The sequence below is a fragment of the Staphylococcus sp. ACRSN genome (assembly GCF_022346615.1).
In the GTDB taxonomy this organism is placed as follows: domain Bacteria; phylum Bacillota; class Bacilli; order Staphylococcales; family Staphylococcaceae; genus Staphylococcus.
The window spans coordinates 57672-173014 of sequence record NZ_JAKRNS010000003.1; the positions used below are offsets into that span (position 1 = coordinate 57672).

94 protein-coding genes, 1 riboswitch and 3 other annotated features (2 of these 98 cut by a window edge) are annotated in these 115343 nt (G+C 32.5%); of the genes, 75 read left to right on the forward strand and 19 right to left on the reverse strand.

Annotation, left to right across the window (positions count from 1 at the left end; all coding sequences use genetic code 11):
- From MHZ36_RS03820 to MHZ36_RS03830, 3 genes are all read left to right on the forward strand, one after another.
- A protein-coding gene (locus tag MHZ36_RS03820; protein ID WP_239229723.1) for an MDR family MFS transporter crosses the window boundary here: on the forward strand, positions 1 to 1069 show its 3' portion. It extends 107 nt beyond the left edge of the window; only the last 1069 of its 1176 coding nucleotides appear in the window; its start codon lies beyond the left edge, outside the window; the stop codon is at positions 1067 to 1069.
- 93 nt (positions 1070 to 1162) lie between these two features.
- Positions 1163 to 1354: a binding site (T-box leader), on the forward strand.
- A 49-nt stretch (positions 1355 to 1403) separates the two neighbouring features.
- Positions 1404 to 3818: a leucine--tRNA ligase gene (leuS, locus tag MHZ36_RS03825; protein ID WP_239229724.1), complete on the forward strand. Its 2415-nt coding sequence runs from the start codon at positions 1404 to 1406 to the stop codon at positions 3816 to 3818.
- Positions 3819 to 3835: 17 nt separating this feature from the next.
- Complete coding sequence (locus MHZ36_RS03830) at positions 3836 to 4147, forward strand: rhodanese-like domain-containing protein (protein ID WP_239229725.1); 312 nt, start codon at positions 3836 to 3838, stop codon at positions 4145 to 4147.
- Positions 4148 to 4293: 146 nt separating this feature from the next.
- Here the strand turns inward: MHZ36_RS03830 and MHZ36_RS03835 are convergent, their stop codons facing one another.
- Positions 4294 to 5559: a BaiN/RdsA family NAD(P)/FAD-dependent oxidoreductase gene (locus MHZ36_RS03835; RefSeq protein WP_239229726.1), complete on the reverse strand. Its 1266-nt coding sequence runs from the start codon at positions 5557 to 5559 to the stop codon at positions 4294 to 4296.
- Between the two features lie 326 nt (positions 5560 to 5885).
- Between MHZ36_RS03835 and MHZ36_RS03840 the strand changes: the two genes are divergently transcribed.
- The 8 genes from MHZ36_RS03840 to MHZ36_RS03875 all read left to right on the forward strand — a co-directional run bounded on the left by MHZ36_RS03840 (position 5886) and on the right by MHZ36_RS03875 (position 13981).
- Complete coding sequence (locus MHZ36_RS03840) at positions 5886 to 7523, forward strand: putative polysaccharide biosynthesis protein (RefSeq protein ID WP_239229727.1); 1638 nt, start codon at positions 5886 to 5888, stop codon at positions 7521 to 7523.
- A complete protein-coding gene (locus MHZ36_RS03845) occupies positions 7520 to 8218 on the forward strand; it encodes a pseudouridine synthase (RefSeq protein ID WP_239229728.1) in 699 nt (232 codons plus the stop codon). The genes MHZ36_RS03840 and MHZ36_RS03845 overlap by 4 nt, the downstream gene beginning before the upstream one ends.
- Positions 8219 to 8231: 13 nt before the next feature.
- Positions 8232 to 8636 carry a YtxH domain-containing protein gene (locus MHZ36_RS03850; protein ID WP_239229729.1) on the forward strand — a complete coding sequence of 135 codons (405 nt, stop codon included), beginning with the start codon at positions 8232 to 8234 and terminating at the stop codon, positions 8634 to 8636.
- Between the two features lie 210 nt (positions 8637 to 8846).
- Positions 8847 to 10256 (forward strand): dipeptidase PepV, encoded by a 1410-nt coding sequence (pepV, locus tag MHZ36_RS03855; RefSeq protein ID WP_239229730.1) that lies wholly within the window; start codon positions 8847 to 8849, stop codon positions 10254 to 10256.
- Between the two features lie 2 nt (positions 10257 to 10258).
- Entirely contained in the window at positions 10259 to 11134 is an 876-nt protein-coding gene (dat, locus tag MHZ36_RS03860) for a D-amino-acid transaminase (RefSeq protein ID WP_239229732.1), read from the forward strand.
- 434 nt (positions 11135 to 11568) lie between these two features.
- Positions 11569 to 12360, forward strand: coding sequence for a phosphotransferase family protein (locus tag MHZ36_RS03865; protein WP_239229733.1), 792 nt, complete (start codon positions 11569 to 11571; stop codon positions 12358 to 12360).
- A gap of 12 nt (positions 12361 to 12372) precedes the next feature.
- Positions 12373 to 13008, forward strand: coding sequence for a tRNA (guanosine(46)-N7)-methyltransferase TrmB (gene trmB, locus MHZ36_RS03870; protein WP_239229735.1), 636 nt, complete (start codon positions 12373 to 12375; stop codon positions 13006 to 13008).
- A 145-nt stretch (positions 13009 to 13153) separates the two neighbouring features.
- Positions 13154 to 13981, forward strand: coding sequence for a YtnP family quorum-quenching lactonase (locus MHZ36_RS03875; protein ID WP_239229736.1), 828 nt, complete (start codon positions 13154 to 13156; stop codon positions 13979 to 13981).
- Positions 13982 to 14129: 148 nt separating this feature from the next.
- Here MHZ36_RS03875 and MHZ36_RS03880 read toward each other — a convergent pair whose 3' ends face one another.
- On the reverse strand, positions 14130 to 14450 hold the full coding sequence (locus tag MHZ36_RS03880) for a hypothetical protein (protein WP_239229738.1): 321 nt from the start codon (positions 14448 to 14450) through the stop codon (positions 14130 to 14132).
- A gap of 82 nt (positions 14451 to 14532) precedes the next feature.
- On the opposite strand from MHZ36_RS03880, the gene MHZ36_RS03885 reads away from it, so the two are divergent.
- The 10 genes from MHZ36_RS03885 to ccpA all read left to right on the forward strand — a co-directional run bounded on the left by MHZ36_RS03885 (position 14533) and on the right by ccpA (position 27840).
- Positions 14533 to 15609 (forward strand): M42 family metallopeptidase, encoded by a 1077-nt coding sequence (locus MHZ36_RS03885; RefSeq protein WP_239229739.1) that lies wholly within the window; start codon positions 14533 to 14535, stop codon positions 15607 to 15609.
- A gap of 14 nt (positions 15610 to 15623) precedes the next feature.
- Complete coding sequence (locus MHZ36_RS03890; RefSeq protein WP_239229741.1) at positions 15624 to 15935, forward strand: thioredoxin family protein; 312 nt, start codon at positions 15624 to 15626, stop codon at positions 15933 to 15935.
- Between the two features lie 125 nt (positions 15936 to 16060).
- Positions 16061 to 16924 carry a DUF1444 domain-containing protein gene (locus MHZ36_RS03895; protein ID WP_239229742.1) on the forward strand — a complete coding sequence of 288 codons (864 nt, stop codon included), beginning with the start codon at positions 16061 to 16063 and terminating at the stop codon, positions 16922 to 16924.
- Between the two features lie 18 nt (positions 16925 to 16942).
- Positions 16943 to 17542 (forward strand): YtpR family tRNA-binding protein, encoded by a 600-nt coding sequence (gene ytpR / locus MHZ36_RS03900; protein ID WP_239229743.1) that lies wholly within the window; start codon positions 16943 to 16945, stop codon positions 17540 to 17542.
- Between the two features lie 17 nt (positions 17543 to 17559).
- Positions 17560 to 21486, forward strand: a complete 3927-nt coding sequence (locus MHZ36_RS03905) for a DNA translocase FtsK (protein WP_239229744.1) — start codon at positions 17560 to 17562, stop codon at positions 21484 to 21486.
- A 40-nt stretch (positions 21487 to 21526) separates the two neighbouring features.
- Positions 21527 to 22840 carry a UDP-N-acetylmuramate--L-alanine ligase gene (murC, locus tag MHZ36_RS03910; RefSeq protein ID WP_239229745.1) on the forward strand — a complete coding sequence of 438 codons (1314 nt, stop codon included), beginning with the start codon at positions 21527 to 21529 and terminating at the stop codon, positions 22838 to 22840.
- A gap of 70 nt (positions 22841 to 22910) precedes the next feature.
- Positions 22911 to 23423 (forward strand): DUF948 domain-containing protein, encoded by a 513-nt coding sequence (locus tag MHZ36_RS03915; RefSeq protein ID WP_239229746.1) that lies wholly within the window; start codon positions 22911 to 22913, stop codon positions 23421 to 23423.
- An 81-nt stretch (positions 23424 to 23504) separates the two neighbouring features.
- Entirely contained in the window at positions 23505 to 24983 is a 1479-nt protein-coding gene (locus tag MHZ36_RS03920) for a hypothetical protein (protein ID WP_239229747.1), read from the forward strand.
- A 447-nt stretch (positions 24984 to 25430) separates the two neighbouring features.
- Complete coding sequence (locus MHZ36_RS03925; RefSeq protein ID WP_239229748.1) at positions 25431 to 26522, forward strand: bifunctional 3-deoxy-7-phosphoheptulonate synthase/chorismate mutase; 1092 nt, start codon at positions 25431 to 25433, stop codon at positions 26520 to 26522.
- A gap of 328 nt (positions 26523 to 26850) precedes the next feature.
- Positions 26851 to 27840 carry a catabolite control protein A gene (ccpA, locus tag MHZ36_RS03930; protein WP_239229749.1) on the forward strand — a complete coding sequence of 330 codons (990 nt, stop codon included), beginning with the start codon at positions 26851 to 26853 and terminating at the stop codon, positions 27838 to 27840.
- A 158-nt stretch (positions 27841 to 27998) separates the two neighbouring features.
- On the opposite strand, the gene MHZ36_RS03935 is transcribed toward ccpA, so the two are convergent.
- Together MHZ36_RS03935 and MHZ36_RS03940 are read right to left on the reverse strand one after the other, a co-directional pair.
- Entirely contained in the window at positions 27999 to 29156 is a 1158-nt protein-coding gene (locus MHZ36_RS03935; protein ID WP_239229751.1) for an acetoin utilization protein AcuC, read from the reverse strand.
- A gap of 13 nt (positions 29157 to 29169) precedes the next feature.
- On the reverse strand, positions 29170 to 29802 hold the full coding sequence (locus MHZ36_RS03940) for a GNAT family N-acetyltransferase (protein WP_239229753.1): 633 nt from the start codon (positions 29800 to 29802) through the stop codon (positions 29170 to 29172).
- 180 nt (positions 29803 to 29982) lie between these two features.
- Here MHZ36_RS03940 and acsA point away from each other — a divergent pair, with 180 nt between their 5' ends.
- Both acsA and MHZ36_RS03950 read left to right on the forward strand, forming a co-directional pair.
- Entirely contained in the window at positions 29983 to 31692 is a 1710-nt protein-coding gene (gene acsA, locus MHZ36_RS03945) for an acetate--CoA ligase (protein ID WP_239229755.1), read from the forward strand.
- 246 nt (positions 31693 to 31938) lie between these two features.
- The gene (locus MHZ36_RS03950) at positions 31939 to 33606 is read left to right on the forward strand and encodes a formate--tetrahydrofolate ligase (protein ID WP_239229757.1); all 1668 of its coding nucleotides are present in this window, start codon (positions 31939 to 31941) and stop codon (positions 33604 to 33606) included.
- A 210-nt stretch (positions 33607 to 33816) separates the two neighbouring features.
- On the opposite strand, the gene MHZ36_RS03955 is transcribed toward MHZ36_RS03950, so the two are convergent.
- The gene (locus MHZ36_RS03955; protein ID WP_239229758.1) at positions 33817 to 34728 is read right to left on the reverse strand and encodes a transglycosylase domain-containing protein; all 912 of its coding nucleotides are present in this window, start codon (positions 34726 to 34728) and stop codon (positions 33817 to 33819) included.
- Positions 34729 to 35099: 371 nt separating this feature from the next.
- On the opposite strand from MHZ36_RS03955, the gene tyrS reads away from it, so the two are divergent.
- Entirely contained in the window at positions 35100 to 36362 is a 1263-nt protein-coding gene (gene tyrS, locus MHZ36_RS03960) for a tyrosine--tRNA ligase (protein ID WP_239229759.1), read from the forward strand.
- Positions 36363 to 36499: 137 nt separating this feature from the next.
- On the opposite strand, the gene MHZ36_RS03965 is transcribed toward tyrS, so the two are convergent.
- Positions 36500 to 37822 carry a S1C family serine protease gene (locus MHZ36_RS03965; protein ID WP_239229760.1) on the reverse strand — a complete coding sequence of 441 codons (1323 nt, stop codon included), beginning with the start codon at positions 37820 to 37822 and terminating at the stop codon, positions 36500 to 36502.
- A 165-nt stretch (positions 37823 to 37987) separates the two neighbouring features.
- Here MHZ36_RS03965 and MHZ36_RS03970 point away from each other — a divergent pair, with 165 nt between their 5' ends.
- The 3 genes from MHZ36_RS03970 to MHZ36_RS03980 all read left to right on the forward strand — a co-directional run bounded on the left by MHZ36_RS03970 (position 37988) and on the right by MHZ36_RS03980 (position 41679).
- Positions 37988 to 38608 carry a lysophospholipid acyltransferase family protein gene (locus MHZ36_RS03970; protein WP_239229761.1) on the forward strand — a complete coding sequence of 207 codons (621 nt, stop codon included), beginning with the start codon at positions 37988 to 37990 and terminating at the stop codon, positions 38606 to 38608.
- Positions 38609 to 38779: 171 nt separating this feature from the next.
- Positions 38780 to 40279: an N-acetylglucosamine-specific PTS transporter subunit IIBC gene (gene nagE / locus MHZ36_RS03975; RefSeq protein WP_239229979.1), complete on the forward strand. Its 1500-nt coding sequence runs from the start codon at positions 38780 to 38782 to the stop codon at positions 40277 to 40279.
- A gap of 278 nt (positions 40280 to 40557) precedes the next feature.
- Positions 40558 to 41679: an HAD family hydrolase gene (locus MHZ36_RS03980; protein ID WP_239229762.1), complete on the forward strand. Its 1122-nt coding sequence runs from the start codon at positions 40558 to 40560 to the stop codon at positions 41677 to 41679.
- Between the two features lie 235 nt (positions 41680 to 41914).
- Here MHZ36_RS03980 and serA read toward each other — a convergent pair whose 3' ends face one another.
- The 3 genes from serA to MHZ36_RS03995 all read right to left on the reverse strand — a co-directional run bounded on the left by serA (position 41915) and on the right by MHZ36_RS03995 (position 45291).
- Positions 41915 to 43531: a phosphoglycerate dehydrogenase gene (gene serA / locus MHZ36_RS03985; RefSeq protein ID WP_239229763.1), complete on the reverse strand. Its 1617-nt coding sequence runs from the start codon at positions 43529 to 43531 to the stop codon at positions 41915 to 41917.
- Positions 43524 to 44684: a pyridoxal-phosphate-dependent aminotransferase family protein gene (locus tag MHZ36_RS03990; protein ID WP_239229764.1), complete on the reverse strand. Its 1161-nt coding sequence runs from the start codon at positions 44682 to 44684 to the stop codon at positions 43524 to 43526. The genes serA and MHZ36_RS03990 overlap by 8 nt, the downstream gene beginning before the upstream one ends.
- A 166-nt stretch (positions 44685 to 44850) precedes the next feature.
- Positions 44851 to 45291, reverse strand: coding sequence for an SACOL1771 family peroxiredoxin (locus MHZ36_RS03995; RefSeq protein ID WP_239229765.1), 441 nt, complete (start codon positions 45289 to 45291; stop codon positions 44851 to 44853).
- 80 nt (positions 45292 to 45371) lie between these two features.
- On the opposite strand from MHZ36_RS03995, the gene MHZ36_RS04000 reads away from it, so the two are divergent.
- The gene (locus MHZ36_RS04000) at positions 45372 to 46124 is read left to right on the forward strand and encodes a glycerophosphodiester phosphodiesterase (protein WP_239229767.1); all 753 of its coding nucleotides are present in this window, start codon (positions 45372 to 45374) and stop codon (positions 46122 to 46124) included.
- A 67-nt stretch (positions 46125 to 46191) separates the two neighbouring features.
- On the opposite strand, the gene MHZ36_RS04005 is transcribed toward MHZ36_RS04000, so the two are convergent.
- From MHZ36_RS04005 to MHZ36_RS04015, 3 genes are all read right to left on the reverse strand, one after another.
- Positions 46192 to 46719: a GNAT family N-acetyltransferase gene (locus MHZ36_RS04005; RefSeq protein WP_239229769.1), complete on the reverse strand. Its 528-nt coding sequence runs from the start codon at positions 46717 to 46719 to the stop codon at positions 46192 to 46194.
- 437 nt (positions 46720 to 47156) lie between these two features.
- Positions 47157 to 47759, reverse strand: a complete 603-nt coding sequence (gene rpsD, locus MHZ36_RS04010) for a 30S ribosomal protein S4 (RefSeq protein ID WP_239229771.1) — start codon at positions 47757 to 47759, stop codon at positions 47157 to 47159.
- 253 nt (positions 47760 to 48012) lie between these two features.
- Positions 48013 to 48477 (reverse strand): GAF domain-containing protein, encoded by a 465-nt coding sequence (locus MHZ36_RS04015; protein ID WP_239229773.1) that lies wholly within the window; start codon positions 48475 to 48477, stop codon positions 48013 to 48015.
- Between the two features lie 226 nt (positions 48478 to 48703).
- Between MHZ36_RS04015 and ezrA the strand changes: the two genes are divergently transcribed.
- The 7 genes from ezrA (at position 48704) to MHZ36_RS04050 (ending at position 57043) form a co-directional block, all read left to right on the forward strand.
- Entirely contained in the window at positions 48704 to 50395 is a 1692-nt protein-coding gene (gene ezrA, locus MHZ36_RS04020) for a septation ring formation regulator EzrA (protein WP_239229774.1), read from the forward strand.
- Positions 50396 to 50631: 236 nt separating this feature from the next.
- Positions 50632 to 51768, forward strand: a complete 1137-nt coding sequence (locus MHZ36_RS04025; protein WP_239229980.1) for a cysteine desulfurase family protein — start codon at positions 50632 to 50634, stop codon at positions 51766 to 51768.
- Positions 51765 to 52988, forward strand: coding sequence for a tRNA uracil 4-sulfurtransferase ThiI (thiI, locus tag MHZ36_RS04030; protein WP_239229776.1), 1224 nt, complete (start codon positions 51765 to 51767; stop codon positions 52986 to 52988). Before MHZ36_RS04025 ends, thiI begins: the two co-directional genes overlap by 4 nt.
- A gap of 72 nt (positions 52989 to 53060) precedes the next feature.
- Positions 53061 to 53834: a sulfite exporter TauE/SafE family protein gene (locus MHZ36_RS04035; protein WP_239229777.1), complete on the forward strand. Its 774-nt coding sequence runs from the start codon at positions 53061 to 53063 to the stop codon at positions 53832 to 53834.
- 303 nt (positions 53835 to 54137) lie between these two features.
- On the forward strand, positions 54138 to 54632 hold the full coding sequence (tpx, locus tag MHZ36_RS04040) for a thiol peroxidase (RefSeq protein WP_239229778.1): 495 nt from the start codon (positions 54138 to 54140) through the stop codon (positions 54630 to 54632).
- A gap of 170 nt (positions 54633 to 54802) precedes the next feature.
- A complete protein-coding gene (locus tag MHZ36_RS04045) occupies positions 54803 to 55756 on the forward strand; it encodes a class I SAM-dependent methyltransferase (RefSeq protein ID WP_239229779.1) in 954 nt (317 codons plus the stop codon).
- Positions 55757 to 55843: 87 nt separating this feature from the next.
- A complete protein-coding gene (locus MHZ36_RS04050; RefSeq protein WP_239229780.1) occupies positions 55844 to 57043 on the forward strand; it encodes an acetate kinase in 1200 nt (399 codons plus the stop codon).
- Between the two features lie 136 nt (positions 57044 to 57179).
- On the opposite strand, the gene MHZ36_RS04055 is transcribed toward MHZ36_RS04050, so the two are convergent.
- Both MHZ36_RS04055 and MHZ36_RS04060 read right to left on the reverse strand, forming a co-directional pair.
- Positions 57180 to 58361 (reverse strand): esterase-like activity of phytase family protein, encoded by a 1182-nt coding sequence (locus MHZ36_RS04055; protein WP_239229781.1) that lies wholly within the window; start codon positions 58359 to 58361, stop codon positions 57180 to 57182.
- A 279-nt stretch (positions 58362 to 58640) separates the two neighbouring features.
- Positions 58641 to 59144 carry a universal stress protein gene (locus MHZ36_RS04060; RefSeq protein ID WP_239229782.1) on the reverse strand — a complete coding sequence of 168 codons (504 nt, stop codon included), beginning with the start codon at positions 59142 to 59144 and terminating at the stop codon, positions 58641 to 58643.
- Positions 59145 to 59287: 143 nt separating this feature from the next.
- Between MHZ36_RS04060 and ald the strand changes: the two genes are divergently transcribed.
- Positions 59288 to 60403: an alanine dehydrogenase gene (gene ald / locus MHZ36_RS04065; protein ID WP_239229783.1), complete on the forward strand. Its 1116-nt coding sequence runs from the start codon at positions 59288 to 59290 to the stop codon at positions 60401 to 60403.
- 114 nt (positions 60404 to 60517) lie between these two features.
- On the opposite strand, the gene MHZ36_RS04070 is transcribed toward ald, so the two are convergent.
- Positions 60518 to 61147, reverse strand: a complete 630-nt coding sequence (locus MHZ36_RS04070) for a copper homeostasis protein CutC (RefSeq protein WP_239229784.1) — start codon at positions 61145 to 61147, stop codon at positions 60518 to 60520.
- The gene (locus tag MHZ36_RS04075) at positions 61144 to 62196 is read right to left on the reverse strand and encodes a M24 family metallopeptidase (protein ID WP_239229786.1); all 1053 of its coding nucleotides are present in this window, start codon (positions 62194 to 62196) and stop codon (positions 61144 to 61146) included. Before MHZ36_RS04075 ends, MHZ36_RS04070 begins: the two co-directional genes overlap by 4 nt.
- A 180-nt stretch (positions 62197 to 62376) precedes the next feature.
- Here MHZ36_RS04075 and MHZ36_RS04080 point away from each other — a divergent pair, with 180 nt between their 5' ends.
- Positions 62377 to 63066, forward strand: a complete 690-nt coding sequence (locus MHZ36_RS04080) for a metal-dependent hydrolase (protein ID WP_239229787.1) — start codon at positions 62377 to 62379, stop codon at positions 63064 to 63066.
- 54 nt (positions 63067 to 63120) lie between these two features.
- On the opposite strand, the gene MHZ36_RS04085 is transcribed toward MHZ36_RS04080, so the two are convergent.
- A complete protein-coding gene (locus MHZ36_RS04085; protein WP_239229789.1) occupies positions 63121 to 63534 on the reverse strand; it encodes a universal stress protein in 414 nt (137 codons plus the stop codon).
- A 229-nt stretch (positions 63535 to 63763) separates the two neighbouring features.
- Here MHZ36_RS04085 and MHZ36_RS04090 point away from each other — a divergent pair, with 229 nt between their 5' ends.
- The 8 genes from MHZ36_RS04090 to pyk all read left to right on the forward strand — a co-directional run bounded on the left by MHZ36_RS04090 (position 63764) and on the right by pyk (position 75639).
- Positions 63764 to 65056, forward strand: a complete 1293-nt coding sequence (locus MHZ36_RS04090; protein ID WP_239229790.1) for a DRTGG domain-containing protein — start codon at positions 63764 to 63766, stop codon at positions 65054 to 65056.
- A gap of 37 nt (positions 65057 to 65093) precedes the next feature.
- Positions 65094 to 66029, forward strand: a complete 936-nt coding sequence (locus MHZ36_RS04095; protein ID WP_239229792.1) for a DHH family phosphoesterase — start codon at positions 65094 to 65096, stop codon at positions 66027 to 66029.
- Between the two features lie 22 nt (positions 66030 to 66051).
- Entirely contained in the window at positions 66052 to 69252 is a 3201-nt protein-coding gene (locus MHZ36_RS04100; RefSeq protein ID WP_239229793.1) for a DNA polymerase III subunit alpha, read from the forward strand.
- A 249-nt stretch (positions 69253 to 69501) separates the two neighbouring features.
- The gene (gene ystJ, locus MHZ36_RS04105) at positions 69502 to 70734 is read left to right on the forward strand and encodes an NADP-dependent malic enzyme (RefSeq protein WP_239229795.1); all 1233 of its coding nucleotides are present in this window, start codon (positions 69502 to 69504) and stop codon (positions 70732 to 70734) included.
- Positions 70735 to 70810: 76 nt separating this feature from the next.
- The gene (gene accD, locus MHZ36_RS04110) at positions 70811 to 71677 is read left to right on the forward strand and encodes an acetyl-CoA carboxylase, carboxyltransferase subunit beta (RefSeq protein WP_239229796.1); all 867 of its coding nucleotides are present in this window, start codon (positions 70811 to 70813) and stop codon (positions 71675 to 71677) included.
- Entirely contained in the window at positions 71670 to 72614 is a 945-nt protein-coding gene (locus MHZ36_RS04115) for an acetyl-CoA carboxylase carboxyltransferase subunit alpha (protein WP_239229797.1), read from the forward strand. The genes accD and MHZ36_RS04115 overlap by 8 nt, the downstream gene beginning before the upstream one ends.
- A gap of 274 nt (positions 72615 to 72888) precedes the next feature.
- Positions 72889 to 73857: a 6-phosphofructokinase gene (gene pfkA, locus MHZ36_RS04120; protein WP_239229798.1), complete on the forward strand. Its 969-nt coding sequence runs from the start codon at positions 72889 to 72891 to the stop codon at positions 73855 to 73857.
- Positions 73858 to 73878: 21 nt separating this feature from the next.
- Positions 73879 to 75639, forward strand: a complete 1761-nt coding sequence (gene pyk, locus MHZ36_RS04125; RefSeq protein ID WP_239229799.1) for a pyruvate kinase — start codon at positions 73879 to 73881, stop codon at positions 75637 to 75639.
- A 396-nt stretch (positions 75640 to 76035) separates the two neighbouring features.
- Here the strand turns inward: pyk and MHZ36_RS04130 are convergent, their stop codons facing one another.
- Complete coding sequence (locus MHZ36_RS04130; protein ID WP_239229800.1) at positions 76036 to 77391, reverse strand: amino acid permease; 1356 nt, start codon at positions 77389 to 77391, stop codon at positions 76036 to 76038.
- Positions 77392 to 77750: 359 nt separating this feature from the next.
- On the opposite strand from MHZ36_RS04130, the gene MHZ36_RS04135 reads away from it, so the two are divergent.
- The 29 genes from MHZ36_RS04135 (at position 77751) to MHZ36_RS04280 (ending at position 112548) form a co-directional block, all read left to right on the forward strand.
- Positions 77751 to 78869 (forward strand): citrate synthase, encoded by a 1119-nt coding sequence (locus MHZ36_RS04135; RefSeq protein ID WP_239229801.1) that lies wholly within the window; start codon positions 77751 to 77753, stop codon positions 78867 to 78869.
- Positions 78870 to 78966: 97 nt separating this feature from the next.
- On the forward strand, positions 78967 to 80232 hold the full coding sequence (gene icd / locus MHZ36_RS04140; protein ID WP_239229802.1) for an NADP-dependent isocitrate dehydrogenase: 1266 nt from the start codon (positions 78967 to 78969) through the stop codon (positions 80230 to 80232).
- A gap of 339 nt (positions 80233 to 80571) precedes the next feature.
- Positions 80572 to 81282, forward strand: coding sequence for a response regulator transcription factor (locus MHZ36_RS04145; protein ID WP_239229803.1), 711 nt, complete (start codon positions 80572 to 80574; stop codon positions 81280 to 81282).
- Positions 81282 to 82982 carry a two-component system histidine kinase PnpS gene (pnpS, locus tag MHZ36_RS04150; RefSeq protein ID WP_239229804.1) on the forward strand — a complete coding sequence of 567 codons (1701 nt, stop codon included), beginning with the start codon at positions 81282 to 81284 and terminating at the stop codon, positions 82980 to 82982. The genes MHZ36_RS04145 and pnpS overlap by 1 nt, the downstream gene beginning before the upstream one ends.
- A 345-nt stretch (positions 82983 to 83327) precedes the next feature.
- A complete protein-coding gene (polA, locus tag MHZ36_RS04155; RefSeq protein WP_239229806.1) occupies positions 83328 to 85958 on the forward strand; it encodes a DNA polymerase I in 2631 nt (876 codons plus the stop codon).
- A 14-nt stretch (positions 85959 to 85972) separates the two neighbouring features.
- Positions 85973 to 86845 (forward strand): bifunctional DNA-formamidopyrimidine glycosylase/DNA-(apurinic or apyrimidinic site) lyase, encoded by an 873-nt coding sequence (mutM, locus tag MHZ36_RS04160; RefSeq protein ID WP_239229807.1) that lies wholly within the window; start codon positions 85973 to 85975, stop codon positions 86843 to 86845.
- Between the two features lie 16 nt (positions 86846 to 86861).
- Positions 86862 to 87479 (forward strand): dephospho-CoA kinase, encoded by a 618-nt coding sequence (gene coaE, locus MHZ36_RS04165; protein WP_239229808.1) that lies wholly within the window; start codon positions 86862 to 86864, stop codon positions 87477 to 87479.
- Between the two features lie 770 nt (positions 87480 to 88249).
- Complete coding sequence (gap, locus tag MHZ36_RS04175; RefSeq protein ID WP_239229810.1) at positions 88250 to 89278, forward strand: type I glyceraldehyde-3-phosphate dehydrogenase; 1029 nt, start codon at positions 88250 to 88252, stop codon at positions 89276 to 89278.
- Between the two features lie 245 nt (positions 89279 to 89523).
- Positions 89524 to 89994, forward strand: a complete 471-nt coding sequence (nrdR, locus tag MHZ36_RS04180; protein WP_239229811.1) for a transcriptional regulator NrdR — start codon at positions 89524 to 89526, stop codon at positions 89992 to 89994.
- The gene (locus MHZ36_RS04185; protein WP_239229812.1) at positions 89995 to 91368 is read left to right on the forward strand and encodes a replicative helicase loading/DNA remodeling protein DnaB; all 1374 of its coding nucleotides are present in this window, start codon (positions 89995 to 89997) and stop codon (positions 91366 to 91368) included.
- A gap of 3 nt (positions 91369 to 91371) precedes the next feature.
- A complete protein-coding gene (gene dnaI / locus MHZ36_RS04190) occupies positions 91372 to 92295 on the forward strand; it encodes a primosomal protein DnaI (protein ID WP_239229813.1) in 924 nt (307 codons plus the stop codon).
- A 343-nt stretch (positions 92296 to 92638) separates the two neighbouring features.
- A complete protein-coding gene (thrS, locus tag MHZ36_RS04195; protein ID WP_239229814.1) occupies positions 92639 to 94576 on the forward strand; it encodes a threonine--tRNA ligase in 1938 nt (645 codons plus the stop codon).
- Positions 94577 to 94640: 64 nt separating this feature from the next.
- Positions 94641 to 94813: riboswitch (Lysine riboswitch) on the forward strand.
- 211 nt (positions 94814 to 95024) lie between these two features.
- A complete protein-coding gene (locus MHZ36_RS04200) occupies positions 95025 to 96521 on the forward strand; it encodes an amino acid permease (RefSeq protein WP_239229815.1) in 1497 nt (498 codons plus the stop codon).
- Positions 96522 to 96575: 54 nt separating this feature from the next.
- Positions 96576 to 96703 (forward strand) — a sequence feature (ribosomal protein L20 leader region).
- Positions 96704 to 96726: 23 nt separating this feature from the next.
- Positions 96727 to 97254, forward strand: coding sequence for a translation initiation factor IF-3 (gene infC / locus MHZ36_RS04205; protein ID WP_239229982.1), 528 nt, complete (start codon positions 96727 to 96729; stop codon positions 97252 to 97254).
- A 27-nt stretch (positions 97255 to 97281) separates the two neighbouring features.
- Positions 97282 to 97482 carry a 50S ribosomal protein L35 gene (gene rpmI, locus MHZ36_RS04210; protein ID WP_042738458.1) on the forward strand — a complete coding sequence of 67 codons (201 nt, stop codon included), beginning with the start codon at positions 97282 to 97284 and terminating at the stop codon, positions 97480 to 97482.
- A 64-nt stretch (positions 97483 to 97546) separates the two neighbouring features.
- Complete coding sequence (rplT, locus tag MHZ36_RS04215) at positions 97547 to 97903, forward strand: 50S ribosomal protein L20 (RefSeq protein ID WP_042738459.1); 357 nt, start codon at positions 97547 to 97549, stop codon at positions 97901 to 97903.
- Between the two features lie 155 nt (positions 97904 to 98058).
- Entirely contained in the window at positions 98059 to 98670 is a 612-nt protein-coding gene (locus MHZ36_RS04220) for an NUDIX domain-containing protein (RefSeq protein WP_239229816.1), read from the forward strand.
- A gap of 12 nt (positions 98671 to 98682) precedes the next feature.
- Positions 98683 to 99606 carry a hypothetical protein gene (locus MHZ36_RS04225; RefSeq protein ID WP_239229817.1) on the forward strand — a complete coding sequence of 308 codons (924 nt, stop codon included), beginning with the start codon at positions 98683 to 98685 and terminating at the stop codon, positions 99604 to 99606.
- A gap of 186 nt (positions 99607 to 99792) precedes the next feature.
- Positions 99793 to 101103, forward strand: coding sequence for a trigger factor (tig, locus tag MHZ36_RS04230; protein WP_239229818.1), 1311 nt, complete (start codon positions 99793 to 99795; stop codon positions 101101 to 101103).
- Positions 101104 to 101288: 185 nt separating this feature from the next.
- Positions 101289 to 102551 (forward strand): ATP-dependent Clp protease ATP-binding subunit ClpX, encoded by a 1263-nt coding sequence (gene clpX, locus MHZ36_RS04235; RefSeq protein WP_239229819.1) that lies wholly within the window; start codon positions 101289 to 101291, stop codon positions 102549 to 102551.
- A 222-nt stretch (positions 102552 to 102773) separates the two neighbouring features.
- Entirely contained in the window at positions 102774 to 103361 is a 588-nt protein-coding gene (gene yihA, locus MHZ36_RS04240; protein WP_239229820.1) for a ribosome biogenesis GTP-binding protein YihA/YsxC, read from the forward strand.
- A gap of 171 nt (positions 103362 to 103532) precedes the next feature.
- Positions 103533 to 104864: a glutamyl-tRNA reductase gene (hemA, locus tag MHZ36_RS04245; RefSeq protein WP_239229821.1), complete on the forward strand. Its 1332-nt coding sequence runs from the start codon at positions 103533 to 103535 to the stop codon at positions 104862 to 104864.
- 21 nt (positions 104865 to 104885) lie between these two features.
- The gene (gene ccsA, locus MHZ36_RS04250) at positions 104886 to 105707 is read left to right on the forward strand and encodes a cytochrome c biogenesis protein CcsA (RefSeq protein ID WP_239229822.1); all 822 of its coding nucleotides are present in this window, start codon (positions 104886 to 104888) and stop codon (positions 105705 to 105707) included.
- A gap of 67 nt (positions 105708 to 105774) precedes the next feature.
- Positions 105775 to 106701 carry a hydroxymethylbilane synthase gene (gene hemC / locus MHZ36_RS04255; protein ID WP_239229823.1) on the forward strand — a complete coding sequence of 309 codons (927 nt, stop codon included), beginning with the start codon at positions 105775 to 105777 and terminating at the stop codon, positions 106699 to 106701.
- Positions 106702 to 106720: 19 nt separating this feature from the next.
- Positions 106721 to 107407 carry a uroporphyrinogen-III synthase gene (locus tag MHZ36_RS04260; RefSeq protein ID WP_239229824.1) on the forward strand — a complete coding sequence of 229 codons (687 nt, stop codon included), beginning with the start codon at positions 106721 to 106723 and terminating at the stop codon, positions 107405 to 107407.
- The gene (gene hemB / locus MHZ36_RS04265; protein WP_239229825.1) at positions 107397 to 108374 is read left to right on the forward strand and encodes a porphobilinogen synthase; all 978 of its coding nucleotides are present in this window, start codon (positions 107397 to 107399) and stop codon (positions 108372 to 108374) included. Before MHZ36_RS04260 ends, hemB begins: the two co-directional genes overlap by 11 nt.
- Before the next feature lie 13 nt (positions 108375 to 108387).
- Positions 108388 to 109671, forward strand: a complete 1284-nt coding sequence (hemL, locus tag MHZ36_RS04270; protein ID WP_239229826.1) for a glutamate-1-semialdehyde 2,1-aminomutase — start codon at positions 108388 to 108390, stop codon at positions 109669 to 109671.
- Between the two features lie 91 nt (positions 109672 to 109762).
- Entirely contained in the window at positions 109763 to 110839 is a 1077-nt protein-coding gene (locus MHZ36_RS04275) for an AbrB family transcriptional regulator (RefSeq protein WP_239229827.1), read from the forward strand.
- Positions 110840 to 111153: 314 nt separating this feature from the next.
- The gene (locus MHZ36_RS04280; protein WP_239229828.1) at positions 111154 to 112548 is read left to right on the forward strand and encodes an MFS transporter; all 1395 of its coding nucleotides are present in this window, start codon (positions 111154 to 111156) and stop codon (positions 112546 to 112548) included.
- A 171-nt stretch (positions 112549 to 112719) separates the two neighbouring features.
- Here the strand turns inward: MHZ36_RS04280 and MHZ36_RS04285 are convergent, their stop codons facing one another.
- The gene (locus MHZ36_RS04285; RefSeq protein ID WP_239229829.1) at positions 112720 to 113280 is read right to left on the reverse strand and encodes a DNA-3-methyladenine glycosylase I; all 561 of its coding nucleotides are present in this window, start codon (positions 113278 to 113280) and stop codon (positions 112720 to 112722) included.
- Between the two features lie 58 nt (positions 113281 to 113338).
- Positions 113339 to 113572 (forward strand) — a binding site (T-box leader).
- Positions 113573 to 113614: 42 nt separating this feature from the next.
- Here MHZ36_RS04285 and MHZ36_RS04290 point away from each other — a divergent pair.
- On the forward strand, positions 113615 to 115343 hold the 5' portion of the coding sequence (locus MHZ36_RS04290; protein WP_239229830.1) for a valine--tRNA ligase. Its footprint extends 902 nt past the window's final position; 1729 of the gene's 2631 nt are visible here — the first part of the coding sequence; it begins with the start codon at positions 113615 to 113617; its stop codon lies beyond the right edge, outside the window.

Here is a 115343-nt window from a genome sequence, read left to right on the forward strand (position 1 = left end):
ACACAAGAGTTTAACCATGGCTGGTTTAGTGTTAATGGTAAATTCAATAGGAATGGTTATAGGTAATTTATTAGGCGGAACAATGTTCGACAAACTTGGTGGATATCGTACAATCATGATAGGTACGACAATTTGTTTAATAAGTACAATATTATTAAATTTTTATCATGGTTGGCCTTGGTATGCAATATGGCTAGTTGCATTAGGATTTGGCGGTGGTATGATTGTTCCAGCGATTTATGCAATGGCTGGTGCAGTATGGCCGAATGGTGGTAGACAGACCTTCAATGCAATCTATTTAGCTCAAAATTTAGGCGTAGCGATTGGTGCAGCTTCTGGTGGTTTTGTCGCTGAATTGAGTTTTAATTATATATTTATTGCAAATTTACTAATGTATGTGCTTTTTGCAATTGTAGCTACAACTCAATTTAATTTAAAATTGGATGTTAAGGTAAAATCTAGTGAAGCATTAAGTTTGTTTTCAAAATCTTATAGGTTATATTTTAAAGCATTGATTGCTTTGTGTGTTTTATTTTCCATATGCTGGGTTGCATATATACAGTGGGAGAGTACGATTGCTTCATTTACGCAAAATCTGAATATTTCAATGGGGCAGTATAGTTTGTTATGGACTGTAAATGGTATTTTAATTCTTGTAGCACAACCATTGATATATCCACTTATTAGATTGATGAAGGAGAATATAAGGCGACAAATGTTTGTGGGCGTTTGTATTTTTATTGTGTCATTTTTCGTGACAAGTTTTGCAGAACAATTTTCAATCTTTATGATAGGCATGGTGATATTAACTATAGGTGAAATGTTTGTATGGCCTGCTGTCCCTGCAATCGCCAATAGCTTAGCACCAGATGGTAAAGCGGGTTCATTTCAAGGTTATGTGAATTCTGCAGCAACTATTGGAAAAGCAATTGGACCATTACTGGGTGGCATGATTGTGGATTTATATGGAATGCAAAAAATGTTTCTAAGTATGATACTACTCTTGTTATTTGCGATAATTTGTATATTTGTACTTAACTATTACTTAAATAAAATTAAGGCACAATAATCTATTTGTTATTTGAATGAGATTAGTATGACAAACAAATGAATATAAATATAATTCAATTTTACTACTTGAAATAAAGTAGTATTTAAAATATTATTAGTAATGTATAGGAGTAGTAACTTAAATGCTTTTCAACAGAGAGCTAGGGGATGGTGGGACCTAGTGTGAAGTATCAAGTGAACTTACCAGAACTTAAAGTGAATTGATAACATCTCAAACTATTAATTGAAATGAGTGCACAATTATTGTGAAACAGGGTGGTACCGCGGCACAGTCGTCCCTTATAATTTAATAATAGTTCGGGATGTTTTTTTATTGAACAGGAGGAAATGTAGTGAATTACAATCATAATAAAATCGAAAAAAAATGGCAGGATTTTTGGGAAGCGCACAAGACATTTAAAGCAAGTGATAATCTTGGCCAGAAAAAATTCTATGCTTTAGATATGTTCCCATATCCTTCAGGTGCTGGGTTGCATGTTGGACATCCAGAAGGTTACACTGCTACAGATATTATTTCACGTTATAAACGTATGCAAGGTTATAATGTATTACATCCAATGGGGTGGGATGCTTTTGGTTTACCAGCTGAACAATATGCTTTAGACACTGGTAATGACCCACGTGAATTTACAAAACAAAATATTGAAACATTTAAACGTCAAATTAAAGAACTTGGTTTTAGTTATGATTGGGATAGAGAAGTAAATACCACTGATCCACAATATTATAAATGGACACAATGGATTTTTATTCAATTATATAACAAAGGTTTAGCCTATGTAGATGAAGTAGCTGTAAACTGGTGCCCAGCTTTGGGAACAGTACTTTCGAACGAAGAAGTTGTTGATGGTGTTTCAGAGCGTGGAGGACACCCAGTATATAGAAGACCTATGAAACAATGGGTTTTGAAAATTACAGAATATGCTGATCGATTACTAGAGGATTTAGATGATTTAGATTGGCCAGAATCATTAAAAGATATGCAACGAAACTGGATTGGTAGATCAGAAGGTGCAAGTGTTTATTTTGATGTGGAAAATACTGACTCTAAAATTGAAGTGTTTACTACGCGTCCTGATACGGTATATGGTACAACGTTTTTAGTGTTGAGTCCTGAACATGAATTAGTAAATGAAATTACTACAGATGATAAAAAAGAAGCGATTAAACAATATCAAGATGAAGCGGCAAAAAAATCTGATTTGGAACGTACTGGTTTATCTAAGGAAAAATCTGGCGTTTTTACAGGAGCATATGCAATCAATCCATTATCTGGTGAAAAAACAGAAATCTGGATAGCTGATTATGTATTGTCTACATATGGAACAGGTGCAGTGATGGCAGTTCCAAGTGGTGATCAACGTGATTACGAGTTTGCCAAAGCATTTGACTTACCTATTGTAGAAGTTATCGAAGGCGGAGATTTAACAAAAGCAGCTTATACTGGTGATGGCCCTCATGTTAATTCTGGTGAGTTAAATGGACTTTATAATGAAGAAGCTATTACAAAAGCAATTGAATTACTAGAAGAAAATAATGTTGGTTCTAAAAAAGTGAACTATAAATTAAGAGATTGGCTATTTAGTCGACAAAGATATTGGGGAGAACCAATTCCAGTGATTCATTGGGAAGATGGCTCGATGACAACTGTTCCAGAAGACGAATTGCCATTGTTACTTCCTGAAACTGATGAAATCAAACCTTCGGGTACAGGAGAATCTCCATTAGCAAACATTGCAGATTTCGTTAATGTTGTAGATGAAGCAACAGGAATGAAAGGCAGACGTGAAACAAATACAATGCCACAATGGGCCGGTAGTTGTTGGTATTATTTAAGATATATTGATCCTGATAATGAGCAAATGTTAGCAGATCCAGAAAAACTAAAACATTGGTTACCAGTAGATTTATATATCGGTGGAGTTGAGCATGCAGTATTACATTTATTATATGCTAGATTTTGGCATAAAGTATTATTTGATTTAGGTGTAGTACCAACCAAAGAACCTTTCCAAAAGTTATTTAACCAAGGTATGATTTTAGGTGAAGGTAATGAAAAAATGAGTAAATCTAAAGGTAATGTAATCAATCCGGATGATATTGTTAGTTCTCACGGTGCGGATACATTGCGTTTGTATGAAATGTTTATGGGACCACTAGATGCTGCAATTGCATGGAGTGAAAATGGTTTAGATGGTTCTAGAAGATTCTTAGATCGTATCTGGAGATTATTAGTAACTGAAGAAGATACATTGTCACAAAAAGTGGTGTCTCAAAATGATAAAGCTCTAGATAAATCTTATCACCAGACGGTTAAAAAAGTTACCGAAGACTTTAATACTTTGAATTTTAATACAGCAATAAGTCAATTAATGGTATTTATCAATGATTGTTATAAAGCAGAAGAAATTTACAAACCATATATTGAAGGTTTTATTAAGATGTTAGCGCCAATCGCACCACATATTTCAGAAGAACTTTGGGCGAAATTAGGGCACGAAGAAACAATCACATACCAACCATGGCCATCATATGATGAGTCAATGTTAGTTGATGATGAAGTAGAAATTGTCATTCAAGTAAATGGTAAAGTGCGTGCAAAACTTAAAATTGCAAAAGAGGCAACTAAAGAAGAAATGGAGCAAATTGCTTTAGAAAATGATGTTGTTAAAGCTGATATTGAAGGTAAAGATATTAAAAAAGTAATTGCTGTTCCACAAAAATTAGTTAATATTGTAGCGAAATAATTTAAGGAGGAATATTAATGGATTCTATTTCAGTAGATGAATTAAAAGATAAGGTATTAAGTTCAGAGCCTGTTAAAATTATCGACGTACGTACAGACGAAGAAACGGCTATGGGAATTATTCCAGGTGCAGAAACTATTCCAATGAACGATATTCCCGATAACATTAAGCATTTTAATAATGATGAAACGTACTATATTATTTGTAAAGTTGGCGGCCGTAGTGCGCAAGTTGTTCATTATTTAGAACAACAAGGTGTTAATGCAATCAATGTTGAAGGCGGCATGGATGCTTGGGGCAACGAAGGTCTTGAAATCAATAGTATTTAAAATGATAATTTGTTAAACATACAATAAATAAGCCCATTAATATATCTGAAGTTGATCAGGAATATTAATGGGCTTTTCTATATATTTATATAGTTTGAAATTTGTAGTTATTAATAAATACAAATCACATCAGAAATAGAGTAGTATTATATTTCTGATGTAAATGATTGAGCGCTTAACCCGGCAACATGACCAGTGACAAGTGCGCTCGTAATATTGTATCCTCCTGTATAACCATGTATATCGAGAACTTCCCCGCATAGGAATAATCCAGGAATGATTTTTGACATCATTGATTTAGGATGAATTTCTTTCAAGCTGACGCCACCTCCTGTAACGAATGCTTTATCAATAGGTAAAGTGCCATTTACTTTAAATGTAAATGCTTTAAATAAAGTGACTAAACGATTAATTTGAGCATTTGAAATATGGTGAGATGTTAAATTTTCATCTATTTCAGCTTGATCTATTAAAAACTGTAAATATCTTTCTTCAATTAGACCATGTAAGCTATTTTTGACATATTTATCTGGTGCTGCTTTAAGCATATCTCTAATAGTTTTTTCCAAATCAGCAACAGAAAGATTTGGAAAGGCATCAATTTGCATTTCGATTTCTTGTTTTTTTTGATTTTTTTGTTCTTTATATACAAATTGACTGCATCTTAATGCTGCAGGACCACTAATGCCAAAATGAGTGAAAAGCATATCCATTTGATGCGTTATACGTTTTTTTTGATTTTTCTTTAATACAGATAAGCCTACATCCTTTAAACTTAAACCTTTTAAGCGTTTGTCTTTAATAAAAGGTTCAGCTGATTTAATTGGGACCTCTGTGGGGAATAATTCTGTAATTGAATGTCCTAATGTCTTTGCAAATTTATATCCATCTCCAGTCGAACCAGTTTGCGGTACACTTGTACCTCCTGTTGCAATAATAAGTGTTTTAGATTCAAAAATTGTTTGATTATTTAGTGTGACGGTAAATGTATTTTGATTAGTATAGTTAACACTTTCTACAATTGATTCTTCTTTAACTTCAACATGATTCTCTTTTAATGTAGTGATAAGTGTATTAACAACATCTTGTGCCTTATTTGAGACTGGGAACATTCTGCCGTGATCTTCTTCCTTTAATTTTACTCCGCGTGATTCAAAGAAGTTTATAATAGATTCATTATCAAATATTGAAAAGGGGCTATAGAGAAACTTCCCATTACCAGGTATGTTTTTTATAATCTCTTCATACGGTAGACGATTTGTTACATTACAACGGCCGCCTCCTGAAATTTTTAACTTTCTTCCTAATCCTTTTTTCTTTTCAAGCAATAGGACACTATCATCATGGGCGCTTGAAGCTGCGGCAGCCATAAGACCACTGGGGCCTCCACCAATTATAATTGTTTGATACATTTTATTGCCTCCCTTTACAATATAGTGTTATTTTATATGAAGAAATACTGTTTTGTGATTGACACTTTTAATTGTACTTTACTATACGATTTACAACACCATAATATTTTAAATGATAGTATACAAAAGGGCAAAGACAAATAGTTAGAATGATAAATTTTAATTAGACGAACTTTTTAGGTAATTACATATAAAATGAAATGATTTATTTGAATTTTCAAATGTTATTTATGAGGTTTGTATACATTTACTTTTGAAAAAAAGTTGTTAAAACGTTATGATAAAGTTTACGAGTGTAAAAATTAAATTGAGATAGGAAGATCTGAATGAGTGAAAGTAAAGAATTAGTACGGGGGACCTTCTTGATTACGTTAAGTATTTTGATAACAAAAATACTAGGCGTAGTTTATATAATCCCGTTTTACGCAATTATCGGTGGCGAAGAAAAATTAGCGCCTTTTAACTATGCGTATACCCCTTATAACATCGCGATCGCAGTTGCGACAGCGGGTGTTCCTTTAGCAGCTTCAAAATATGTCGCCAAATATAACGCTTTAGGTGCATATAAAGTCAGTCAGAAATTATATAAATCTAGTTTTATTGTTATGTCTATTACTGGTTTTATTGGCTTTTTATTACTATACTTTTTAGCACCAAGTATTGCTACAATCACTTTAGCAAATGATTCTGGTGGTAAAGGTAGTTGGTCAGTAGCTGATATAACTTGGATTATTAGAATTATTAGTATGGTTGTAATATTTATTCCATTGTTAGCTACATGGCGTGGTGTTTTCCAAGGATATAAATCCATGGGGCCTACAGCAGTATCAGAAGTACTTGAACAAGTAGCTCGTATTTTATTTATTTTAATTGGTAGTTATTTAGTATTAAATGTATTTCACGGATCAACTCTATCTGCGAATGCTGTAGCAACATTTGCTGCTGCAATCGGTGCGATAGCGGGTATATTTACACTATGGTATTACTGGAGGAAAAGAAAACCTCATATTTATAAAATGGTAGCTTCCGATACAACAGGTATACAGGTATCCTATGGCCGTATGTATAAGGAAATTATTTCTTACAGTATTCCATTTGTAATCGTAAGTTTGAACTTCCCATTATTTAATTTAGTAGATCAGTTTACACATAATGCTGCGTTGGGTATGGCAGGTGTACCAAATCGATTGCACGATTACTTCTTTACTATTTTAAATATGACAACAAATAAAATTGTAATGATTCCTACATCGCTTGCATCAGGTTTTGCAGTAAGTCTAATACCTTTTATAACAAAGACTTATGCAGCGGGCGAAATAAATGAAATGCACCGACAAATTAGAACTTCCTTAGGTGTTTTAATGTATATAACTGTACCAGCTGCACTAGGAATAATGGCACTTGCAGCACCATTATATACAGTGTTTTATAAATATAATGTCGATGGCAGTCATATGTTATTCTACTATGCTCCTGTTGCAATTTTGATTTCTTTATTGGGTGTAACGGCTTCAATGTTACAAGGAATTGATAAACAGAAATTAACAGTATTTATTATTTTAGCGGCAGTAGCTATTAAAGTGATATTAAATACACCGTTAATTACAGCATTACATTCAGCAGGTGCCATTTTAAGTACAGCAATTGCTTTAATATTTGCAGTATCATGTAATTTTATCGTATTAAAAAAATATGCGAAATTTAATTTCAGTGAAACTTGGCTGCATTTTGCTAAGATATTTTTATATGGTTTTATTATGATGGTAGTTGTTGAAATTAGTTCGTTTATTTTGCAAACTTTTATATCTCAAGAACATAAATTGGGTGCTTTGACAATTGTTATTATAAGTGTTGTAATCGGTATGCTTATCTATGCGATTTTAACTATGAAAACAAGATTGGCTGATGAATTTTTAGGTGATTTACCGAATAAAATAAGACGTAAATTAGGAATTACTTCATGAGATTAGATAAATTTTTAAGTAATATGGGTGTCGGCAGTAGGACGGAAGTTAAGCAATTATTGAAACAGGGCGCTGTTACCCTAAATAGTCAAAAGGAAAAGTCACCAAAGGTACAAATCAATCCAGATATTGATCAAATAAAAGTTAACGGTAAATCAATAGCATATATTGATAAAGTATATCTAATGTTAAATAAACCAAAGGGCTATATTTCTGCAACTAGGGATGATTTACATCAAACAGTTATTGATTTAATTGATGAATATGATTATTTAGATATATTTCCGGTAGGCAGATTAGATAAAGACACTGAAGGTTTAATACTCATTACGAATGATGGAGAATTTAATCATCAATTAATGAGCCCAACAAAGCATGTTCCGAAAACATATGAAGTATTTTCAGAAAAAACTATCACAAATGATGATATAAAGTTGTTTAAAACGGGTATTGAATTGAGTGAGGGATTGACTAAACCTGCTCACTTAGAGTTAGGTGTAAAAGATAAACAGTCTTTCGTAACTATCAGTGAAGGTAAGTATCATCAAATAAAGCGTATGTATCACGCGATTGATAATGAAGTGAAAGAATTAAAAAGAGTTCGAATTGGTGAATTGTCACTTGAAGATGATTTAATTCAAGGTACTTATCGTCACTTAACAGAGCAAGACTTTAAAAAATTAGGATTAAAATAAAAGAGGTGTTTTCATGTCAAAATTATTACGTGCATTAGTTGGAGTTGGTGGCGCTGCCGCAGCAGTAGTACTATCTAAAAAAGAAAACAGAGATAAATTAAAAAATGAATATAGTAAATATAAATCCAACCCAGAATCATACAAACAAAATGCAAAAGATATTGCTTCACAAATAAGTTCAAAAGCTGGCGAAACATTTAATGAAGTAAAACAAGATCCAAAAGGTTATGCATCAAAAGTAAAACAAGATCCAAAAGGATTCATTAATAGTCAAAAAGATCATTTTAAAGGTAATGCGGATAGCGATAAACAAATAGAAGAGGCTCGCTTTGCAGATGAAGGCGCAGCAGATCCTTCAAATAATTTACGCGTTGTTACTGAAGAAGAACTAAAAAATAATGGTAACAAAAAATCATAATTAAATATTTTTGTTATTACCCAACTCCTACAGTGGAGTTGGGTTTTTTTAATACAGTTTCTAAATCACGCTAGAATAAAGTAGTTTTACTGTATTATGTGAAATATAACAGATAAAATTTTGGAATAAAATTGTCATCTCACTGTAGTTTATCTATTACTTCATGTAAAATAAAGAATATATTAGTTAGAAGAAGGAAGTTGATCACAAATGTGGAGAGAAAAAGTACAAGCATACGAAAATCAAATCATCGAAGATTTAAATGGATTATTAGCTATTGAAAGTGTAAGAGATGACAGTAAAGCATCTACAGAAAACCCTGTAGGTCCAGGACCACGTCAGGCACTTGACTATATGTATAAAATTGCAGAACGAGATGGTTTTGGTACACATGACGTAGATCATATTGCAGGAAGAATTGAAGTAGGTACCGGTGAAGATGTATTCGGTATTTTATGTCATGTAGACGTAGTGCCAGCTGGAGAAGGTTGGGATACAAATCCATTCGATCCTGTTGTGACAGAGGATAAAGTGATTGCCAGAGGGACCTTAGATGACAAGGGGCCTACAATTGCTGCTTATTATGCTGTGAAAATATTAAATGACATGAAAGTGAACTGGAAAAAAAGAATACATATCATTATTGGAACAGATGAAGAATCTGATTGGAAATGTACAGATCGTTACTTCCAAACAGAAGAAATGCCAGCTCTAGGATTTGCTCCGGATGCTGAATTCCCAGCAATCCATGGTGAAAAAGGGATAAGCACATTTGACGTGATTCAAAATGAATTAGCAGAAGAAGTAGATGAACCAGAATATGAACTACGCTCATTTACATCGGGTCAACGATATAACATGGTTCCAGACGAAGCTGTAGCATATATCAATGTCAAAGAAAATATGACAGATGTGATTCAAAATTTTGAGCAGTACCTTGTAGACAACCATTTAGAAGGCGAGAGCTCAGTGGATAGCGGTGTTTTAGTACTTAACGTTCAGGGTAAAGCAGTACACGGTATGGATCCATCTATAGGGGTGAATGCAGGTTTATATTTACTTAATTTCTTGTCTCAACTTGATTTAGATAAATCCGCAACTAATTTTGTAGATTTCAGTGAAAAGTATTTATTCAACTCACATTTCGGTGAAAAAATGGGAATGAAATACCATACTGAAATTATGGGCGATGTAACTACTAATATTGGTGTAATTTCTTATGATAATACTAAAGGTGGGAAATTTGGTATAAATTTAAGATATCCAGAAGGCTTCGAATTCGAAGAAGCGATGGCTAGGTTTACAAAAGAAATAGAAACATTAGGCTTTTCTATTGAACTAGGTAAAAACCAAGTGCCTCATTATGTAGAAAAAGATGATCCATTCGTACAAACATTAGTACAAGCATACAGAAATCAAACAGGTGATGACTCTGAGCCATATACAATTGGTGGTGGCACATATGCACGTAATTTAGATAAAGGTGTAGCTTTTGGTGCCATGTTTGATGATTCAGAAGATTTAATGCATCAAAAAAATGAGTACATTACAAAAAAACAATTATTTAATGCGACAAGTATTTACTTAGAATCATTGTATGCATTATGTGTGGAGGAATAAATATGACAAAAGTATTAATCAATGAAAAAATCGTAGATGAGCAAGAAGCTAACGTTCCGTATAATGACAGAGGTTATGTTTTTGGTGATGGTATTTATGAATATGTAAGAATTTATGACAATCATATTTTTACAGCGCGACCACATTTTGAAAGATTGTTAAGAAGTGCGAAGGAAATCGGTTTAGACTTAAAATACTCTGTAGATGGTTTAATTGAACTTGTACAAGAATTAATTAATGCAAACCAAGTTGTAAATGGTGGCGTATATATTCAAGTAACACGTGGTGCTGCGCCTCGAGATCATGCATTCCCAACACCAGCGATTGAAGCAAATGTAATGGCATTTACAAAGAGTTATGGTCGTCCGTACAAAGAATTAGAAGAAGGAATTAATGCAGTAACAACTGAAGACATTCGTTGGTTGCGTTGTGATATCAAAAGTTTGAATTTATTAGGCAATGTGTTAGCAAAAGAATTTGCTGTTAAATATAATGCTAAAGAAGCGATTCAACATAGAGGTGAAATCGTAACAGAAGGTTCTTCAAGTAATGTTTATGCAATTAAAGATGGTGCAATTTATACACATCCAGTTAATAATTACATTTTGAATGGTATTACTCGAAAAGTAATTAAACATGTTGCTGAAGAACAAAATATTCCTTTTAATGAAGAAACATTCACTGTAGACTTCTTGAAAAATGCTGATGAAATCATTGTATCTAGTACATCAATTGAAGTGATGCCAGTAGTCAATTTAAATGGTGAACCAGTTGGTGAAGGAAAAGTTGGAGCGGTTACCAAAAAATTACAAGAAGGATTTAACCGCTATATAGATACAGTTAGTGAAGAATTTCAAGAAAATGGACAAAAAATATAACATAAATTGAACTGAAATTATGTTATAATGCTAACTGAGCCGAATTAAAATTTCGTTAAATAAACGAAAGTAAAAAGTCACTTTTTGTTTCTCATTTTTGGTTGAAATACATAACCAAACAATATAAAATCTTTTATAAGACTTGAATTTCAAAAGTAGAAAATTTCAAGAAAAAGATGGAGAAATCTAAAATTAAGTACTCTGTTTCATGTTGATTTATGGTATGCTATACAGGTTGCTATAAATTAACATGTACAGCGTGTACTATTTATATAATAAAAAAGGAACTTGAGCCATATGGGACAAGTGTGTCGATTCATACGGAAACACACTGAAATGGTTGAAGTTTATAATTTTGTGAATGAAATTATTATAAGTGGCTCTTGAAATTTGTTTTCTGGAGCCATTTTCTAATTGAAAGTGAGGTGAACGTGTTGGAGCAGTTTTATCAATTAGGATGGACGCTTGATTCAGCAGGTGGTGCATCTGGTGAAGCTTATATGGCTGAACAAGATGGACAAAAATTGTTTTTGAAAAGAAATTCAAATCCTTTTATAGCGGCATTATCTGCTGAAGGTATTGTACCTAAACTAGTTTGGACGAAGCGTATTGAAACTGGAGAAGTTGTAACCGCACAACATTGGAAAAACGGTAGAGAACTTACTTTCAATGAAATGCATGAGAAGCGTGTAGCGCAGTTATTGAAAAAGATACACAACTCTAAAACATTACTAAATATGTTGAAACGTATGGAAATGGAGCCAATTACACCTGACATTATGTTGAATAAAATTAATGCCTCCTTATCTCGAGAAGTTCTAACGCATCATGTTGTTAGAAAAGCGTTAACTTATTTAGAAGATCATTTACCGAATTTAGATCCACGTTTCTTTACTGTCGTACATGGTGATGTAAACCATAATAATTGGTTATTATCAGATCATGATGAACTTTATCTAGTTGATTGGGAAGATGCTATGATAGCGGATCCTGCAATTGATTTAGGTATGCTGCTGTACAATTACGTTCCGGAAAGTAAATGGCCTCAATGGTTAGATGTTTATGGAGTAAAAGATTCTTTAGATTTACAAAAGCGTATGAAGTGGTATACAGCGATTCAAGCTATTGGTATGATTCAATGGTATGAGGAACAAAAACGTTATAAAGATATGAATATGTGGTTGAAATTCTTGAACGAAATGATGAATAACAATGCATTTATTTAAGGAGCTATCAAAATGAGGATGCGTTATAAACCGTGGGCAGAAGATTATCTTAAATCTCACTCAAACATTGTTGATATTGATGGTAGTCGAGCTGGCCATATTCGTGAATGGTTTAATAATGACAAACCAATATACATCGAAGTAGGTTCTGGTATGGGGCAATTTATAACAACACTTGCTGCTCAAAACCCTGATATTAACTTTATTTCGATGGAAAGAGAAAAAAATGTCATGGTGAAAGTGTTGGATAAGGTTTTAGAACTAAACCTTACGAATATTAAATTAATTTGTAATGATGCAATTGAGTTGAATGATTACTTTGTAGCTGGTGAAGTTGACCGATTATATTTAAACTTTTCAGATCCTTGGCCTAAAAACAAACATGCGAAACGTAGATTAACATATCATACGTATTTAGCACTTTATAAACAAATCTTAAAGCAAGATGGAGAAGTGCACTTTAAGACTGATAATCGAGGTCTTTTTGCATACAGTTTAGAAAGTATGTCACAATTTGGTATGTATTTTACGAAAATTAATTTAAATCTTCATGATGAAGATTTAGAAGGTAATATTGAAACAGAATATGAAAGAAAGTTTTCAGATAAAGGGTCACGAATTTATCGAATGGAAGCAAAATTTCATTAAGTATAAATTAATTGATAGAACTTTGGTTCTATCAATTTTTTTTGTTTTTAAAATCAAAAGTGTCATGATTGTATTGCCGTAAGGTTATGTATTAATATGAATATTAACAATACTGTTGTATTTCAGTGTTTAGGAGGGATATATAATGAGAATTGGTAATTTTCATGTTCGTTATTTAAATGGTGGAATGACAAATATAGATGGAGGCGCAATGTTTGGTGTGGTACCAAGAGCTCTTTGGACAAAAAAATATGAAGTGAATGATAAAAATCAAATTCCATTACCTACACATCCTATTTTAATTCAAACTGGAGATAAAAATATTTTGATAGATACAGGTATTGGTGTCGGAAAATTAACTGACAAAGAGCGTAGAAATTTTGGTGCTAATTATGAAAGTGAAATAGATACTGATTTAAAAGCACTGAATTTAACTAAACTTGATATAGATATATTAATTTTAACGCATTTACATTTTGATCATGCATCGGGATTAACAGATAGTGAGGGAAATGCAAGCTTTCCAAATGCAATACATGTTTTTCAACAAGACGAATGGCATGAATTTCAAAGCCCTAATATTAGAAGTCAATCGACATATTGGTCAAAAAATAATGGCAATTTCAAGCAAAAATTAGTGCTTTTTGAACAAGAATATGAAGTGTATCCGGGAATAAAAGTGTGTCATACAGGAGGGCATAGTTATGGTCACTCAATTATAACTATTGAAAGTGGTGAAGATAAGGCAGTGCATATGGGTGATATATTCCCAACAACGGCACATAAAAACCCACTTTGGGTAACTGCCTATGACGATTATCCTATGGTTTCAATTAGAGAGAAGGAACGTTTGATACCACGATTTATACAAGAAGGGTACTGGTTCTTGTTTTATCATGATAATAATTATTTTGCAGTGAAATACGATAGAGAGCAACCGGATGAAATGCAAAGTTATTTATCTAGAAATTAAAATAGCTAAAGTAATAGAGTGAAATTCAAATCATAAATTAACTTTGTGACATGTTGTTTAACAACAAGTTCCCACACGTATTAGTAATTTTGAAATAGATTTGATATGCCAGGATAATTAATATGGCAATTCACTCTTACTTTAGCTTTTATTTTGTACATTCAATTATATCAATGATTTCACCAGTTGAAGCATTTGCAAAGAAATCATAATAAGTGATATTTCCATTATGTTGAGTAGTAATACCACCTTGGTAAACAATTAATTCGTTGTTTTCATATTTATAATGAATAGGTTCATTTAATATGTAAGATCCCACCACATGCATAAAATATGTTTTTACTTCAGTAATTACCTTTTCTGGATTAAGATATGTCCGAGTCTTGCGATTGTTAAACACAAGTCCTACTCCGACAATGGATGTAAGCAAAATAATTAAAATGATGAATAAGTTTTTTTTATTCAACATGATAGTATCTACCCCCATTAAAGTCATATTAATAGTGTACCACATTGAAGATGATATAATAAATATTAAGGAGTGAACGAGATTGAATATAGATTATGACAAAACAGTAAATAGAATTAAAACGTTAACTGAATTACATGGTGCACCAGGGTTTGAGGATGATATAAAAAATTATCTTATAGAGGAAATGAAGCCTTATGTTGATGACTTTGTCTATAACCGAATGGGCGGGTTTTACGGAGTGAAACGCTCTAAAACTAAAAAAGCTAAAAAAGTTATGGTAGCTGCGCATATGGATGAAATTGGTTTTATGATTACTAATATCACAGAACAAGGTATGTTGCAATTTACTAATTTAGGTGGTGTTGCTACTGATATTTGGCAAGGGCAAAGATTGAAGGTGAAATCTCGAAATAATGAGTTGATTATTGGCGTTGTTGCAAATATACCTAAACATTTTAGGACAGGAGCAGAAGGCGCACCAAAAATTGAAGATCTTTTGTTAGATATAGGCTGTGAAAATAAGAACGAAGTGCTTGAGCGAGGTATCCAAATTGGAGATACAATTGTTCCAGATACATCATTTATCCAGTTGTCTGAGCATCGTTTTGCGAGTAAAGCTTGGGATAATAGGTATGGTTGTTTAATTGGTATAGAATTATTAGAATTATTGAAAGATGTTGAACTAGAGTTTGACTTATATGTTGGTGCCAATGTTCAAGAAGAAGTGGGCTTGCGAGGTGCAAGAGCTTCTGCTGAATTAATTGATCCAGATATTGCTTTTGTAGTTGATTGTTCACCAGCAAATGATATGAAAGGTAAACAAAACCTTTCCGGTGAATTAGGCGCTGGGACATTGATAAGAATTAAGGATGGTACGATGTTATTGAAACCTACTTTTAGAGACTATCTTTTAAATATTGCTAATGAAAAGGACATTAATTATCAATATTATATATCTCCAGGTGGTACGGATGGTGGAGAAATTCATAAAGCTAACATCGGTATACCAACAGCTGTAATTGGCGTGTGTGCACGTTATATTCATAGTACAGATTCTGTTTTTGATATAAGAGATTACTATGCCGCGAGACATCTACTATTTGAGTCAACGAAACAGTTGAATGAACAACAAATTGAAATACTACAATATAAATAAGAGGAGAATTGATTATGAATAAATTAGAAAATGAAGCTCAATTTGAAGAATTAAAAGGTTCACAAACCGTATTTTTATTCACGGCTGATTGGTGTCCAGATTGTAAAATCATAGAACCTGATTTACCTCAATTAGAAGAAAAATATCAATCATACACTTTTGTGTCTGTTGATAGAGATAAATATTTAGATATTTGTATTGAACATGGTATTATGGGCATTCCAAGTTTTTTAGTTTATAAAGACGGAGCACAAATTGGTAGTTATATTGGTAAAGAGCGAAAATCAATAGAACAAATAGATAGCTTTTTGGCATCATTAAACTAATAAATATCAAAAATAAAGGCAATCAAAATTTGAAAAATATATACCCTTAGAGCGTACTTTTTTACTGTTCCTAAGGGTATATTTATTGTAAACTGTAATAAGGCACGTAAATAGGAGTGTTGTAAATGAATGTCTTTCAAATGAGAGATAAACTCAAAGAACGATTAAAGCATTTAGATGTTAAGTTTAGTTTTAATCGCGAAGAAGAAACGCTAAGGATCTCAAGAGTAGATAATAATCAAGGCGTTACTGTAAAGCTTTCTACAATAGTTGCAAAATATAAGCAACAAAAAGAAAGTGTAGTGAACGAGATTGTTTACTATGTTGAAGAAGCAATAGAACAAATGAAAGAAAAACAAATAGCAGATATTGATAATATTCAAATTATGCCAGTACTTAGATCTCCGAGTTTTGATAAGAAAGATAAAAATGGTAATGCATTTGTGATTGAAAAGCATACTGCAGAAACTAATATTTATTATGCCTTAGATTTAGGGAAATCATATCGTTTAATTGATGAACATATGTTAAATGAATTAAACCTTACAAAACAACAATTAAAAGAAATGGCTTTATTTAATATACGGAAATTAGAAAATAAATATAAGACAGATGAAGTCAAAGGTAATATATTCTATTTTGTAAATTCAAATGATGGCTATGATGCAAGTAGAATTTTAAATACAAGTTTCTTAAATGATTTGCAAAATCAATGTGAAGGCGAAATGTTAGTAGCTGCGCCACATCAAGATGTATTAATAATTGCGGATATAAGAAACAAGACTGGCTATGATGTAATGGCGCACTTAACAATGGAATTTTTCACTAAAGGATTAGTTCCGATTACATCATTATCATTTGGTTATGATCAAGGCCATTTCGAGCCAATTTTTATATTAGGAAAAAATAATAAACAAAAGCGAGATCCTAATGTAATTCAAAGATTAGAAGCAACAAGAAAGCAATACGAAAATAAAGATAAGAAATAATTAAGGAGTTTAAAAATCATGAATTTATTTTACAATAAAGAATCAGTCGGCGATGTCGCATTTTTACAAATTGAAGGTACAACAGGCACATTCGATTATGAAAAAAAAGGTGATGTTGTAGAAATTAAAGATAACGGTAAAGTTGTCGGTTACAACATTTTTAATATTTCTAAGAAATCACAAATTAATGGAAGTGGTCATATAAAATTGACAGAATCATTAGTTGAAGTATTACAAGAAGCGATTACAGAAGCTGGCTTTGGATATAAATTAAATGCAGATTTTTCTCCTAAGTTTGTAGTAGGGTATGTAGAAACGAAAGAAAAGCATCCAGATGCAGATAAATTAAGTGTACTAAAAGTTGATGTAGCAACAGAAAAACTTCAAATTGTTTGCGGTGCGCCTAATATAGAAGCTGGACAAAAAGTTGTCGTTGCAAAAGTTGGAGCAGTTATGCCGAGTGGCATGGTTATTAAAGATGCAGAATTACGTGGCGTACCATCAAGTGGCATGGTCTGTTCAATGAAAGAATTAAATTTACCTAATGCCCCTCAAGAAAAAGGAATTATGGTGTTGTCAGATGAGTACGCTGTAGGCGAATCATTTTTTGAAGAATAAAAGGAGGTAATGTATGAATGAGCTGGTTCGACAAGTTATTTGGAGAAGATAATGGTTCAAATGATGATTATCTCAATAAAAGAAGTCAACGACGTCAAAAAGCTAAACAACAAGAAAATAGAGAATCATTACTTCCTCAAAACAATGACGTTTATGAACGACCAAAAGGTAAATTTCGTTTTCCTGTAGATGGATTAGAAAACGAAAATCAACAATATACAGAAAAAGATTCAGATGCAACCCATTATGAAGCACCGGAAAAAGATAAGGGACAAAGCGGTGAATCTTTAAGTGTTAATCAACAACATCGAAGACGCAGAAGTATTCATGAAAAGCGCACTAACAATCGTACAAATGATTTCGATAAAGCAGAAAATAAAAATGTTGATAACAGTACAAATCAAAGTGAACATTTTAATGCTAAGAAACAACACAATGGTAAACGAATGCGTATACAAACAGATGTGCTAAGAGCCAATGCGCATAATAACCATTCTAAATCGAATTATCAAGCACCGACATATCATCAGAGTGAATTTAAAGCGAGTGAAGTACCATCAGCTATTTTTGGAACAAAAAAACCTCGACCTTTAGAAAATGGTGTTATACCTCCTTCTTCTGATGATGATTCGGAAAGTAAAGAATCAAATTCGAATCTTTCTAATCTTGCTCAGTCGAATCAAAAGTATAATTTCGATGAGAAATCATCAACTCAAGATGAAAAAGATACAGTATTTTATAATGATCAATATATAGAGTCTGAAGTTGGAAATTCAAAAAAAGAAAGTGATGAAATTAATCAACATGAGGCAACAGACTTTAGCAATGAACAATCATCACATCAAAAAACACCTAAAAATAATACAATAAACATTGAAAACATATATGCATCACAAATCGTTGAAGAAATTCGTAAAGAGCGTGAACGAAAACTATTACAAAAACGTCAATTTAAAAAAGCTTTACAACAAAAGCGACAAGAGCAAAATGAAAATCATGAAGATAGTATCCAACATGCAATTGATGAAATGTACGCGGAACAAGCAAAAAACCATTTTGGTGAGAGCTCACTAGATGATATTTCAAGTGATGAATATAATCAAACTGAATTAAACACAAATTCAGAGCAATTAGGATTTGAAGATAATACAGAATGGCATTCAAACGATTTAGACAATGAAGAGTTGGACAGTCAGTCTTCAAGTATGTTTAATTATGAAGAAATTGACTTAGATCATATTAGTGATGTACATACAGTCAATGAAGAATATCAGCATGTAGATGATGAAACTTACTCAGATTCAAATCAAAATCTTGGCATAGAAGATGTAGAGAAGGATGATTTGAGCGATGCACAAAAAGATACTACGCATAATGTTGACTATGAAACGCAACTAATGCATTCTGATTCGGATGAAAAAGATACAAATGACGATTCCCAACATAAAAATGTTGAATCGATTCGAACTGATGATGATACAGATGTAGTTGATGCACAATATCGTGAAATATCTAATGAAAATAATATTCAAGATGGTATGATGTCATCTCCACAAAATAGTAACGAGATATCGAAACAAGATAAAGATGATTTATCGTTAGGGTATCAAAATGATACAAGTGAAGAAGCATTAAATAACAGTGATAATCGATCTAACAATGAACCTGAAGAACATGTTAGTAGTATATCTGACGCTAATATAAGTAGCGTGGAAACAACCAAAGCATCAACATCGGAGTCATTAGAATCCGAACATCAACAAAGTGAAAATGAAGAACAATTGGGAAGTAATACAATTAATGATGACTTAAATTCAACTGATAAAATAGCTATGGAAAACCAAGTAGTAGAACCTACTTCAGAAAGTAGTTCTGAATCTATAGCAGACACAGAAGTAAGTGATAAACAATATGATAATAATATGAATAAAGCTCAAAATGTAGATGCTAATGTGAATCATAGTGATACAGATAATCATGCAGAAGCAATACATTCGGATAATAGTGTTAAGTCAAAACATAGTCACAATGTGAAAAAGGGAAGTAAGCCATTTAACGTTGTCATGACACCATCTGATAAAAAACGTATAATGGATGCACGTAAAGCAAAACAACAAACGATGCAATCAGATGTAATAAAAAAACAAAATATAAATAAAGATAGAACTGAAATGTCACAACACCAAACTTATAGTGAATCTGAGGTTAATATAGAAGGAACTCAATCTGTAAAAAACAGTTCTGATTCTAATTATATTGAAACTAAGAATTCAGTTAATACATCTGAAGTGCCACACAGACAAGATGAACTTTCAGAAGCAAATAGTAATTTCGAAGTGAAAGAACGCGATGCTTTAAATAAAAGACAAGAGAACATGCAACAGCAAAATCAGCAAAACGAAAATATAGAAAATGGCAACCTAGATTTAGAAAATAATACGGTTGAGACGCCATCATTAAAGCCTGAATTTAACGAAGCAAGTTTAGGTGGAGCTTCTAGTGCTGTGGCCAAAGATAGTCAACAAGAAGAAAAACCTACTATTAGAAAGGGACCAAATATTAAATTACCAAGTCCTGATATATTAGAAGAACCAGAAGAACATGAAATTGATAATTCATGGATTGAAGAGAAAAAGCAAGAATTAAATGAAGCTTTTTATTATTTTAATGTACCGGCTGAAGTGCAAAATGTTACAGAAGGACCAAGTGTAACACGCTTTGAGTTGTCTGTAGAAAAGGGTGTCAAAGTATCTCGTATTACTGCACTACAAGATGATATTAAAATGGCCTTAGCAGCTAAGGATATTAGAATAGAAGCTCCAATACCAGGAACTAGTTTGGTTGGTATTGAGGTACCTAATCAGGCATCAACAAAAGTTAATATCCGTTCAATAATCGACTCTCCAAAATTCAAAAATGCTGAATCGAAATTAACTGTTGCAATGGGGTATAGAATTAATAATGAACCATTATTAATGGACATTGCTAAGACACCTCATGCGCTAATAGCAGGTGCTACAGGGTCAGGGAAATCAGTTTGTATTAATAGTATCTTGATGTCATTATTATATAAAAATCATCCTGAAGAACTTAGACTGTTACTAATTGATCCGAAAATGGTAGAATTAGCACCATACAATGGTTTACCACATTTAGTAGCTCCAGTTATTACCGATGTTAAAGCAGCTACTCAAAGTTTAAAATGGGCTGTTGAAGAAATGGAACGTAGATATAAGGTATTTGCTAAGTATCATGTAAGAAATATTACTGCATTTAATAAAAAGGCAGCATATGAAGATAGAATGCCAAAAATAGTAATTGTAATTGATGAATTAGCAGATTTAATGATGATGGCACCTCAAGAAGTAGAACAATCTATTGCAAGAATTGCTCAAAAAGCACGTGCATGTGGTATTCATATGTTAGTTGCTACACAGCGACCTTCTGTAAATGTTATTACTGGTTTAATTAAAGCTAATATTCCAACTAGAATTGCATTTATGGTTTCATCAAGCGTAGATTCTAGAACAATCTTAGATAGTGGTGGAGCAGAGAGATTGCTAGGTTATGGAGATATGCTATATTTAGGTAGCGGTATGAATAAACCGATACGTGTTCAAGGTACTTTTGTTTCAGATGAGGAAATCGATGATGTAGTTGATTTTATTAAACAACAACGTGAACCAGAATACTTATTTGAAGAGAAGGAATTATTGAAGAAAACTGAAGCACAGCCTCAGGATGATTTATTTAATGATGTTTGTAACTTTATGTTGCAAGAAGGACATATTTCAACATCACTTATTCAACGTCATTTCCAAATAGGTTATAATCGAGCAGCAAGAATTATAGATCAGTTAGAGCAATTAGGTTATGTTTCGGGCGCTAATGGTTCTAAACCAAGAGATGTATATATAACAGAAGCTGATTTAAACAACGATTAATTGAGAGAAAAATAAAAATTAATAAAAGAGGAGTGTTACAATGACACATTATCATTTTGTCGGCATCAAAGGTGCCGGTATGAGTTCATTAGCACAAATAATGCATGATCTTGGAAATGAAGTACAAGGCTCAGATATAAAAAACTATGTATTTACAGAAGTTGCATTAAAAAATAATGGCATAGAAATATTACCATTTGACGAAAAAAATATTAAAGAAGATATGGTAATCGTACAAGGCAACGCTTTTCCAGATACACATGAAGAAGTTGTAAAAGCACATGCGTTGAAGTTAGATGTCATACGCTATCATGATTTCTTAGGGCATGTCATAAATCAATATACATCTGTCGCAGTAACTGGCGCGCACGGCAAGACATCCACGACTGGATTATTATCTCACGTGATGAATGGTGATAAAAAGACTTCATTCTTAATCGGAGATGGAACAGGATTAGGTATTCCTGAAAGTGATTATTTTGCATTCGAGGCTTGTGAATATAGAAGACACTTCCTAAGTTACCATCCGGATTATGCAATTATGACAAATATAGATTTTGACCATCCGGATTACTTCAAAGATATTCATGACGTTATAGATGCATTCCAAGAAATGGCTCATAATGTAAAGAAAGGTATTATTGCATGGGGCGGTGACGAACACTTACGTGAAATCAAAGCTGACGTACCAGTGTATTATTATGGATTTTCAAAAAATGATAATGTTTATGCTGATAATGTACAAATCAGTCCAAAAGGTACACAATTTGATGTTTATGTTGAAAACGAATATTATGATACTTTCTTATCACCACAATTTGGAGATCATAATATATTAAATGCGCTTGCAGTTATTACAATAAGCTACTTAGAAAATTTAAATGTTGATAATATAAAAGAAGCACTGGAAACATTTGGTGGTGTAAAACGCCGATTTAACGAAACTAAAGTAGGTAGTCAAATACTAGTAGATGATTATGCACACCATCCTCGTGAAATTAGTGCAACAATTGAAACTGCTAGAAAAAAATATCCTGATAAAGAAGTTATTGCTGTATTTCAACCACATACATTTAGTAGAACAAAAGCATTTTTAGATGAGTTTGCTGAATGTCTAAATACTGCTGACCATACATTTTTATGTGAAATTTTTGGTTCAATCAGAGAAAATAGTGGTAATTTAACTATACAAGATCTTATCGATAAAATTGATGATGCAAAACTTATTGATGAAGAATCTGTTAATGCATTAGAGCAATATAATAATGCAGTTATTTTATTCATGGGTGCTGGAGATATACAAAAAATCCAACGTGCTTACATGGAAAATGTTGGTGTAACTACCTCATTTTAATATGTTTATGTTAAAATGATATGGGTAGTTATAATAAGTAACAACATATGTTTATTAGGAGGCGTTTTTAATGGAATGGATTTTACCTATAGCTGGAATTATCGCTGCGATCGCATTTCTTATACTAGTAATTGGTATCGTAGTAGTATTACTTTCAGTCAAGAAAAACTTAGATCACGTTGCTAAAACACTTGATGGTGTTGAAGGACAAATTCAAGGTATTACACGTGAATCAACGGATTTACTTCATAAAGCTAATCGCTTAACAGAAGATATCCAAGGCAAATCAGATCGTTTGAACTCAGTAGTTGATGCCGTTAAAGGTATTGGTGATTCAGTACAAACTTTAAACGGTTCAGTAGACCGAGTTACAAACTCAATTACGCACAACATTTCTCAAAATGAAGATAAAATTTCTCAAGTTGTTCAATGGTCAAATGTTGCAATGGAAGTTGCTGACAAATGGCAAAACAGAAGAAATCGTAGAAATAGTGCAAATTATAAAACAAGTGGAGTAGCTGATGATTCAAACTTCTCAAACGAAGGTAACCATAGCTATACTACACGCGTTGATAATAAATAATTCATATACTTAAACAAACAAATGCACTTAAATGAGGATTTAAACTTATTTAAGTGCATTTGTTATAGGGGGCTATCAATTATGAAGTATTACAATCGAGATGATTATGAAAGAAATTTAGAAAGTTATGAAGTACCAGAATATTTTACAAAAGACAGTAGAAATATTTTTGTCTATGGTTTCATTGTTGGTGCAGTCATAGGTTCAGCTATAGGTTTAGTAACTTTAAATAAACCGCGTAGTGATAAACATTCTGATAAACAAACAAAAGAGAACCAATTTAAATCTAGTATAATAAATCAAACTGAAGCGGATCAACTTGCTGCAGAAGAACAAGTTGATAGTATCAAATCTTCAATTGATAAGCAAAATGATGTATCAGCTGAAACATTGGCAGCACAAAAGGTTGCAATTAAAGAAGAAGCTGAAGAACATAATTTAGCTGACACATCACCAAATGCACAATCACCAAATCAACAACAAGAACAAACAGAAGATGATAGTAATATCGCAGGACTAGAAACTCAGCATATAGATGCTACAAAACAACCAACCCAAAACGAAGTAGCAGCACAACAAGAGGCTATTAAAGAAGAAACACCGAATAGTAACTTAAATGATGGTGGAGTAGCTGAAACACAAGCTGAAAGTGAACTAGAAACTCAGCATATAGATGCTACAAAACAACCAACTCAAAGTGAAGTAGCAGCGCAACAAGAAGCGATTAAAGAAGAAACACCGAATAATTCTATTGATAATAACACATCAAAGGCTAAAGGTACTAAACTTACTGCAGCGGCAGCAGGTGGTACGGTTGCAGCTGCAGGAGTAGCTAAAGCTGCAAGTGATAAAGAAGAAAAAATTGCTAATGATTCTGAAACAGCAAAAAGCACAGATGAAATAGTTAATTCTGATGAGCAACAAGGCACATCGAACACTACAAAATCTACACCTAATTTAGTTTCTAAAAATGATTCAAATTCTAGTAATAAAGCAATACCTACAGGGATAGTAACTGCTTCTGGATTAGCAGTAGCTGCAAAATCAAAACAATCAGCACTTAAAAATGATTCAAATGTTTCTGATAAGACAGCTGAATTATTAAAACCAGAAGGTATTCAATCCAATAGCAATAAAGAAGTACCACAACTTGTTTCAAAAAATAAAGTTGATACTTCAGTAGAATCTACTGATAAAGTAGATAATTCTTCAGACAAAGGCAATAAAGCTGTGGCATCTTCTGTGCCATCTAAACCACATGATGCAGAAAGACGTGTAGAACAAGTACATGAAACAGTGAGCTTTAAAGATGGTATAATTTCTCATGATAAAGCTGGACAAGTAAATAATAATCAAAAAGGTAACGCCACTAACTCAGTTAAAGAAGAAAATGTAGATTACAATGAGGGTATCATTACTCATGGAAGCGAAAATAATTCATCTGAAACAAATCATGATCCATCAAATGATAATAATGTTGCCTATTCAAAAAATCGTCCACAAACAAAAAAAGCTGAAAAGGCTAAAAGTAAAATAGCAAAACGAACATTTAATGATTAATTAAAGATACGTTATTCTTTAAATTTGAGAATGTTTGAGAGTAAAGACAAACCTAAGAATTATGTCTTAGGTTTGTCTTTTTTATGTTATTGCAAGTATTATGATTATTGATTATGTGCTTTTAACATTATTAAAAATAAAAGTAGAATCGTAAGTTATATATTTCAATTATTAGGTAACGCTTTAAAACTGTATAGTGATAAAGGTTGCATTAAAAATATAAATTTTTTGTTATTTTATTAATAAATTTGATCAAAAGTGTAAAATATAACTAGTATATGACTGAAAATTCAGTTATCATTAGTGTTATTCATTAAAAAAGTAAAATATTTTAAATAGTGACTTGAACTTATTGTAACTTATTGTTAGAATTACGTTTAACAAATATTTTATCGCTTTAAAGCAGAATAAAATATGCAGTTTAAATTTTTCATAGAGGTGACTTAAATGACAGATAAATTACAAGAATACAGAGATGAAATAGTTGAAATTAATGATGAAATTTTAAAACTTTTATCTAAAAGAGGAAAATTAGCACAAAGTATAGGTGAGGAAAAACGTAAACAAGGTACTATGGTTTATGATCCTCAACGCGAAAAAGAAATGATTAATGTACTTTTAGATAAAAATGAAGGTCCATTTAACGACAATGTGATTAAACAATTATTTAAAGAAATCTTTAAAGCCTCTACAGATCTACAAAAATCTGAAAATGAAAAACACTTATATGTTTCAAGAAAATTGAAACCAGAAGATACAATCGTTCAATTTGATAACGGTGGTATCATTGGAGATGGAAATAAGTCATTTGTATTTGGTCCATGTTCTGTAGAATCTCAAGAACAAGTTGACGCAGTAGCAGCTAATTTACAAGCGAGAGGTGAAAAGTTCATTAGAGGTGGCGCATTTAAACCTCGTACTTCACCATATGATTTCCAAGGACTAGGTGTTGAAGGGCTTAAAATACTTAAAAATACTAAAGATAAATACGGCTTAAATGTCGTTAGTGAAATTGTGAATCCTGCAGACTTTGAAGTGGCGGATGAATATTTAGATGTATTCCAAATAGGTGCACGTAACATGCAAAACTTTGAATTGTTGAAAGAAGCAGGTCGTTCTAATAAGCCAGTATTATTAAAACGTGGCTTATCAGCTACAATCGAAGAATTCATTTATGCTGCTGAATACATTGCTGCACAAGGGAATAATAATATTATCCTTTGTGAACGAGGCATTCGTACTTATGAAAAAGCAACAAGAAATACTTTAGATATTTCAGCGGTACCAATTTTAAAACAAGGCACTCATTTACCAGTAATGGTAGATGTAACGCATAGTACAGGTAGAAAAGATATTATGTTACCAACTGCAAAAGCAGGCCTAGCTGTAGGTGCAGATGGTATTATGGCTGAGGTTCACCCAGATCCTTCTGTAGCTTTAAGTGATAGTGGTCAACAAATGGACTTTAACGAATTTGAGAAATTTTACAATGAAATTAAGCCATTAGCAGATATGTACAATAGTAAAAAATTAAAATAAATTGTAAGTTATGTTGTGAGAAATTTTACACAGCATAAATATCCCTATACTACTTCAAATTGTTGTGGTATAGGGATATTTTAATTTGTATTAAAGACGTACTTAAATGAATTAACTAATCAATATTTTTGTAATAGTAGTAATATATAGTATAAATCCTGTTATATTCTATTCTTACACTATGTAAAAATAAAATATAATTATATATAATGACATAATCATGACATTTAAAACAAAATGATTTTATATTTATAGAAAATGTGGTAAACTTTGAAAAGTTGTGAAAACAGAGTATAATAACAAATAAATCGCTTACAAGGAGGAAATTATGACAGTTACAATATATGATGTTGCAAGAGAAGCACGTGTTTCTATGGCAACTGTATCACGTGTCGTTAATGGTAACCAAAACGTTAAACCTGAAACTAGAGACAAAGTGAACGAAGTGATAAAAAAATTAAATTACCGTCCAAATGCAGTAGCACGTGGATTGGCTAGTAAACGTACTACAACCGTAGGCGTAATTATTCCAGATATTTCAAATGTATATTATTCTCAGTTAGCTAGAGGATTAGAAGACATCGCTACGATGTATAAATATCATTCAATTATTTCTAACTCAGATAACGATCCAGTTAAAGAGAAAGAAATTTTTAATAATCTATTAAGTAAACAAGTAGATGGTATCATTTTCTTAGGTGGTACAATTTCAGAAGAGATTAAAGACCTTATTAACAAATCATCCGTGCCAGTTGTTGTGTCTGGTACAAATGGTAAAGATGATGGAATTGCTTCAGTTAATATTGATTTTAAAACGGCAGCTAAAGAAATTACGAGTCAATTAATCAATAATGGCGCGAAGACATTTGCTTTCGTAGGTGGAGATTACTCTAAGAAAGCTCAAGAAGATGTATTAGTTGGGTTGAAAGAAGTATTATCACAGCATCAATTACAATTAGATGATACGCTAATCTTTAATGGAAATGAAACTTATAAAGATGGCGTACGTGCTTTTGAATCTTTAAAGTCTGCTAAGCCAGATGCTATTCTATCGATAAGTGATGAGCAAGCAATTGGATTAGTACATTCAGCGCAAGATGTTGGTGTAAAAGTCCCTGAATCATTACAAATTGTAAGTTTTAACAATACAAGATTAGTGGAAATGGTTAGACCACAATTATCAAGTGTTATTCAACCACTATATGACATTGGTGCTGTTGGAATGAGATTACTTACAAAATATATGAATGAAGAAGAAATTGAAGAACCGAATGTTATATTACCTCATAGAATTGAATATAGAGGTACAACAAAATAATTAGGTGAGCAGTTGTTAAAATTCCTATAATATAAATATCCCCTTATTTTCACTATGGTCTTTGTTTATCAAGTCATTTATTACATTTTCTTGATATGATTTTTTAACCATAGAATAATGAAGATAAGGGGATATTTTTTTAAATATACGCTGTACCATTAAATAAACCAACTGCGAACTTGCATTGCGCGCTTCATATTTATTTCACTAATTTCAGACCTTCTTGGAATAGCTTGGTATGCTTTACGATCATCTGTCCATGTTTGTGGTAATGGATTAGGAGCATATTGTTGCCATTTGTTAATCCACTTTTCAGGCAATTGTCCCTTAGGTTTAGTTTCTCCTATAAGTGCTAAAAAGACATGTGACCAAGCTCTAGGTACGACTTCCCAAATATTATATCCACCACCGCCAAACATAATTATTTTTCCATCCGTATATGTATCTGCTAAAGACTTAATCATATATGGTATTTGATATAATACATCTAATGTGCAATTCATATGTGTTAACGGATCTAAATAATGGATATCTACACCATGCACGCTTACTATAATGTCAGGTTTAAATGAAGCGATGACAGGTTCTATAGTAGCTTTGAAAACTTCTAAAAATGAATCGTCTTCCGTATAAGGTTCTAGTGGTACATTTACTGTATAACCAAAACCTTCTTCGTTACCTCGTTCTGTATAATGTCCTGATCCTGGGAATAAAAATTTACCCGTTTCATGTATTGAATAAATCAAAACTTGATTGTTTGTATAAAAACTCCATTGTGTACCATCACCATGATGTGCATCTGTATCGATGCACAGGACACGTTGGTTGTAATGATGCATCAAGTATTTAATAGCAATTGCAACATCATTATAAATACAAAAACCATTTGCGCGTCCTGGTAAGCTATGATGCAATCCGCCACCTAAATGACAGCCATTTGTAATTTTATTTGTCATTATTTGATCAACTAAATTTAATGCACCCCCAACAATTCTAGCGCTATGTTTATGCATCATGCGAAATTGTTGTGTATCATCGCCATCTAGACCGTACTTTTTGGCTTCATTATCACTAAGTATGCCATGTGATGCATGTCGAATAGTTTGAATATAATCATAACTATGAATTAGACCGATTTCATCGTCAGTTGCTATACGTGGCGAAATGAATTGCGTATTTTGTAAGTAACCTAAATCTATTAATAATTCAGTGGTTAATTTAAGACGCATTTGATTGAAAGGATGGCTGTTACTGAATCTATATTGTAATAAATCATTGGAATAGACGTAACCCGTTGACTGTTGCTTTTTTTTCATAAATTTCTCCCCTTTAAAAGAAAAAGCGATTCATGTATCTGATATCATCGAATTCTTGCAATTGATCTATAGTTATTCTAGAGCCAATTCTAGCCATCAAACAATTCGCAGGATGACTGGTTATTTCTGGATCATCTGTTGCAAAAATTTCTAGGCCCCCATAACCCATAAGTTTCTGCATAAGTTTTTTATACTCATAAACATCCAACTTTGCATTTTTTAAATCCCAGTGCCAATAATATTCAGTGGTTAATACAATGTAATCTTCATACTCATCTCCTGACAGACTGAGTTTAATCAATTTACTTCCTAGTCTTAAGTGACGATATGGTAAGCTAATTTCAATTGCACCTAATTCAATCAGGTATTCTAAATTACCATTTGACCAACGCTCTAACGGATCGGGATAATGATAGGTGACATAACCCACAATATGTTTTTCCTGTCTTATGACAAAAATTCTACCTTCAGGCAAAGTACTAATTTCTTTTACTGCTTCAAATTGTTCTTCAGGTGAGCGAAATGATTTTAACCCTTTATCAAATGTCATTGTATCTAGATTATCAGATGAAACAGGACCTTCAATTACAAAAGTCCCTTCGTCTAAATAAAATTCTTGAAACTGATATGTTTTTATATGATCCATTTTCTCACTCCAAACTATTGCATATGTATGATTTAATCCTATTTGTTTACTATTATTATAAGTTAAAAGAAAACAAATTAATACAATAATGTATTCGCTTACAATATATTATTTTGAAAATTCGGAAATATTTCGTTATAATACTTTTTAAGTAAACGATTTCATTAAGGGGGATTCAAAATGAAAGTAGAAGTATATAAAGGGGATAGCGGTAATTTTAATCTTCAAGACTATGAACAAACATATGATACATTTGATTGGAAAGAAGTTGAAAAAGCATTTTCATGGTCAAAAACAGGAAAAGTGAATATGGCATACGAATGTATCGACCGACATGTTGATGAAGATAAAGGTGGAAAAATTGCTCTAAATTATAAAGATGATAAACGAAAAGAAAGTTATACATTTAGTGAAATGAAAGCAAATAGTAATAAAGCAGCAAATGTATTTAAAGATAAGGCAAATGTAGAGAAAGGAGATCGTGTCTTTATATTTATGCCAAGAACACCAGAACTATATTTTGCTTTATTTGGAATATTGAAGTTAGGCGCTATTGTAGGACCACTCTTTGAAGCATTTATGGAAAAAGCGGTTGCTGATCGATTAGAAAATAGTGAGGCAAAAGTAATTGTCACGACTAACGCTTTATTACCAAGAATTCCTAAAGATAAGTTGCCACATTTAGAAAAGATTGTTGTAGTAGATGATAATGTGGATGCTGAGTATGTAGATTTTAATAGTGAATTTGAAAAGGCAAGTGATCGTTTTGATATAGAATGGCTTACTTTAGATGACGGTTTAATTTTACATTATACATCTGGTTCTACTGGCCAACCAAAAGGTGTGTTACATGCTCAACGTGCAATGCTACAACATTATATTTCAGGTAAATATGTGTTAGATTTCCAAGAAGATGACATATATTGGTGTACTGCTGATCCTGGATGGGTAACAGGTACATCTTATGGTATATTTAGTCCTTGGTTAAATGGTGTTACAAATTGTATCGCTGGTGGTAGATTCTCACCTGAAGCTTGGTATGGTATGATAGAAGAATTTAAAGTTACGATTTGGTATACGGCACCGACAGCACTTCGTATGCTAATGAGTGCAGGTGATGATATCGTTGAGAAATATGATTTATCTTCTTTGAAAAGTATTTTATCTGTAGGTGAACCACTAAATCCTGAAGTGATTAAATGGGCGAAAGATATATATGGCAAACGCGTATTAGATACATGGTGGATGACAGAAACAGGTGGGCATATGATAGTCAATTATCCATCAATGGACTTGAAATTAGGTTCAATGGGTAAACCATTGCCAGGTGTTGAAGCAGCAATTGTGGATGATCAAGGTAATGAATTGCCACCGAATCGTATGGGTAACTTGGCAATGAAAAAAGGGTGGCCATCCATGATGGTATCTATTTGGAATAATCCTGAAAAATATAAATCATACTTTATAGGTGATTGGTATGTTTCTGGTGACTCCGCTTATCAAGATGAAGATGGTTATTTCTGGTTCCAAGGTCGTGTTGATGATGTCATTATGACAGCTGGTGAACGTGTAGGACCATTCGAAGTTGAATCTAAATTGGTAGAACATGAAGCGGTTGCAGAAGCCGGTGTCATTGGAAAGCCAGATCCAATTAGAGGAGAAATCATTAAAGCTTTTGTTGCTTTGCGACCTGGATTCGAAGCAACGGATGAATTAAAAGAAGAGATACGAAAATTTGTAAAAGAAGGTTTAGCAGCACATGCTGCACCGAGAGAAATTGATTTTAAAGATAAGTTGCCAAAAACACGTTCAGGTAAAATTATGCGTCGCGTCTTGAAAGCTTGGGAATTAGATTTGCCAGAAGGTGATTTAAGCACAATGGAAGACTAAATTTTAAAAATTTTCATACGATGCTTAACCTACTATTATTGTAGGTTAAGCATTTTTTACTTATAAAAATTATATACATAAATCATGTAATAGCATCATATATGATTAAAATTTGGAAGCGCTATCTTTTATTGTCGACAATATTTCTCAAGTTGGTTAATATAAATATGTAAGGACTGAAATAGATTCCATGTTACTATATACAAATAATTGTAGCGAATTTAATAATTAAAGGAGCGAGTGGATTTGGCACATTTATCTGATTTAGAAATTGCAAACAAAGCAACACTACAACCTATAGGAGATATAGCGAAAAAGGCTGGTATACCTGAAGATGCATTAGAACCATATGGTCATTACAAAGCGAAAATAGACATAAATAAGATTCAAAAAAATGGTCAAAAGGGAAAAGTGGTTCTCGTTACAGCAATGAGTCCAACTCCTGCTGGAGAAGGGAAATCTACTGTAACTGTTGGTCTTGCTGATGCATTTAATCACCTTAATAAAAATGTAATGGTAGCATTGAGAGAACCAGCACTAGGACCAACATTTGGCATTAAAGGTGGAGCGACTGGTGGTGGTTATGCCCAAGTATTACCGATGGAAGATATCAACTTACATTTCAATGGTGATTTTCATGCGATAACTACAGCAAATAATGCATTATCTGCATTTATTGATAATCATATTCATCAAGGAAATGAATTGGGAATAGATCAAAGACGAATCGAATGGAAACGTGTATTAGATATGAATGATAGAGCTTTACGTAATGTGATTGTGGGTTTAGGGGGACCAACTCAAGGTGTGCCTCGTGAAGATGGATTTAATATCACAGTAGCATCTGAAATCATGGCAATATTATGTTTAGCTAATGATATATCAGATTTAAAGCATAAAATCAGCAAAATAACAGTCGGTTATACAAGAGAGCGTCAACCAATAACAGTTGCAGATTTAAAAGTTGAAGGTGCAATAGCAATGATTTTAAAAGATGCGATTAAGCCTAATTTAGTTCAAACGATTGAAGGTACACCTGCATTAGTTCATGGTGGCCCATTCGCTAATATTGCACATGGATGTAATTCTATCTTAGCTACTGAAACAGCTCGGGATCTTGCTGACATTGTTATTACAGAAGCAGGATTTGGTTCAGACTTAGGTGCAGAAAAATTTATAGATATTAAAGCACGTGAAGCTGGCTTTGAGCCATCTGCAGTTGTTGTAGTTGCAACTATTCGAGCAATTAAAATGCATGGCGGAATAGCAAAAGATAAGTTGAAGGAAGAAAATATCGATGCATTAAAAACTGGAATTGTTAATCTTGAAAGACATGTAAAAAATGTGCGTAAATATGGTTTAGAACCTGTAATTGCTTTAAATGCTTTTGTTCATGATACTAAGCTAGAAACTGACTTTGTTAAAGCATGGGCAAAAGAAAATGGTGTACGCTTAGCATTAACTGAAGTTTGGGAAAAAGGTGGCGAAGGTGGTATTGGATTAGCAAATGAAGTATTAGAAATAATAGAGCAACCACAAGCTTTTAAATATTTATACGAATTAGAACAACCACTAGAAGAGAAAATTAAAACTATTATTACTGAGATATACGGTGGTAAGACTGTAACATTTTCATCAAAAGCGCAAAAACAACTTCAACAGTTTAAAGCAAATGGCTGGGATCATTATCCAATTTGTATGGCAAAGACGCAGTATTCTTTTTCGGATGATGCTACGCAATTAGGTGCACCTGAAGGATTTGAAATAACGATACGTGAATTAGAAGCAAAAACTGGAGCAGGATTTATTGTTGCATTAACAGGAGCAATTATGACGATGCCAGGATTACCTAAAAAACCAGCAGCGCTTAATATGGATGTGACTGATGATGGACATGCAGTAGGGCTGTTCTAATTCACCTATTTATATAAGGGTACATAATTTTCCTATCAGAAGAATAAGTTTTTTTGCTGAAATATTGTAAAAACAAATTAAGATAATAAATTTGGAATTCCATTTGAGAATGACAACATATAATAAGTATCAATGAAATTTAAGATGCCCTTAAATGAAATTTTAAAATCATTTAAGGGCATCTTTGATTAATAAATCAAAACCGTTATATTATTTTGTCATTAAATTTGCTTTAATATCGTATTGTTCTGCTTGTTCAAATGTCTTTTTACTAATTTTACCTTCGACGAGCATACGTTTTAATACATAGTGTTGTCGATTTAATCCGATTTGAATATCATTGCTTCGCTTTAATGACCCATCAATTTTATAAGGTGTGTATAAATAAGGACTTTGTAACATACCGACTAAATAGGCAGCTTCAGCAACATTTAAATTTTGAGAAGACTTTCCGAAAACACTGTAAGATGCAGAAGCAATGCCGGTAATATTTGCACCATTTTTATCTCTACCAAAAGGAACAATATTTAAATACGTATACAGAATTTCATCTTTAGTTAATACTTTTTCTGCCCGCAATGCTAAAATAAGTTCATTTGCTTTTCGACTATATGTTTTTTCATTTGTGAGCATCTGATTTTTAACTAACTGTTGTGTAATTGTACTGCCACCTGTTGAATCATCAGTATTAAAGATGTCTTGACCTATAGCACGAATAATTGCCTTTGGTAATATGCCATTATGTTTAAAATATAAGCTATCTTCAGAAGAAGTCAAAGCTTTAATAATATTATTGCTAACTTCATTAGGTCCTACTATAAGTGGATTTTGTGAATGTTCATATTCTAATAATATGGACTTGCTATGAAAATTAATATCTTCTGCGCTACTAATAGTTAAAAGTTCGGTTCGTAATTTTGTATCAGATATATGTATAGCTTCTTGGGTTAAATGGTTAAAATAAAATACAAATACCGCAAGTGTAATGATAAAGGTACATGCAAAAATGCTAAATATTCCCATGAAAAAGCGTTTGATTTTTTTATAAATATATTCAAACCGTTTGAATGACGGTTGTGAAGTAAAATAATTATTCGAAGAATCATAGGTTTGATTTTTCATTTTGTACCTCCTTATTATGCAATATTATAACATAATTTAACTTATTGACTTTTAAATTAGAGTTAATTATAATTAATATCAATTCGATATGGTTTTGGATTTAGGAAAAGTAACATAGCGTTTCATCATTCAGAGAGTTAGTGGTTGCTGCGAACTAACGTTGTGCATTATGTGAATACACCTAATTAAGTTAATAATCCAAACGTTTAAGTTAATGAACGTATCATTAATAAAGTTGTTTGACTTAAGTATGGTGGTACCGTGCAATTGCGCCCTTACATTTATTTGTAAGGGCGTTTTTTATTTTAATATAGAATGTTGTATGAACCTAAATATTAAACCAATATCAAAAATACTAGGAGGTTGATTAAATGACAAATGCATTAATTGATGAATTAACATGGAGAGGTTTAATCTATCAACAAACTGATGAAAATGGCATTGAGGAATTATTAAATAAAGAGCAAGTAACGTTATACTGTGGTGCTGATCCAACTGCTGATAGCCTACATATTGGTCATTTATTACCTTTCTTAACATTACGCCGTTTCCAAGAGTATGGCCATCGTCCACTTGTATTAATAGGTGGTGGTACAGGTATGATAGGTGATCCATCTGGCAAATCAGAAGAACGAAAATTACAGACAGAAGAACAGGTTGAAATGAATGTTGCTGGGATTAGTGAACAAATGCATAAAATATTTGAATTTGATTCTGATAAAGGCGCAAAATTGGTTAATAATAAGGATTGGTTAGGCCAAATTTCATTAATTGACTTTTTAAGAGATTACGGAAAACATGTTGGTGTAAATTACATGTTAGGTAAAGATTCGATTCAGACACGTTTAGAACACGGAATATCATATACTGAATTTACTTATACAATATTACAAGCAATTGATTTTGGACATTTAAATCGTACTTATAATTGTAAAGTACAAGTTGGTGGTTCAGATCAATGGGGTAATATAACTAGTGGTATAGAACTAATGCGTCGTATGTATGGACAAACTGTAGCATATGGTTTAACAATTCCACTTGTAGTAAAATCTGATGGTAAAAAATTTGGTAAAACAGAAGGTGGCGCAGTTTGGTTAGATTCAGAAAAAACAAGCCCATATGAATTTTACCAATTCTGGATAAATACTACAGATGACGATGTCATTAAATTCTTAAAATATTTCACTTTCTTAGAACAAGAAGAAATTGAAAAATTAGAGCAGTCACTTGCTGAGTCACCACATTTAAGAGAAGCACAAAAAGCACTTGCAGAAAATGTAACACGTTTTATCCATGGACAAGATGCATTAGATGATGCGATACGTATTTCACAAGCATTATTCTCTGGTGATTTACAATCACTTTCTGCACAAGAATTAAAAGAGGGCTTTAAAGATGTACCTCAAGTCACTTTAAATAATGCAACAACTAATATTGTAGATGCGATTGTCGAAACAGGAATCTCAAGTTCTAAACGACAAGCACGAGAAGATGTAAATAATGGTGCTATTTATATCAATGGTGTTAGGCAACAAGATACAGCATATGAGCTAACGAATGACGATAAAATTGAAAATGAATTTACTATTATTCGTCGAGGCAAGAAAAAATATTTTATGGTGAATTATCAATAAAAGTCATTATCATATGAGATATGTTCAATAAATAATCAAAGCGACCAACTCGTTGACAAATGTCTCCGGTTGGTCGCTTTTCTGAATGGATATATTATAATATTTATTTAATTATTTATAAGTGAAATAGTGTCTTTCTATTCAAATAGATTTGAACCACTATCTCTACTTGATTCTGATTCTTTTGTTGACTGTGATGAAGTTGATTTTTGAGATTTTAGTTTAACATCAACTTGTTTCTCCTTACCATCTCGTTCAACGGTTACAGTGACAGATTCACCAGGTTTTTTATTTTGATATAAGTAAGATCGAACATCCGTATCTTCTTTTACCGATTTATTATCAATGGCAGTAATAATATCACCTTTTTTAAGCCCGTTATCACTATCAACTTTCGCAATATAAACGCCATCAGAACGCTTTGTATTAAGCTGTTCTTTATATTGATCAGGTATTTCACTTAAATTAACCAAACCTATACCAATAGAAGGGCGTTCAATTTTTCCATTTTTCACTAATTCTTTAATTGTAACTTTCACTTCATTGCTTGGTATTGCAAAACCGATACCTTCTACCTGTTCGTTTGCAATTTTCATTGAATTAATACCTACTAAATTGCCGTTAATATCTACCAGTGCACCACCAGAGTTCCCTGGATTAATTGCAGCATCTGTTTGTAATACATTAACTTTATTAGTTCCAGCAGAAGTTTGAGTATCGATTGTTCGTTCGCTAGCAGAAATAATACCAGAAGTAACAGAATTCGCAAATTCAAGACCGAGTGGGTTACCCATGGCAAACACACTATCACCAGTTTTTACTTTTGAAGAATTTGCAAATTGTATTGATTTCGTACCTTTAACATCGTCAATCTTGAGTACTGCTATATCAGTCAAGGCATCTTTACCAATTAACTTAGCATTTACTTGCTTTGAGTTATGTAATTGCACTTTGATATTACTCGCACCGTCAATAACATGATTATTAGTTACAATGTAGGCAGAGCCATTACTTTTTTGATAAATCACACCAGAACCAACACCAGCTTCTTCAGATTTGGAAGATTTACCCTTGAGCAAATCATCAAGATTTTGAGCTTTTTGCATGTTGATTACACCTACAATTGCTGGTGAAACATCTGTTATCATTTGATTTACAGAGTTATATTTATCACTTTTACCATCTAAAGTATTGCCACCATTATTACTCGAGGACTCTTGAACATTTGAACCGTCATCATTTAATACTGTTTTATCCATAAATTTACCTATTCCTAGTACAATAAGTGCACCAATAATACCAGCTATTAATGCAACTAGAATTGTTTTAAACCAGGGGAACCTAGGTTTATTATATGAACGCTTATTCAATGTTTGTTGATAAGAGCCATTTGAGTCATGGTGTGATGGTTCCAACTTCTGTTCGCTTCTTTGGTTATTATCATTTTTAAAATCCGACATATGTTACCTCCAATCCATTCACATACTCTATTATGAAAGGTTTTGCAATGATTTGCTAGTATATTCACTTAATACTTTAGACTGAAAAACAAATTAGCTTGTACGTCTTGAAAGTAAGTGATAAAATCAGTAGGTGATTATAAGCAAATAAAAGTAGGTGGCAAAATGTATAAATTTATTAGCGGTATCTTGAAATTAATAACTGTTAAATTAAGTAACGCTTTAGAAGTCCAAGGCGGAGAAAATATACCACAATTAAATAGGTATGTAGTGACATGTACACATGAGAGTTATAATGAAGTTATTATGTTAGGTATGGCGATACATCCTAATCAAATTCATTATATGGCGAAAAAAGAACTTTTTAAAAATAAATGGTTTGGTAAATTTTTAACTTCTTTAAATGCTTTTCCAGTAGATAGAGAAAACCCTGGCCCAAGTACATTAAAAAAACCAATTAACTTATTGAAACAAAATAAAACAGTCGGTATTTTTCCTACTGGTCAACGTAAAAAATATGGTGAAGGCGAACCATTAAAACGTGGGGCAGTTACAATCGCTATGATGGCCCAAGCGCCAATTTTACCAGCTGCATATTCGGGACCAAGCGAAATCAAAGGATTAGTTACAGGTAAAGCGGTAATTAAATTTGGTAAACCAATAGAAACTAAAAATTTACCTAAAGATATGAAACGTAATGAAAAATTAGACTATTTGACAACTGAACTTGAAAAAGCAACAAGACAATTGCAAAATGAATTAGATGAATATGTTGCTAATAAATAAAAAACAAATTTATTAGACGGAAAAATTCATATTAAAATACGATAACTTAATGTTTTATGTTATTATATTACTGTACAATAACTATAAGTTGATTGTATACAAACACCATGTGGGCTAATTGTGCGCGTGGTGTTTATTTTTGTGAAATTTAAACTGAAATGGGGAATGATTATGTTTAGTTTCTTTCAACGGCTAGGAAGATCATTGATGTTACCGGTAGCTGTATTACCAGCTGCAGCGATTATTGTTGGGATTGGTAATGCATTAACTGCAATGGGCGTTTTACCAACAGTTGCGAAATTTTTCTCTAGTGCTGGTTCAACAATATTAGAACAACTTGGTATCTTATTTGCGATTGGGGTCGCATTAGGTATGGCGAAAAAGAATGATGGTGCAGTTGCATTAGCAGCAGCAGTTGGTTTCTTTTTAACCACAGTTGTACTTAGTCCAGTTAAATTAGCGCCACTGTTGGGAGTAAAGCAATCTCAAGTTGATACTGCATTTGAGCAGATGAACAATCAAAATGTTTTTATAGGACTTATCGTTGGTTTGATAGCTGCATACACGTATAACAAATTTAGTAAGACAGAGTTACCAGCTGCTTTATCATTCTTTAGTGGTAAGCGACTTGTACCAATATTAACTGCGTTTTTTAGTATTATATTAGCTGTTATTATGCTATTTGTATGGCCTTTTATATTTTCGCTTATCGTAGCATTTGGAACATGGATTATTAATTTAGGGCCATTTGGCGCATTTTTATACGGTTTCTTTAATAGATTACTTATACCTACTGGATTACATCATGCTTTAAATGCTGTTTTCTGGTTTGATTTAGCAGGTATTAATGATATAGCGAAGTTTCAAACTGGAGATGGTGCAGTTAATGGTGTAACTGGACGCTATATGGCGGGATTCTTCCCGGTTATGATGTTTGGTATACCTGGTGCAGCTTTAGCTATGTACCATACAGCTGAAACGAAGCAAAAGAAACGCGTATATGGTTTGATGCTCGCAGGTTCAATTTCAGCATTTTTTGTAGGTGTAACTGAGCCTATTGAATTTGCATTTATGTTTGTAGCACCAATATTATTTGTTATTCATGCATTTTTGACAGGATTATCAATGTTTATTGCAGCGTTGTTCCATTGGACTGCTGGTTTTGCATTTAGCGCAGGTTTGATTGATTATGTATTGTCATTGATTAATCCAGTAGCTAATCATCCATATATGCTCATTGTTCAAGGTATTGTGTTCTTTGGATTATATTATGTAATATTTAGATTTGCGATTAAAGTCTTGAAATTAAATACACCTGGTAGAGGTGATAATTTATTGCCTGACCCAACATCGGATGAAGCGAGCACTGGTGAAATTGATCAAGATACAGAATATAGTCACACGAATGAAAAGACTATAAATAAATATACTAAGACAGCAAGTGAGATACTAAGTGGTCTTGGTGGAAAAGAAAATATAATGACTTTGACAAATTGCGCAACACGATTGCGTATGGAATTGCATGACAATAGTTTAATTGACGAAGCGAAAATTAAACAAGCAGGTGCAGTTGGCGTAACGCAAAGTGGTAAACATAATACGCAAGTTATTATCGGTACGCAAGTACAACAAGTTGCGGATGAAATGGAAACACAAATTGAAAAAAATTAACTTATTATTATTATCGTCGACAATGTACTTACATTTGTCGGCGATTTTTCTATGTATTATAATGATTTATAAATTTTAATTGTAGTTACAATACGGAACTAATAACTTATTTTAATAGTTGTGTTTTTTTAAAATAATCTAATAATCAGATTGTGAATATAAAATATGAAATAATTGGATTTTCTTATATAAATTCGTAAAATACATTTGCTCTTTTTATATGTAAATAGTACGATATACTAGTATCAGAATTTTCTGATTAAAGGAGAGTATGTAGGATGAAGTCAGTATTATTTGATGTAGATGGTGTTTTTTTAAGTGAGGAAAGATGTTTTGATGTTTCTGCATTAACAGTTTACGAGCTATTAATGAGTAAGGAATACATAGGACTAGATCCGTCAGTTCAATTTGAAGGATTAACGGACAGTCAGATTACTGAAATTAGAGATATCGTATTTCATAATGATGAAATTTTAACAAAATTAAAGTCATTGGGGTTAAACTCTAATTGGGATATGTTGTTTATTGTAGCGGCCATTCATTTTATACAATTGTGTCAAGAGTTAACAACAGAACAACTATCTGAAGTGTTAAAGGAAAATCAGTTTAATCAAAATACATTCCAATTTATAGGTGAAAATGTATCTAAAGTAACATTAGACTTTTCAGCGCCATTAACGTTTTTAGATGGTGTTGGTTCAGGTAAAGATAATATTTACAAGTCACTTGTTACATACGCGAGTGAACGATTAAAAACTTCTGAAACAGCTTTGTTTGAGTTGAAAAGTGCATTTTGGACATTTGCGCAAGAAATTTATCAAGAATGGTATTTGGGTTATAAATTATTTGAAGAAGTTGAAAAAAAACCAAACCGCTCGAACTTTAAAAATGGCTATATATATAATGAAGTAGTGTTAAGACCTATAACGGAAATTAAAACTTTGTTAGAAGACTTAAAAAAAGCAGGTTATCATATAGCTATTGCTACTGGTAGACCAAGAACTGAAACAATTGTTCCTTTTGAAACTCTAGGTATTAAATCGCTTTTCGATGAAAACCATATCGTTACAGCAAGCGAGGTATTAATTGCTGAAGACCAATATCCGGATTTAAAGCCACTTGGTAAACCAAATCCATTTAGTTACTTAGCAACATTAGAAGGTAATGATTTAGACCAATATAAACACTATGCTACAAATCAAGAGAATCGAGTTAATAAAGATGATGTATTTGTAGTAGGGGATTCTTTAGCTGATCTTTTAAGTTCAAAAAAAATTGGTGCAACTTTTATTGGGCCACTAACTGGATTAAAAGGTCAAAATGCACGTGAAGAATTAGAATCATACGGTGCAGAATATATTGTGGATCATGTTGGTGAAATTAGAGACATTTTACTATAAAACCACTTTATTAGTAGTTTACTTTTTAACAATAAACCATTTAAATACAGCAATGTATAACCAAACATCCTTAATGGAAAGTGCTTTTCTGCACTATGCTATAAAGGGTGTTTTTTGTAGTTAATAAATAAGTAATAAATGATGTAATTTACATGAGTGCAATATACGGACAAAAAAAGACGTAACAATAACTTAAAATTACTGTTACGTCTGAGCTATTAGAATTAAAATTTAATTAGATATTGTAATTAGTATCTTTAGGAATATCTAATTCTACACTACGTACATTATTAAAGCCTTCAATTTGGAATAGGGCATCAATAACATCTTGATTCACAGGGTGATCAATAGATAATACCATTAAAGCATTTCCACCTAAATTTGTACGGCCAAGGTGCATAGATGCGATATTGATATCAAATTCTCCTAATATTTGACCAGTTCGTCCAACGATACCTGGTTTATCGGTATGATTAATTACAAGTTGATGTTGTTCTGGTTTGAAATCTACAGGATAATCATTAATTCTTACAATACGTGGACCATATCCATTAAGGACAGTAGCACCAATTTTAATTTCTGTATCTTTATTGATTAAGGTTAATTCAATGTAATTACTAAAACCACGGTGTTTTGCATTTTTTTCTATATTATAAGAAACACCTTGTTCATTTAATAATACAAGTGCATTGATTAAGTTTACGCGCTCACCTAAATCTTGGCGTAAAACACCAGAAACTAATGTGCGTGTAATTAAGCTCGTATCATCTAAAGCTAAATCACCTTCGTATTTAATGTGTAATTCACGTGGTGCTTTTTCTAATAGTTGAATACCAACTTCACCCGTTAATTTACTAAGTTCAATATATGGTTTTAATTCTTCATTTATTTCATTGTAAGTCATTCTTGGTGCGTTAATGGCGTTAAGCACATTACCATTTTCAAAGATATCAACGATTTCATTAGCGACAGAAACGGCAACCTTTTCTTGTGCTTCCACTGTCGAAGCACCTAAATGTGGTGTAACAACGACTTTGTCATGTTTTACCAATGGAGATTCAGTTGCTGGTTCTGTTTCAAAAACATCTAGAGCAGCAGCTTGAATTTTTCCTTCATTTAATGCATTAAGTAGGGCTGCTTCATCAATGATACCGCCTCGGGCAACATTGATAATTTGTAACGTTGGTTTAGCTTTTTCAAAGAATGCTTCTCCAACAATACCTCTTGTTTTTGGTGTCAACGGTGTATGTACTGTTACAAAATCAGCTTGTTCTGCAATTTCCTCTACAGTTGCACGTACAACATTTAATTCTTTAGCTTTATCTTCAGATAAATAGGGGTCAAATGCTAAAATTTTCATGCCAAAACTTTGCGCACGTTTAGCAACACCTAATCCAATTCTACCTGCACCAACAACACCTAATGTTTTGTTGTAAAGTTCAGTACCTCGATAAGTTTTACGATCCCATTTTCCTTCTTTTAAAGACTTGTGTGCCTGTGGTACATTTCTAGCCATTGAAAGAATCATAGCCATTGAATGTTCAGTAGCTGAAATAGTATTACCATCAGGTGCATTAATAACGATTACGCCATGTTTAGTAGCAGCATCGATGTCAATATTATCAACACCTACACCAGCTCTAGCAATAACTTTCAAATTAGGTGCAGCTGCAATGATATCAGCAGTGACCTGTGTTTGACTACGAACGATTAAACCTTCGAAATCAACAATTTTTTCAATTAATTCACTTTCAGAAAGCTCTGTATTTGTTACTACCTCAAAGTCTTTGTGGTCTGTTAAACTTTTTAAACCTTCTGGTGAAATTGGGTCAGATACTAAAATTTTATACATATGCCTTTACAACCTCCATATATTGAGTAATTGCTGTACCAATGTACGCTTCATTTCTAAATTCAGATACAATGATTTCCAATGCTGAAACAACTTGTAATATATCAAATGGAGATATTTGTCCCATGTGACCTATTCTTAAAATTTCACCTTTTAGATGGCCTTGGCCGCCAGCAATAGTGATAGAAAATCTGTTTTTCAGTTCATTTTTGATGAAATTCAACTCATCTTTTGATTTAGGTACGAATGCAGTAACTGTAGGTGATGCATAAGCATCTTCAACAAGTAAATTTAAGCCTAAAGATTTTAAAGCAGCTCTTAAACCATCTCTAATTGCATAGTGACGAGCAACCACTTGTTCTAAACCTTCTTCTTCAATCAGTTTTCCATAAGCAGTGACACCTCTGAACAAGGCAACATTAGGTGTGAAAGGTGTTGAATTATCTGCTTGTGACTTTAAGTATTTATTTAAGTCTAAATAAAATCTAGGCGTTGTAACCTCAGCAAATCGAGCTTTTGCACGATCATTGTATGCTACAAATGCTAGACCAGGGGGTAACATGATTGCTTTTTGACTTCCTGAAATCAATACGTCAATTTGATCACGTTTTAAATCTACATCAACTGCACCGATACAACTCACACCATCTACAACAAAATAAATAGAGTTATCAAAGTCTTTGAGTGCATGACCTAATTCATTTACTGGGTGTAATACAGCCGTTGAAGTTTCACAGTATTGACTATAAACGGCAGTGATTTTTCTATTTAAAGATTTTAAGAAGTCGATAAAATCAGGTACATTTACTGCTTTACCCCATTCGACCTCAAAAATATGTACATTTTCATAATATGTTTCTGCAATTTGTTTAAATCTATTACCAAAAGCACCAGAAACAATAATTACGATATCGTCATCTGGGTTTGCTAGATTTAGCATGCTTGCTTCTAAAGAACTTGTACCACTAGAAGTTAAAATCATAACCTCATTTTCTGAACCAAAAACGGGTTTTAAAGCACGAAAAGCTTCTTCTGCAATTGTTTCAAAATCACTAGATCGATGTCCGACCATCGGTAATTGTGTTGCGTGTAAAATTTGGTCCGGTACAGGTGTTGGGCCGGGCGTTAATAACAAAGGATGATAGTATTTCATATTGTAATTCCCCCATTGAGTAAGATTTAATAAGTTTAGCAAATTTTCAGACAATATAAAAGGCTAAAATTTACAATTTTTAGAAAATTAACAAAATACAAAAGTAATGTAAGGGCATACATTGCTTTTGTATTCAATTTCTATATCAAAAATAAAAAAATTAAAATTATTTTATTTTAGGTTGTATTTTTACATTAACATTTCCTCGAATTGAATTAGAAATCATGCAGTTATTATCGGCTAGGTTTAACAATTTCTCTAATTTCTTAGATAAAAGTTCTTTTTGATTAGATTTAACTTCGATAATAGGGTAATGAGTTATTGTATCCATTTTGAATTTGGCATTTTCAAAAATAGCAGTACCGACAGAAGTCTGTTCAATAACAATGGATTCAAAACCTGAACGTTCTAATACAGCGGCAAGTGATATTATATAACAAGAGGATGCAGCAGAAACTAATAATTCATCGGGATTGGTACCTGTGCCATTTCCACCTAAACCTGCGGGAATGGAAATTTGTTCTGTAAGTATATCTCCATTTAATTCACCTACAGATTCACGTCCTCCTGACCAGTGGGTTGATACTTTAAAATTATGTTTTACCATTATAATTGACCTCCAGTTCCAATGTGTTAGTTTATAGTTTAGAGTATAATTTGAAATAAAGGAAGAGAGGCGATTTATTAATGAGTGAAGAACAAACGATACAAGACAAAAATATTAAATTAGTTGCACATAGAGGTTTGTCAGATGAATTTCCAGAAAATACTTTAATTGCATTTAAAGCAGCATTAAATTCGGAATTTGTAGATTTTTTGGAAATCGATTTACATAAAACAATTGATGATCAATTAGTAGTCATTCATGACTCAACAATTGATAGAACAGCAAATGGTAGTGCGAAAGTTAAAACTAATACACTTGGTGAACTACAACAATATGATTATGGGTATTGGAAAGGTATTAAGTATGCGAATCAAAAATTGTTAATTCTAGATGATGTGTTGGCGCTGATAGCACAATCTTCCAAATCATTAATGATAGAGGTTAAACAACCACATCGATATTTAGATATTGAAAATATACTGATTAATAAATTAAAAAAATCTGAATTTCCAAATGAAAAAATTGCGATCCAATCGTTTAATCAAAAATTTATTAAGACGCTTTATGATATGGGTGTTCCTTTTCAACTTGGTGTGCTAATAGATAGAAAGAAACATTGGTATAAGAAACCAAGATTCAAAAAAATCTCACGATATGCAAGTTTTGTTAATGCGCATCATTCAGTTATTTCAAAGCATTTTGTAAAAAAAGCACATCACCATCATTTGAAGGTTTACGCTTATACAGTAAACGATACTAAAAAGGTAGATAAACTATTGAGTTACGGTTTGGATGGCATAGTTTCAGATAATCCTAACGCAATGATTCATTAAAACAAGGTCTAAAACATGTCATTATCAAAGATGATAAATCTTGTTTTAGACCTTAATATATTTAAGTTTATTTGATATGTGATAAGTCATTGTCAAAATGATTGACCCAATTTTTTTTGAATAAACCCATAATATAGCAATCACTATATTCACCACGTGTATAGAAATGTTCTAATAAAGTACCTTCAATTGTAAAATTTTGAGATTGGTATATATGAACTGCTTTATCATTATTTATATCCACATAAAGATAGATTTTATGTAAATTCAACACTAGAAAAGCATAATCTATTGCCATTTTAAATGCACTTTTAGCATAACCTTTACCACTGAAGTCAGGATCTACAATAATCTGTATCTCACAATTACTATGTATAAAGTTAATTTCCACTAACTCCACAATACCAATGCGAGTATTATTTACCTCAATTATAAATCTTCTTTCTGATTCATCATGTAAATGCTTTTTGTATAGTGATTGTAATTCACCTAATGATTGATAAGGTTCTTCAAACCAATACGACATAATTGAATATTCATTGTTCAAATGGTGAACAAATTCCAAGTCGGTTTCTTCTAATGCTCTGATTATCAAGCATATCACTCCTTTATTACAGAATACGCAAGAAATAATGAAATGTAAAACATTGTATAAAATATTTATAATATTTGTTGTATCAGTGGGGGATTGTTTGAATAAGCAATTGATAAAAATAATATGAAATACAGTTCATTCTGAAATAAAGTAACATACATAAATGGAATTGAAAGAACATTAAGCACGTTGTAAGTTGTCTTTTAACTAATATGCAAGTTATAGAGAGAAAGGTAGGGCGTAGTGAAAAAATTAAAAAATCAATGACTATCATAGAGAGAGTCAAAGTTAAGAAAATGGATATTAAGTCAAATTATATTGATAAAAGTCTGTCAAAAATAAGGAAGTTTACAGCAAAAATAGGAAGTATAACAAATATATATAAAAAAACCCAAGAACATATAAACAATGTTCTTGGGGTTGCAAGATAAAAGATATTATCTTGAGTAGTACTCAACGATAAGTTGTTCGTTGATTTCAGCAGGTAATTCACTACGTTCTGGAACGCGGATATATTTACCTTTTAAGTTGTCAGCATCAAATTCTAAGTAATCTGGTACAAAGTTATTGATTTCAACTGATTCAGCAATGATATCTAATTTTTGAGATTTTTCACGTACTGAAATTTCTTGACCTGGTTTTAATGTGTATGATGGGATATCAACACGTTTACCGTCAACTTCAACGTGACCGTGGTTAACTAACTGACGTGCTTGACGACGAGTACGAGCTAAACCTAAAGCATATACAACTGCATCTAAACGAGCAGCTAGTAATTGCATGAAGCTTTCACCATGTACACCATGTTGTTTACCTGCAGCTTCAAATGTGTTACGGAATTGTCTTTCAGTCATTCCATATAAGTAACGTAATTTTTGTTTCTCACGTAATTGTAAACCATATTCTGATAATTTTTTACGTTGATTAGGACCATGTTGACCTGGTGCGTAAGGACGCTTTTCTAATTCTTTACCAGTACCACTTAATGAGATACCTAAACGACGAGATTTTTTCCAATTTGAACCTCTAAATCGAGCCATAATAAGACTCCTCCTTTTTCTTTTTTGTTGTTATGAAAAAACAAAAAAGAGTGTTGCATGCTTACTTGGATATATTGTTTTATGTGTCCTCACCTTATAGCTGCGGTTACACGACACGCCCGCATTGGGAACAACATAGAGCCAACTAATATACAACTGCTACTTTCGTTTATTCACACAAAGTACATTTTAACATGTGATTTAATTATGTCAATAGATAATATGACAATATATTATGGATATTAAAATTAATTTAACCGATTTGTTTTTCAATTACTTTAACAATTGCTTCTAACTCTACTTGATCTTCGGCAGTGAAACGACCAATAATAGGCGCATCAATGTCCAAGACACCAATTACCTCATTGTCTTTATGGATGGGTACAACAATTTCAGACTTACTATTTGCATCACATGCTATATGACCAGGAAAAGCATTAACGTCTTCAACTAATTGCGATGTATTTTCTGAGACAGCAGTACCACATACGCCTTTACCGACTGCGATATGGACACATGCAGGATGACCTTGGAATGGGCCTAAAATAAGCTCTCCATTTTCCATTAGGTAAAAACCGACCCAATTAATTTGATCAAGGCTATCATTTAATAATGCGGAAACATTGCTTAGTATTGCAATGACATTTGATTCATCTTCTATTAAACTCTCTACTTGCTTTCGTAATAAATTATAATTCGTTTCTTTAACTTCGGTCATCTTCATTACCTCACTTTTTACTTTTCATTTAGTATAAAGACTGTTTTAATAGTAATCAATCAAATGATTTGGAAGGGTTTTATTATTAAACCCAATTATTAAATTGAATTGCGTTTGATTTTTTTGTCAAAATAAAATTAATTCTTAATAATTCATCTATTTCTATTTTAATGAGTAGGGTAATTACGTTATAATAGGTAGTGATAAAATAGGAGGAGAAGAACATATGGCGTTGTATATCATTTTAGCAATTATTGTTATAGTACTGATTATTATCGGTGTATTATTCTATATGCGTTCAAACAAAAGCCAAATGATTGAAAAGGCTGAAGAACGAAAAGCTGAGGTAGAAAAGTTACCTTATCAAGAAAGCGTATCACAGTTATCTAATTTAACTTTAACAGGTGAAACAAAATCCACATATGATCGACTTAACAAAACGTCAGAAGACAGCAAGCAGCAATATTTAAAACCACTTGACGAAAAAATTCATAATGCTGAAGGTTTATTATATAAATTTAAATTTTCACAAGCTCAAACTGAAATAGATGAAGCGCATGCATTGATGGATCAATACGAAGAGAATTATAAAAAAGTTACTGCTGATGTTGAAAACATTCAATCTGTACATAAAGAAAATGATAAGTTGTATGAAGCTTGTAAAGTCGACTATCGTGAAATGAAACGTGATGTTTTAGCTAATAGACATCAATTCGGTGAAGCAGCAGAACCATTGGAACATGAAATTGAATCCTTTGTTCCAGAAATGGAAAAGTATGAGAACTTAAAAGAAGAAGGTAACTACAATCAAGCGCATGATCATATTAAATTATTAAACGAAGATATGAACTATTTAAAAAACGATATGACAGAAATTCCGGACTTGATACGCGAAGCGCAAAAAGAGTTGCCAGGACAATTCCAAGATTTGAAGTATGGCTGCAGAGACTTGAAAGTTGAAGGCTATGATTTGGATCATGTGAAAATTGATAGTAATCTACAAACATTAAAAACTGAATTGAGTTTCGTTGAACCAATGATTAGTAGACTGGAATTAGATGAAGCAAATGAGAAACTTAACAGTATTAATGATCGTTTAGATGAAATGTACGAGTTAATTGAACATGAAGTTAAAGCAAAGAATGACGTGGAAGAAACAAAAGAAGTTATAACAGATAATTTATTTAGAGCGAAAGAAATGAATTATACATTACAAACTGAAATTGAATATGTAAGAGAGAATTATTATATTAATGAAAGTGACGTTCAAAATGTTAGACAATTTGAAAATGAAATTCAAAATCTTATCTCTGTATACGATGAAATTTTAAAAGAAATGGCTAAGACCGCTGTACGATACAGCGAAGTGCAAGATAATTTAAAATATATCGAAGACCATGTAGAAGGTATTAATGATAAGCAAGAAAAGTTACAAAATCATCTAATACAATTACGTGAAGATGAAGCGGAAGCCGAAGAAAATATTTTACGTGTACAAAGTAAAAAAGAAGAAGTTTATCGTAAATTGTTAGCTTCGAACTTACCGAGCGTACCTGAACGATTTATAATCATGAAAAATGAAATAGATTATGAAGTTAGAGAAGTGAACAAGAAATTTAGTGTGCGTCCAATACATGTGAAACAATTAAAAGATAAAGTTTCAAAAGTTGTTTTACAAATGAATAAATTTGAAGATGAAGCAACTGATGTTCTTGTTAATGCAGTTTACGCTGAAAAGTTAATTGAATATGGTAACCGTTATCGTAAAGATAACACAAGTGTTGATAAGAGTTTAAATGAAGCAGAACGATTATTTAAGAACAATAGATATAAACGTTCAATTGAAATCTCTGAACAAGCATTAGAAAGCGTAGAGCCAGGTGTAACGAAACATATTGAATCACAAATTACTGGATAAGTCATTTTATAATTTATGAAAGACACGAAATAACAAAATTATTTCGTGTCTTTTCTTTTTTTAAAATGCGAGTATAATGCTAAAAGGGTAAGTACATAAATTCATGTACAGTCAAATATGATTAATATTTAAATAGAGTAGTAATGTGTGATTACATGGCTGAATTAAAAGCTATTAATACATTTCACATTACTTTAAATAAAATAGTAGAAAATGAATTTAAGGAGGGGTATGCTGTGATTTATCTTGATAATGCAGCTACGACTAAGCCAAATCAAGATGTTTTAGATACATTCTTGAAGGTGAATCAATCATTATATTTTAATCCTAATAGTCCGCATCATGCAGGTATACAAGCGGAGCAATTATTAAATCAAGCTAAAACTCAAATTAAAGACTTGTTTGAAATAGGAAATGAATTTGATGTTATTTTTACAAGTGGAGCGACAGAATCTAATAATATTGTAATACAAGGTATCGCACGAAAGAAGAAATTATTTGCTAATGAAATTATAACGTCAGTATTAGAGCATCCGTCTGTCTTAGAAGTAGTACGTGCCTTAGGTGAAGAAGGTTTTGTAATTAAATACGTCAATATTACTGAAGATGGTAAGATTGATTTAACACATTTGGAAAGTTTAATGACAGATCGAGTTGGTTTGATAACATGTATGCATGTAAATAATATTATGGGACAAATTCAACCTATAGCTAAAATTGCTGAAATTATAAGTGCTTATCCAAAAGCACACTTGCATGTAGATGCAGTTCAAGCTGTTGGTAAAACGCCACTTATCTTTAAAGGTGTTGATTCATTAAGTTTAAGTGGACATAAATTCAATGGTCTTAAAGGTCAAGGGATTTTATTTGTACGAAACAGACATGAAGTTACACCGATTATACAAGGGGGCGGTCAGGAATACGGTATTCGTAGTGGTACTGTAAATCTGCCAGTCGACATTTCGATAGTCAAAGCTCTGAAATCTGCCACGCATAATTTAGAACAGTTAAATACACAATTGAGTATATACAACCGTCAAATCATTTCATTTTTAGATGAATTTCACGGTGTGAAAATTAATTCTCCTAGAGATGCAGCTCCTCACATTATAAATATTGGTTTCCCAGGAGTTAAAGGTGAAGTATTAGTAAATGCATTTTCAAAACATGATATTATGTTGTCGACAACAAGTGCATGTTCCTCAAAAAAAGCCAGTTTAAATGAAGTGTTATTAGCGATGGGGATACCAGCAATACAAATTGAGGGCAGTATTCGTATTTCATTAGGTTCAAACACGACAGATAGTGATATAGAAGTATTTAAAAATAAATTTATTGAAGTATATAAAGAAGTTAAGGAGTTGTTAAGATGATATATGATCATTTACTAGTAAGGTATGGTGAGCTAACTTTAAAAGGTGCGAACCGAAAAATGTTTGTAAATCAGTTACGTTCAAATGTGAAACGTTCATTAATGCCGTTACAAGGTTATAAAGTTAAAGCTAATAGAGATAGAATGTATATTGAATTAGATGAAGGCGCAGATATAGATGAAATGTGCAATCGATTGTCCCAGGTGTTTGGAATTTATTCTATTAGTCCAGTTCTGAAGATTGACAAAACGATTGACGCAATCAATAAACAAGCTGTTGAATTTGCTAAGGGCTATAATGAAGGCGATACTTTTAAAATAGATGTTAAAAGATCAGATAAACAATTTCCATATGACACATATCAATTGCAACGTGAAGTAGGGGGTGCAGTATTACAAGGAGCTGAACAAGTTTCGGTAGATGTACGTAATCCTGATCATATCATTAAAGTAGAAGTTAGATTAGACGCTGTTTATATTTATGATAAAGTTATTCCGGGCGCAGGTGGATTACCGGTTGGTACTGGCGGAAAAACACTTCTAATGTTATCGGGAGGCATTGATTCACCAGTTGCTGGTATGGAAGTAATGCGTCGCGGCGTAACAATTGAGGCAATTCATTTTCACAGTCCACCATTTACTAGTGAAAAAGCCAAGGAAAAAGTAATCGAATTAACGAGAATTTTGTCTGCACATGTAGGTCCAATTAAACTTCATATTGTACCGTTCACTAATCTACAAAAACAAGTTAATAAAGAGGTGCATGAGCGATATACTATGACGTCAACGAGACGTATGATGATGCGTGTTGCAGACATGTTAGTGCATCAAATTGATGCAAATGCCATTGTAAATGGAGAAAACCTTGGCCAAGTAGCAAGTCAGACACTTAAGAGTATGTATGCAATCAATCATGTTACTTCAACACCAGTATTACGTCCTTTATTAACATTAGATAAAGAAGAAATTGTTAAAAAAGCGAAAGCTATTGGTACATATGAGGTATCAATTCAACCATTTGAAGATTGTTGTACAATTTTCACTCCAAAAAATCCGGTGACAGAGCCTGATTTTGACAAGGTAGAAAAATACGAGAACGGTTATGACTTTGGTCCATTGGTTCAAGAAGCGGTAGACGGTATTGAAACACTGACAATTACCAAAGATTATCAAAGTGCTAAAGATTCTGAAACACAAGCACTTGCAGATGACTTATTTTAACCTAAATATTTTATAGTAATTTTAAAAGGATAGTCAGTAATATGATAATTGTGAATATAAAGGGGTAATCAAATGTTGGAGTGGGATGTTTCAATCGTAATCATAGTAATTTTATTAGGTTTTTTAGCTGCATTTATTGATGCAGTTGTAGGCGGCGGTGGACTGATTTCTATCCCGGCCTTACTAGCTGTTGGTATGCAACCATCAATGGCTTTAGGTACAAATAAATTAGCAAGTGCATTTGGTTCTATGACCAGTGCATTTAGATTTTTGCGTTCTGGTAAAGTAGACTTAAAAATCGTAGCAAAGTTATTTCCAATTATATTTGTGATGGCAATGATTGGCGCAAGTATAGCGACGTTCTTACCAGCCGAGTTACTAAAACCAGTAGTTATCGTTGTTCTGACATTAGTAATGATTTATACACTCATTAAAAAAGATTGGGGTAGTGTCCGCACATTTACTAAACTGAGTATCGGTAAAGCGATTATGTTTGTGTCGTTAATGTGTGTTATTGGGTTTTATGATGGTTTTCTCGGTGGTGGCACAGGTTCGTTTATGTTATTTGTATTTTTAATGTTTGGTTTTGATTTCTTAGGGGCTGCAGGAAATGCAAAAGTTCTAAACTTTGCTTCAAATTTAGGCGCGCTCATATTATTTATTTGTTTGCATGAAGTTGATTATTTTTATGGGTTAATAATGGCTGTAAGCATGATTGCTGGTTCATACGTTGGTGCTCAGTTTGCGATTAAAAAGGGTGTCGGCTATGTTAAATCGCTATTTATTGTGGTTACTGCAATTTTAATTTTGAAAAATATTTACGATTATATTATGCAAATGTTGTAGTGTATTTCGATTTCTTGCGCGTTTTCTTATTAAAACAAACGTACCAATAATATCATTGTTGTTGGTACGTTTGTTATTTTTTTAAGAGGCAGTGTGAACAACAATTTAATTCAGCTACGTGTACCAATGGTTAAAAGGTTTAAATTGTACATAATAAAGAATTAATTGGTTGTTTTAGCAATAAATAATTATAAATTGTATCGATTAAGGTAAATCTAAACATTTTTAAGACAGAAAATTTTATTTCGTTACTATTAAAAGTTATAATGAAACAGAAAGCACTTATTTATAGGAGGCGTACAAATGACGCAAATTACATTTAAACAAGAACCAATGACATTATCAGGCTCACAAGTAAACGAAGGAGACGTAGCTCCAGATTTTACAGTACTAGACAACGATTTAAATCAAGTAGGTTTATCAACTTTTGATGGACAAAAGAAATTGATTAGTGTTGTACCATCTATAGATACAGGTGTATGTGATCAACAAACACGTAAATTTAATGAAGAAGCAGCACAAGAAGAAGGTGTTGTTTTAACAATTTCTGCAGACTTACCATTTGCTCAAAAAAGATGGTGTGCTGCTAATGGTTTAGATAACGTAGTTACATTAAGTGATCATAAAGATCTTTCATTTGGTAAAAATTACGGTGTTGTAATGGATGATTTACGTCTATTAGCTCGTTCTGTATTTGTTTTAGATAAAGATAATAAAGTTGTATATACAGAAATCGTTCCTGAAGGTACTGATTTCCCAGATTTTGAATCTGCATTGGCAGCATATAAAAATCTTTAATTAAATATATGTATGATTGATAAACTTGAAACTTAGTAGTGGCAGTTTGACAATCAAACAGTATCATTGACATTATAAAGCATACTGTCCATAATTATTTGGTAATATAAGTTAGGTAACTAGCTTATTTCAAACGAATTATGGACAGTTTTTTTAGAAAGGACTATTAAATGGCACAAGAAGAAACAGTAACAATAATGGAAAAATTATTTAAAGCACTCGACGAAAAAGCAAAAGAATTGAATGAAGAAAATGGCCAAAGTTTTATAGAAAATTTAGGGCTAGCTATGGAAGATATTTATAGAAATAACAGAGATTTATTAGAACAAGCGACATTACAAGATCGTAGAAAGGCATTTCAATTTTCTTATTTAAGTTTGTTACAACAAGAAGATATTCAAGCGAATCATCAGATTACTCCAGATTCTATTGGTTTAATTTTAGGCTTTTTAGCACAACGTTTTTTAAAGCAAAATGATGAATTGCATATCGCTGATATTGCCAGTGGTGCAGGTCATTTGAGTGCTTCAGTACACGAAGTGTTAACTGACCACACGTTAATGCACCATTTAGTCGAAGTAGATCCAGTGTTATCTAGAGTGAGCGTACATTTAGCTAATTTCTTAGAAATACCATTTGATGTTTATCCACAAGATGCCATCTTGCCACTTCCATTTGAAGATGCAGATGTTGTAATCGGTGATTTGCCAATAGGTTATTATCCAGTAGATGAGCGTAGTCATGAAATGTCATTAGGCTTTAAAGAAGGACATAGTTATTCTCATCATTTATTAATAGAGCAGGCAATTATTGCGCTGAAAAAATCAGGTTATGCATTTCTTGTAGTACCAAGTAATATCTTTGAAGGAGATAATGTGAAACAGTTACAGAATTTCATTGCAACAGAAACTGAAATGCAAGCATTTTTAAATTTGCCATCTACATTGTTTAAAAATGAAAATGCACGTAAATCAATTTTAGTTTTACAGAAAAAAGATGCTAATGTCACTAAACCTGTAGAAGTTTTACTTGCGAATATACCTGATTTTAAAAACCCACAACAATTCCAGGCGTTTTTACAAGATTTGAATGCATGGATGGGGGAAAATCACCCTGAAAATTAAACTGTAATACTCTTGAATTCAACCTGTATTAATGATTAAATAGATATGGATATAAAAAACTTAATTAAAATTGGAGGCATTATGTTTATGTCAAAATTAGTTTTGGCCATTAACGCTGGTAGTTCATCATTGAAATTTCAACTTATTGAAATGCCGGACGAAAATATTGTTACTAAAGGTCTTATCGAAAGAATTGGATTAAAGGACTCTATCTTCACAATCGAAGTCAACGGAGAGAAAATTACGGAAGTGAATGACATTGCGAATCATGAAGATGCTGTAAATATTATGTTAGAAAGCTTTAAAAAACATGGTATTATTGACAGTATTTATGATATTGATGGAACAGGTCATCGTGTCGTACATGGTGGAGAATTATTCCCTTCATCAGTATATGTAACTGATGAAGTTGAAAAACAAATTGAATCATTAAGTGAATTGGCACCATTGCACAACCCAGCCAACTTAATGGGAATTCGTGCTTTCCGTAAACTTTTACCTGAAATTCCACATGTTGCAGTATTTGATACTTCATTCCATCAAACTATGCCTGAAAAATCATTCCTTTATAGTTTGCCATACCAATACTATGAAGAATACGGAATTAGAAAATATGGTTTCCATGGAACAAGCCATAAGTATGTTTCTCAACGTGCGGCTGAAATACTTGGAAAACCTTTAGAAGAATTACGTATTATTTCATGTCATATCGGAAATGGTGCGTCAATTGCAGCTATCGATGGTGGGGAATCTGTCGATACTTCTATGGGATTCACACCATTAGCAGGTGTAACTATGGGTACACGTTCAGGAAATATTGACCCTGCTTTAATTCCATTTATTATGGAGAAAACAGGCAAAAGTGCTGAAGAAGTATTAAACACATTGAATAAAGAATCAGGATTATTAGGTATTTCTGGTACATCTAGTGATTTAAGAGATATTATAGAAGAATCTAAAGAAGGTAAAGAGAGAGCACAACTTGCTTTAGACGTGTTTGCTTCACGTATCCATAAATATATTGGTTCTTATGCGACACGTATGCACGGTGTTGATGTTATAGTCTTTACTGCTGGTGTAGGTGAAAACTCTGACCCAGTTAGAGCGAAAGTGTTAGAAGGTTTAGAATTCATGGGTGTTTATTGGGATGCTAAGAAAAATGAAGGTATCCATGGAGAAGAAGGATTTATTAACTATCCACATTCACCTGTAAAAGTGATTGTAATCCCAACTAACGAAGAGGTTATGATTGCGCGCGATGTTGTTGAATTTGGCGAAGTTAAATAATATCGATAAATGTCAGCACTCGTTTAAAATTTTATAGATAAATAAAAGTAGTCAGCCATATATTGATTGGTTGACTACTTTTTGTTTATTAAAAAACTGTAATTAAAATTGTAATAACTGTTTTTAGAAGTTGGAATTATTCATTTTTATCTTCTGATTGTACTTCAAAGGCTATTAGTTCTGTTTTTTGCGATTCATTAAAATTATTATCAGTAACTAACACCAAACTATCATTACCATTTTCTAATTTTTTGCCAAATGTCATACCTTCAACATTATCTATTTTTCCAATATTTGATTCATTGAGATTTGCTACTAATTTCTTTTTTACAGGTTGAACATTTTGATCTTTGATTGAGTTTATATCTTTAATTTGAGTAGCATTTTTTGTGTCGAATTTATAAATGCGTACATAATTATGAAATGCACCATCCGCCGATTGAACACTTGCACGTTCTAATGTAAGGAACTCATGATTATTAACTGCTAATAGTTCTGAGATGCCATTTTCTGCTGTTTTTCCTGCACCAGGCGTGCCTGGTACTGCGTCTAGAGGATACGCATATTCTGATACTAATGATCCATTGCGGTTATATTGGGTAATACGTGTTAAAGCACCTGATGTTGGATTTGGTGTATCATCATCTTGGATTAATGGGCCCTCCATAGAGGTCCAAATGGATTGACCATCTGGTGAAAACGAACTACCTTCTAGAGCGAAATTATTTCTAAATCCTTGTTTATTTTTATTATCTAACTTTATGTGATTTGCTATTGGTATTTCAGATTTATAATTTCCTTTTAAGTCAGATTCTCTAATAAATGGATTTAACCCTAGCGATCTATCACCTTCGCTCGTATATAGTATTTTATTAGCATTGGGATCAAATCTGATTGATTCAAGGTCAGCTACATCTCCATTATGTTGTTTTTGAAACTTATTTTTACTAGGATAAGTTGTGTCATTAGCTTGTTTTAAAGTATGTACATCGGTAAATCTTGTATATTTAAATTTGTTTTTATCATAACTTAAATGTGCTTCGTAAAATCTTGCAGGGTTTTTTTCAGAACGATCATCACTTATAAAATACCATTTCTTATTTGTAGGATTAAATGTAATTCCTGATAATCCACCAATCGTAGTACCTTTGAAGGATTTATTGTGTGAAATTGACTGGGTGTCTATCCATCTTAGTTTTTCAATTGAATGATGTTGCTCCTGGACTTTGGCTTCTGCAGATGTTGTGTGTGTGAATGATAAGATTGATAATTCACTAATCGTTAGTATGGAGATAATTAATTTACTTAAATTATGCACTGTAATCGACCTTTCTTTAATATAATTAAACTTATCATAACTTACTTTTATGTAGTGAATATGAAAATCAGTTATAAATTGGATGAATATTATTACTTTAAAGATTAGATAACGAAAAAGGGATAGGGAAGTAAATCTCTATTTTCAAAATAAAATACCCAGTAAATGAATATAGAAAACTCATTTACTGGGTATTTGTCTAGGATTTATATCCCAGACGATTCATTAAAAGTACAGCGTTAATAATTATGCATTATGCGCTGTACTTTTAAAGCTAATTTAACGTGCTTGGTATTGTGATCTGAATTCATCAGTTGCTACTTGAGGTTGGAAATCTTCTGGGATTTCTTCAGTTCTAACTACCAGTACATCACAAGGTGAATGACGAACGATTGCTTCAGATACAGACCCGACAATAAAACGTTCTACTGCATTTAAACCAGATGTACCACACATGATTAAATCTGCATCTACATCAGTTGCTAATTTTTTCGGAATAATTGCTTTAGGTGAACCGAATTCTAAACGTGTTTCCACGTTTGCAACACCGGCATTCGTTGCGACTTCTTTATAGCCATTGAGAAGATCTTCGGAAAAATTCTTAGATTTCTCAGTGAATTGTGCATCATATACTTCATATGATGAATAAGTTCGAGAGTCAATTACATTAACGACAGTTAATTTCGCGTCATTACGTTTTGCAACATCTACAGCTTTGTTAAAAGCCCATTCAGCTTCATGTGATCCATCTACAGCAATCAAAATATTTTTATAAGTTAGCATCACAATTACCTCCTTAATTCTTCTTGGTTATAGTATACCACCATTTACAGAATATTAACATAATTTGCATGTTGTAAAACTTCCCTAAACTATGATTGCGCTTTCATTAGATACGCGTTACTATAAATTTGGAGGTGGATGTAATGATAATTGGTATTCCAAAAGAGATAAAAAATAATGAAAATAGGGTGAGTCTTTCACCAAGTGGTGTTCATGCTTTAGTTGAACAAGGACATACTGTTATAGTTGAACAATCTGCAGGACTAGGTTCATATTTTGAAGATGTTGACTATACAGGAGCAGGGGCTAAAATTGTTAAAGATCCAGCAGAAGTATGGGATGTCGACATGGTGATGAAAGTAAAAGAGCCATTAGAAGAGGAGTTTCAATACTTTAAAGAGGGATTAATTTTATTTACTTATTTACACTTAGCAAATGAAGAAAAATTAACAAGAGCTTTACTAGATAATAAAGTTGTTGGTATAGCATATGAAACGGTACAATTACCTGATCGTTCATTACCATTATTAACACCAATGAGTGAAGTTGCAGGTCGTATGTCTGCACAAATTGGTGCTGAATTTTTACAAAAATATAAAGGCGGTATGGGTATACTGTTAGGTGGTGTGCCAGGAGTTTCTAAAGGTAAAGTAACTATTATTGGTGGCGGTCAAGCTGGAACAAATGCTGCTAAGATTGCTTTAGGGCTTGGTGCAGATGTAACAATATTAGATGTAAATCCTAAACGTTTACAAGAAATTGATGATTTGTTTGATGGTAGAGTACATACAATCATGTCGAATCCTTTAAATATAGAAAACTGTGTAAAAGATAGTGATTTAGTTATTGGAGCAGTTTTAATACCGGGCGCTAAAGCACCAAATTTAGTGACTGAAGATATGGTTAAAGGCATGAGAGATGGAGCAGTTATTGTAGATATTGCAATTGACCAAGGTGGTATTTTTGAAACAACAGACCATATTACCACTCATGATGCACCGACATATAAAAAACACGGTGTCGTACATTATGCGGTAGCTAATATGCCTGGAGCGGTACCAAGAACTTCAACAATTGCATTAAATAATGCAACATTACCTTATGCACAACAATTAGCAGGTAAAGGTTATTTAAAAGCATTACAAGATAACCCTGCATTAGCGTTAGGTTTAAATACGATAAATGGAGAATTAACAAATAAAGGTGTAGCTGAGGCATTTGATATGTCATTTAGTGCTATTGAAGACGTGTTAAAATAAAAACACAATTTAACATTATTATAATTAAAAAGGTAATCGCTTAAGCGTATTTTAGCTTGTGGCGATTACCTTTTTTACTTATTAAATTTTATTTTAGTGAATTAGTATAATAGTCTAGACAATTTTTGTACCATGTACTTCTTGGAATGGAAAGGCAGATAATAATGATGGTAAGTTATCTTTTGTAAGGCCACCACCAGGCATGACTTCTATTTTACCTGCAGAATTCACCACGAGTTTACCTAAATGGTTTAAGTTATCAAAGATATCAGTATCAGAAGCACCGCCATGTGTGAGTAGTCGTGTGAATCCTAAGTCTATTAGCTGATGCAATGCTTTTATTTGTCCGCGAATGTGAATTTCATCAAACGCCATGTGACAAACAGAAGGAACAGGTTCAGCTAGGTTTTTTAATGTTTTCATTTGCCATTCATTAAGCGTTTGCTCTTTTGTAAGACAACCAAATACAAAATAATCAATATTGAACGTTTTTAATGCCTTAATATCACGTTGCATAATTTCAATGTCATATAAACTATAAATAAAGTCTCCACCTCTAGGGCGGATCATAACTGCAAGTTCAACATTATTGATATGACATATTTCAGATGCAATTTCAACCATGCCATAGCTCGGAGTTGTACCACCAACAGAGAGATTGTCACACAACTCGATGCGATTTGCGCCACGAGCAATCATTTGTTCTAATTGTTGTATCGTTTCGACTACTGCTTCTTTGATCATTTTTCGTAACCTGTTAAACTCACGTTACCATCTTTTGTAACGAGAATATCATCTTCGATACGAACGCCTGCTACTCCAGGAACATAAATACCTGGCTCTACAGTAATTACCATACCTTCCATAAATTGATTATTATTTGAACTTGAAACATCTTGATACTCATGTTCTTCTAAACCAAGACCATGGCCCAATCTGTGTGGGAAGTAGTCGCCATAACCAGCATCACTAATAATATTTCTGGCAATGGCATCTACTTCTTTAATCGTTACGCCAGGCTTAATTGCAGCAATTGCTGCTTGTTCAGCTTTTAATACTACGTCATAGATGGATTGTGCATCTTGTGATGGTGTGCCAAATTTTACTGTACGTGTCATATCACTACAATAATTGTCATATATTACACCTAAATCAAATAACACAAATTCATCTAGTTTTAGTTGACGTTCACCTGGTGTACCATGTGGTGATGCAGCATGATCTCCAAACAATACCATTGTGTCAAAGCTCATTTCATTAACACCATATTTTTTAATTTCGTTTTCGATATGATTTACAACTTCGCGTTCTGTAACACCCTCAGCTAAATAGGCAACACCGATTTCTATACACTTGTCTGCAAGTTGACAAGCTTTTTTAATTTTCTCAATTTCACTTGAACTTTTAACATTTCGCAACGATTTGATAGTTTGGTCAATATCACCAAATTCTTCAATGTTAAAAGCTTCGATAAGTTCTCGTTGACGATGGACAGTTAAATGTTGTGCTTCAATCAGTAATTTTTTATAAGTTTCTGCATGTTTTTCTAATGCATTCTCTGTATCTAAGTAGCCGATGACTTCTCCTTCGAATGGTGAATGTTTTACTTCATCAACTTCTAATTGTGGACAAAATAGTACTTGTTCACCGTTGTTTTTGATTAATAATGCCAAAAGGCGTTCATGAGGATCACTTAAATAACCGGTAAAATAAAAAATATTAAGTGGTGTGGTAATCCATGCTGCGTCTGCTTGTTGTTGCTTTAATTCGGTTGTTATTTGCTCTAATTTCATAAATAAATCATCCTCCTGTAATTAATGCTCAATACAATTTTAAGTTAGTTTATAGTGGAATTCAAAACTTTAATGCTCAATTATGGAAATATAGTATAAATATTAAAAAAGTATCGTGTTATAAAAATTATATATCGTGGTATAGTAATTAAAATAGATTTATGGGAGGATTTAACTAATATGAAATTATCATTTCACGGACAATCAACAATTTATTTTGAAGCAAATGGCAACAAAGTAATTGTTGACCCATTTATTTCTGGAAACGAACTTTCAGATCTAGATCCAAGTACATTAGAGGTTGATTATATTATTTTGACACACGGACATGGCGATCACTTTGGCGATACAGTAGAATTAGCAAATCGTAATCATGCCACTGTAATAGGATCTGCAGAATTAGCTGATTATATTACAACAAACAAAAATGTAGAAAATGTTAGACCAATGAACATTGGAGGCAAAGCAGAATTTGAGTTTGGCAGTGTGAAATTCGTCCAAGCATTCCACAGTTCTAGTTTGACAGATGATAATGGCATACCAGTTTATTTAGGTATGCCAATGGGAGTAATTATTGAGGTAGAAGGAAAAACAATTTACCACACAGGTGATACAGGGTTATTTAGTGATATGAAGTTGATTGCAGATCGTCATCCTGTAGATGTTTGCTTTATACCAATTGGAGATAACTTTACAATGGGCATTGAAGATGCAAGTTATGCAATAAATGAATTTATTAAACCACAAATCACTGTGCCGGTTCATTACAATACGTTTGATTTAATTAAACAAGATCCGAAAAAATTTAAATCAGCAGTTACAGTTGGTGAGGTTCAAATATTAGAGCCAGGGCAAATAGTACAATTATAATCCAATGATATAAAAAAGCCTGAAGTACTTTATAGAACTTCAGGCTTTTATTTATTACTTTACAATTAGTACAGGGATGTGCGCTCGTTTTGCAACTTTGTGGCTAACACTACCTAAGACAAATTTTTTCTTATCTTCAGCTTTACGGTTACTTAATACGACAATTTCATATTTTCCGCTATTTGCCTGTTTGACTAATTCTTCCTTAGCATTACCACGGACAATGATTTCATCATAATCGATGCCATATTCATCAAGTGCATTTCTTGTACTTTCTAAACCTTCACTACGTCTTTCAACAAGTTTATCTAAATGTACACCTGATTTAATTGAAGTCTGTGCATCTTGTTCACTTATTGCATTTAAAATTGTCACAATTGTGCCTTCACCAGCTAATTTTGAAACTTGTTCTAAAGCTTTTTCATTTTTTAATGTAGTATCTACACCAAGTAATATATTTTTGAACATTCGTTCATCCCTCCTTAATTGTTATTCTAATAAAAGAGTAATCATAATTGCAATTAAATAATAATAAATTACATATAAATATGGCAAAATAGAATTTTTATGCCGAATTTGACACGAATGACAATAAAACCAACTATAAATCACTATAATTTGAATTGTTACATCGCAATTTTAGATATAAAAAGTTATAATGTCAGAGAAACGGTTCAAAATAAAAGAGGTTATTAACATGACAAAACATGAACAAATTTTATCTTATATTGAATCACTCGCTATCGGACAAAAGATATCAGTCAGGAAAATAGCAAAGGATTTAAGTGTTTCGGAGGGGACAGCTTATCGTGCAATTAAAGATGCAGGACAATTAGGGCTAGTTGCAACGATTGATAGAGTAGGTACAGTACGTATTGAAAAGAAATCACGTGAGCAAATTGAACAGTTGACCTTTGGTGAGATTGTTAAGATAATTGATGGACAAGTATTAGGCGGACGAAATGGATTAATCAAAACTTTGTCGAAATTTGCTATCGGCGCGATGGAGATAGAAGATGTAATTAAATATTTAAGTGCACATACATTGCTTATAGTCGGAAATCGTAAAGATGTTCAGTTAGCAGCTTTGGAAAGAGGCAGTGCCGTATTGATAACTGGGGGATTTAGTACTTCAAGTGAAATTATCAAATATGCAGATGCACATGATTTACCTATAATTTCTTCAAATTACGATACTTATTTAGTTGCAAATATCATTAATAGAGCTATGTATAATCAAATGATTCGAAAAGAAATATTAGTAGTTGAAGATATCGTTAAATCAGTACAAGAAGAAACTGTAATCTTCGATAATATGACTTTATTTGATTATAAAGATAAAGCGAAAAAGACAGGACACACAAGATTCCCTGTCATCGACGAAGATTGGCGTTTGGTAGGTATTGTAACAAGTAAAGAAATCATAAAGATGGATGAGCATGATACAATAGCAAATTTTATGACTAGAACGCCGATTAATGTACAATTGTCGACAACCGTAGCAAATTGTGCACATATGATGATTTGGGAAGGCATAGAATTGTTACCTGTAACAACAGTAAGCAAAAAATTAATTGGAGTTATTACGAGGAAGGATGTCTTGACAGCAATGCAATTGTTGAGTAGACAGCCGCAGGTAGGAGAAACGATTAATGATCAAATAGCAAAGCATATCACGATTGGTAGTGAAGGTATTCAAGTGCAAATCACACCTTTATTAACGAATCAATTCGGTACATTAAGTAAGGCAGTATTTGTAGCTATCATTGAAGAAACTATCCGATATGAGATTAGAAAGCTTAAGAAATTGGAAGTAATGATTGAAAGTTTAAATATTATATATATTAAAACAGTTCAAATTGAATCAGAATTAGATGTACAATATGATATGTTGGATGTTGGCCGAAACTTTGCCAAGTTAGAAGTGAAAATGTTAAACGAAGGACAACAAGTTGCTAAGGCAATGATTATATGTCAAATGATAGATTAACTCGTATGAAAATTATAATTGGAAAAGGAAGATAGATATGACAATTGAATTTAATCAAATAATGAAACAAATAGAAGAAACTGAGACAGTAATAATACATAGACATGTAAGGCCAGATCCTGATGCATACGGCTCACAATTAGGTTTGAAATCATATCTTAAGTTAAAGTTTCCTGAGAAAAACATATATGCTGTTGGAGAGGCAGAACATTCTCTAGACTTTATAGGTACATTTGACACACTATCTGAAGCGGATTACGAAGATGCTTTAGTTATTGTTTGTGACACAGCAAATGCACCACGTATTAGTGACACACGTTATAATCAAGGGAGTTACTTAATAAAAATCGACCATCATCCTGCAGTTGATCAATATGGAGATTTAAACTATGTTAATGATCAAGCTTCATCAACAAGTGAAATCATCTTCGATTTAATCTCACATTTTAATGATTTATCAATTATAGATGCTGAAACAGCAAGATTGTTATATTTAGGTATTGTTGGCGATACAGGTCGATTCTTATTTAATAATACGACATCACATACTATGGAAGTTGCAAGTGAATTATTGAAATTTCCATTTAATCACAATCAAGAATTAAATAAATTAGGGGAAAAAGATCCTGAGTTATTGCCATTTCAAGGTTATGTTTTACAAAATTTCGATTTAAATGATAAGGGATTTTGTAAAGTGATTATTACGAAAGACGTATTAGAACAATTTGAAATTGCACCAAATGAAGCATCATTGTTTGTTAATGCAATCGCAGATATTAAAGGATTGAAAATTTGGGTCTTTGGTGTAGATGAGGGCTCAGAAATTAGATGTCGCATTCGTTCAAAAGGTATCGTAATCAATGATATTGCTAGTGACTTCGGAGGTGGAGGTCATCCAAATGCTTCTGGTGTGTCTGTAGCGAATTGGGATCAATTTAATGAATTAGCAGAAGCGTTGAATAACAAGCTTTAAAATTATAAGGAGGTATTTGCTGATGGTTGCCCATTTAAATATTCATACGACATACGACTTATTAAATTCGAGTTTAAGAATTAATGATGCGGTTACTAAAGCTGTAAAGGAAGGTTACACTTCATTAGCAATTACAGACACTAATGTATTATATGGTTTACCACAATTTTATGATGCATGTATATCAGCAAATATCAAACCAATCTTTGGTATGACTGTTCATCTTACAGATGGTTTAACAACATTAGAAACTATTGTATTAGCAAGAGATGAACAAGGTCTTAAAAATCTATACATGTTATCTTCTGCAATAAAAATGAAAGATAGGTACGAAACACCTGTCGAATGGCTGAAAAAATATGCTGATCATTTTATTGTGATTTTAAAAAAAGTAGATGATTCACATCAAACGATTGTACAAACATTAATTGATTTTGAATATCTTTATGTAAATCATGAGAGCGCCGTTACTTATGATTTACCAATTGTCTGGGCTCAAAGTGCTTATTATTTAAGAAAAGAAGATAATGAAACGATATCAGCACTATCAGCAATTAAAAATAATACTAAAATTGACTTAGTAAACGCTCCCCCTGATTATAATGCGCATTTTTATAGTAAGGATGAACTAGCTTCACTTGAAATAGATAAATCTATTTGGCATCACACACAAGAGCTTGAAGCATTATGCCATGTTGAATTACAATATCATCAATCTTTATTGCCTAAATTTCAAACACCTAGTGGTCAATCATCACGTGAATATCTATGGACAATCCTTTTTCATAATTTAGGTGTTTTAAATTTAAACGATAATCAATATGATATTTACTATCATAGACTCAAACATGAATATGATGTAATCACAGGTATGGGTTTTGAAGATTATTTTTTAATTGTTAGTGATTTGATTTACTTTGCAAAAACAAATGATGTATTTGTGGGGCCAGGACGTGGTTCTGCGGCAGGTTCACTAGTAAGTTTCCTGTTAAACATTACTACAATTGATCCTATTCAATATAATTTGTTATTTGAACGATTCTTAAATCCTGAACGTGTAACTATGCCAGATATAGATATTGACTTTGAAGATACTAAGAGAGATAAAGTAATTCAATATGTACAGGAAAAATATGGTTCCCATCATGTAGCAGGTATTGTTACATTTGGTCATTTACTTGCTAGAGCGGTTGCTAGAGATGTTGGTAGAATTATGGGCTTCGATGATATAACTTTAAATGAAATTTCCAAGCTAATTCCGCACAAATTAGGTATCACTTTGGATGAATCATATGAATTGCCAGAGTTTAAAGCTTTTGTACATAGAAACCATAGACATGAACGTTGGTTTGATTTAAGTAAAAAATTAGAAGGCTTACCTAGACATACATCTACACATGCAGCTGGTATCATTATTAATGATCATCCATTATATGAATATGTACCACTTACTACAGGTGATAATGGCTTACTTACACAATGGACGATGACTGAAGCTGAAAGAATAGGGTTATTAAAAATTGATTTTCTAGGACTACGTAACTTATCAATCATACATCAAATCGTCAATCAGGTGAAAAAAGACAAAAATATTGATATTGATATAGAAGCGATTCCATTCAATGATGCGCAAGTATTTGAATTACTATCTAGAGGTGACACAACAGGTATATTCCAACTTGAATCAGATGGTATTCGTAATGTATTGAAAAAATTACGACCAGAACATTTTGAAGATATAGTTGCGGTGACATCGCTTTATAGACCAGGGCCTATGGAGGAAATACCCACTTATATTTCAAGGAGACACAAACCTGATAAAGTCGAGTACTTACATAAAGATTTGGCGCCAATTCTCCAAAATACATTTGGTGTTATTATTTATCAAGAACAAATTATGCAAATCGCTAGTACATTTGCTAACTTTAATTATGGTGAAGCCGATATATTGAGGCGTGCCATGAGCAAAAAGAATCGTGCTGTATTAGAACAAGAGCGAAAACATTTTATTGAAGGCGCTTTACAAAATGGCTACGATGAAAGTCTAAGTAAACAAATTTTTGATTTAATATTAAAATTTGCTGATTATGGGTTTGCACGTGCACATGCAGTTAGTTATTCAAAAATAGCGTATATCATGAGTTATTTAAAAGTACATCATCCTAATTACTTTTATGCCAATATTTTAAGTAATACCATTGGTAGTGAAAAGAAAACGGCTCAAATTATTGATGAGGCGAAGCAACAAAATATTAATATTTTGAGTCCTAATATCAACTATAGTCATTGGTTTTACAAAGCTACGACAAAAGGTATCTATTTATCCATCGGAGCGATTAAAGGTGTGGGATATCAAAGCGTAAAATTAATTGTAGACGAACGCCAAGCTAATGGTGAATTTAAGGATTTCTTTGATTTTGCAAGAAGAATTCCAAAGAGAGTCAAGACTAGAAAGTTACTCGAAGCATTAATATTAGTTGGTGCCTTTGATGACTTAGGGAAAAATAGAGCAACACTTTTACAATCTATAGATCAGGTATTGGATGATGTCTCAGATGTTGAACAAGATGGGTTTATTTTTGACGTATTAACACCTAAAGCAACTTATACTGAATCTGAAGAACTTGAAGATAATCAATTGAGTGAATATGAAAAAGAATATTTAGGTTTCTATGTCACTACGCATCCAGTTGAAAAAGCTTTTGAGAAAAAACAGTATTTAGGTGTTTATAAATTAAATAATGCTAGGGACAATCAGCCGATATTTGTTCAAATTGATAGTAGTAGAAAAATTCGTACTAAAAAAGGTCAAAACATGGCATTCGTTGTTCTTAATGATGGTATGAACGTGCTTGATGGTGTTATGTTCCCAGATACATTTAGAAAATATGAAACTGAAATTACAGAAGGGAAAATCTACGTCATATTCGGTAAATTTGAACATAGAAATAACAAAAGCCAGTTGATTATCCAACATATTGAAACAGTAGAGCATTTTGAAACTGATAAAATAAAAAATGCGAAACAAATTATATTACGTAATATTAAAGATATTGAAGGCGTACAAAATTTATTATATCAAGCAAATGAAAAACAAATCCCAGTTAATTATTTTGACGAAAATACTAATCAAATAAAAAACATTGGGTTTATATCAAATGAAAATCATCAGATTGATGAACTGCTTGAAAAGCTATCACCATGGGATATAAGAATAATTTAACTTTATTCACCATATAAACTATGGTATAGTTGACTGATGGTTGAGTAACATTGGCCATCAGTTTTAATTTTAAAAAAAATTAAAAAGAAAGAGATTAAATATTAAAAATCTATATGTTTTTATTACAATCAATAACCTTGCAAAAAATTTCCGATTTGGTAACGATATCATTTGTAATTTACGTTATAGTGTAATAAAAATATATATGACGAATCATTATATTAAATGAATGTAAAGGGGTAGATTCACGTGACATTAAGAGACGAAGCTTTACAAATGCATAGAGAAAATCAAGGTAAATTAGAAGTTGCACCAAAAGTAAAAGTTACGAACAAAGAAGAATTAAGTTTGGCATATTCACCTGGTGTTGCAGAGCCTTGTAAAGAAATACACGAAGATCCTCGTAAGGTTTTTGAATATACAATGAAAGGTAACACAGTTGCAGTCGTTACAGATGGTACTGCCGTTCTAGGACTAGGTAATATTGGTGCTGAAGCGAGCATTCCAGTAATGGAAGGTAAAGCAGTATTATTCAAAAGCTTTTCCGGAATCGATGGTGTACCAATTGCATTAAACACGACTAATACAGATGAAATCGTAAATACAGTTAAATTATTAGAACCAAATTATGGTGGTATCAATTTAGAAGATATATCCGCACCACGTTGTTTTGAAATTGAAGAACGTTTAAAAAAAGAAACAAAAATTCCAGTTTTTCATGATGATCAACACGGTACAGCTATTGTCACAGTAGCTGGTATGATTAATGCACTGAGAGTTGTGGATAAAGATTTATCAGATATTAAAGTAGTATTAAACGGAGCAGGGGCAGCAGGTATTGCCATTGTTAAATTACTATACTCTTATGGTGTAAGAGATATGATAATGTGTGATTCAAAAGGTGCTATCTATGAAGATAGAGAATACGGAATGAATGACACAAAAGCTTACGTTGCTAAATGGACTAATAGAGATAAAAAAGAAGGTAGTTTAGAAGATATTATACAAGAAGCTGATGTATTTATCGGTGTTTCTGTTGCAGATTTACTAACAAAAGAAATGGTAGAATCAATGGCAGATGACCCAATTATCTTTGCTATGGCCAACCCAAATCCTGAAATCAAACCGGATATCGCAAAAGAAGCAGGCGCTAAAGTAATTGGAACTGGCCGTTCAGATTATCCAAACCAAATCAATAATGTATTAGCTTTCCCAGGTATCTTTAGAGGTGCTTTAGATGTGGAAGCAACACATATAAATGAAGAAATGAAACAAGCAGCCGTAGAAGCGATTGCTAATTTAATTGAGCCTGATGAATTAAATGCAGATTATTGTATTCCAGGTCCGTTTGATAAACGTGTTGCACCTTCTGTTGCTAGAGAAGTGGCTAAAGCAGCTATGGAATCAGGTGTGGCGAGAGTAGATGTTGATCCAGAATCAATTTATAATAAGACAATGAAATTAACAGATTTAGATAAATAATAATCATAATTGCTTATTTCAAACGTATTAAATGGTTAAGTATGGGAAGTAGCAATGGTTATGTGGAGGTTTACCAATGTTTAAAGATTTTTTCAATAGAAGTAGTAAAAAGAAAAAGTATGTAACTGTATCTGATTCAAAACAAAGTGACGTACCAGCTGGTATCATGACAAAATGCCCAAAATGTAAAAAAATCATGTATACCAAAGAATTGTCTGAAAATCTGAATGTTTGTTTTAACTGTGACCATCATATTGCATTAACAGCATATGAGCGTATAGAGGCAATTTCAGATGAAGGCACATTTGTAGAGTTTGATAAAGGAATGACCTCTGCAAACCCATTGGACTTTCCAAGCTACGAAGAAAAAATACAAAAAGATCAACAAAAGACAGATTTAAATGAAGCAGTAGTTACAGGAACAGCTCAACTTGATGGTGTAGAATATGGTGTTGCAGTCATGGATGCACGATTTAGAATGGGGAGTATGGGTTCAGTTGTTGGAGAAAAGATTTGTCGAATAATCGAGCACTGTATTGAAAACCGTTTACCATTTATTCTATTTTCAGCAAGTGGTGGTGCAAGAATGCAAGAAGGAATCATTTCATTGATGCAAATGGGTAAAACAAGCGTTTCATTAAAACGTCATGCAGATGCAGGCTTGTTATATATTTCATATTTAACAAATCCTACAACAGGCGGTGTATCAGCAAGTTTTGCCTCAGTTGGTGACATTAACATTAGTGAACCAAAAGCGTTAATTGGCTTTGCAGGACGTCGTGTAATTGAACAAACTATAAACGAGAAATTACCTGATGATTTCCAAACAGCAGAATTTTTATTAGAGCATGGGCAACTAGATAAAGTTGTACATAGAAAAGAAATGAGACAAACGTTGTCTAGTATTTTGAAACTGCATCAAGAGGTGAAAAAAAATGCTTGATTTTGAAAAGCCACTTTTTGAAATAAAAAATAAGATAGAGTCATTAAAAGAATCGCAAGAAAAAAATGACGTAGATTTGCAAGAAGAAATCGAAATGCTTGAAGCTTCATTGGAACGTGAAACAGAGAAGGTCTATACAAATTTAAAACCTTGGGATCGTGTGCAATTAGCACGTTTACAAGAAAGACCTACAACTTTGGATTATATTCCATATATCTTTGATTCATTTATAGAACTTCATGGAGATAGAAACTTCCGAGATGATCCTGCAATGATTGGCGGTATCGGTTATATAAATGGTCAACCCGTCACAGTGATTGGTCAACAACGCGGTAAAGATACAAAAGATAATATTTATAGAAATTTTGGAATGGCACATCCAGAAGGTTATCGTAAAGCTTTGAGATTAATGAAACAGGCTGAGAAATTTAATCGACCAATTTTTACATTTATTGATACTAAAGGTGCTTATCCTGGTAAAGCGGCTGAAGAAAGAGGGCAAAGTGAATCTATTGCTAGAAACTTAGTTGAAATGGCTGCCTTAACTGTGCCAGTAATATCAATTGTCATCGGAGAAGGTGGAAGTGGTGGCGCACTAGGTTTAGGAATCTCAAATCGTGTATTAATGCTTGAAAATAGTACATATTCTGTTATATCACCTGAAGGTGCATCGGCGTTATTATGGAAAGATAGTAATTTGGCGAAAATTGCTGCGGAAACAATGAAGATAACAGCAGAAGATTTGCATGAATTAAACATCGCAGATGAAGTAGTTAAAGAACCTATTGGTGGCGCACATCAAGATGTAAAAACACAAGCTGCAAATATTAAAATTGCATTTGAAAATCATTTAACTACACTATCAAACTTAACCGAACAAGAATTAATTGAAGATCGATATAATAAATTCAGAAATATTGGTTCATATACCGAATAATAAATAAATCCTCTACATTGATAAATTGTAGAGGATTTATTGTGGTCAATTATAAATTGATATAGCTGTTTAGAATGTAAATGAAAAAGGTAGATACGTATTAGAAATGCATTTAGATAATAGTGAAAAATGAGCAAACGCTTTCTATACCGAAATCTTAATCTACCTCTATTAAAAACGTTTACATTGGTCATAATACCTTATTTTAATGGCATGCACATAGAATTTATGGTATTTTTAGAGTAAGAAATTCAAGTTAGAAAGGTATGTCGTCATGAAAAAAATTGCAGTGTTGACAAGTGGTGGAGATTCACCAGGTATGAACGCAGCGGTTAGAGCTGTTGTTCGTAAAGCGATTTATAATAACATTGAAGTTTATGGTGTTTACCAAGGTTATCAAGGGTTGTTAAACGATGAAATCGAGAAGCTTGAACTTGGTTCTGTTGGTGATACAATTCAACGTGGTGGTACATTCTTGTATTCAGCTAGGTGTCCTGAATTTAAAGAACCTGAGGTACGTAAAAAAGGTATAGAGAACTTACGTAAAAGAGGTATAGAAGGACTTGTAGTTATCGGTGGTGACGGTAGTTACAGAGGTGCTCAACGTATTAGCGAAGAATGCCAAGAGATTCAAACAATTGGAGTTCCTGGAACAATTGATAATGATATAAATGGTTCAGACTTTACAATTGGTTTTGATACTGCTTTAAACACTATTATCGAATGTGTAGATAAAATTCGTGACACAGCTTCAAGTCACGCGCGTACTTTCATTATCGAAGTCATGGGTCGTGATTGCGGAGATTTAGCATTATGGGCCGGTTTGTCTGTTGGTGCAGAAACGATTATAGTGCCAGAAGTTGAGACTGACATCAAAGAAGTTGCAGAAAAAATTGACCATGGTATTAAACGTGGTAAAAAACATTCTATCGTAATGGTAGCTGAAGGTTGTATGTCTGGTGAAGCTTGTGCGAAAGAATTAACTAAATATATCAATGTAGACGCACGTGTTTCTGTACTAGGACATATTCAACGTGGCGGAAGCCCAAGTGGAGCTGACAGAGTGTTAGCATCACGTATGGGAGGGTATGCAGTTGATTTATTATTAGAAGGAAAATCTGCAGTTGGTGTAGGTATCCGTAATAATGTATTAATTGATACGCCATTTGATGATATATTCAAAACTGATGATCATGAATTTGATTATGAAACGTTTGAATTGACTAAAGAATTATCTATTTAAAAATACTGGGAGGCATTAATAATGAGAAAGACTAAAATTGTTTGTACTATAGGGCCAGCATCTGAATCAGAAGAAATGTTGGAGAAATTAATTAAAGCAGGGATGAATGTTGCACGCTTAAACTTTTCACACGGTGATCATGATGAGCATAAAGCACGTATTGATACAATTCGTAAAGTATCTAAAAAATTAGGTAAAACTGTTGCTATTTTATTAGATACAAAAGGCCCAGAAATTCGTACGCACAACATGAAAGATGGCGCAATTGAACTAGTTAAAGGTTCTGAAGTCATTGTCAGCATGACTGAAGTAGAGGGTACGCCTGAAAAATTCTCAGTAACTTATGATAACTTAATCAACGATGTTGAAGAAGGTTCATATATTTTATTAGATGATGGTTTAATTGAATTACAAGTTAAGAAAATTGATAAAGCAAACGGCGATGTTGTTTGTGACGTATTAAATACAGGAGAACTTAAAAATAAAAAAGGTGTTAACTTACCAGGTGTTAAAGTAAGTTTACCGGGTATCACTGATAAAGATGCAGATGATATTAATTTCGGTATTCGTGTTGGTGTAGACTTTATCGCTGCAAGCTTTGTACGTCGCCCAAGTGACGTGTTAGATATTCGTAAATTGTTAGAAGCACAAAATAATACGAATATCAGTATTATTCCTAAGATTGAAAACCAAGAAGGCATTGATAATATTAAAGAAATCTTAGAGGTTGCTGATGGATTAATGGTAGCTCGTGGTGATATGGGTGTTGAAATCCCACCAGAATCTGTACCAATGGTTCAAAAAGATCTTATCAGACAGTGTAATAAATTAGGTAAACCAGTTATTACAGCTACACAAATGTTAGATTCTATGCAACGTAACCCTCGTGCGACACGTGCAGAAGCAAGTGACGTTGCCAACGCAATTTATGACGGTACAGACGCTGTTATGTTATCTGGTGAAACAGCTGCAGGACAATATCCAGAAGAAGCTGTAAAAACAATGAGAAATATTGCGGTTTCAGCTGAAGCAGCACAAGATTACAAAAAATTATTATCAGACCGTACAAAACTAGTTGAAACTTCATTAGTCAATGCAATTGGTGTGTCTGTAGCACATACTGCATTAAACTTAAGTGTTAAAGCAATCGTAGCTGCGACAGAAAGTGGTTCAACTGCACGTACAATCTCTAAATATCGTCCGAAATCTGATATTATTGCTGTTACACCGAATGCAGAAACTGCTCGTCAATGTGCATTAGTTTGGGGAATTTATCCAGTTGTTAAAGAAGGACGTAAGACAACAGATGCATTATTAAATAATGCAGTAGCGACTGCTGTTGAAACTGAACGCGTTCAAAATGGTGATTTAATCATTATTACAGCTGGTGTACCAACAGGTGAACAAGGTACAACTAACATGATGAAATTACATTTAGTTGGCGATGAAATTGCTAAAGGTCAAGGTGTTGGTAGAAATTCAGTAGTAGGCCATACTTTGGTAGTAAACGATGCAAGTGAATTAGAAGGCAAAGACCTTTCAGATTCTATTATTGTAACGTCTTCAGTTGACGAAACTTTAGTACCTTATATTGAAAACGCAATTGGTTTAATTACTGAAGAGAATGGTATTACTTCTCCAAGTGCAATTATTGGATTAGAAAAAGGTATTCCAACTATTGTTGGTGTTGAAAATGCCACTAAAGAAATCCAAAACGATGTATTAGTTACAGTAGATGCTAATCACGGTAAGATTTTTGAAGGATATGCTAACGTTCTATAATATATTTAATTATCAGAAACAATAGCTTTATATTATCTATGTATGCACCCCCATATTAATGGGGGTGTTTTTTTATTAATATATATGCCTATGTGAGAAATAAATGTATTTTGCAGGTGCATTTTGAAATTACAATTCAATATTTGACCCGAAATATAAGCGTGTTTATTTTTTGGAAAATTTTAAGGTGATCTGTTTGAGTATATAAATATTCAATTTTATTTGGACTTAAAAATAATTTAAGTATATAAAAAAGACTGATTGAAATCCTAAAAATTTCAATCAGTCTTTTAAATAGTAACAACAATGATTACGTTGCCCGCTAAATTTTAAATACTCTAGAATAATTATTTGAATAACTAACTATGTATTTATGCAACTACACTAATAAAGTTATTATGATTTTTCTATTTTCTTATACCTCAGATACATTAAGCATAAGATGATAAACCAAATTGGTGTTAAGAATACAGCGATTCTTGTATCGGCATTCACAAATAATAAACAGAACACTAATACAAAGAATATTAAAATGACATATGCCATATTTTTACCACCAGGTAATTTGAATGTTGCTTTTTTATGTGCATCCGGATTGCGACGGTGGTAATTGATATATGCTACAGTGATCAATGTCCAAACTACTATAAACAATACTGTTGATATAGTTGTAATATATGTGAACACCAATGTAGCGTTTGGAATGATATAGTTCAATAATGCTGCGATTAGTAATAATGCACATGATGCAAAAATTGCAATGTGTGGAACACCGTTTTTATTTGTGCTACTCAAAATCGGTGGCGCTTGATCCTTCTTAGAAAGGCCGAATAACATACGGCTATTTGAAAAGATACCACTATTACAAGAAGATGCTGCAGCAGTCAAAACTACAAAGTTTATAATTCCAGCTGCAAACGGAATCCCAATTAACGCAAATAATCTAACAAAAGGACTTTCTTCAGGATTGATTTGTGCCCATGGAATAATAGACATAATTACTGCTAAAGCACCGACATAAAACACTAAAATACGTAATGGTACGCTATTAATTGCTTTTGGTAATGTAGTTTTTGGATCTTTAGTTTCGCCAGCTGTTACACCAATTAGTTCTATTCCTACAAATGAGAAGAGTGCCATTTGGAATGACATTACAAAACCACTTACACCTTTAGGAAAGACACCATTGTTATATAAGTTGGTTAATGATGCATGACCAAATTGTGTCTTGTATGCCATGATGATCATAATAGCACCGACAACGATTAATGCTATAATAGTGACAATTTTTATAATTGCAAACCAGAATTCTAATTCGCCAAATAATTTAGCGCTTAATAAGTTTAATGACATTAAGACAAGTACACAGAATAATGCGCTTAACCAGTTTGGTACGTTCGGGAACCAGAAACTGACATATTTAGCAACGGCAGTAACTTCTGCCATACCAGTGATAATCCAGCACAACCAATAAGTCCAACCGGTCACGAAACCTGCAAATGAACCGATATATTCATTTGTAACGTCTGCAAAGGACTTGAAGTTTGTGTTCGCAACTAAAATTTCTCCCAATCCTCGCATAAACATAAATAACATAAAGCCAATTATGATGTATGTAAGTAATATTGACGGACCTGTTAAAGCAATAGTTTGTCCAGCACCTAGGAATAGTCCAGTTCCTATTGCTCCCCCAATTGCAATAAGCTGAATGTGACGATTACTTAGTTCTCTTTGTAATTGATTTTTCCCCATATTAATAACTCCTTTATTTAGCTAATTATTATTATGCTATGCTATTAAAAATAAAACAACTATTTTTATAAACATTAAAATACGAAGAAGTTTCAAAATACATTAATTATTTGTTATTAAACATGATAACGAATTGAAAAGTTATAAAAATTGATGTGTATCAACTTACATATTAAAATGTATATATAACCATTTATAGGTTTTAGCAATTATAGGCATATAAATAAATGAATATTTCTTATGTTATGGTATTGAAGATGTTTTTTATCTATCTTAAGTTGTTCACAAAATTGACTAGATTGGATATAATGTATTATGAAAGCCATTTCATAATGAAATAGAAAAGGGGAAATTTATATATGGCAGAGTTACAAAAAGGTTTAGAAGGGGTAATTGCATCTGAGACAAAGGTGAGTTCTATTATTGATAGTCAATTGACTTATGCTGGCTATGATATAGATGACTTAGCTCAAAATGCTGAATTTGAAGAAGTAATTTACTTATTATGGCATTATCGATTACCAAATAAAGAGGAATTACAAGAACTTAAAGATAAACTCTATGAGTATATGACTTTGAATCCAAGAGTTTACAATCATTTTAAAGAGTATGCAACGAGTAATGTACACCCAATGACTGCTTTAAGAACTTCAGTGTCTTATATTGCACATTTTGATTCACATGCAGAAGATGAAAATGAGTCTCAAACAATGGAACGCGCCGTACGAATCCAAGCAAAAATTGCATCATTAGTAACTGCATATGCGCGAGTAAGACAAGATAAAGAAATTGTTAAACCTAATAAAGATTTAAATTATGCAGGTAACTTCTTGTATATGCTCAGAGGAGAACTACCTACTGATATTGAAATTGAAGCTTTCAACAAAGCATTAGTATTACATGCAGATCATGAGTTGAACGCATCGACATTCACAGCAAGATGTGCAGTATCTTCTTTATCTGATATGTATTCAGGTATTGTGGCAGCTGTTGGATCATTAAAAGGACCACTTCATGGTGGTGCAAATGAACGTGTAATGAGCATGTTATCAGAGGTAAAATCAATTGATGAAGTTGATGCGTACATAGATAACAAAATTAAGAACAAAGAAAAGATAATGGGCTTCGGTCATCGAGTATATAAAGATGGAGATCCAAGAGCTAAGTATTTAAAAGAAATGAGTAGAAAGATAACTTCTGAAACTGGGCAAAGTCAATTGTTTGATATCTCAGTGAAAATTGCAGATAAAATGAAAGCAGAAAAAGGATTAATCGCAAATGTCGATTTCTTTAGTGCTACTGTTTATCATAGTATGAATATCGAACATGATTTATTCACGCCAATCTTTGCAGTGAGCAGAACGTCTGGTTGGATTGCACACATCTTAGAGCAATACCGAGATAACAGAATTATGCGTCCAAGAGCTCAATATATTGGCGAAACGAACAGAACTTATGAGCCAATTGAAGAAAGATAAATTTATTTCTAAAGTGAAACAAACTAAATTGTAGCGATATGTTACAGTTTAGTTGTAAAGATACTATCCATTAAATAATATTACGGAGGTTTTACACATGGCAGGAGAAAAAGTAGTAAAAACAAATGAAGGTTTAACAGTACCAAACAATCCAATTATTCCATTTATTATCGGTGACGGTATCGGACCAGATATCTGGAAAGCTGCAAGTAGAGTTATCGATGCTGCTGTTGAAAAGGCATATAACGGTGAAAAGAAAATTGAATGGAAAGAAGTATTGGCAGGACAAAAAGCCTATGATGAAACAGGTGAATGGTTACCACAAGAAACTTTAGATACGATTGATGAATATTTAATCGCAATCAAAGGACCTTTAACTACACCAATTGGTGGAGGCATCCGATCATTAAATGTTGCTTTAAGACAAGAGCTAGACTTGTTTACTTGTTTACGTCCGGTACGCTGGTTCCAAGGAGTGCCTTCTCCTGTTAAACGACCTGAAGATACAGATATGGTTATTTTCCGTGAAAATACTGAAGATATCTATGCGGGTATTGAATTTAAAGAAGGTACACCTGAAGCTAAGAAATTAATTGATTTCTTACAAGATGAAATGGGAGCTAAAAATATCAGATTCCCTGAAACTTCAGGTATTGGTGTAAAACCAGTTTCTAAAGAAGGTACGGAAAGATTAGTACGCGCTGCTATCCAATATGCTTTAGACAATAATCGTAAATCGCTTACGCTTGTACACAAAGGTAATATTATGAAATTCACTGAAGGTGCATTTAAACAATGGGGCTATGATTTAGCACATAATGAATTTGGTGATAAAGTATTCACATGGCAACAATATGATGAAATTGTTGAAAAAGAAGGTAAAGATAAAGCGAATGCAGCTCAAGAAAAAGCAGAAAAAGATGGTAAAATTATCATCAAAGATTCAATTGCTGACATTTTCTTACAACAAATTCTTACAAGACCATCAGATCATGATGTAGTAGCTACAATGAACTTGAATGGTGACTATGTTTCTGATGCATTAGCAGCACAAGTAGGTGGTATTGGTATTGCGCCTGGAGCGAATATTAACTACGAAACAGGACATGCAATTTTTGAAGCAACACATGGAACAGCTCCAAAATATGCAGATTTAAACAAAGTTAACCCTTCTTCAGAAATCTTAAGTGCAACATTAATGTTAGAACACTTAGGTTGGCAAGAAGCTGCAGATAAGATTACTGCTTCAATCGAAAAAACAATCGCTTCTAAAGTTGTAACGTATGACTTTGCACGTTTAATGGATGGTGCAAAAGAAGTATCAACTTCAGAATTCGGTGATGAATTAATTAAAAACCTATAATTTCAAATAAGACCTGGTTTGCTTGTTTAATAGCAACCAGGTCTTTTTATATTTCGTATCAATCTTTTTTGAAACAACGCTCGTTTTTTATTGATAATTTTATATTTATTTATTTTAAATGTTAAGGTTTTATGAAGCAGGTTTTAAGGAATAACATATATAAGTATTTTAAAATGCATAGTGCAGTCTTTATAGACAGAAAATGATACTTTAACAATTACTTAATATTATGCAAATATGAGCTTAATGTAAAGTTTATGTAAATATCGTTTAAACTATGTTATTTTTATTAAAACTTAAGTTATAATCAACATGTAAACATAAATATGGAGGTACATTATGTCACAAAAAGTACTTGTAGTAGATGATGAACAATCTATTGTAACATTGTTAAAATACAATTTAGAGCAAGCAGGATACATAGTAGATGTTGCTTATGATGGAGAAGAAGCATTAGACAAAGTAAACACTACAAATCCAGAATTAGTCGTATTAGATGTTATGCTTCCCAAAAAGGATGGTATTGAAGTTTGTAAGACAATTAGATCGGATAAAAATCTGGTGCCAATACTAATGTTAACGGCAAAAGATGATGAATTTGATAGGGTTCTTGGTCTCGAACTTGGTGCAGATGACTATATGACTAAACCATTTTCTCCAAGAGAAGTAGTGGCAAGAGTAAAAGCAATTTTAAGAAGATCTGCAATGATAAATGAAGCAAAAACAATAGAAGATGATGAATCAGATATTATTATTGGTTCGATACGAATTAGACCAGAGTACTTTGAAGTGTATAGAGATGATGTGTTATTAGAATTAACGCCTAAAGAGTTTGAACTGTTATTGTATTTAATAGAAAGACAAGGACGAGTAATCACGCGTGAACATATGTTAAACTCAGTTTGGAATTATGAATTTGCAGGGGATTCACGTATAGTAGATGTACATATCAGTCACTTAAGAGATAAGTTAGAAGAAAATCCTAAGCAACCTAAATTAATTAAAACTGTACGTGGTTTAGGGTACAAGTTAGAAAGACCTAAGGTTTAATGTTGAAATTTCATCAACGACTCTTATTTCTTTTGTGTACGATTGTAATCCTTAGTTTTTTAGCCTTAGGAGCAATCATTTCACATGTCGTTTATAATACAATTTCGAATAGCCAAAATGGTGATTTGGAACATCAAGCTCAACATATATTAAATCTATATAATCAGGAAAAGAAATCTGAGATTATAAATATTGCTAAAAATGAAAAACTTACCGTAGAAATTAAAGAAAAAGATGAAGTGTTATTTACAACAAAAAAAGGGCTAACGATAAATAAAGAGATATATAATGAAGCGAATCCTTCAACATTAATTTACGACAATGTACATAACGATCGACGCTTTACATTTCATACAGATTTAGAAGATAAACAAATTTATATTAGTGGTATCAACAATTATATTCTTGATTTGCAAATTAAAATATGGAAATATATTGCTTTGATTGGTTTATTCGTTCTTATTATTATGTTTGCAGTTGTTAGAAGTATTAATCGTACGTATATCAGACCAATAAATGAAGTGACATATGCCACTAATTTATTGGCAGAAGGATATTATCATGTACGTGTTCCAGAAAGTAATGTGAAGGAAACACGAGAACTATTTGTAACGACAAATGAATTAGCAAGGAAGTTACAATTGCTAAATCACAAACAAAAATTACAATCTAATAGATTAAAAACTACTGTTGAAAATATACCGAGTTCTATATTAATGATTGATAAATATGGTGAAATTGTAGTTGCAAATCGTGCGTATTATGAAGTGTTTACTCCTGATGAGGCTGTTGAACATAGAAGTTATAGTGATTTTATAGATGTAAAAATTCAAAAATTGATAACTGAGGCTTTTAAAGTTGAAAAGCCAGTGTATGATCAAGTTGAGTTAACATTGAATCAAGTTCATCAAAAGTATTTTGATACTGCATGTGTGCCTATTTTATCTAAATCTAAAAAGCATCTCTATGGCATGGTTTTAGTGTTACACGATATTACAAATTTGAAAAAATTAGAAAATTTACGTCGAGAGTTTGTAGCAAATGTATCACATGAATTGAAAACACCTATCACATCTATCAAAGGTTTTGCAGAAACATTATTAGATGGTGCGAAAAATGATGAACAAACGCTAACAGACTTTTTAAATATCATTTCAAAGGAATCGGATCGCATTGAAACATTGGTGTTTGATTTACTAGAGCTTTCGCATGTAGAACAGCAAACAGAAATTGAAACAGAACTTGTAAGTCTATCGGATATCGCAAAATCAACAATTCAAAATATGTATACAATAGCTGAAGATAAAAATATTACAATTATAGATGAAATTGATTCTGACATCGTCATCGATGCAAATAAGGATAAAGTGTCACAAGTTGCAATTAACTTATTATCTAATGCTATTAGTTATTCTGTAGAATCTAGTCAGGTCATTGTCAGAGTCTATAAAGAAATGAACAAACGTATTTTAGAAGTACAAGATTTTGGAATGGGCATTGACGAGGAAAATCAAAAGCATATTTTTGAACGATTTTATAGAGTGGATAAAGCCCGAAGTAGAGATAGCGGTGGTACTGGATTAGGGTTATCTATTACAAAACATATTATGGAAGCACATAATGGAAGAATTAATGTAGTGAGTAAACCAAATGAAGGTTCAACTTTCATAGCAACATTTTTTGAAAAAGATGAAGAGTAATATTGAAAAACAACCGATCTAATTTAGGTCGGTTGTTTTATTGTAGCTGGCTGTTATAAATAATTAGTTGAATGTCAACGTGCATAGAAATAAATTATTTCAAATTCTATTCTATATGTTAAATCGAAGCATCATTATGTAATTTAAAGAGGTAAATATATTATTGTACATAGTTTTTTGCTCATCAAAGTGTAGTTCAGAATCGTTGGATATAACTTTTGAAAGTGAAAGGTTTCTCTATTAGATAACTTTATTTTTAAACGCAGATAATTACTGCGAATCAATACGGATTAAAAGTATATTTATGATAAAATGAAAGGAAAATATGTGTTGGAGGTTAATATATTGAATAAACTAGTCTTAATTGATGGTAATAGTCTTAGCTTTAGAGCTTTTTATGCATTACCACTTTTACAAAATAAGGCAGGGATACACACAAATGCCGTATATGGTTTTGCGATGTTACTAGAGAAAATAATTAAAGAAGAACAACCTACACATTTCTTAGTGGCATTTGATGCTGGAAAGACGACATTCAGACATGAAACATATGGTGAATATAAAGGTGGGCGTCAAAAGACACCACCAGAATTAAGTGAACAATTCCCTTATGTACGTCAGTTATTAGACGCTTATCAAATAAAGCGTTATGAGTTAGATAATTATGAGGCTGATGATATTATCGGTACTTTAAGCAAAGAAGCAGACCAAGCTGGATTCGAAACGATCATTGTCACTGGTGATCGTGATTTGACACAACTAGCTACCGATAATGTTACGATTTATTATACGAAAAAAGGTGTCACTGATGTTGATCATTATACACCTGCCTTTATTGCAGAGAAATACGATGGGTTAGTACCAAATCAAATCATTGATATGAAAGGTTTGATGGGTGATACATCAGATAATATTCCTGGTGTAGCTGGTGTTGGTGAAAAGACGGCTATAAAATTGTTGAAACAATTTACTACAGTAGAACATGTTTATGAAAATATTGACAATGTATCCGGTAAAAAATTGAAAGAAAAGCTTGAAAATAGTAAAGATGATGCAATTATGAGTAAAGCATTAGCAACAATTAATTGTGAAAGTCCAATTGAAGTGAAAATAGACGATACCAAACTTCCAGATTCATTAGATGAGTCTGCAAAAATAGAATTATTCAAAAAACTAGAATTTAAACAACTTTTAGATCAAATTGATGTAGACGGTACTGCTGACAATATAGAAGAAAAAGAAATTAATGTCGAAACTGATTTTAAAAACATTGATTTTAAATCATTGAAAACGGCCAATATACATTTTGAGTTAGATGGTACAAACTATTTAAAAGATGAGATATTAAAATTTGGATTATTTGATGGGACGCATTACGTTGTAATAGATGCAAGTATCATGCATGAAGATGAAAATCTAATAAAATGGTTAGAGAATAGCGAAACTGAAAAAATTGTTTATGATGCTAAAAAATCATATATTACCGCGCATCGGTTAAATATAGATATTAAAAATATAAGTTTTGATATTATGTTAGCAAGTTATATTATCGATCCGTCGCGTAGTATTGATGATGTACATTCTGTTGTTTCGCATTATGGACAATATTATGTTCAAGAAAGTGTGAACGTATACGGTAAAGGAAAAAAGAGACAAGTGCCAGATGATACAATATTAAATCATTATGTTGCTACAATTATAGAGTCGATACATCAATCTCATCCATTGATGAGTGAACAACTTGCTGAATATAATCAAGAGGAACTGTTATTTGATTTAGAATTGCCGCTAGCAGAGATATTGAGTCAAATGGAAGAAATTGGAATCTACACAGATGTTAATGATTTACAAGCTATGGAAAAAGAAATTCAAAGCAAACTAGATGACTTGATACAAAATATTTATGATGCAGCTGGGGAATCATTTAATATTAATTCGCCTAAACAGTTGGGAGTTGTATTATTTGAGAATTTACAACTTCCAGTAATAAAGAAAACAAAGACGGGTTATTCAACAGCAGTGGATGTGCTTGAACAATTAAAAGGTGAGCATCCGATTATTGAATTTATCTTAGAGTATAGACAACTAGCAAAGTTACAATCAACATATGTTGAAGGTTTGCAAAAAGTTATTAGTCAAGATAATCGTATTCATACTCGTTTTAATCAGACTTTAGCTCAAACTGGAAGACTGTCATCAATTGACCCTAACTTGCAAAATATACCAATACGACTAGAAGAAGGTAGAAAAATTAGAAAAGCATTTAAATCAACTGATGAAAATAATGTTATCTTTTCTGCCGATTATTCACAGATTGAACTACGTGTATTAGCGCATATTACACAAGATGAAAGCATGATGCAAGCTTTCATTAATGATGAAGATATTCATACTGCAACTGCAATGAAAGTATTCGATGTTCAACAAGATGAAGTCAATGGTATGATGCGTCGTCAAGCTAAGGCAGTAAACTTCGGTATTGTATACGGAATTAGCGATTATGGTTTAAGTCAAAGTTTAGGTATAACAAGAAAACAAGCAAAGCAGTTTATTGATGATTATTTAGATAGTTTCCCAGGTGTTAAACAATATATGGAAGATATCGTCAAAGACTGCAAAGCAGATGGTTATGTTGAAACATTACTGCATAGAAGACGCTATATCCCTGACATAACGAGTAGAAATTTCAATTTGAGAAGTTTTGCTGAACGAACAGCAATGAATACGCCAATACAGGGCAGCGCAGCAGATATAATAAAGTTAGCAATGGTTAATTTTGCCAATGCGATTGATAACACAGATTTTCATGCAAAATTATTATTGCAAGTACACGATGAATTAATCTTTGAATTACCTGAAAGTGAAGTTACAGAATTCGAAAAATTTATAGAAGATATCATGGATAATGCATTGGACTTAGATGTGCCGCTTAAAGTGGAATCTAGTTACGGTAAAACATGGTATGATGCGAAATAGAAAGTTGGTACAAAATGCCGGAATTACCAGAAGTTGAACATGTAAAAAGAGGAATAGAACCTTTTGTTGTAGGTCAAAAAATAGCAGGCGTACATTTTTCTAAAAAGGTTCAAGAAGGGAAGGCAGCACATAAAGAAACGATTATCAAAGGTATGGAGTTGGATACATTCCAATTATTCACACAACAATACGTGATTGATAAAATAGACCGAAGAAGTAAATATATCGTTTTTTACCTTTCTAAACAAAACGAACATAGAATTTTAATCAGTCATTTAGGAATGGCAGGTGGATTTTTTGTTGTAGATAAAATTGAGGATATCACTAATGCTAACTATAGAAAGCATTGGCATGTTGTTTTTAAATTAGCTAATGGCAAACTGCTTGTTTATTCTGACATTCGTCGATTTGGAGAAATCAGAAATGTACCATCATTTGATGCATATCCTTCATTTTTAGAAATTGCTCCTGAACCATTTGAATCACAAGCTTTAGCACATTATTTATCATGGTTTGATAAGAAGTTGTATCAAAATAAGCCGATTAAACAAATGATTTTAGATCATAGAGTTATTTCGGGTTGTGGAAATATTTATGCATGTGAAGCATTGTTTAGGGCAGGCATTCATCCTGCAAAAGTGAGTAAAACATTAAACCATCAAGAGAAAGAAATGCTATTTTATTATGTTCGAGAAGTATTAGAAGCGGGTATAAAAAATGGAGGTACAAGCATATCGGATTACCTTCATGCTGATGGTAGTAAGGGTACAATGCAACTACATTTAAATGTATATAAACAAAAGATATGTAAAGTATGTGGTACTGAGATTGAGACACAAATTATTGCAACTCGAAACAGTCATTTTTGTCCAACATGCCAAAAGTAAAGGAAGAGTGAATATTATGCCAAAAGTCATAGGTTTAACTGGTGGTATTGCAACTGGAAAATCAACTGTATCCGAATTGTTAACAGCACATGGTTTTAAAGTTGTCGATGCTGATATTGCTTCTAGAAAAGCAGTAGAAAAAGGAACAACTGGTCTTGCTCAAATAAGGGATCAATTTGGAAAAGAAGCCATTCAATCTAATGGTGAAATGGATAGAAAATATGTTGGGGAACTTATTTTCAATCAACCAGAAAAACGATTGGAATTAAATGCAATTGTACATCCAATCGTACATGATATTATGGAGAAAGAGAAAAATGAATATTTGGAACAAGGGTATAATGTGATTATGGATATACCATTACTCTATGAAAATGAGCTACAAGATACTGTTGATGAAGTTTGGCTCGTTTATACATCTGAAAGTATTCAAATTGATCGATTGATGGAACGAAATGATTTAAGTTTAGAAGACGCTAAATCACGCGTATTAAGCCAAATTTCGATTGATAAAAAACGACGAATGGCAGACCATGTCATTGATAATAGAGATACAAAATTAGAATTAAAACAAAATGTTGAGGAACTTTTAATCGAAGAAGGTTATATTGAAAGTGAATCTATTGATATATAATTATATTAAATAATAAGTTGAGCGAGCATTTTATTTTTGTTAAATGAATGATGAATAGGTTGTTTGAAATTCAAATTAAATAATACTTGTACGACAATAGTAATGATGATTAAATTCAGATTAGCAATTGTCAGTTCATGTAGAGTCTAAGACATAAAGTTCTTGGGCAAGTATAAGAAGGTAATTTCTATTGTAAGAATATAGAAATTGCCTTTTTAATATTCTCAGTTATTATTTCGCGTAATTTTTAAGTAGTTCGATGTAAAATCACATATAAATATGAAGTATTTTAACGAGACTTTTGAGTGAACAAGACAAGCTGATGACTAGAGGCAGAAACTGTCCTCTATGAAAGCGAGCTAATATTGCGAAGTATTGAATAAAAAGCACACAGATAAATTGAATTAATTTATCTGTGTGTTTCTTTTCTGGGATTAATGTCCCAGTCATTTTATTTAAAATATAATCTATTGAAATGATCATGCGAGATATTAGTTCAATGAAAATGTATGTCAAAATGACCGAATGACCTATAAGGCTGCACCTATTACTGTCGTTATAATTACAGTGATAGGTTAAAATGCTTTAATAAAAAATGAGGACTACATTTTACTTTAATTTTCCTAATTTCAGTAAAATAGAAATTCAAGTTAGATCTATTCAAGGTAAAATAAAAAATTTAAAATTCCCGAAAGAAAACGCTTTCTTATTTAAAGATTTATGTTATACTATTTCCATAAAGTATAACACAAAGATGAGGGGTGCTTTTAATGGCTACAAATATTGCAATTAACGGTATGGGCAGAATCGGAAGAATGGTATTAAGAATCGCATTGAAAAACAAAAACTTAAATGTGGTGGCAATTAATGCAAGCTACCCTCCGGAAACAATTGCTCATTTGATTAATTACGATACGACTCATGGTACATACGATTTAACAGTTGAACCTGTTGAAGATGGTATCAAAGTGGATAATCATGAAATTAAATTGGTTTCTGATAGAAATCCTGAAAATTTACCTTGGAAGACAATGGGTATCGATGTTGTCATTGAAGCAACTGGTAAATTTAATCACGGTGATAAAGCAATTGCACATATAAATGCTGGTGCAAAGAAAGTATTGTTAACTGGACCATCCAAAGGTGGCGACGTACAAATGATTGTTAAAGGAGTGAATGATGATAAATTAGATATTGAATCTTTCGATATTTTTAGTAATGCATCATGCACAACAAATTGCATAGGTCCTGTTGCAAAAGTATTAAATGATCAATTTGGAATTGAAAATGGATTGATGACTACAGTTCATGCAATTACCAACGACCAAAACAATATTGACAATCCGCACAAGGATTTACGAAGAGCTAGATCTTGTAATGAAAGTATTATTCCAACGTCTACTGGAGCTGCGAAAGCACTCAAAGAAGTATTGCCTGAATTGGAAGGTAAATTACATGGTATGGCTTTAAGAGTACCAACGAAGAATGTATCATTAGTTGATTTAGTTGTAGATTTAGAAAAATCAGTGACTGTTGAAGAAGTTAATGAAGCATTTAAAGTCAATACATTAGGTAATGTGATTTCAACTGAAGACGCACCTTTAGTATCAATGGATTTTAACACGAATTCACATTCAGCCATTATAGACACACAAAGTACAATGGTGATGGGGGATAATAAGGTTAAAGTTATTGCTTGGTATGATAATGAATGGGGATATTCAAATAGAGTCGTAGAAGTAGCGGCACAAATTGGTATATTAATTGCTGATAAAGCATCTGCAGTAGTTAATTCATAATTGCGATAAAAAGTAAAACAACTCTTATAAATAACATGATGTTTTATTCAATGTTATTTATAAGAGTTTTTATATTGTGAAGAAAAAATATATTAAAAATGAACCGTTGATAGTGTAAAATAAAAATTTTCATATAATAAAACAAGTTAATTTAACACTATCTGACCAAGTGTGATGCCATTCTTTTGTGCTATCAATATTTATAGTATAATGAATATTAATCAAATTGGGAGGGTGATAAGACGATGAAATGCCCGAAATGTAATTCGACGCAATCACGTGTCGTTGACTCAAGACATGCTGATGAAGTAAATGCGATTCGTAGAAGAAGAGAATGCGAGAAGTGTGGGACACGTTTCACTACTTTTGAACATATAGAGAAAAGACCATTAATTGTCGTGAAGAAAGATGGTACTAGAGAGCAGTTTTTACGTGAAAAAATATTAAACGGACTCGTGCGTTCATGTGAAAAAAGACCAGTACGTTACGAACAATTAGAAGAAATTACAAATAATGTGGAATGGCAATTACGAGATGCTGGACAAGCGGAAATTTCTTCTCGTGAAATTGGTGAGCATGTGATGAATTTATTGATGCATGTGGACCAAGTATCTTATGTTAGGTTTGCATCAGTTTATAAAGAGTTTAAAGATGTCGATCAATTATTACAGTCGATGCAAGGAATATTAGCTGAAAATAAACGGAGTGATTCGTAAATGGATTTACAATCGTATGATTATGGATTACGTCCACATGATAATTTTAGAGTGGTTCGAAATTTTGAGATTAATCAACAACACTTGCAAATTTTAAATCGACTGTTCACACCGCTTATCGGTCCAGATGCTATCGGTTTATATCATTATTTAAATCAATTTGTTAATCAATCGTCAGATTCGATAAACACACATTATATAATTATGAGCGAGTTAAAGATCAATTTATTAGAATTTCGTAAACAAATGGACGTATTAGAAGGTATAGGTTTAATGAAATCTTATGTTAAACACGATGAACAACATTCTTCCTTTATTTATCACCTTGTACAACCACCATCTGCTAAACAATTCTTTAGTGATCCTATGCTCTCCGTATATTTATATAGTGAAGTGAGTAAACAAAGGTATCAACAGTTGAAATTGTATTTTGAAGAACAAAATAAAGTCTCATTACAGCATTTTCAGGAAGTCACAAGGAATTTTACTGATGTATTTAAAGTGCCGAATCATCATGTACATGTCGATACGAGCCTTATTCCTGAGGATGAACCTTATGAGGGTATTGAACTCTCTGATGTAAAATTTGATTTTGAGACATTATTTGATTTGTTGCAAACACATTTTATAAGCAAAAAAATTATCAATAAAGAAGCGAAAAATTTAATTACACAATTAGCTACACTTTATGGTCTAACACCAGAGGCAATGAAACGCATCATATTAAAATCCATAACGAGTGCACAAGAATTATCTTTTGAAGAATTAAGAAAGCATGCTAGAACGTATTATTTAATAGAGCATGAACAAAATTTACCTAAATTAGAGAAAAAGGTAGATTCTGATATAAAAAGTGTTTCAACAAATAAAGTTGAAGTGAAAAACGAACAGCAAAGTTGGTTGCAGCAATTGGAAGAAACAAGTCCTATTGATATGTTAGCTTCATGGTCTGAATCTGAACCGACTGCCCAACAAAAGTTTATGATAGAAGATTTAGTCGAAAGAGAACAACTATCTTTTGGTGTGATTAATGTATTATTGCAATTTGTAATGTTAAAAGAAGATATGAAACTACCTAAAACATATATTTTAGAGATTGCTTCGAATTGGAAGAAAAAAGGCATTAAGACAGCGGAACAAGCATATCAACATGCATTGAAAGTAAATCAGGCTCAAACAGAACCACGAAATCAAATGCCTAAATACAAACAACGTCAACTTGCCTCTAGAGAAATGACTCCAAAATGGTTAGAAGCGAAAGAGAATGAAAGTAATGAAATGAAATCTGAAAATAAACCTGAAGAGGACGAAAAATTAAAAGCAGATCGAGAAGCATTTCTCAAACATCTAAAGCAACAGTGGAAGGAGGAATAAATTATGAAATCATTTAGTAATATAATGGGAGATTCAAATAATTTTTCAAAACGTATTGCCAAAATAAAAAAAGATGTAATAAATGATCCAGATGTAAAGGTTTTTTTAGAGAATAATCAAAAGGACCTAACAAATGCGATGATTGATGAAGACTTAAATATATTACAAGAATATAAAGATCAACAGAAACATTATGATGGGCATGCATTTGAACAATGCCCTAATTTTGTTAAAGGACATGTGCCAGAGTTATATATAGAGCAAGGACATATAAAAATTAAATATTTACCATGTCCTTGTAAGATCAAACACGACGAAGAAAAATTCAATTCTCATTTAATCACTTCACATCATATGCAACGTGATACGTTGAATGCCAAACTAGAAGATATTTATATGTATGAAAGAGATAGGCTAGATGTTGCTATGGCAGTCAACAAAGTTTGTGAGCAAATTACTAACAACGAATCACCTATTAAGGGTTTATATTTATATGGTCCTTTTGGAACTGGTAAATCATTTATAATGGGTGCTATCGCAAATCAATTAAAAACTAAAAAAATCCCTTCAACTATTGTATATTTACCTGAATTTATTCGAACATTAAAAGGTGGATTTAAAGACGGTTCGTTTGAATCTAAACTGTCTAGAGTTAGAGAAGCTAATATATTAATGCTAGACGATATTGGTGCTGAAGAAATTACACCATGGGCACGTGACGAGGTGATTGGACCACTTCTACACTATCGTATGGTCCAAGAGTTACCAACATTTTTTACATCTAATCTTAACTTTGAAGAACTCGCACATCATCTTTCTGTAACTAGGGATGGCACTGAAAAGACGAAAGCTGCAAGAATTATGGAACGTATTAAATCTTTAGCTACACCATACTACTTAGAAGGAAAAAATTATAGGAATGATTGAATTATTGCATAATTGTTGTATAATATAGATAAATCTAAATCAATATGAAATTGTCAAAGACATGATGAATCAGTTAATACTTTACAGAGAGCCAAGTGAGTTGAGAATTTGGTAGGTATACTTGTTCATTACTACTTTGTAAATGATGTGCTAAATCACATCCGGCTCAAGACCGTTATCTTAAGTAGAGTAGGCACAGTTAACTTTAAGTTAAACAATGTCTTATTTTAGGGTGGTACCACGATGACCTCGTCCCTTTTGGGATGGGGTTTTTTTGTTTTTTTAAGTAGGTATTTGATAGTTCACTATTGATTATAGTATATGTAAAATTAGGAGGGTAATTATGGAGCAAATTAATATAGCATTTCCAGATGGCAATTCAAAGGTGTTTGATAAAGGTACGACTACTGAAGACATAGCACAATCTATTAGCCCTGGTTTACGTAAAAAAGCTGTAGCAGGTAAATTGAACGGACAATTGATCGACCTAACTCGACCAATCGACATAGATGGAGAAATTGAAATCGTAACACCAGGTAGTGATGAAGCATTAGAAGTGTTGCGACATTCAACAGCACACTTAATGGCACAAGCTTTAAAACGCTTGTATGGTAATGTTTGCTTCGGTGTAGGGCCGGTTATCGAAGGTGGATTTTACTACGATTTTGATATGGAAGAAAGTATTTCATCTGATGATTTTGAAAAAATTGAAAAGACAATGAAACAAATTGTAAATGAAAATTATCCAATAGAACGTAAAGTTGTTTCAAGAAATGAAGCAAAAGCATTCTTTAGCGATGATCCTTATAAACAAGAATTGATTGATGCAATTCCTGAGGATGAAAATGTAACATTGTATTCACAAGGTGAATTCACAGATTTATGTCGTGGCGTACATGTTCCAACAACTGCAAAAATTAAAGAATTTAAATTATTATCTACTGCAGGTGCATACTGGCGTGGAGATAGCAATAATAAAATGTTGCAACGAATTTACGGTACAGCGTTCTTTGACAAAAAAGATTTGAAAGCACATTTAAAAATGCTAGAGGAAAGAAAAGAACGTGACCATCGTAAAATTGGTAAAGAATTAGAATTATTCTCAAATAATCAACTTGTAGGTGCTGGGTTACCATTATGGTTACCAAATGGTGCGACAATTCGTCGTGAGATTGAACGTTATATTGTCGATAAAGAAGTAAGTATGGGATATGATCACGTGTATACACCAGTTATGGCAAATGTTGATCTTTATAAAACATCTGGTCACTGGGACCATTATCAAGAAGATATGTTCCCAACAATGAAATTAGATGAAAATGAAGAGATGGTGCTACGACCTATGAACTGTCCACACCATATGATGATTTATGCAAATAAACCTCATTCATATCGTGAATTGCCAATACGTATTGCAGAATTAGGAACAATGCATCGTTACGAAGCAAGTGGTGCGGTTTCAGGATTGCAACGTGTTCGTGGCATGACGTTAAATGATGCTCACATTTTCGTACGTCCAGATCAGATTAAAGAAGAATTCAAACGCGTTGTTAATTTAATTATTGATGTTTACAATGATTTTGGTTTTGAAAATTATTCATTCCGATTAAGTTACCGTGATCCTGAGGATAAAGAAAAGTACTTCGATGATGATGATATGTGGAACAAAGCGGAAAGTATGTTAAAAGAAGCGGCTGATGAATTAGAGTTAGATTACGAAGAGGCGATCGGTGAGGCGGCATTCTATGGTCCTAAACTAGACGTACAAGTTCAAACTGCTATGGGTAAAGAAGAAACATTATCAACTGCTCAACTGGACTTCTTATTACCTCAAAAATTTGATTTAACTTATATTGGTAATGATGGTGAACAACATCGACCTGTCGTAATACACCGTGGAGTAGTTTCTACAATGGAACGCTTTGTTGCATTCTTAACTGAAGAAACTAAAGGTGCATATCCTACTTGGTTAGCACCAAAACAAGTTGCAATTATTCCAGTTAATGTGGATTTACATTATGATTATGCACGTCGCATACAAGATGAGTTAAAATCGCAAGGTGTTCGTGTAGATATCGATGATCGTAATGAAAAAATGGGCTACAAAATTAGAGAAGCACAAATGCAAAAAATTCCATATCAACTTGTAGTTGGTGACAAAGAAGTAGAAAATAATGAAGTGAATGTGCGAAAGTATGGTTCACAAGATCAAGAAACACTAGAAAAAGATGAGTTTATTTGGAATTTAGTTGATGAAATTCGATTGAAAAAACAAAGATAGTCTTGAAAGTCTGTATAAAATAATGTATATTACAAGTTAGTGAAATAAACAAAAATTCATAAAAATTTGAGTTAGAGGTTGCGTTTTTAAATAGTAAGTTACTTGATGTCGACTGGGACAAATGATGGATAACTGAAAGGTGAAATCGCCGAAACAATTATTGTCCATTTGCAATATTTGTTGGGTCAGTTTTCGAAAGAAACTGAACTGTCACATATGTGATGTGCTACCTATATACATGCTATTATTAAATTGGTTGCATATCTATCAGGTATGCAACCTTTTTTTAGGCGTTGAACTATAAAGCATACGCTTCGGGAAGAGCAAAATTTATAGTGGACTACTGATATGGACAGATGGATTTATATCAGTTAATTAAAACTATAATAATACTGGCTATAAACATATAGAAAGTTAACCTCTAAGTTTACAAAGAAAGGAAGCTTCTATGGCAAAACAAAATAATCAGAATGACGGTATACAAAGAGGACTTAAAGACCGTCATATTTCAATGATCGCAATCGGCGGATGTATCGGTACTGGATTGTTTATGACATCAGGCGGTGCGATACATGATGCAGGTGCGTTAGGAGCATTGTTAGCCTATGCAATTATCGGTGCGATGGTATTTTTCTTAATGACTTCACTTGGTGAAATGGCAACTTATTTACCGGTGTCAGGGTCATTTAGTACATATGCTACAAGATTTGTTGATCCATCACTTGGATTTGCACTGGGTTGGAACTATTGGTTTAACTGGGTAATAACTGTTGCGGCAGATGTTACGATTGCTGCACAAGTAATTCAATACTGGAGCCCGTTAGCAGGTATGCCAGCTTGGATTTGGAGTTGTCTGTTTTTAGTTATTATATTTGGCTTAAATGCTTTGTCTGTACGTGTTTATGGAGAAAGTGAATATTGGTTTGCTTTAATTAAAGTAGTAACGGTAATCATTTTTATAGCTATCGGTTTATTAACGATTGTAGGTATTATGGGAGGCGAAGTTGTCGGCTTTGATACATTTACAAAAGGAAATGGCCCAATCTTAGGAGATGGTATCGGCGGCAGTCTATTATCAATTTTAGGTGTATTCTTAGTTGCCGGGTTCTCATTCCAAGGAACTGAATTAATCGGTATTACTGCTGGTGAATCTGAAAATCCAGAAAGAGCGGTACCTAAAGCCATTAAACAAGTTTTCTGGAGAATATTATTGTTCTACATTTTAGCGATTTTTGTAATTGGTATGCTCATTCCTTATGATAGCTCAGCATTAATGGGTGGAGGAGATAGTGTAGCTACATCACCATTTACACTCGTGTTCAAGAATGCAGGACTTGCATTTGCAGCATCATTTATGAATGCTGTTATATTAACTTCAGTATTGTCTGCAGGAAATTCGGGTATGTATGCATCAACACGAATGTTATATTCAATGAGTAAAGACAAACTTGCTTTTCCTATATTTGGAAGAACGAATAAGTACGGTGTGCCATATATGTCATTGATTGTAACTGGGGTTATTGTAATCGGTATTTTCTTATTGCAACACGTAAGTGGGGATGCTTATCAATACATTGTTGCTGCAAGTGGTATGACTGGATTTATTGCTTGGGTAGGTATTGCGATAAGCCATTATAGATTTAGAATGGCTTTTAACAAACAGAATTATGATAAATCTAAATTAAAATACACAGCAAAATTATTCCCATTTGGACCTATATTTGCAGGGTTCTTATGTGTGGTTGTAATAATTGGTCAAGATGTTGATTTTATAAAAACTGGAGATTTCGATTTAAACCGTTTTATCATAACGTATATGGGAATTCCAGTATTCTTGATTTTCTTCATATATCACAAATTACGTTATAAAACGAAAAAAATTCCATTAGAACAAGTTGATCTCCGTCAAGATGTCAAAATGGATGAAGTAAAAGAAATTAAATAAAACTGTTGACTTAAATGATTAATGTTGATATGATAGGTAACGTTGAATACGAAACGAACCAAGAAGAAACTCCCGTTTCTCACCTGTAGCGACGCTAATTGCAGTTGGCAGGTCTATATATACATGAATCATCATGTGTAGAAAGGAGCGGGTATCTTGTATACTCGCTCTTTTTGCTTGGGATAATTTCGTAAAAATCTTGGAGGTGTCAACCATAGCAAAAGATCAAACTCAAGTTAACGAAAAGATTCGCGCAAAAGAATTACGTTTAATAGGTCAAGATGGAGAACAAATTGGCGTTAAAACGAAAAACGAAGCCCTTGAAATGGCTGAACGCGTTGGTTTAGATGTAGTCTTAATGGCTCCAAATGCTAAACCACCTGTTGCTAGAATTATGGATTACGGTAAATACAAATTCGAACAACAGAAAAAAGAAAAAGAAATGAAAAAGAAACAAAAAACAATTAATCTTAAAGAAATTCGTTTGAGCCCAACAATTGAGGAACATGATTTCCAAACTAAATTGAAAAATGGACGCAAATTTTTATCTAAAGGTGATAAATGTAAAGTTTCAATTCGTTTCAGAGGTCGTGCAATTACGCACAAAGAAATTGGTCAACGTGTTTTAGAAAAATTTGCAGAAGAATGTAAAGATATCGCGACAGTTGAACAAAGACCAAAAATGGACGGGCGTCAAATGTTTATTACGCTTAATCCATTAAACGAAAAATAATAAAGATATTACAGGAGGAAATGAATCATGCCTAAAATGAAAACACACCGTGGAGCAGCTAAACGTGTTAAAAGAACTGGTTCAGGTAAATTAAAACGTTCAAGAGCATTCACATCTCACTTATTCGCTAACAAATCTACTAAGCAAAAACGTAAATTACGTAAAGCTTCATTAGTACACAAATCAGACATGAAACGTGTAAAACAATTATTATCTTATAAAAAATAATTGACGAGAACTATATTCAAAAGATTATATTTAAGTACGAAGATATTTAGAGGAGGAATTTATTATGCCACGAGTTAAAGGTGGAACAGTAACAAGAGCGCGTCGTAAAAAGACGATTAAATTAGCTAAAGGTTACTTCGGTGCAAAACGCACATTATATAAAGTAGCAAAACAACAAGTAATGAAATCAGGTCAGTATTCATTCCGTGACCGTCGTCAAAGAAAACGTGATTTCCGTAAATTATGGATTACTCGTATTAACGCGGCTGCACGTCAACATGACATGAGCTATTCAAGATTAATGAATGGTTTGAAAAAAGCTGAAATTGATGTTAACCGTAAAATGCTTTCTGAAATTGCTATTTCAGATGAAAAAGCTTTCGGTGAATTAGTAGCTAAAGCTAAAGAAGCTTTAAAATAATATTTCAAAATAAAGAGATGTACAATAGTGTACATCTCTTTATTTTATATCTAATCATAAAAGATGATACATATATTCCGTTTTTTATAAACATTTTGATATATAGCGTTATCATTTGATAAAATGACTTTAATGTCATATTTAAGGAGTAAATTATGTCTAAATTTGATGAAATGATAACAGTGGTACCAAGAACTACTTTATTTAATAATGAAGATCATACATTTAATGGTTTCTTGGATAAAAATAGTAATAAAGGACAAGCGATTTTTGACACTTTACATCATTATGAAGTGAAACGTCGCGGTGATATGGAAGAAGATCCTACATATAAACAACTCATATCATATTGTATTCTAGAAAATGAACACGATGAAATACTAGTATATGAGCGATTATCTGGTGGCGGTGAAGCAAGGTTACATGGTCAATCTTCGATAGGTGTAGGTGGTCACATGAATGATGTGAAGGGTGCCGATTCTATCAATGAAGTATTGAGAGTGAATGCACAGAGAGAACTGGAAGAAGAAGTAGGACTGTCGTCTCAAAAATCACAAAATTTAGCTTATATTGGTTTTATAAACGATGATACCAATGAAGTTGGAAAAGTGCATATGGGCGTTGTATTTAAGATTAACGTCAGCAGTAAGGATGTTGAAGCAAAAGAAACTGACACTTTAAGAATCAAATGGGTCGATCAAGCAAAAATTGATAACTATGATGACTTTGAAACATGGAGTGCTTTAATATTACAAGCTTTAAAGTAGAGGTGTAACTGTATGTCTGATATCATTCCTTTTCCACGTTCTCAAGAAAAACTAACAAAAGAAATTAAATCAGCTTTTACAAGTCAAAATTATGATAAAACTTATGAACTTATTGAAGATTATGAAAGACAATTTGAACTTGATGATTCATTAGCACTATTAAAGTGTTCGTTATTATATGAAATGGGACATTTTTTGGAGCTACGTGAAGAAGCTATCATTTTGTTAAAGCAAGGTATAACAAAGTACGATGATCTAATGATTTTCTATATAAAAAGTCTTAGCGGATTAGGACAACATTTCGAAGTTGTTGAAGTAATAGATCAAATTATTGATGAAGTCAAAGATCATAGAACACGTATGGAGTTATTTCCATTAAAAGAATATTCACTAGGTCAACTTGAAAGGCATAATGAGAAAGCATCACAACAATTACAACAATTTGATGTATTATCATTAAGAGAGCAAGTGAATACAATATTAACGCTAATTGATCACAATCAGTTCGACTATCAATCTACGATTGCATATTTATTGACAGAGATTCCTTTAGCGCCTAATGTTAAAAGCATTATCCTTGAATATTTGCGATTTGCAGGTTATAGTGAGCCATTAGAAATTCAAAAATTTAATTATGATTTAATAGTAACACCAACAGAATTATCAGGATTAGATCATACAGTTATCAAATTACAAATTGTGCCTGAAGTGTTAAATCAACTTGAAGATAGTGCAGTGCAAATTCTAGATGAAGCACAAAGGTTAATGAACAACCATGCAATCATGCTATATCCAATTGATATAGAGACCATAGCGTCAATGTCAAATTGGATAGTAGCGTATGTAAATTACTTCAAGTCAATGTTAGGACTAGAAGAAATAAATGATACAAGTGAAGTTACCCAGTTGATTAGATTGATAGATGAACTAGAATAATTTAATTATTAATGTATAAATTGGGTAAGTAAGTATGGTAGTATTAAAAAATATTTGAAAATCAATTTCAATCAAATTTCAACCGTCCAATTGTTTTAGAAGTTCAGTGTTTGTGTAGAACATTGACGTATGCTATAATAATGGAGTTGAAAAAATAAAATAGGATAATCATGGAGGTTTTTATACATGACAGCAACTTGGGAAAAAAAGGAAGGTAACGAAGGCGTATTATCCGTTACAGTTCCAGCAGAAAAAGTAGACAATGCAATTGATAAGGCTTTTAAAAAAGTAGTAAAACAAATTAACGTACCTGGATTCCGTAAAGGTAAAGTACCACGTCCGATATTTGAACAACGCTTTGGCGTAGAAGCTTTATATCAAGATGCAGTTGATATCTTATTACCAGAAGCTTACGGTGAAGCAATTGATGAAACAGGTATTAAACCAGTTGATCAACCTGAAATCAATGTAACTTCAATCGAAAAAGGTAAAGAAATGACTTTCGAAGCAACTGTAGTAGTAGAACCAGAAGTTCAATTAGGTGACTACAAAGGTTTAGAAGTTGAAAAACAAAACACTGAATTAACAGATGAAGAAGTACAAGAATCTATCGATCATCAATTAGGTCATTTAGCTGAAATGGTTGTTAGAGAAGACGGTGCTATTGAAGACGGTGACACAGTAAACATCGATTTTGATGGTTATGTTGATGGAGAACAATTCGAAGGCGGACAAGCTGACGGTTATGATTTAGAAATCGGTTCAGGTTCATTCATCCCTGGATTTGAAGAACAATTAGTTGGTGTTAAAGCTGGAGAAGAAAAAGATGTAAATGTTACATTCCCAGAAGAGTACCATGCTGAAGAATTAGCTGGAAAAGAAGCTACATTCAAAACAAAAGTAAACGAAATTAAATATAAAGACGTTCCAGAATTAACTGATGAAATTGCAAATGAGTTAGATGCTGAAGCGAATACAGTTGACGAATACAAAGCAAATTTACGTAAACGTTTAGCTGAACAAAAAGAAACTGAAGCTGAAAATGCTCAAAAAGAAGAAGCAATTAACAAAGCTTCTAACAATGCGACAATCGAAATTCCAGAAGCGATGATTAATACTGAATTAGATCGTATGGTTCAAGAGTTTGGTCAACGTATGCAACAACAAGGCTTAAACTTAGAAACTTATTTCCAAATCTCTGGACAAGATGAATCACAATTAAGAGAGCAAATGAAAGATGATGCAGAAGAACGTGTTAAAACAAACTTAACTTTAACTGCAATTGCAGATGCAGAAGAAGTTGAAGTTACTGATGCAGACATCGACAAAGAGCTAGAAAAAATGAGTGAACAATTTAATATTTCAGTAGAAGATATTAAACAAACACTTGGTAGCACAGATATCGTTAAAAATGATGTGCGCATCCAAAAAGTTATTGATTTATTAGTTGATGAAGCAAAATTAGTAGAACCATCTAAAGATGACGCTGAAGCATAACTAAATATAAACTAAGCAAATTGTTTTGTGAATTATATGTTAGTTGTTTAATATAGTAATCCAGTAGCAGATGCATTCAATAATGTATCTGCTACAATACTTTATGCAAATAACTTGTGAATTGTATAAGTTGCATATTAAAATACTATTTAGTATAGTCTTTAGGGAATAGGGGTGTAAATAGAATGTTTAAATTCAATGAAGGTGAAGAGAATTTAAAATGCTCTTTCTGCGGTAAAGATCAAGATCAAGTTAAAAAACTAGTTGCAGGAAGTGGCGTGTATATATGTAATGAGTGTATTGAGCTATGTTCTGAAATTGTAGAAGAAGAGTTAGCTCAAGCTGAGCCAGAAGGCTTAACTGAATTGCCAACACCTAAAGAAATTATGGATCAATTAAATGACTATGTTATTGGCCAAGAAAAAGCTAAAAAGTCATTAGCAGTAGCAGTATATAATCATTACAAACGAATTCAACAATTAGGTCCTAAAGAAGATGAAGTTGAATTACAGAAGAGTAATGTAGCTTTAATCGGTCCTACAGGTAGTGGTAAAACATTATTAGCTCAAACATTAGCTAAGACACTTAACGTGCCATTTGCAATTGCAGATGCAACAAGTTTAACTGAAGCAGGTTATGTTGGTGACGACGTAGAAAATATATTATTAAGATTAATTCAAGCTGCGGATTTTGATGTAGATAAAGCTGAAAAAGGTATTATCTATGTTGATGAAATCGATAAAATTGCTAGAAAATCAGAAAATACGTCAATTACACGTGATGTTTCAGGTGAAGGTGTTCAACAAGCATTGCTTAAAATTTTAGAAGGTACAACAGCAAGTGTGCCTCCACAAGGTGGACGTAAACATCCAAACCAAGAATTAATTCAAATTGATACAACAAATATCTTATTTGTACTTGGTGGTGCATTTGATGGTATTGATGAAGTGATTAAACGTAGACTTGGTGAAAAAGTGATTGGTTTCTCAAGTAGTGAAGCTTCAAAATACGATGAAGATGCAATTTTACAGCAAATCAGACCGGAAGATTTACAATCTTATGGTTTGATTCCAGAATTTATTGGACGTGTTCCAATTGTAGCTAATTTAGAAACTTTAGATGTAGATGCTTTAAATAATATTTTAACGCAACCTAAAAACGCTTTAGTTAAACAATATACTAAGATGTTAGAGTTGGATGACGTTGAACTAGTATTTACTGAAGAAGCATTAGCTGCAATCAGTAACAAAGCAATTGAACGTAAAACAGGTGCACGTGGATTACGTTCTATAATTGAAGAAGCCTTAATTGATATTATGTACGATGTTCCTTCTTCTGAAGGTGTGGCAAAAGTTGTCATCACTGATGAAACAATAAATGAAGAAAAAGAACCTGAACTATACGATAAAGAAGGTAACCTTGTAAATAAGGAACAAACATCTGCTTAATTAATAATATGAAGAGTCTTAAGTTGAATGCTAACAACTTAAGACTCTTTTTTTTATATGAACTTTGTAGTAATAAAAGGGAATATTATAAAATGATTAACTCAATATAAAATCATAATGATTAAATGAATAATTCTTTATCACATTAATTATTCATATTCATATAAGTAAAACTGTAATATAATAGAACAGTCAGTTTAGTAGAAAAGAGGGTCGATAATTATGAAAATAAATCCAAATGAAATAGAATTACTAATCAGTGCAGTGAAACCAGAACAATACCCAGAAACTGGTCTTACTGAAATTGCTTTAAGTGGCAGATCTAATGTCGGAAAGTCGACATTTATAAATAGTATGATTGGTAGAAAAAATATGGCACGTACATCGCAACAGCCTGGTAAGACACAAACACTCAACTTTTATAATATAGATAATCAACTTGTCTTTGTTGATGTACCAGGATATGGGTATGCAAAAGTGAGTAAAAAGCAACGTGAGGCTTTTGGTAAAATGATTGAACGTTATATATCTGGAAGGGAATCGCTTAAACTTGTGATTCAACTTGTAGATTTAAGACATAATCCAACCGAAGATGATATCTTAATGTATAATTATTTGAAGTATTATGAATTGCCAACACTGATTGTTGCAACAAAAGAAGATAAAATTCCAAAAGGAAAAGTTCAAAAACATTTAGCAAATATTCAACAAAAACTAGAAATGGAACCAGAAGACGATATAGTTAGTTATTCATCAGTGAAAAACAATAAACAACAAATGATATGGGATAAAATCGAACGTTATTTATAATTAGTTAAAACTGTAATATAAATCATCGTAAAACTGTATAAATTAGGCTAAATTATGACAACAATTTGAATGCAAATTATAATTCTTCTAATTTAGTTAAGCAACATGCTTAACTAAAGCTATAATTGTGTTATAATTTACTTATTGTAATATGTATGGAGGGCGTTATAAATGCATTTAATTGCGGTTAGCATTAATCATCGTACAGCAGATGTAGCACTTAGAGAAAAAGTTGCTTTCAAAGATGATGCCATACGTTCAGCCCATGTTGATTTATTTGAAACAAAATCTATTTTAGAGAATGTTATTTTATCAACATGTAATCGTACAGAAGTATATGCAGTCGTAGATCAAATTCATACAGGTCGTTATTATATTCAACGCTTTTTAGCTCGATCTTTTGGATTTGATGTCGAAGAAATAAAAGATATGACAGAAGTAAGCGTGGGGGACGAAGCAGTTAATCATTTACTGCAAGTTACTTCTGGACTTGATTCTATTGTACTTGGTGAAACTCAGATTCTAGGACAAATAAGAGAAGCATTCTTTATTGCACAAGATGAAGAAACAACAGGTACGATATTTAATCACCTTTTTAAACAAGCAATTACTTTTGCGAAGAAAGCACATAATGAAACAGACATTGCAGATAATGCAGTAAGTGTTTCATATGCTGCAGTTGAACTAAGTAAGAAAGTATTTGGCAAAATCAACAATAAGCAAGCTTTGATCGTCGGTGCAGGGGATATGAGTGAATTATCACTTTTAAATTTAATTGGTTCAGGAGTTACAGATATTACGATTGTAAATAGAACTTTAAGTAAAGCACAAGATCTTGCAACGAAACACAATGTGAATTTTGAACCCATGTCATCATTACCGAAACTTTTAGCTAAAGTGGATATTGTTATTAGTTCAACGAGCTCTGATAATTATATCATCACGAATGATATGATACAGTCTATTGCAAGTGAACGAAAAAATGATTCATTAGTACTTATTGATATTGCAGTACCTAGAGATATTGAACCAAATATAGATGCGATTCAAAGTATTTTTAATTATGATGTAGATGATTTGAAAGGCTTAGTAGATGCGAATTTAAGAGAGCGTCAAAATGCAGCAAACGAAATTATGCATCGTATACCATCTGAAATTACTGCGCACAATGAATGGGTTAATATGTTAGGTGTTGTTCCTGTTATTCGGGCGTTACGTGAGAAAGCAATGAATATCCAATCAGAAACAATGGAAAGTATTGATAGAAAGTTACCAGGCCTTTCTGATAGAGAACGTAAAGTAATATCAAAACATACAAAGAGTATCATCAATCAAATGTTAAAAGATCCAATTAAACAAGCTAAAGAATTGAGTAGTGATAGAAAAGGTAACGAAAAATTAGAGCTGTTTCAAAACATTTTTGACATAGAAGCTGAACCTGGTTATGAACCACGTAAGAAGAAAAGTGAAGTGACTAATAGTCAAATATTAAGTTTTGAATAAGCATATTCAAATGGTGATGATATGCAAGAAACTTTATTTATTAGGTTAAATGAACTTATTTTAATATTTTATTTAATCAGTATTGCTTGTTATTTTATCGACTTTGTTAAAAAACATTACATTGTTAGTAAAGTAGGTTTTGTTACTTTGGGGATTGTTTGGTTGTTACAGACAATCTCTTTATCTTTTTATATAAATGTAACCCAACAAGTTCCTTTAAATAATATTTTTGATGTGCTCTTTGCTTTAGCATGGTTAATTATTTCTATTTCAATTGTAATCAGTGTGATAAAGCAGATTAATATATCAATTTTTTTATTTAACCTTATTGGGTTTGTATTTATTGCGGTAAATACTTTCCAACCAATGCATTATCAGAGCAGACTTGGTCAAACCACTGTGATAAATGAATTGTTAGTGGTACATATCGCATTGGCGACGGCAAGCTATGCACTTTTTGCATTTGCTTTTGTGAACTGTATCCTGTACTTAATTCAGTTTAAAAACTTAAAGCAAAAACGTTTCAATCAAAAATACTTTAGAATTGCTAGTGTAGCAACATTAGAGCAAGTCGTATTCTATAGTACATTAATTGGTTTTTCGTTTATTATTTTAAGTATTATATTAGGTGCACAATGGGGATTCAACACATTAGGTGCTAAGATATTGATTGATGCTAAGGTACTTTTATCAACGTTAATAACACTTTTATATGGTGTTTATTTGTTGTTTAGAGTAAGGAAAAAACTAGATTCAATAAAACTTATTTACTTTAATGCAATCTTATTTTGTCTAAGTATGATTAATTTATTTTTTGCTTCACATTTTTCAAGTATTCATTAAATATTAGAAATTTATGAGCGATTCATGATTTAATGACAATAAAGTCATTGATACAAGGAGGCACAACATGCGCAAACTAGTCGTTGGTTCTCGTAGAAGTAAACTTGCTTTAACCCAAAGCCAACAATTTATTGATAAATTAAAGGCGATTGATGAAAATTTAGAAATTGAAATTAAAGAAATCGTTACAAAAGGTGACCGTATTATTGATAAACAATTATCAAAAGTAGGCGGTAAAGGCTTATTTGTTAAAGAAATTCAAAATGAATTGTTTGATCATACTATTGATATGGCAATTCATTCATTAAAAGATGTACCTAGTGTAATCCCTGATGGCTTAACATTGGGATGTATACCAGATCGTGAAAATCCTTACGATGCGTATATAGCAAAAAATCATGTGCCATTAAGTGAGTTACCTGATAAAAGCATTGTTGGTACAAGTTCATTGAGACGCGGTGCACAAATTCTTGCTAAATATCCAAACCTAGAAATTAAATGGATACGTGGGAATATAGATACACGTTTGAACAAGTTAGAAACAGAAGACTACGATGCAATTATACTTGCTGCCGCAGGATTAAAGCGTATGGGATGGTCTGACGATATCGTAACATCATATTTAGATGAAGACACACTGATACCAGCAATTGGACAAGGTGCACTGGGTATTGAATGTAGAGCGGATGATAAAGAACTCTTAGATTTATTACAGAAAGTGCACAATGCTGATGTAGCTGATTGTGTTGCTGCTGAAAGAACCTTTTTAGCAGGTATGAATGGTAGTTGCCAAGTTCCAATTGGTGGTTATGCTACAAAAAATAATAAAGGCTTAATTGAATTTACGGGATTAATTATGTCACCGGACGGTAAGACACGTTATCAACATACTGAACGCGGAACAAATCCAATTGAATTAGGTGAAAAAGTAACAGAAGTATTGAATGCGCAAGGCGCGTATGAAATAATTAAGACATTAAACGAATCTGAATAAATCGTTTGAGGTGAATTAAATGAGACCAGTTATAGTTATGACACAAACTAGCGAATTTAAGAGTGAAGATGCATGTATACTACATAAGCCATTGATAGATGTAGCGCCATTGTATTTTGATACTCAATTACTAGATGTTAACTATGACTGGCTTATTTTTTCGTCTAAAAAAGCTGTTGAATATTTTTTACCGTACCTCGAACGAACTCCTGTAAAACAAATCGCAGTTATCGGTAAGAAAACAGCTGATTATTGTATGTCAAAAGGGATACAAGTAGATTTTTGTCCTTTAGATTATTCGCAAGAAGGGTTTATAAATGATTTTCAAGGCAAAAAAAATAGTAAAGTGTTAATACCTTCGAGTCAAGCAGCACGTCCCTATTTAAAAAATGCTTTAGAAGCAAGATTGATTTCAGTTCAGAAAATTGACTTATATCAACCTATTCCACATACTGAAAATATAAATGAAGTTATAAAGCTTTTATCAAATAATGAAGTAGATGCAATGACTTTTGCCAGTTCATCTGCCGTTAAATTTTTCTTCGAACATGTAGAGAAAATTAATTTTAGTCATTATTTTGTTATTGGAAATCAAACATTAGAAACAATCAATAGTTATGGTATCCAAGCTACGAAAGCAAATATACAGACACTAGACTCACTAGTGAATAAAATCTTAGAAAGTTGGAAAGATAATGCAATTTGATAGACATAGAAGATTACGTAGTAGTAAAACGATGAGATCGATGGTTCGTGAAACATACGTCCATAAAGAGGATTTAATTTATCCAATCTTTGTAGTTGAAAGAGATAATGTAAAAGAGGAAATTGTTTCAATGCCTGGTGTATACCAATTAAGTTTAAATTTATTAGATGATGAAATTAAAGAAGCTTATGATTTAGGTATACGAGCAATTATGTTCTTTGGAGTACCAAATGAAAAAGATGACATAGGAACAGGTGCATATGATCATAATGGTATTGTCCAAGAAGCAACAAGAAAAGCTAAAGCAATGTATAGTGATTTACTAGTTGTGGCAGATACATGTCTTTGTGAGTATACAGATCATGGCCATTGTGGTGTGATAGATACAACGACACAAGATGTTGATAATGACAAATCACTGCCACTACTTGTAAAAACAGCAATTTCACAAGTGGAAGCAGGAGCAGATATTATTGCACCAAGTAATATGATGGATGGATTTGTAGCTGAAATTCGCGCTGGCTTGGATGAAGCTGGATATCAAAATATTCCAATTATGAGTTATGGTATTAAATATGCATCAAGTTTCTTCGGACCATTTAGAGATGCTGCAGAATCAACGCCACAATTTGGTGATCGTAAAACATATCAAATGGATCCAGCGAATAGAAGAGAAGCGTTGAGAGAACTTGACAGTGATTTAGCTGAAGGCGCAGATATGATGATTGTGAAACCAGCTTTAAGCTTTTTAGATATCATTCGTGATGTAAGAAATTCAACTAATATTCCTGTTGTTGCTTACAATGTGAGTGGGGAATATAGCATGACAAAAGCTGCAGCACTTAATGGTTGGATTGATGAAAAAGCAGTTGTTATGGAACAAATGATTTCTATGAAACGTGCAGGCGCAGATATGATTGTGACTTATTTCTCTAAAGATATTTGTCGCTATCTTGATGAACAATAAGGAGGATATATAAATGAGGTATACAAATTCAGAGCAAGCAATGAAAAAAGCTGAAACTTTAATGCCTGGTGGCGTAAATAGTCCAGTGAGAGCTTTTAAATCGGTAGATACACCAGCGATATTTATGGATCATGGAAATGGTTCTAAGATATATGATATTGATGGAAATGAATATATAGATTACGTTTTAAGTTGGGGACCATTAATTTTAGGTCATCAAAATAAACAAGTCATTAAAAGAATTCATGAGGAAGTTGATAAAGGAACGAGTTTTGGTGCTTCTACTTTACAAGAAAATAAATTAGCTGAACTTGTTATTGAACGTGTTCCTTCTATTGAAAAAGTAAGAATGGTATCTTCAGGTACAGAAGCAACACTAGATACGTTACGACTTGCTAGAGGATATACTGGACGTAATAAAATTGTTAAGTTTATTGGTTGTTATCATGGTCACAGTGACTCTTTATTAATTAAAGCAGGTTCAGGTGTGGCAACACTGGGATTGCCTGATTCTCCAGGTGTACCAGAAGGTATTGCGAAAAATACAATTACAGTACCATATAATGATTTAGATGCTATTAAAGTTGCTTTTGAAGAATTTGGAGACGATATTGCAGGCGTTATCGTTGAACCGGTAGCAGGTAATATGGGTGTAGTACCTCCAGTGGATGGCTTCTTACAAGGATTAAGAGATATTACGAATGAATATGGCTCATTATTAATTTTTGATGAAGTAATGACAGGTTTTAGAGTAGGATACAATTGTGCACAAGGCTACTTTAATGTGACGCCAGATTTAACTTGCTTAGGTAAAGTTATTGGTGGAGGATTACCAGTAGGTGCATTTGGTGGAAAAGCAGAAATTATGGATAAAATCGCTCCAACTGGTGATATATATCAGGCTGGTACATTATCAGGTAATCCATTAGCCATGACTAGTGGTTATGAAACATTGAGTCAACTAACACCTGAATCTTATGAATATTTCAATGAATTGGGAGATATCCTAGAATCTGGATTGAAAACAGTATTTAATAAACATGAAGTGCCAATCACAGTTAACCGTGCTGGTTCAATGATCGGTTACTTCTTAAATCCAGGGCCAGTTACAAACTTTGATGAAGCTAATAATAGTGATTTAGAACGCTTCAGTCAAATGTATAGAGAAATGGCAAAAGAGGGTGTATTCTTACCACCATCACAATTTGAAGGAACATTCCTTTCAACTGCACATACGAAAGAAGACATTGAAAAAACAATTAAAGCATTTGATACTGCACTTAGCAGAATTGTATAAATTTCAACAATGTGCCCGAACAACAAAGTAGTTGAACGGGCACTTTTTTATTGGTTAATCTGATATAGAAATTAATGAAAGTTGTGAACTCATGAATAAACATTTAAGAAACAATTTAATTGTTTTAAGTTTAGCTATTATTTTAAGTTTAATACTTCATATGGCACATGTACTTTTACCGTATATGTTTGGTCCTATTATTGCCAGTATCGTATGCATTAAGTTCTTTCACTTAGAAATTAAATGGCCATTTTGGCTGAGTCAATTAGGTTTAATACTATTAGGCGTACAAATTGGCAGTACGTTTACTAAAACAGTGATCTATGACATTAAAGACGATTGGCTTACAATTATACTCATAACAGTCATGTTATTATTACTTGCACTTATAATTGCGTATTTCTTTAAAAAAATTGCTAAAGTAAATACTGAGACAGCAATATTAAGCGTTATTCCAGGCGCATTAAGTCAAATGTTAGTTATGGCTGAAGAAGATAAAAAAGCTAATATCATGGTTGTTAGTTTAACACAAACATCTCGAATCATATTTGTTGTTGTATTGGTTCCGTTTATTTCATACTTCTTTAAAGATTCTGGTAATCACGATGATTTGGTTACAAATACGACAAAAAGACTCACAGAAGCTTTAACAATACCGAATATGTTTATTTTAATATTAGCAATTGCAGTTGTTTATTTTATTATGGGTAAAATTAACTTTCCCACACGGCAGTTGTTGGCACCTATTGTTGTGTTAATTGCTTGGAATATGTTCACAGGTATTACTTTTACTTTAGATAGTTATATTATTGCAGCTGCACAGGTAATATATATGATAAGAATAGGCATTCAAATTGCTAGTTTATTAGACCAGATGAAAGGACGTATTGCAATCGCTATAGCCTTTCAAAATGTAATGTTAATTTTGCTTGCTTTTATTATGGTATTTATTATTTCATTGGTTTCAAATCATTCTATTAATGAATTGTTCTTAGGTGCAGCGCCGGGGGGTATGAGTCAAATTGTTTTAGTTGCGATAGAAACAGGCGCCGATGTTGCGATGATTTCTAGCTATCATATTTTCCGGATTTTCTTCATATTGTTTTTAATTGCGCCACTACTTAAGTATTATCTACAATTTAGAGAACATTCAAGAAATAAAATTTAAAAAGAAAATGAGCTTTAAATGATATATTTCAATTAATATCATTTAAAGCTTTTTTGTCAAATATAGTTAAAATTAGTGCATATATTTAATAAAAAACTCAAAAGCATGTGTTGTAAAAATACAAATTAATAGAATAATAATACCAATATAAAATTCAGATATTTCTGACTGTTAAAAAATTTTAAAACGTTTCTAACAACTCATATCACTGTAAGTAAACGCTTACGAACTGATTTTATTTGAGAAAACGACTGTTGACGAATCTCTCATACATGCTAAAATAACTTCTTGTAAATAAAAGGAGTGTATATGTCATGAAGTTTAACAAGCATAAAATAAACACCGTAGACATAAATCAGGCAAAGAAAAGTGTATTTGCAACTGGTATCGGTAATGCTATGGAGTGGTTTGATTTTGCTTTATATTCATATTTAGCCGTGATTATAAGTAAAAACTTTTTCAGTCAAGTTGAAAATGATGAAATAAAACTTATTTTTACATTTGCCACTTTCGCGATAGCATTCTTGTTACGTCCTGTCGGTGGTATTGTATTTGGGAAAATTGGGGACAAATATGGACGAAAAGTTGTACTAACATCGACCATCATTTTAATGGCGTTCTCTACATTTATCATAGGTATTTTACCTACATATGACCAAATTGGAATTTGGGCACCAATTATATTATTACTTGCTCGTATTTTACAAGGATTTTCAGTGGGTGGTGAATATGCTGGTGCAATGGTATATATTGCAGAATCGTCACCAGATAATAAACGTATTAGATTGGGAAGCGGACTAGAATTAGGTACTTTATCTGGTTATATCTTCGCTTCAGTATTAATCACAATCATGTTTTGGTTAATACCTTCTGAAAGTATGCAATCATGGGGCTGGAGAATCCCATTCTTTATCAGTGTACCTATTGGATTGTTTGGATTATACTTGAGATCACATCTTGAAGAATCACCTATCTTCGAAAATGATTTAGCTAATCATGAAGAAGAAGAACCAGGTTTCTTACAAATTGTTAAGGAAAATAAACGTGATATTTTATTATGTGTCGTATTTGTAGCATTTTTCAATATTACTAATTATATGTTATTGGGTTATATGCCTTCTTACTTAGATGAAATTGTTGGCATTAAAGATACAATCAGTACACCAATTACTGCAGTCGTATTAATCATTATGCTACCATTCGCAATTATGTTTGGTCGTTTAGGTGATAAGAGTGGTAATAAGAAAATTATTAGCGTTGGGCTAATTCTAGGAATCGTATTTTCAATATTTTCATTCCAGTTCTTAAATGGTGGAAATTTAGGGTTCTTATTCATCGGATTACTAATGATAGGTATTGTATTATCCGTTTATGAAGGTACAATGCCAGGGACATTACCAACATTGTTCTTTACTAATGTGAGATATAGAACATTATCATGGACATTCAACATAGCCGTTTCAATTTTTGGTGGGACAACACCATTAGTTGCTTCTTGGTTAGTACATGTGACGAACAATAATTTAGCACCAGCATTTTATCTATTGGCAGTTAGTGTTATTGGATTAGTTGTTGTATTATTCTTATTTAAAGATACTTCAAAACAATCGCTAAAAGGTTCTTATCCTACAGTTGCTTCAGAGAAAGAGTTTGAAATCGCTGTAGAAAATCCAAAAGATTCATTATGGTGGAAATCAGAAACTAAATAGTATGTATTAGAATTAAGAAAAATTTCTTAGTTAAAATAGAGAGCAGATTAAAATCATTTGATTTTAATCTGCTCTTTTAATTGTATTCCTTATTAAGATAATGTATTTAAATATATCAGTATATGTTATGTGATTATTACAATATATTTCAAAAAGCTGTATTTCAATAAGTTAATTATTATTTGGGTTATTAGGACACGACTGTAGATGAGCATTATACAAACCAGCAGCTTCTAAAAATGAAAATACAGTTACTGGACCTAAAAATTTGAAACCATATTTCTTTAAATCTTTTGATAGTTGTTTTGCACGGTCATCAATAGTAATCCGTTCAGATGAATGATTATATTTAAAGTCTATAGGCTTATGATTGACATATGACCATAAAAAATCACTGAAACTTCCGTGTTCTTTTTCTATTTTTAAATAACCTTGAGCTTGGTTTACGATAGCTTCTAACTTTTTTCGATGATGAACGATATTTGGAAATAACATGAGTTCATCAATATCTTCAGATGTCATTTTTGAAACGACTTCTGGATCAAAATCATGGAATGCCTTTTCATATGATTCCTTTTTCTTTAAAATAGTTAGCCATGATAAACCAGCATGCTGAGATTCCAGTGCTAAAAGTTTAAATAGGTCATGACTATCATACATTGGTTGGCCCCATACTTCATCATGATATTGTATATAGATTGGATCTTTTGTTCCAAAAGCACATTCATTCATAAATTTTACCTCCTGTGCATTGACTTATTTGAGTATCCATTATACTATAATTAAGGAAATAAATATTGTATTTGGGAAGAGTAAATATAGTTAGATTTAACAGAGAGTACACAGATTGCTGAAAGTGTATAATTTAATATATTGAAGGTAGCCCACGATGAACTTTTACTGAAATACAACGTTTGTAGATTAGGTTGAAGCGTGTTTGAGCGTTAATCATATTTAGAGTGCACGTATTAAAGAAGATTTAATACGTGAATTTAGGTGGTACCACGGAATATCCGTCCTATAATATTAGGGCGGATATTTTTTATTTTAAGGAGGATTTTATCAAATGGAAATGAAACCAAAATATAATCCGAGCGAAGTTGAGTCAGGACGTTATGACCAATGGGTAAACAATGGATACTTTAAAGCTGCAGAAGATAATACAAAAGAAACATATACAATCGTTATTCCACCTCCAAATGTAACTGGTAAATTACATTTAGGGCATGCATGGGATACGACATTACAAGATATTATTACACGAATGAAACGTATGCAAGGGTACGATACTTTGTACTTACCAGGCATGGATCATGCTGGTATCGCTACTCAAGCAAAAGTAGAAGCGAAGTTAAACGAACAAGGTTTATCAAGACATGATCTTGGTAGAGAAAAATTCCTTGAAAAAGCTTGGGAATGGAAAGAAGAATATGCAAGTTTTATTCGAAATCAATGGTCTAAATTAGGATTAGGATTAGATTATAGCAGAGAGCGATTCACTTTAGATGACGGCTTAAGTAAAGCTGTAAAAAAAGTTTTTGTTGATATGTATAACAAAGGTTTAATTTATCGTGGTGAATATATTATTAACTGGGATCCTGTTGCAAGAACCGCTTTATCTGATATTGAAGTTATTCATGAAGATGTTCAAGGTAAATTTTATCATTTCAAATATCCATATGCTGATGGTGAAGGATTTATTGAAATTGCTACGACAAGACCAGAAACAATGTTAGGTGATACAGCAATTGTTGTAAATCCCAATGATGAGAGATACAAAGATGTAATAGGTAAAAATGTTATTTTACCAATCATCGGTAAAACATTGCCTATATTAGCAGATGAATATGTAGATATTGAATTTGGTAGTGGGGCGATGAAAGTAACGCCAGCACATGATCCAAATGACTTTGAAATTGGTAATCGTCATGATTTAGAACGCATCATTGTTATGGATGAATCTGGTAAAATGAATGAAAAAGCTGGTAAATATGAAGGTATGGACCGTTTTGAATGTCGTGAGCAATTAGTAAAAGATTTAGAAGCAGAAGGTTTGGTTATTAAAATAGAAGAGCATGAACATTCTGTGGGGCATTCTGAGCGTTCGGGTGCAGTGGTTGAACCTTATTTATCAACTCAGTGGTTTGTAAAAATGAAACCATTGGCTGAACAAGCGTTAAATAATCAAGAAACAGATAATAGAATAGATTTTGTTCCAGCACGATTTGAAAAAACATTCAATCGATGGATGGAAGAAATAAGAGATTGGACCATTTCACGACAACTTTGGTGGGGACATCAAATTCCGGCATGGTACCATAATGAAACAGGTGAAATCTATGTTGGAGAAGAAGCACCTGAAAATCCAGAGCAGTGGACACAAGATGCTGATGTACTAGATACATGGTTTTCAAGTGCATTATGGCCATTTTCTACATTAGGTTGGCCAGATGTGGATGCAGAAGACTTTAAACGTTATTTCCCTACGAATGCTTTAGTAACAGGTTATGACATTATTTTCTTCTGGGTTGCACGAATGATATTCCAAGGTTTAGAGTTTACTGGTGAAAAACCATTCAATGATGTTTTATTACATGGTTTAGTGCGTGCAGAAGATGGACGCAAGATGAGTAAATCATTAGGAAACGGTGTTGACCCAATGGATGTCATCGATGAATATGGTGCAGATAGTTTAAGATATTTCCTTGCAACTGGTTCGTCACCTGGTCATGATTTACGTTATTCAACAGAAAAAGTTGAATCAGTATGGAACTTCATTAACAAAATATGGAATG

Bases quoted from the DNA above. Each gene is read 5' to 3' on its own strand.
- MHZ36_RS03830 (WP_239229725.1), top strand. From the start codon at position 3,836: ATGGATTCTATTTCAGTAGATGAATTAAAAGATAAGGTATTAAGTTCA.
- MHZ36_RS03835 (WP_239229726.1), bottom strand. From the start codon at position 5,559: ATGTATCAAACAATTATAATTGGTGGAGGCCCCAGTGGTCTTATGGCT.
- MHZ36_RS03840 (WP_239229727.1), top strand. From the start codon at position 5,886: ATGAGTGAAAGTAAAGAATTAGTACGGGGGACCTTCTTGATTACGTTA.
- MHZ36_RS03845 (WP_239229728.1), top strand. From the start codon at position 7,520: ATGAGATTAGATAAATTTTTAAGTAATATGGGTGTCGGCAGTAGGACG.
- MHZ36_RS03850 (WP_239229729.1), top strand. From the start codon at position 8,232: ATGTCAAAATTATTACGTGCATTAGTTGGAGTTGGTGGCGCTGCCGCA.
- pepV (WP_239229730.1), top strand. From the start codon at position 8,847: ATGTGGAGAGAAAAAGTACAAGCATACGAAAATCAAATCATCGAAGAT.
- dat (WP_239229732.1), top strand. From the start codon at position 10,259: ATGACAAAAGTATTAATCAATGAAAAAATCGTAGATGAGCAAGAAGCT.
- trmB (WP_239229735.1), top strand. From the start codon at position 12,373: ATGAGGATGCGTTATAAACCGTGGGCAGAAGATTATCTTAAATCTCAC.
- MHZ36_RS03875 (WP_239229736.1), top strand. From the start codon at position 13,154: ATGAGAATTGGTAATTTTCATGTTCGTTATTTAAATGGTGGAATGACA.
- MHZ36_RS03880 (WP_239229738.1), bottom strand. From the start codon at position 14,450: ATGTTGAATAAAAAAAACTTATTCATCATTTTAATTATTTTGCTTACA.
- MHZ36_RS03890 (WP_239229741.1), top strand. From the start codon at position 15,624: ATGAATAAATTAGAAAATGAAGCTCAATTTGAAGAATTAAAAGGTTCA.
- MHZ36_RS03895 (WP_239229742.1), top strand. From the start codon at position 16,061: ATGAATGTCTTTCAAATGAGAGATAAACTCAAAGAACGATTAAAGCAT.
- ytpR (WP_239229743.1), top strand. From the start codon at position 16,943: ATGAATTTATTTTACAATAAAGAATCAGTCGGCGATGTCGCATTTTTA.
- MHZ36_RS03905 (WP_239229744.1), top strand. From the start codon at position 17,560: ATGAGCTGGTTCGACAAGTTATTTGGAGAAGATAATGGTTCAAATGAT.
- murC (WP_239229745.1), top strand. From the start codon at position 21,527: ATGACACATTATCATTTTGTCGGCATCAAAGGTGCCGGTATGAGTTCA.
- MHZ36_RS03915 (WP_239229746.1), top strand. From the start codon at position 22,911: ATGGAATGGATTTTACCTATAGCTGGAATTATCGCTGCGATCGCATTT.
- MHZ36_RS03920 (WP_239229747.1), top strand. From the start codon at position 23,505: ATGAAGTATTACAATCGAGATGATTATGAAAGAAATTTAGAAAGTTAT.
- MHZ36_RS03925 (WP_239229748.1), top strand. From the start codon at position 25,431: ATGACAGATAAATTACAAGAATACAGAGATGAAATAGTTGAAATTAAT.
- ccpA (WP_239229749.1), top strand. From the start codon at position 26,851: ATGACAGTTACAATATATGATGTTGCAAGAGAAGCACGTGTTTCTATG.
- MHZ36_RS03935 (WP_239229751.1), bottom strand. From the start codon at position 29,156: ATGAAAAAAAAGCAACAGTCAACGGGTTACGTCTATTCCAATGATTTA.
- MHZ36_RS03940 (WP_239229753.1), bottom strand. From the start codon at position 29,802: ATGGATCATATAAAAACATATCAGTTTCAAGAATTTTATTTAGACGAA.
- acsA (WP_239229755.1), top strand. From the start codon at position 29,983: ATGAAAGTAGAAGTATATAAAGGGGATAGCGGTAATTTTAATCTTCAA.
- MHZ36_RS03955 (WP_239229758.1), bottom strand. From the start codon at position 34,728: ATGAAAAATCAAACCTATGATTCTTCGAATAATTATTTTACTTCACAA.
- tyrS (WP_239229759.1), top strand. From the start codon at position 35,100: ATGACAAATGCATTAATTGATGAATTAACATGGAGAGGTTTAATCTAT.
- MHZ36_RS03965 (WP_239229760.1), bottom strand. From the start codon at position 37,822: ATGTCGGATTTTAAAAATGATAATAACCAAAGAAGCGAACAGAAGTTG.
- MHZ36_RS03970 (WP_239229761.1), top strand. From the start codon at position 37,988: ATGTATAAATTTATTAGCGGTATCTTGAAATTAATAACTGTTAAATTA.
- nagE (WP_239229979.1), top strand. From the start codon at position 38,780: ATGTTTAGTTTCTTTCAACGGCTAGGAAGATCATTGATGTTACCGGTA.
- MHZ36_RS03980 (WP_239229762.1), top strand. From the start codon at position 40,558: ATGAAGTCAGTATTATTTGATGTAGATGGTGTTTTTTTAAGTGAGGAA.
- serA (WP_239229763.1), bottom strand. From the start codon at position 43,531: ATGTATAAAATTTTAGTATCTGACCCAATTTCACCAGAAGGTTTAAAA.
- MHZ36_RS03990 (WP_239229764.1), bottom strand. From the start codon at position 44,684: ATGAAATACTATCATCCTTTGTTATTAACGCCCGGCCCAACACCTGTA.
- MHZ36_RS03995 (WP_239229765.1), bottom strand. From the start codon at position 45,291: ATGGTAAAACATAATTTTAAAGTATCAACCCACTGGTCAGGAGGACGT.
- MHZ36_RS04000 (WP_239229767.1), top strand. From the start codon at position 45,372: ATGAGTGAAGAACAAACGATACAAGACAAAAATATTAAATTAGTTGCA.
- rpsD (WP_239229771.1), bottom strand. From the start codon at position 47,759: ATGGCTCGATTTAGAGGTTCAAATTGGAAAAAATCTCGTCGTTTAGGT.
- MHZ36_RS04015 (WP_239229773.1), bottom strand. From the start codon at position 48,477: ATGACCGAAGTTAAAGAAACGAATTATAATTTATTACGAAAGCAAGTA.
- ezrA (WP_239229774.1), top strand. From the start codon at position 48,704: ATGGCGTTGTATATCATTTTAGCAATTATTGTTATAGTACTGATTATT.
- thiI (WP_239229776.1), top strand. From the start codon at position 51,765: ATGATATATGATCATTTACTAGTAAGGTATGGTGAGCTAACTTTAAAA.
- MHZ36_RS04035 (WP_239229777.1), top strand. From the start codon at position 53,061: ATGTTGGAGTGGGATGTTTCAATCGTAATCATAGTAATTTTATTAGGT.
- tpx (WP_239229778.1), top strand. From the start codon at position 54,138: ATGACGCAAATTACATTTAAACAAGAACCAATGACATTATCAGGCTCA.
- MHZ36_RS04045 (WP_239229779.1), top strand. From the start codon at position 54,803: ATGGCACAAGAAGAAACAGTAACAATAATGGAAAAATTATTTAAAGCA.
- MHZ36_RS04050 (WP_239229780.1), top strand. From the start codon at position 55,844: ATGTCAAAATTAGTTTTGGCCATTAACGCTGGTAGTTCATCATTGAAA.
- MHZ36_RS04060 (WP_239229782.1), bottom strand. From the start codon at position 59,144: ATGCTAACTTATAAAAATATTTTGATTGCTGTAGATGGATCACATGAA.
- ald (WP_239229783.1), top strand. From the start codon at position 59,288: ATGATAATTGGTATTCCAAAAGAGATAAAAAATAATGAAAATAGGGTG.
- MHZ36_RS04070 (WP_239229784.1), bottom strand. From the start codon at position 61,147: ATGATCAAAGAAGCAGTAGTCGAAACGATACAACAATTAGAACAAATG.
- MHZ36_RS04075 (WP_239229786.1), bottom strand. From the start codon at position 62,196: ATGAAATTAGAGCAAATAACAACCGAATTAAAGCAACAACAAGCAGAC.
- MHZ36_RS04080 (WP_239229787.1), top strand. From the start codon at position 62,377: ATGAAATTATCATTTCACGGACAATCAACAATTTATTTTGAAGCAAAT.
- MHZ36_RS04085 (WP_239229789.1), bottom strand. From the start codon at position 63,534: ATGTTCAAAAATATATTACTTGGTGTAGATACTACATTAAAAAATGAA.
- MHZ36_RS04090 (WP_239229790.1), top strand. From the start codon at position 63,764: ATGACAAAACATGAACAAATTTTATCTTATATTGAATCACTCGCTATC.
- MHZ36_RS04095 (WP_239229792.1), top strand. From the start codon at position 65,094: ATGACAATTGAATTTAATCAAATAATGAAACAAATAGAAGAAACTGAG.
- MHZ36_RS04100 (WP_239229793.1), top strand. From the start codon at position 66,052: ATGGTTGCCCATTTAAATATTCATACGACATACGACTTATTAAATTCG.
- accD (WP_239229796.1), top strand. From the start codon at position 70,811: ATGTTTAAAGATTTTTTCAATAGAAGTAGTAAAAAGAAAAAGTATGTA.
- MHZ36_RS04115 (WP_239229797.1), top strand. From the start codon at position 71,670: ATGCTTGATTTTGAAAAGCCACTTTTTGAAATAAAAAATAAGATAGAG.
- pfkA (WP_239229798.1), top strand. From the start codon at position 72,889: ATGAAAAAAATTGCAGTGTTGACAAGTGGTGGAGATTCACCAGGTATG.
- pyk (WP_239229799.1), top strand. From the start codon at position 73,879: ATGAGAAAGACTAAAATTGTTTGTACTATAGGGCCAGCATCTGAATCA.
- MHZ36_RS04130 (WP_239229800.1), bottom strand. From the start codon at position 77,391: ATGGGGAAAAATCAATTACAAAGAGAACTAAGTAATCGTCACATTCAG.
- MHZ36_RS04135 (WP_239229801.1), top strand. From the start codon at position 77,751: ATGGCAGAGTTACAAAAAGGTTTAGAAGGGGTAATTGCATCTGAGACA.
- icd (WP_239229802.1), top strand. From the start codon at position 78,967: ATGGCAGGAGAAAAAGTAGTAAAAACAAATGAAGGTTTAACAGTACCA.
- MHZ36_RS04145 (WP_239229803.1), top strand. From the start codon at position 80,572: ATGTCACAAAAAGTACTTGTAGTAGATGATGAACAATCTATTGTAACA.
- pnpS (WP_239229804.1), top strand. From the start codon at position 81,282: ATGTTGAAATTTCATCAACGACTCTTATTTCTTTTGTGTACGATTGTA.
- mutM (WP_239229807.1), top strand. From the start codon at position 85,973: ATGCCGGAATTACCAGAAGTTGAACATGTAAAAAGAGGAATAGAACCT.
- coaE (WP_239229808.1), top strand. From the start codon at position 86,862: ATGCCAAAAGTCATAGGTTTAACTGGTGGTATTGCAACTGGAAAATCA.
- gap (WP_239229810.1), top strand. From the start codon at position 88,250: ATGGCTACAAATATTGCAATTAACGGTATGGGCAGAATCGGAAGAATG.
- nrdR (WP_239229811.1), top strand. From the start codon at position 89,524: ATGAAATGCCCGAAATGTAATTCGACGCAATCACGTGTCGTTGACTCA.
- MHZ36_RS04185 (WP_239229812.1), top strand. From the start codon at position 89,995: ATGGATTTACAATCGTATGATTATGGATTACGTCCACATGATAATTTT.
- dnaI (WP_239229813.1), top strand. From the start codon at position 91,372: ATGAAATCATTTAGTAATATAATGGGAGATTCAAATAATTTTTCAAAA.
- thrS (WP_239229814.1), top strand. From the start codon at position 92,639: ATGGAGCAAATTAATATAGCATTTCCAGATGGCAATTCAAAGGTGTTT.
- MHZ36_RS04200 (WP_239229815.1), top strand. From the start codon at position 95,025: ATGGCAAAACAAAATAATCAGAATGACGGTATACAAAGAGGACTTAAA.
- rpmI (WP_042738458.1), top strand. From the start codon at position 97,282: ATGCCTAAAATGAAAACACACCGTGGAGCAGCTAAACGTGTTAAAAGA.
- rplT (WP_042738459.1), top strand. From the start codon at position 97,547: ATGCCACGAGTTAAAGGTGGAACAGTAACAAGAGCGCGTCGTAAAAAG.
- MHZ36_RS04220 (WP_239229816.1), top strand. From the start codon at position 98,059: ATGTCTAAATTTGATGAAATGATAACAGTGGTACCAAGAACTACTTTA.
- MHZ36_RS04225 (WP_239229817.1), top strand. From the start codon at position 98,683: ATGTCTGATATCATTCCTTTTCCACGTTCTCAAGAAAAACTAACAAAA.
- tig (WP_239229818.1), top strand. From the start codon at position 99,793: ATGACAGCAACTTGGGAAAAAAAGGAAGGTAACGAAGGCGTATTATCC.
- clpX (WP_239229819.1), top strand. From the start codon at position 101,289: ATGTTTAAATTCAATGAAGGTGAAGAGAATTTAAAATGCTCTTTCTGC.
- yihA (WP_239229820.1), top strand. From the start codon at position 102,774: ATGAAAATAAATCCAAATGAAATAGAATTACTAATCAGTGCAGTGAAA.
- hemA (WP_239229821.1), top strand. From the start codon at position 103,533: ATGCATTTAATTGCGGTTAGCATTAATCATCGTACAGCAGATGTAGCA.
- ccsA (WP_239229822.1), top strand. From the start codon at position 104,886: ATGCAAGAAACTTTATTTATTAGGTTAAATGAACTTATTTTAATATTT.
- hemC (WP_239229823.1), top strand. From the start codon at position 105,775: ATGCGCAAACTAGTCGTTGGTTCTCGTAGAAGTAAACTTGCTTTAACC.
- MHZ36_RS04260 (WP_239229824.1), top strand. From the start codon at position 106,721: ATGAGACCAGTTATAGTTATGACACAAACTAGCGAATTTAAGAGTGAA.
- hemB (WP_239229825.1), top strand. From the start codon at position 107,397: ATGCAATTTGATAGACATAGAAGATTACGTAGTAGTAAAACGATGAGA.
- hemL (WP_239229826.1), top strand. From the start codon at position 108,388: ATGAGGTATACAAATTCAGAGCAAGCAATGAAAAAAGCTGAAACTTTA.
- MHZ36_RS04275 (WP_239229827.1), top strand. From the start codon at position 109,763: ATGAATAAACATTTAAGAAACAATTTAATTGTTTTAAGTTTAGCTATT.
- MHZ36_RS04280 (WP_239229828.1), top strand. From the start codon at position 111,154: ATGAAGTTTAACAAGCATAAAATAAACACCGTAGACATAAATCAGGCA.
- MHZ36_RS04285 (WP_239229829.1), bottom strand. From the start codon at position 113,280: ATGAATGAATGTGCTTTTGGAACAAAAGATCCAATCTATATACAATAT.